Below are 114,846 nucleotides of genomic sequence, written 5' to 3'. Positions count from 1 at the left end.
GATTCAACGTGACCGGAAACGCGCCACGGAAGCCATCTGGATGGCTAAAATAACATTTGCTTATCAACTCTGTCCGTGCCTTAATGATTTAGTTGGTTCGATGCAATACCGAATACAATATTTACCACGCAGTCCTCATAACCAGGCGCTATCGCTGATATCCCCTCCTTTTGAGTCCATACGTTCCAGTCATTTCTTATCATTTAAAGAGTCTTTAAAGGAGTATTTATGTATTCACGAATTCAAGGTCTGGTTAAGTGGTTTAATGAAGATAAAGGCTTTGGCTTTATTTCTCCCCTTGATGGCAGTAAAGATGTTCTTGTTCGTTTCTCTGCCTTGCAGGGAGAAAGGTTTAATACGCTATTTGAAGGTCAGAAAGTAGAATTTGCGATTCTAAGCGGCGATAAAGGCCCTTCTGCTGCAAATGTAATTCTTTTAGATAGATAAGTTTATCAATGGCCCGTGATTACCAACAAGGTTTCCTGAGTAAACGGGCCCTGGATTATATGACTGTTATTCATATCAACAGCCGACATATTTTCTTAACGAGTACGCTAACCAATGTGATGAAGTGCAGAACTGGTGCACAAGTAATCTAAACTCAAAGCTAACTCATTTTGTCAACTACTTTGGTTTAGAATCGTTGAGTAGATTTAAACAAAACGTGGCAGTACGGGCAGACAAGTTGAGCGCCCTTTTGTACGCGATTAAAGCTATGTTCTGAATCTTTAGAGCAATTTGGGCATGAACATTTGACTAAATGATTTCGATGGGATTGTGTATTTTTACGTCCAGACATAGGCATCTCCTGATTTTACGGACTGCCACCATACACTTTAAAGCTAAAAAATGCTTGCTTTAGTTTTGGAAAGATCTCAAAAACACAGGGTGATTTATGAAGAATGTAATCGTTTTTTTCAATGGGAAACCAGGTAAAGTTGTCACAGTGCAACAAGCAACTACGTCCGTAAGACAAGAATATCCGGACGGTGAAGAAATACACCTTCAGATTATGTCTGCCGGTTTCCCATCTTTAACCGGAGATCGCAGCTTTCTTTATGTTGTCTCTGATAGAGAACTCACCTCTCAGAAGATACTTGATGCCGCAAAAATCCATTTGTGATGTGCGTTTCCGGAAAAATCTCAGCCACTTCACAAATGGAAAGATAAAACCTCAGTAAAATCGCCGATATTTGCGGCGGGCGCTTTTAGGTTTTATTTTTTGAATTAAATTAATAAAAACGCCTAACAATTAAAGCCTGCTAAATGCAGGCTTTTTTTATAGAACCTGTAATACTACACCACCTAACTTTTATTTACACAACACAGACTAAAACTCGACACTTCTTTTCATTAAAATCTGGCTCTTTGTGGGAACTAATGCAAAAGAAATGGGTCAAATGAAGACCCTTACCAGAAAAGATTATTTTATGACATCTTATATTGTAGTAACCACTGTTGCCGTTGTGATGGGGTTGATAACGTTGAGTCTGATTAAAGTTTGGATTAGCACGTCGAACAATCCTGACAATCTGTGACCTTATCGCAAGCCGCTTAAAGCGAGGCCACTTCCGTTTCTGGTAAATCAATGATAACCAGTGTACCAAAACTGCCTGTTTCTACAGTATGGGGAGTGCCAGCTTTAGCGATATAGAGCTGTCCAGCCGTTACAGAGATTTTTTTACCCTTCACGCCCAGCTTCAGACGTCCATCAATGACCAGTAACCCCTCGTCATACTCATGTACCTCTTCAATCGCTGAGCGTTCATCCATTCGTAAAACTTTAAGATTTGCAGTTCCAATGCGGCCCAATACACGAGAGTGCCAGGTCTCCGGTAAGGCAAGTGCTTCTGTTTTGAGGTCATAAAGCGACATAAAGTCATTCCTTTTTATGTTCATTTAACGCTCTTATGCCATATAAGTTCCCCTCGGTCATATAACAAATATGGAAAACTAACACGAGTAAAATGCTATATGAGGTCCTTAAATCACACCGCACGCTAACGGCGTTGCTGCGCCAGTTATAACCCCGCTGTAAAACGTGCTGGTATTCGCCGCCGGAATCCGTACCATACGCGGCATACAATGTTTGCCCCTGCTGGCTCCGAAGGTAGTACTAAATGCAACAGAATCAAGAGATTAACAAAAAAGAGCAATACAATCTGAATAAACTGCAAAAGCGACTTCGCCGTAACGTGGGCGAAGCCATTGCAGACTTCAATATGATTGAAGAAGGCGATCGCATCATGGTCTGCCTGTCAGGGGGTAAAGACAGCTATACCATGCTGGAGATCCTGCGTAATCTTCAGCAAAGCGCACCGGTGAAATTTTCCCTGGTGGCGGTCAACCTTGACCAGAAACAGCCGGGCTTCCCGGAGCACATTCTGCCGGAATACCTCGAGAAGCTGGGCGTTGAGTATAAAATCGTCGAAGAAAATACCTACGGTATTGTGAAAGAGAAAATCCCGGAAGGGAAAACCACCTGCTCACTCTGCTCTCGCCTGCGCCGCGGCATTTTGTATCGTACCGCGACGGAGCTGGGCGCGACCAAAATTGCGCTGGGCCATCACCGCGACGATATCCTGCAAACGCTGTTCCTCAACATGTTCTACGGCGGCAAGATGAAAGGCATGCCGCCTAAGCTGATGAGCGATGACGGCAAGCACATTGTGATCCGCCCTCTCGCCTACTGCCGCGAAAAAGACATTGAGCGTTTTTCTCAGGCTAAAGGTTTCCCGATCATTCCATGTAACCTGTGCGGTTCTCAGCCGAACCTGCAGCGTCAGGTAATTGGCGACATGCTGCGCGACTGGGATAAGCGTTATCCGGGTCGTATCGAAACCATGTTCAGCGCGATGCAGAACGTCGTCCCTTCCCATCTCGCGGATGTGGAGCTGTTCGACTTTAAAGGCATCAACCACGAGTCAGAAATTGTGAACGGCGGGGACCTGGCGTTTGATCGGGAAGATATTCCCATGCAGCCAGCGGGCTGGCAGCCGGAAGAAGATGACAATCAGTTTGAAGAGCTGCGTCTGAACGTGCTTGAAGTGAAGTAAGCGATTAGCGTCTCAGAACACCTTCTGAGACGCTTCATTCTTTATTTCAGCAGACGTACGCGACAGGTTTTACCCTTAATTTTCCCGTTTTGCAGCTGCTTCCATGCCTTATGGGCAACCGCCTGGCGAACCGCTACGTAGACATGCGCCGGATGGACCGCAATCTTGCCGATATCCGCCCCGTCCAGACCCACATCTCCGGTCAGCGCGCCTAATACGTCACCCGGGCGCATTTTGGCTTTTTTACCGCCATCAATGCACAGCGTCGCCATTTCAGCCTCCAGCGGCACAATGCTGGTGCTGGCCGGTGCATTCATCCAGTTCAGCTTAATCTGCAGCATCTCAGAGAGAATATTGGCGCGCTGCGCCTCTTCCGGTGCGCAGAAGCTGATCGCAAGACCGCTATTTCCCGCGCGCGCGGTACGGCCAATACGGTGCACGTGCACTTCAGGGTCCCACGCCAGCTCATAGTTCACCACCAGCTCCAGGGATTTAATATCCAGACCGCGCGCAGCGACGTCGGTTGCGACAAGAACGCGGGCGCTGCCGTTAGCGAAGCGGACCAGCGTCTGATCGCGATCGCGCTGCTCCAGATCGCCATGCAGCGACAATGCGCTCTGGCCGGCGGCATTCAGGGCATCACAGACCGACTGACAGTCTTTTTTGGTATTACAGAACACCACGCAGGACGCAGGCTGATGCTGGCTAAGCAGTTTCTGCAGGAGAGAAATTTTCCCCTGCTGCGAGGTTTCAAAGAACTGCTGCTCGATAGCGGGCAGCGCATCTACGCTGTCGATTTCAATGGTGAGTGGATTTTTCTGCACGCGCCCGCTGATGGCGGCGATGGCCTCCGGCCAGGTCGCGGAGAACAGCAGCGTCTGACGATCGGCCGGGGCGAAACGGATCACCTCGTCAATCGCATCGCTGAAGCCCATATCCAGCATCCTGTCTGCCTCATCCATCACCAGCGTTTGTAACGCATCCAGCGAGACGGTGCCTTTTTGCAGGTGATCCAGCAGGCGGCCGGGCGTTGCGACAATAATGTGCGGCGCATGCTGAAGTGAATCACGCTGCGCGCCGAACGGCTGTCCGCCGCAGAGGGTTAAAATCTTGGTGTTGGGCAGGAAACGCGCCAGACGACGGAGTTCACCCGCGACCTGGTCTGCCAGTTCGCGGGTCGGGCACAGCACCAGAGACTGGGTCTGAAATAGCGCCGCATCGATATGCTGCAACAGGCCAAGGCCAAATGCCGCCGTTTTCCCGCTGCCCGTTTTCGCCTGCACGCGCACGTCACGGCCCTCAAGGATGGCGGGCAACGCGGCAGCCTGAACAGGCGTCATCGTGAGGTAACCCAACTCGTTGAGATTATCGAGTTGGGCGGCGGGCAGAACATTCAGGGTAGAAAAAGCGGTCACAGTAGTCTCTCGTGGTCATCTTTGCGGTCAGATGGCGCGTATCCTCGCAGATCTTGCGGTTCGATGCGACAATTTAATCGGTTCTTGATCTGGCGGCGGGTCGGGCATCGGCTGCGGACGCGGGATGGGATCGGGCATAGGCACCGGATCGGTGGGGACGGGATCGGATTGACGCGATTGTTGCAGTAGCAGAGCGTTGAGGAAGCTCATCATTCCCTCCAGAATTTGCTGTCGTCCCTTCAAGGGTAGACGCTGAGAATCAGGAGGCAAAAAAAAGCCGACTATGAAGTCGGCGTCGTACGAATCAATTGTGCTATGCAGTAATTCAAAAAAGGAAGTAAGACAATATGGAGCGCAACGCCCATCGCTTGACGTTGCATTCACCTGCGGGAGTAATATTGCACCTTACGGGGTAGATATTTATTGACCTCGCTCAATTAAAAGAGCGTTTTGATCCCGTTGAAAGCTGAAAAAAGCGTAAATTTACAGCCATTTACTACGATGCAACCACCATGCAACACCACCAATCAAAACAACTAACATCACACAAAACGCGGTAAAGCCGTAGCGATAAGCGCCACCTGGAATTCCCCCAAGGTTCACGCCAAACAGCCCGGTAAGAAACGTGCTGGGTAAAAACACCATCGCCATCAGGGACATCGTATAGGTTCTTCTCGCCAGAGACTCCTGCATCACCTGCGCGATTTCGTCCGCCATCACCGCCGTTCTGGCAATACAGGAATCAATCTCGTCCAGCCCGCGCCCCAGCCTGTCGGCAATATCCTGCATTCTGCGTCGCTGATCGTCATTCATCCACGCGAGCCTTTCGCTGGCAAGACGCGCATACACGTCGCGCTGCGGCGTCATGTAGCGGCGCATCACAATCAACTGCTTACGCAATAAGGCCAGAAAACCGCGGGGCGGGATCTGCTGATCGAGCAGGTTATCTTCCAGGTCGATGATTTTGTCGTGCAGTTCTTCAATAAATTCACTCGCATGATCGGTCAGGGCGTCACAGACGTCCACCAGCCAGCTGCCGCAGTCGACCGGCCCGGTGCCCTCTTTCAGATCGTTGACGATGTCATCCAGCGCCAGAACTTTTCGCTGCCGGGTCGACACAATGAGCCCGTCGTCCATGTAGACACGCATCGCAACCAGCTGATCCGGGCGTTCATCCGTGCTGCCGTTAATGCAGCGCAGGGTGATCAGCGTCCCGTCCCCCATTCGGCTCACGCGGGGCCGCAGGCTTTCACCCGCCAGCGCATCGCGCACGTTATTGGGCAACAGCGGAGTCGAGGCCAGCCAGTCAGCGCTGTCCGGGTGGGTGTAGTTCAGATGTAGCCAGCAGGGATGCGCACTATCGATCGCATCATTATCTTCCAGCGGTCGCGCACCGCCGCGGCCATCCAGCACCCACGCAAAAACTGCGTCTGGAACGTTAAGTTCAGATCCTTTAATGCTTTCCACAGCGCCTCCACCTTTTTAGCTCTTCGGTGTCAGTCTAGCTTTCATCAGGTGTTAAGCAACAACTATGTATCCCATAGCGCTGAAATCGCTCAGGAATTATACATACTGGCCAGAGGCGTAAAAAAAGCCTGGCATGCCAGGCTTTGAGGTGCTGTCAGAGAGAGTGCTCTGGCCGCTGCAGGAAAGATGGCGAGCCGCCAGGCGATGAGGACAAGGATGACTGTTCGAGCCTGAAATTACGCGTTCGGGTCTGCAGCTCAATCACCTGATTACGCAGTACATCAGATGAACCGTTGAGTTCCTCTGCCATTGCCACGTTACTTTGCGTAACCCGCTCCAGCTCCGATAGCGCCAGGGTAATCTGAGAAATGCCTTTCTCCTGCTCTGACGTTGACGCGGAAATGTCGTCCATTAAGCGGCTGACATTCCCCGAACCCGTCACGATTTCATGCATATTTTTCTCTGCCTGTGACACAACGCTGGCTCCCTGCGTGACGTTACTGCTGGTGACTTCAATCAGCGTTTTGATATTCTTCGCGGCCTCCGCGCTGCGGTGTGCCAGGTTTCTTACCTCTTCCGCAACGACAGAAAACCCCTTTCCATGATCGCCCGCCCTGGCCGCCTCAACGGCCGCGTTGAGCGCCAGGATATTCGTCTGGAACGCAATGCCGTCAATCAACGAAATGATCTCCGTCATCTGCTGCGCGCATTCGGTAATGGACTGCATATTGCTGGCAACCTGCCCCATGAGCTCACCGCCCTTGCGCGCCTGTAACGTCGCCACATTTGCCTGCTCGCTCGCCAGGCGGGTGTTATCGGCATTGTTTTTGGTGCTCGCGGCCATTTGCTCCATGCTGGCTGCGGTTTGCACCAAAGACGCAGACTGCTGCTCGGTTTTCACCGATAGCTGAGCGCTACGTGCCGAGAGTTGGTCCGATAAGGTCATAGCAGTTTGCGATGACGCCCTGATCTCCCGCACCAGCGTCGCAATATTGCCGGAAAGGCTGTTTATGCCGGGGATGAGTCGGCCCGCACAGTTATTGCCAAATTCAGGGATAGATACGCCAAGGTTACCTGCGGTCACCTCCTCAATACTTCTCTTCACCGTATTGATCGGCGTCACAAGATACTTCGTCATATAGACCCAGAGCAAAAATAGCGCAACGAAATTGATGACATTAAGCGAAATAAAGAGAGACGTATTGCTGGAAAATAGAACAACGACACCCGCACTTACCAAAAAAAGAGAGAAAAGGAACCCGATAATAAAGGTCCTGACACTAATATTTTTTAGCATGATAATACCCACGTTTTATATTTTGGTCGGCACTTAGACTTATAGCATTGGCCCGGAAGTTTTTCATCGCAAACAACACTTGTTTTTTGTTTCGCCGTTAGCATCCTGAGATTTGTCTTAAGTTAGATAAAAAAAGCGTATTAGTGAAAATGTTTTGCTCAGCATGCTGTGATACTGGTTTCCCGCCATCTTAAGCGATAGTATCGCCCGCGGTGAGACGATACGATCGCCCTCATATTTAAGGAGCTTTGCTACTGTTATTCGTTCTTGTTTAGCAATGCTTAATATATTAACAAGAGAATATATTTTATATTCTTAATAAGTTTTAGAGTATTAATATGACTGGTCATTTTTCACGATAAATAACTAATATGGTTTGAATGCGCATGTTCGTTGCCCGATAAAGATGTACCCGGCAGGCGAAATCGGTAACCCTCTCAGGCGTGGGACTGCATAATGCTCAATATATCGTGGGACCCTGTGTTAATCGCTATCTCTTATCTGGTGGCGTTTATCGCCTCCTTTGTGGCGCTGGACAGCGCCGGAAAGATCCCCCTCTCCAGCCGAAAGGCTGCCCTCTTCTGGCGCATTGCCGGTGGGGTCACGCTGGGCATTGGCATTTGGTCGATGCACTTTATCGGCATGCTGTCGATGCAAATGCCCATGATGATGAGCTACGACCTCTGGTTAACCCTTGCGTCACTGGGCGTCGCGGTGGTTGCATCGGCCACGGCACTTAATATTGCCGTCGCGGGCAAAAAACTTTCTCCCTTTAGACTGATCTTTGCCACGGCGATCCTGAGCGCTGGCGTGGTGTCGATGCACTACATCGGTATGGCGGCCCTGATGCTGGATGGCAGCATCATCTGGGATAGCCGCCTCGTGGGGTTGTCCGTGGTTATTGCCGGTGTTGCCTCCGGCACGGCACTGTGGCTGGCTTTCCGTCTGCGGAATAAACACAAAGGCGTCTTTATCAATCGCATTCTCGCGGCCTTCGTCATGGGTGTCGCCATTTGTGCGATGCACTATACCGGCATGAGTGCCGCGCAGTTTCAGGAAATGGCGCATACCCTCCCGGGCGGGATCGGCGAGCTGGGGTTATCCATCTGGGTTTCGGTCACCACGCTCTGCCTGCTCGGGGTGATGTTAATCATTTCACTGATCGATTCCCACCGCCGCACCAGCCGGCTGACGGATAATCTGCAGCAGCTCAACCGCCAGCTTGAGCTACAGGCGCGGTTTGACGCGCTCACCGGGCTCGTAAACCGCCACCAGATGGATCTCCGCATGCAGGATTGTCTGCGAAGCGCGCTGCTGAGCAAGAAGCCATTTGCGGTTATTTTCCTGAACGTCGATCACTTCAAACGCGTTAACGATACGTGGGGTCACAGCGTCGGTGATGAGCTATTGATCACGGTCGCGCAGCGCATCACGGCCCGGCTCACGCGTGAGATGACCCTGGCAAGGCTGGGAGGCGACGCCTTTATCCTGCTGGTGCCAGAATGTGACGACGACAGGCTCAACGCCCTGGTCACCGCGTTGCTCGAAGACGTGCGACGCCCTCTTTCTGTCTGTGGGCACACGTTAAGCACAACAATCAGCGCGGGCGTCAGCCTCTATCCTCAGGATGGCGAAACGCTGCACGAGCTGAAGCTCAAGGCGGATGCAGCCCTACATCGCGTCAAAGAAGAGGGCCGCAACGGCTGGGCGATTTACCGGGCCGAGATGTCAACGGCGATCCCGGCGAAACCCGGTTTCCTGCAGGAGCTTTCGCAGGCGCTTGAGCGCGATCAGTTTGAACTGTGGTACCAGCCAACCTGGCATGCGGGAGAGAAAACCATTCACGGTTTTGAAGCCCTTCTGCGCTGGCGGCATCCTGAGCAAGGGGTTGTGCTGCCCAATCTGTTTATCCCTTCTCTGGAGCAAACGGGTTTAATTATTCCGGTAGGTAACTGGGCCATTGAAGCGGCATGCCGACAGCTTCATTTCTGGACTGAGCAAGGTTTCAGCCAGTGGACGCTCTCGCTCAACCTATCCCCCATCCAGTTTGAACAGCCGGATGTTTTCCAGATCATCTCTTCGATGCTGGAAAAATATAGCTTGTCTCCGTCCCGGCTGATTCTGGAGGTAACGGAAAGCACCGCGCTTAAAAATCTGGACCGCAGCATTGAGTTGCTCAATGCGTTTAATCACGCGGGGATCGTTGTCTCGATTGATGATTTTGGTACAGGCTATTCCAACCTTCTGATGCTGAGCGTGCTTCCGGCAAAAGAGCTCAAGATCGACAGAAGCTTTGTCACGTCGATGCTGGAAAATGAAAAAAGCTACAAGCTGGTTGAAACCATTATCAGTATCGCCCGGACCATGGAGATGAATGTGGTGGCAGAAGGGATCGAGACGGAAGAACAGCAGGCGGTTCTCACCCGACTCGGCTGCGATTACCTGCAGGGTTACCTTTTCTCCCGCCCCTTACCTGCCGAACAGGTACCCTGGCTACTGCTGCAGATAAACTCAGACAAACAGATTATACCCATTAATAAAATTCAAACGGACCCCGCATTTATTTCTCAAAAAAATCATGCCTGACGGGGTTAAGTGGAGTATGTTTCAAAGGAGTACACGCGAGTCAATTCTGCCATGATTGTCAGGCACATGTTGTCGATGAACAGGAAACGCCTATGTCGCAACCTTGTTTTGATGCGTTGAATGTAATTAAAACACCCGTGTGGCTCGTTTCACCCGTGTCGGAAAAGATCATTTTTGCGAATGTGTCCGCAACGCAGATCATGGGAGATAAAACGCTCGATGACCTGCGCAAAGGGATCTACTCTGCCAGTGCGCAAACCGTCCTGTCGATGTATGTATCTGAACTGAAAACAGAGCAGGAGATCGTCGAAATCTGGACAACGAGCCGGGATGGACAGGATACGCCGTTAAGCTGTCGCCTCTCGCTTGCCCACTACGCGCCCTGGGGAGATGTGATTGTTTTCGAGGGCATCGCCCAACAAATACTCTCAGGATTGAAGGCCACCCGTTCCGCCACCTACCGGCGGAAAAAACAGGGTTTTTATGCGCGCTTTTTTCTGACCAACAGCGCTCCGATGCTGTTAATCGATCCGGCCCGCGACGGCCAAATCGTCGATGCGAATCTGGCCGCGCTCAATTTTTATGGTTATTCACATGATGACATGTGCAGTAAGCATACCTGGGAAATCAATACGCTGGGGCGAGATGTGATGCCCATTATGACTGCGATTGCCGCGCTGCCCGGTGGTCACAAGCCGCTCAATTTTGTTCACCGCCTTGCCGATGGATCCACCCGCCACGTTCAGACGTATGCCGGGCCCATTGAGATCTACGGTGACAAGCTGATGCTGTGCATCATCCACGATATCACCGAGCAAAAAAGGCTGGAGCAGGAGCTGGAACATGCGGCGTTACGTGACTCCATGACGGGGTTACTCAACCGGCGCCAGTTCTACGCGATTACCGATCAAAGCAACCTGAATACACTTCCCGCGCAGCAGCAATTTAGCCTGCTTCTGGTGGATACCGACCATTTCAAAAACATTAATGACCTGTTCGGCCATCTGAAAGGCGATGAGGTGCTTATCGCCCTTTCCCGGACGCTGGAAGCCTGTAGTCGGGAGGGCGATATGGTGTTCCGCTGGGGAGGCGAAGAGTTCGTTATCCTGCTGCCGCGCACCTCTCTCGATACCGCGATGCAGATTGCCGAGTCTGTCCGCGCAGCCGTTGCCCGCATTACGATTCCGGGCTTGCCGCGGTTTACCGTCAGCATCGGCGTGGCGCGGCACAATCAGGGAGAGAGTATTGACGAGCTGTTTAAGCGTGTGGACGATGCGCTGTATCGCGCTAAAAATGACGGACGCAATAAAGTCCTTGCGGCATGAAACTGGAGTATCCGGAAAAGCCCCGCTACAATGCCCACCTCGAATCAATTAGCTTCAGGTGGGTAAAAGCCGCAATGGGAAAAACAGAAATAATACTCACCTTAATTATTTTACTCCTTATTATATTTGGCTTCTGGTTTATTTTTAGCGGTGAGATCTGGTATCTCGTCGAGTTTCTGGAAAATAGCCTTTACCCGACCTTCGACGCACCGTAACGCACGTTTAATCGCTTGTTTCACCTACCGAATATGTCAGGTATCTGCTTCCCTTACAGCCGCGTAAAATACGCGGCGTTATCCTCCAACAACGTTGATAACGAATCACTTATTCATTTGCTTATGTTGCCCGTGCTCTGACGGGCTTTTTTATTTCCGGCAATTCAGCCACGCCAGGCTATATCTTAATCATCTTTATTGATAGAGGTGAGGAAAGATGAGCAAGAAGATCCTGATGCTGGTTGGCGATTACGCCGAAGATTACGAAACCATGGTGCCTTTTCAGGCGTTGCAGATGATTGGCCATCAGGTGGATGCGGTCTGCCCCGACAAACCGAAAGGCGATTACATCATGACGGCAATCCATGACTTTGACGGCGCCCAGACCTACAGCGAAAAGCCCGGTCACCGCTTTACCCTCAACGCCGATTTTTCAGCCGTAAAGGAGCAGGACTACGACGCGCTGCTCATCCCCGGCGGGAGAGCACCCGAGTATCTACGGCTAAATGAGGACGTCTTAAAGCTGATACAGGCATTTGACGCCGCGCGTAAGCCGATTGCCGCAGTGTGCCACGGCCCACAGCTGCTTGCTGCCGCGGGCATCCTGAAAGGACGAACCTGTAGCGCCTATCCGGCCTGCGCGCCTGAGGTCCGTCTCAGCGGCGGACACTACGCCGCTATCGGCATCGATCAGGCCCATGTAGACGGCAATCTGGTGACGGCTCCCGCCTGGCCCGCGCATCCGCAGTGGCTGGCGAAGTTTAATGCGCTATTAGAATAACAGAGACCCGGCGTCGGGCCACGCATAGCGGATGAACCCGTACCGCGTATTGCAGACCTGGCGCATTCTCGCGCCAGGTCTCATAAAACATCAGTGCTTCTCGATATACATCGTCCGGCTATACGCCACATCTTCCGGGTTATTAATAGGGTAGCCTTTCACCCAGGGCTTAATCAGACGACCATTGGTGTACTGGTAAATTGGCGCGATAGGCGCTTTCTCCATGAGGATTTTCTCCGCCATGTTGTAGTCCGTATTACGCGCTTTCGCCGTGGTTTCCAGCGTTGCCTGGTGGATAATTTTATCGTAGGCCGGGTCGTTGAAACGCGAGATATTACCGCTGTGGGTTGAGGTCAGCAGAGACAGGAAGGTCGACGGCTCGTTGTAATCGCCTACCCATGACGCGCGGATCACATCAAAATTGCCGGTATTACGGCTGTCGATATAGGTTTTCCACTCCTGGTTTTGCAGTTTGACGTCCACACCGAGATTTTTCTTCCACATGGACGCTACCGCAATGGCGATTTTCTGGTGGTTTTCCGAGGTGTTATACAGCAGGGTTAACTTCAGCGGACGCTGAGGACCGTAGCCTGCGGCCTGGAGCAACGTTTTCGCCTGAGCGTTCAGCTCCTGCTGGGACATCTGCTCGAACGGTGAAGGTTCAGGGGTGAAGCCCGCCGTCACGTCAGGGGTGAAATGCCAGGCCGGCTTCTCACCTGTACCTAATACCTTTTCTGCCATAATGCGGCGATCGATAGTCATGCTCAGCGCAAGACGCACCCTGGCATCGGCCGTCGGGCCCTTTTGCGTATTAAATGCGTAGTAATAGGTTCCGAGCTGAGGCGGCGTATACACTTGTCCCGGAATGTCCTTCAGGAGCTTCTGATACATGTTTTTCGGGAACGATTCGGTGATATCAATATCCCCCGCCAGATAGCGCTTAGTGGCGGACGATTCCTGATTAATCGGAATGAAGGTCACTTTTTGCAGGACAGTTTTCGCGTTGTCCCAGTAGTGCGTATTCGGCACGACAACCAGTTTTTCATTCACCACGCGGTCGTTCAGGACGTACGCGCCGTTACCCACCAGGGCGCCCGGACGCGTCCACTCTTTACCGCTTTCAACGTTCGCTTTTTGCACCGGATAGAAAGCAAAGTTCGCCGTCAGGTTGCTAAACCACGGGAGTGGTTTGTCCAGCTGGACGCGTAAGGTTCTGGCATCCACCGCCGTCACGCCCAGGGTATCTGGCGCCGCTTTGCCATCAATGATGGCCTGCGCGTTGTTGATGCCTGCCAGCGCCGCAAACCAGGCAAACGGAGAGGTGGTTTTCGGGTCAACCAGACGCTGCCAGCTGTAGACAAAATCCTGCGCGGTGACGGGCGTACCGTCAGACCATTTCGCGTTATCGCGCAGGGTGAAGGTCCAGATACGGTTATCGTTACTCTGCCAGCGCGTCGCCACGCCGGGGGTCAGCTCCCCTTTCTCGTTCTGATTTACCAGCCCTTCGAAAAGATCGCGAATTACCTGAATCTCGGGTAATCCCACCGCTTTTGCCGGATCGAGCGAAGCCGGCTCGTCTTTAATATGCCTGACCAGCTCCTGTTTTTGCCCCAGTACCGTGCCCTGGGGCACATCAGCAGCGTACGAGAGTGTAGAGAGTCCGCACAGGTACAGTGCAGCGCAAAGACGCGAAACAGGATGCTTCATAAGATCCCCTTTAATGAATTCAGGTAACAAGCAGATGCGTAATTATTTGTTTCGAAACAGAGAAATGCAAATACCTTACGCCTGAATAGTGATTTAAGGCAATTCTTAAGCGTTACGGAAACTATTTGATTAACAGCGAGTTTTGCACAACACTGCCAGTAGAGACTTCTTTATCAGGATTTCGTATGGCAATCACCCGACCACGAGCGGAGCGCGGGGCCTTTCCGCCGGGCGCTGAGCAATATGGCCGCTCATTTTTAGGCGCATCGCTGATCTGGTTCCCGGCGCCCGATGCCGATCGCAGCAGCGGTTTGATCATTGCCGGCACGCACGGAGATGAGAACTCGTCCATCGTAACGCTTTCCTGCGCGCTGCGGACGCTGACGCCTTCATTGCGACGTCACCACGTAATTCTTGCCGTCAATCCGGACGGCTGCCAGCTTGGATTACGGGCGAATGCGAGGGGCGTTGACCTGAACCGTAATTTCCCGGCGGCAAACTGGCGGGCCGGCGAAACGGTTTATCGCTGGAACAGCTCCGCCGAGGAGCGGGACGTGGTGCTGCTGACGGGAGACAAGCCGGGCTCAGAGCCGGAAACGCAGGCGCTGTGCCAGCTTATCCATAAGATCCACCCCGCATGGGTTGTCTCCTTCCACGATCCGCTGGCCTGTATTGAAGACCCGCGTCACTCCGATCTGGGCGCGTGGCTGGCACAGGCTTTCGCCCTGCCGCTCGTCACCAGCGTGGGCTATGAAACACCCGGATCGTTCGGTAGCTGGTGCGCCGATTTGAGCCTGCCCTGCATCACCGCTGAATTCCCGCCGATTTCCTCCGACGAAGCCAGCGAAAAATACTTAAAAGCGATGGTGGAGCTTCTGCGCTGGCAGCCTCAGAGATGAAGCACGCCGCTGGTAAAATTAAGCGCCGGTGAAACGTCAACCGCCAGCCACGTCGGGCCATCCAGATCGGCAAAACGGACCTGATTGACAAGCGGCAGCGCCGCGCCGATCGCCCGGGATGTGCAGAGCATGCATCCCAGCATCAGGGAAAAGCCCTGCGCCTGCGCTTCCGCCGCCAGGGCCAGCGCTTCTGTCAGCCCGCCGGTTTTATCGAGCTTGATATTGACCATCTCATAGCGGCCCTTAAGCGCGCTCAAATTCTCGCGGGTATGGCAACTCTCGTCCGCGCAGACGGGCAGCGGATGGATAAAATTCTTCAGCGCCTCGTCATCCTTCGCTGGTAGAGGCTGCTCCAGCATCGCCACGCCCAGGTCAGCCAGCAGCTGGCATCGGGCGGCAAGCCCCTCGGGATGCCACGACTCGTTGGCGTCAACAATCAGCGTGGCCGAGGGCACCGCCGAGCGAATGGCAACCATCCGCTCGCTGATCAGGCGATCGTCGAGCTTCACTTTTAACAGCGTGGCCCCGGCGTCATAGAGCGCTTTTGCGCTGGCAGCCATCTGCTCCGGCTCACCAATCACGACCGTTTGCGCCGTCACGACGGACTCCGGCAGCGCCACTCCCAGCAAGGACGTCAGCGATTGCTGCTGCTTTGCGGCCTCAAGGCTCCAGAGCGCACAGTCGATAGCATTACGCGCCGCCCCGGCGGGTAAACGCTGCTGTAACGCCTCGCGCGTGAGCCCTTTTTGCAGCTCTGGCAACAGGGTCATGATATGCGCCATCACCGACGCAGGACTTTCTCCATAGCGCGGGTATGGCGTACATTCCCCAACGCCTTTAAACCCCTCTTCTTCGATTTCGACTACGACCACGCTGGCTTCACTTCGACTGCCGCGGGAGATCACAAACGGGGTATGCAATGGCCAGGCTTCTTCATAGACCTTAACGCTTCTCATCACTGACTCCTTGCGGCCCGGAAAGGCGAAAAATTTGGTTTGCCGTGTTATCCGCTGATGGCATACACTAGCCCCGACGTTAACTATATGTAAACAGGAAGATATCTATGTCACAACTCGTTCATTTCCAGGGCAACCCGGTTGCTGTAGCAGGTTCCATTCCGCAGGCTGGCAGCAAAGCGCAGGCATTTACTCTGGTGGCTAAAGATCTGTCTGACGTCACACTGGCTCAGTTTGCGGGCAAACGCAAAGTACTGAACATTTTCCCAAGCATTGATACCGGTGTTTGTGCCGCATCCGTGCGTAAATTCAACCAGCTGGCGACTGAAATGGACAACACCGTTGTGCTGTGCATTTCCGCTGACCTGCCGTTTGCCCAGTCCCGTTTCTGCGGTGCTGAAGGCCTGAGCAACGTCATTACCCTCTCCACCCTGCGCAGCGCAGATTTCCTCGAGAAATACGGCGTCAGCATCGCGGAAGGCCCACTGAAAGGTCTGGCAGCACGTGCCGTACTGGTTCTGGATGAAAACGACACCGTCGTCTTCAGCGAACTGGTTAACGAAATCACCACCGAGCCGGATTACACTGCCGCGCTGGACGTGCTGAAAGCATAATAAGTCCTTAGCATTCTATACAGCTTATTCTCAACCTCGCCGCGGCGGGGTTTTTTATTACCTCAAAGCTGAATCGTTAAAGCATAAATGCACACAAATCACATTAATCATGCAATAATCTAGACAATATGTAACATGAGCGTGATCAGTAACGCATAATAATCGTTAAATTTCCCTATTTTCATCCCCAGTGAAGCGCATCACATTTCCCTTTTTGCCTAAACATTAGATTTGCTTACGAAAGAAAATAATCGTTTCAGCAAAAAGGATAATATATGAAGATTAAATTCGCGTTGACGCTCCTTGCGGTACTGATTTCTGGCCATGCGGTGGCCAAAACCTGGGTGCTGACAAGCGCTGAAAGCAGCGTAGAGAAAGGAAACTGGAAGGTTTCCAGCGATGAGCTGAAAGTTAAAGATCGGACGTTCAGCATTGAGCAAAAAGTCTTACACGGTGGTAAACAGGAAGGCAGCAAAGTCATCATTATTAGCAGCAAAGATGGCCTGACGATTACCCTGAGCCCGACCCGCGGGATGAACCTTCTGCATGTAGAAGGGTTTGGTACCCGACTGGGCTGGAATTCTCCCGTTAAAGAGGTAGTGAACCCGGCTTATATCAATCTTGAAAGCCGCAACGGTCTCGGCTGGCTGGATGGTTTCAACGAGATGATGGTGCGCTGTGGCTACGAATGGACAGGTCACCCTGTCACCGCGGATGGGCAAATTTACACCCTGCACGGCAGGGCCGGTAATACCCCCGTTTCGCAGGTCGAGGTTGAAATCGCGGATGCCGCCCCGCATGAGATCCGCGTTCGGGGTTTGATCAAAGAGAGCACGTTTAAAAAAGCGGATCTGCAAACCATGACCGAACTGCGCTACGTTCCCGGAACCAACCAGTTCAGCCTGCATGATGTTCTGACCAACCATGCGGATTACCCTCATGATTACCAAATCATCTATCACAGCAACTTCGGCACGCCGATCCTTGAAGAAGGCGCGCGTTTCCTTGCGCCGGCGGCGAGCGTGAGCCCATTCAATGATTACGCCAAAGCGGGGGTTAACGACTGGCAAACCTATGCCGGACCGACAAAAGGCTTTGATGAGATGGTCTTTAATATTAAACCGCTCGCCGACAATAACCACGAAACGCTTGCGGCGGTGGTCAATAAAGCCGGAGATAAAGGCGCGTCAATCCAGTTTGATACCCGCCAGCTGCCCGTGCTGACCTTATGGAAGAATACCGACACGCTGAAGCAGGGCTACGTCACGGGCATTGAGCCGGGCACCAGCTACGCCTACCCCGTTACGATTGAACGCGAGCAGAAGCGGGTTAAGCAGCTGCAGCCCGGTGCCAGCGCGCAGTTTGACCTGACCTATACCCTGCTGCACAGCCCGCAGCAGGTGAAAGAGGTCGAAAACAGGATTGCATCGATTCAGGGAGAGACAAAAACAGAAATCGTTAACACGCCGATGGCGAAGGAATAAACGTAAAGTAAAAAGCCTCTTTGCAGAGGCTTTTTTGTTATTCGTCGCCTTTCTTATGATTCAGACCGTACTCGCGCAGCTTGTTGGCGATCGCGGTGTGCGAGACGCCAAGGCGTTTTGCCAGCTTGCGGGTGCTGGGATAGCTGCGGTATAGCTGCGTCAGCACTGAACGCTCAAAACGGCTGGTGATATCGTCCAGCGAACCTTCCATCGCCTCTTCGCCAACAGACACCGTCCCCGCATCGTAATCAGGCAACAGAATATCCTGCGGACGCAGTTCATAGCCTTCCAGCTGGGTCAGCGCACGATAAACGGCGTTTTTGAGCTGGCGAATGTTGCCCGGCCAGCCGTAGCGCATCAGCACCGTGCCGAGATCGGCAGACAGCTTCGGACGCGGCACACCCTGCTCGTCGGCAAAGCGGGCGACAAACAGCTCCGTTAGCGGCATGATGTCCTGCGGACAATCGCGCAGCGGGGGAATATTCAGCGTCAGGACGTTGAGGCGGTAATAGAGATCCTCGCGGAAGATCCCTTTTTGCACCAGCTCAACCAGGTTTTTCTGGGTAGCGCAAATGACGCGCACGTCCACATGCACTTCGTGATCCTCACCGACGCGGCGGAACGTTCCGTCGTTCAGGAAACGCAGCAGCTTTGCCTGCATGCGCGGCGACATTTCGCCGATCTCGTCCAGCAGCACGGAGCCGCCGTTAGCCTGCTCGAAGAACCCTTTCTTGCCTTCCGGCGCGTGGCCAAACAGCTCGCTTTCAACGGCATCTTCCGGAATAGAGGCGCAGTTAAGTGCCAGATAAGGCTTAGCCGCACGCGGGCTCGCCAGATGCACCGCGTGAGCCAGAAGATCTTTCCCGGTGCCGGTGTCCCCGGTAATCAGCAGCGGCGCGGTCAGGTTGGCGAGCTTGCGCGCCTGATCCACCACATGGCGCATTTTCGGGCTGACGGCAATAATCTGGCTAAAGGCGCCAACATCCTGGCTGGAAATGTTCTGCAGCTGGCGACCCATGCGTAACGTCGAGCGCAGCATGATCACCGCCCCGGTCAACACGCGGGTATTCCCTTCCCCTTTCAGATAGACCGGCGTGATCTCCATCAGGAAATTCTGCCCGTTAATCACCACATGCTCGCTAAGCGTGTTCTGCGGATTGCTGTCCAGCCAGCGCTGGAAGTTAAAGCCGGGGATCAGCTGCGCGGCATTATGATTGCTGAGCTTCTCCTGGCTCTGCGCGAAAAGCTGGCAGCTCGCGTGGTTAACGCGCTCAACTTTGCTTTTCAAATCCAGGGAGAGGAACGGCTCTGGCATGGCTTCCAGCAGCGCGCTCAGCGCCAGGTGCTCACGCTCAGAGGGCATCCAAGGAATGGTGCGTACATCCGTAACGCCAGCGATACGGCGGATTTCCGCCATCAGGCTGCTGAAGGTGTTAAATTCAATTTCGGCAAAATTGAGGTAAATTCGCCCGACAGGGTCGATCTCAATGCCACGTAAATCAATGCTACGTAAAACAAGAAGATCGAGTAATTCGCGGGTCAGACCGAGACGGTCTTCACAGAAGACTTCAAGACGCATGGGAAATTCACCGTTTTAAGCCAATAACAGTAAAATGATATGTCAGAACACGGTGATCGGGAAGATGGCTGTCAACAAATATTGACAGCCAGCACGATAAGTGAACAAAACCTCACGGAGCCGGTTTTTTATTGAGCGTCTCTTTGAGCTGGGCGATCAGCTCGCGCCTGAAATCCCCCAGCCGGGGCTTATCGCCGTCAATCCACGGCAGCGGACGGCAGACCTCCATCGCTTTAATCCCCAAACGCGCCGTCAATAATCCCGCGCCGATCCCCTGGGCGGCACGAGCAGAAAGACGCGCCGCCAGATCCTGCGACATCCAGTCCATGCCCACTTCGCGCACCAGTTCACTCGCCCCGGCAAACGCGATATTGAGCAGGACCAGCTTGAACAGCCGGAGTCGACTGTAGTAACCCAGCTCTATGCCGTAAAGGTTCGCGATACGGTTGATCAGACGCAGGTTACGCCAGGCGATAAAGGCCATATCGACCAGCGCCAGCGGGCTGACGGCAATCATCAGGGTGGATTCCGCCGCAGAACGGCTAATCTCGCGCCGCGCCTGGGCATCCAGCACCGGCTGAACCATGTGGGAGTAGAGCGTCACCACTTCCCGGTCATTCTGGGTTTCATGGATGGCGGCATACCAGCGCTGAAGCGCCGGATGCGACTGATCGATTCCGGCCTGGCTGGCCAGCTTTTCACAGAACGCGCGGCCTTTGCCGGTGCCGTGGCTGTGGAGCAGATCCCGCGCTTCATCACGCTCGTGCGCGCGCTGGCGCAAACGCCAGAGCCGCCGCCACTCGGTGGCAACCGACCCGATGCCCGCCCCGACAATCAGCGCGCCCGCGGCACATCCGCCCAGCGCGACCCAGTCCTGAGTTTGCCAGGCATTCATCGTCCACTGCACGCCCTGCCCAACCACGCTTACGCCAAACAGAGCAAGACCGGCGGTGACCATCCTGCGCCACAGGCTGCGCTTTGGACGCAGGGCGGCTTCCACAACCGCCTCTGCCGGACCTTCCTCGACGCCGGGCTCCTCGATCAGGGCCGGGGAAAAGTTATCAGCCTGCGTGCCGCTGAAGGCCTGCGCGGTTTTAAACGCCTCCTGAGGATCCTGCTCAAGCGTTCCGGTAAAGTCTATGCGCGGTTTTAACGGTTCCGTCATCGCAATTTATCTCCAATCAAAAACTCCAGCGCCGCATCCAGACGGATGTGTGGTAATGGCCGATCGACGCTCATTGCCTGCGGGCGGAAGGCTTCAAACTGGAAGCCCTGGTTCTGCCAGAAGGCCTGGCCAGGCAGCCGCGCAGGCACTTCCCCCGGATACACGGTAAGCGGTTCACCGTCGCTGAGCCGGTTCCCGCGTAATGCCGGTATTTTCTCGCCGTTAAGATCTATCAGCCCGCTTTGCGTCGCCTGCACGGACGCAAGCCCAAGGCAATCCATGCCGATCCCTTCGAAGGCGGCGTTTTGCCAGGCGTCCTGCACCAGCTGCTGCAGCAGCGATACCATATTGGCATGCTGGTCGACCGTGACGTGATCGGCCTTTGTGGCCGCAAAGAGCAGTTTGTCGATCACCGGTGAGAACAGACGGCGAAACAGCGTCCGCTGGCCGTAGTGAAAACTTTGCATCAGCTGCGTCAGCGCCAGGCGCATATCGTTGAAGGCCTGCGGCCCGCTGTTGAGCGGCTGCAGACAATCCACCAGCACAATCTGACGGTCAAATCGCAAAAAGTGGTTTTTATAGAATCCCTTGACCACTTTTTCACAGTAGTAATGGTAACGCTCGCGCAGCATCCCGGCGTTAGTGTGCCTGTCGGCCTGCGCCAGCTTCGACTCGCCCACCCCGTCCACGTCCGGCCAGGGGAAGAACTGAAGCGCAGGCGCGCCTGCTAAATCACCCGGCAGGACAAAGCGACCCGGCTGAATGAAGTGCAACCCTTCCTGCTTGCACTGATGCAGATACGCCGTCCAGGCTTCGGCAATGGCCGCCAGACGATTTTCATCGGCCGGTGCAAGCGGGTCCAGGCCTTCGCACAGCTGTCGCCATTTGGCCGACCACCCGGCGCGCTGCCCCTGCAACAACCCCGTCATCTGGCGGGACCAGCTGAGGTAATCCTGCGCCAGCATCGGCAGGTCGAGCAACCATTCACCGGGGTAATCGACGATTTCAAGGTACAGCGTGGAGGTATCCTTGAAATGGCGCATCACGGATTCATTCGAGCGAAAGCGGAGTGCGAGGCGAATTTCACTCACCCCTCGCGTCGGCGTCGGCCACGTGGGCGGATCGCCGTAGAGCTGCGCCAGCCCTTCGTCATAGGTAAAGCGTGGAATACCAAAATCACGCTGAGGGACGCGCTTCACGCCCAGCAGGCGTTCTTCCCGCACCGCGCTAAGCAGCGGCAGACGCGCACCGGCGTGCAGGTTCAGGAGCTGGTTTACCATCGCGGTGATAAACGCCGTCTTACCGCTGCGGCTCAGCCCCGTCACGGCCAGACGCAGATGACGGTCAACGCCACGGTTCACCAGTGAATTGATTTCGTTTTTAAGTCGCTTCATCGCCGTCCTTCGTTGCCTGGAAGCCTTGAATGCATGGCTTCAGAATACAATAAATGGGGACAGATCGTTGATTATCAATTCTTATTTATTGCTATTGCCGTTTTCTCTCCAGTAAGATGAACGGCATTGCTGTCAGTCCGGAGTGAGTAAGGTGTATGTCACCCACCATCTATGATATCGCACGGGTTGCGGGCGTATCGAAATCAACCGTTTCCCGCGTTCTGAATAAACAAACGAATATTTCTCCCGAAGCGCGTGAAAAAGTGCTGAAGGCGATTGACGAATTAAATTATCAGCCCAACAAACTGGCCCGCGCCCTGACCTCTTCAGGCTTCGATGCCATTATGGTTATTTCGACCCGTTCAACCAAAACCACTGCCGGCAATCCTTTTTTCTCCGATGTCCTTCATGCCATTACGGCAAAAGCGGAAGAAGAAGGATTTGACGTTATTTTACAAACGTCAAAAAGCAGCGAAGACGATCTGCTGAAATGCGTGAGTAAAATAAAACAGAAGATGATCAAAGGGATCATTATGCTGAGCTCACCGGCAAATGAATCCTTTTTCACCACGCTGGATGCATATGGCGTACCGGTAGTGGTTATCGGTAAAGTGGAAGGTGAGTATCAAAATATCTATTCCGTCGACACGGATAATTTCCATGACAGCGCCACGCTGACCGAAACTTTTATTAAAAACGGACGCCGTAAAATTGCCTGTCTGCATGCCCCGCTTGATTATCATGTTTCGATCGATCGTCTTGCGGGCTATAAAGCCAGTCTGGAAAAGCACCATATTGCCCTTAACCCGGACTGGATCAGGGATGGCGGTTATACCCATGAGAGTGCGCTTACGGCGGCTCTGGAATTATTGTCTTCACCCACGCCGCCTGATGCAGTATTCGCTACCGACAGCATGAAGTTACTTAGCCTCTATCGCGCAGCGGATGAGTTGAACCTGATGATCCCGGAGCAGGTAGTGATAGCCGGTTACAGTGACCCGATGCTGTCTCTCATTTTAACGCCCGCACCTGGCGGCTTCGATATCCCGACCCGAAAGCTGGGGGAAGAGAGCTGCGATCTTCTTTTCAGGCGTATTGCGGGTCAGCCCGCACCGCAAAAAGTGCTGGTTGACACCCACTTTTTACTGGCGGCCTCGCTGCGCTAAAACCAGGGGTTTAACGCCCCTGGCGTGCCCTCGTTCAGAACGCGTAATTGACCCCAACGCCCGCATAGTGGAAGCGGTCGTTTTTACCCTCGTCATGGTTTTCCCATTCATAGGCGTATTCAAGCGTCATGGATAAACCGTTGTTGAAGTCATAGGCATACTGCATACCCAGGCGGTTGAAATCATGTCCTTCACGCTCAGGATCGTCCTGCCAGTCCCAGTTCGACCAGCGATCGAGCCCCAGTCGGGTGTAAGGCGTTAAGGTCGTCTGGCCCAATGAAATAGGCAGATAGGCGCGAATTTCTTGGGTGGAGAATTCGCCGTTATTACGCGAACCGTTCATATTGAAACCGCGCTCTAAATAGTAATTCACTTTAGCCGCAAAGGTTTCGTTGATGGTCCAGGTAAAGCCCGTTTCGGTTTCGACGCGGCTGTCAGCATAGCCGGTTTTTTCCAGATCGTTGGCAAACTGATACATGGCAAACCAGCCGCTGAAACGCCAGTCATCGGTTAATTTTATATCCCAGTCAGGCTGAACTTTGTAGCGCTGCATATTAGCGCTGCCGTCTCTGGCGCCGTGTTCATCTTTAAAGTGATAGCCATAATTACGGAAGCCGCCGGTCAGACCGAACGTAAAATCATTTGTTCCGATAAAGCGATAGCGTAATTCAAATTCCGGGCGATCAAAATAGGTGCCACGGGTCATGCTGCTATAATCAACCGGCCCCTCCTGATACATCGCCAGAGAAATAGTCCAGGCATCCCAGGTCGCATTAAACCAGACGGAGGGTTCATATAATCCATCTTTATCGTCACCCTGCCCCTCAACGTTTTCGATTTCATACATCGCGCCGATATTAAATTCCCACTGTTTCGCTGTTTCTGATGCTTGTGCACAGCTAACTCCTGCGCACAGCACGAGCGCAGCACTTCTTAGTAGAGTACTCATTTAATTTTCCCTTTATAAGTAACAAACAAAAAAACCGGAAATTTGCATTTCCGGCAAACACCTTTCTTATCTAATAGCCGCTTCGGTTTCAGCGTCGAAGAAATGGCACTTATTCATATCGAACTGGATGTCGATATTATCCCCAGCGGCATAATCATTCGCAGCGCCAGCACGCACAACCAGCTCATGGCCGCCAACGGTGGCGTAAAGCATGAACTCCGCGCCGGTCAGTTCGGCTACGCTGACTTTCGCCGCGATATTCTCACCTCGGCTCTGCAGCGTGAGAATATCTTCCGGGCGGATCCCAAAGAATACGGCTTTGCGCTGATACCCTGCGGCATTCAGTGAAGCGAGCTTGTCCTCTGGAATCTTCAGACGGAGCGTTTCCGTAACAAAATAGCGATCGTCGATAGCGCCGCGAATAAAGTTCATGGCTGGCGATCCAATAAATCCTGCGACAAACATGTTTGCCGGTTCGTTGTACACCTGCTTCGGTGCACCGACCTGCTGAATAATGCCGTCTTTTAAGATCACGATGCGAGTCGCCATGGTCATGGCTTCCGTCTGATCGTGGGTCACGTAAATCATGGTGGTGTTAAGCTTCTGGTGCAGCTTGCTGATTTCAGCCCGCATCTGCACGCGAAGCTTGGCATCGAGGTTGGAGAGCGGTTCATCCATCAGGAACACCCCCGCCTCGCGCACGATCGCCCTGCCCAACGCCACGCGCTGACGCTGGCCGCCGGACAGCGCGCCGGGTTTGCGCTTGAGGTACTCGCGTAATCCGAGGATCTGTGCCGCCCAGTTAACGCGGTCTTCGATAACCGCAGGCGCAATTTTTTGCATCTTCAGGCCAAACGCCATGTTGTCGTAGACCGTCATATGCGGATAAAGCGCATAGTTCTGGAAGACCATCGCAATATCGCGAGACTTGGCGGGCACGTCATTCATGCACACCCCGTCAATAATCAGTTCACCGGCGCTGATCTCCTCCAGACCGGCAATCATTCGCAGCGTGGTGGATTTACCGCAGCCCGAAGGCCCGACGAAGACGATGAACTCCTTGTCTTCGATTTCGAGATTGAAATCCTTAACCACGTGGACCTGGTTATCATAGATTTTCTGAATGTGTTTCAGGGACAGTTGAGCCATTGTTAATTCCTTAGCAATACGTCCGGGATGCCCAAAACTCGATCAGGCATTTCCAGGTCAGTTCCCGCGTTGAATGAAGTTGTAATCCCGCATGGTTCAGGCCAGATCCAATCCCAACCGATAGCATTCCCGCCGCGTTGATCGCCTCAACGCCTGCAGGTGCATCTTCGATACCTATTGCCGCGTCAGGACGCACATTCAGGCCTGCACAGGCGGCGAGGAAGATCTCCGGGTCTGGTTTTGAGCAGCGAATACGGGAAGCATCGACGCAAAAATCGAAGGCCTGATGAATACCAAGCGCGTGCAGGATCCCCGGGGCATTCAGGGAAACGGAGGCGAGCCCAATTTTGACCTTCGCCGCACGGATATCCGCCAGCACGTCGCGAATACCGGGAAGCAGTGAATCCTCCGTCAGCGACGCCAGAGACTGGACATAGAGCGCGTTTTTCTTCGTCGCCAGCGCGAGGCACTGCTCATCGCTAAACGTCCCCTCTTTCCCGCCATGCTTCAGGATGCGCTGAAGGGAATCCATGCGGCTAATGCCCTTCAGCTGTTCGTTAAACACTTCGTCAAAGGTGATGCCGATTTCATCCGCCACTGCACGCCAGGCCAGAAAATGGAGATGTGCGGTATCGGTGATCACACCGTCCAGATCGAATACAACAGCCTTAAGCATCATGGCGCCTCTCCGTGGTAGCGGTCCCATTTTCAGATGCAAGAAAATCCTTATAAGCGCAAATTTTCCGCCCCGATACATGAAGCGTTTTGCCCCACAGCGTCAGCATGGCAGGTGCCGAAGCTTCTATGGTTAACACCTCATTTTCATAGGTGAAGTGCAGCGTTGCGTTCCGCCAGCGCAGAGGGAATGTGAGTTTTTGCCAGTGAGCTGGCAGTTTCGGCGCAAGATGCAACTCCCCTTCTACAATCTGCACACCGGCAAAGCCCTGAATGACGCCGGACCAGATAGCGCCGGTCGCAGCGGCGTGAATTCCATCATCGCAGCTGTGCGGGTCGTCCCCAAGATCAATGGCGACGCCATCGCGCCAAAAGGCGTAGGCACCTTCGGTGTCACCGCAGCGGGCAGTCACAATGCCGTGAATGGCCTTGCTCAGCGAAGAATCATGGATCGTGCGGGGCTCGTAGAACGCCAGATTGGCGGCGCACTGCTGCGGGGTAAACCGCTCCGGCAACAGGTAGGTGAGCATCACCACATCGGCCTGCTTAAGGATCTGCATGTCGTTGACTTCCGAGCGGGAATAATCGAGCAGAATGGTCTGCTTACCCGCTTTGGCTTTGTAGCGGCTCAGATCGATGGCAGGTTTTGCCATAAAGGTATCATCCTGCGGGATCACACTGTCTGAATTGGCCTCCGGCAGCCATAAGCGCGTCAGGAACCGTGTCGCTTTCTGCGTAAAACCTTCATCCTCGCGCCCAAACATCGTCATAAACTGGCGAGCGCAGGCGACGTTGTGCCAGGCCAGATAGTTGGTATAAGCGTTGTTGTTAACATGCTCGGTGTATTCGTCCGGTCCGATAACGTCATGGATTTCGAGACGACCATTGATTTCCGTTGCGCGTCCCATCCAGAACGCAGCGGTTTCCATCAAGAGCGTCAGACCTTCATTCCGCATAAAGGTCTCATCGTGTGTCGCCTGCCAGTAAGCGACGACGGCCCAGGCGATGTCCGCAACGATGTGGTGTTCCGCCAGCGCGGAGGCCACCTTCTGACGCGTGCCGGTTCGGATGTTGATAGCCGCAAATTCCGGCGTCTCTTCCAGCCCGCTGGCGGCGCTTTCCCATGGGAACAACGCGCCGGGCCAGCCGTTGCGACGGGCTTTTTCCCGCGCCCCGGCCAGGTTGAGCCAACGATAGCGCAGCAGACTACGGGCGGTTTGGGGACGCGTGAAGAGATGGAAAGGCAGCAGGAAAATTTCGGTATCCCAGAAGATGTGGCCTTTATACCCCTCGCCCGTCAGTCCTTTGGCGGCGATACTGCTTCGCTCATCATGGGCTGGCGTCATGGCCGTCAAATGCCAGACGGCGTAATCCAGCGCCATCTGATCCTGATGTTCCGTAGAGTCCACCTCCACCCGAGCGTGGCGCCAGACCTCTTGCCAGGCAAACGCCGAACTCTCAAGCAAGGCGTCATAGCCTCTTGCCGCACAGACCTTAAGATCGGCCAGCACGTTGCGGGCGAAAGACGCCTGCGACAGTGCTTTATCACTGCGATGTGCCACCCAGACGATTTTTTCAATCGTGACAGTGTCACCCTTCGCAATCGTTAGCGAATGATGAACGCTGAGACGACGATTTTTGGCGGTGAAACAGCTGTCGCTCTTCGCTGAGAGTTGACAAAACGCCGAAACAACAACTTCAGACGCACGGTCCTGCGTTTCATACACGCCCTGCATGTAATGCTGGTCGAACACTCTGACCGACACTTCATCCAGATGCTGTCTGCCGCTGTTCGTTTGCGTTGCATCAATGCCGGTTTTCAGCACGGCCTGCGTGGCGGCATCAAGCGGTGTGATGGAAAGCTGCATGGCCACTAAGGGTAACTGATCCAGCGACACGAAACGACGACTCTCCAGTCGATAGCGTTTCCCGTCAGGCGAGCGCCAGACGACGCTGCGACGAAGTTCGCCATTGGCAAACGCCAGCTCGCGCTGCCACTCGAGGATTTCGCCTGACAGGAGCGTGAAATTGACGCCATCCAGCTCAACATCAATACCGATGATATCCGGCAGATTGACCAGCTCAGTGGTCTCGTTGCGACCAGCACGATGATACAGACCCGCAAGATACATACCTCTGATTTGCTGGGTGTAATCTTCTTCATGCGCAGCGCGGATACCCATGTAGCCGTTACCGCAAGCCATGATGGAGGCGTATTTATTCAGGCTGTGTGGACAAAACCCCGGGTCGGTTAATACAGACACGTTTAGCATAACGTCACGCTTCCCTCTGTTTCTGCTGATTCATACAGCGCAGCGACGAGCTGCTGGATAACCAGCCCCTGTTCTGCATCAGCGATCATGACGGGCTCTCCCTGCACATGGCGCACGAAGGCATCCATACTGCGCATATGACGCTGGTCGTCAGCTTCTTCACGCTGCGTGAGGGTGACTAAAGTACCGGCTTCGTCGTTGTAGATGTGCGCCGGGAACAGCGTAGCCCCCGCCTTTTCACCGCAGAATGCGACGTTCATGATGGATTGTTCACGGATATTGAGCGCAAACGACGTGTCCAGACGCAGAATGCCACCATTGCAAAATTCAATGGTGCCAAACAGGGCATCTTCAACGGTAAACTGCGTGGGATCCCACGCGCCAAACTGGCCGCTGCTTTTACGGTTTCCCAGCCTCTGGAAGCTGTGTGCCGTCACCTTTTTTACCGCCGGGAACCCCAGCACGTACATCGCGGCATCGAGCATATGGATGCCGATATCAATCAGCGGCCCACCGCCCTGAAGCGTTTTGTTGGTAAAGACGCCCCAGCCGGGAACCCCGCAGCGGCGTAGCGCCTGCGCAGTGGTGTAATAAATTTCTCCCAGCGCCCCCTTCATCACAGCCTCACGCAGCAGTTGCGTATCGAGAGCAAAACGATGGTGAAAATCATACGCCAGCACTTTTCCCGCCTTGCGCGCGGCCATGCGCATCCGATCGGCCTCCTGCGGCGTCATAGCTGGTGGTTTTTCACACATCACATGGCAGCCAGCTTCCAGCGCTGCCATGACGTGCTCGAAATGGAACCGGTTAGGCGAACAGACGCTCACCACATCCGGCTTAACCGCCTCGAGCATGTCTCGCGCATCCTGCCATACCGAGGGAATACCATGACGTTCCGCAAACGCCCGAGCCTGTTCAGGATGGCTGTCCATAACAGCCACCATCTGAACATCACTGCGCGTGGCGTAATACGAGGCATGCACTTTATCCGCGACCTGCCCGGCGCCAATGATGGCGACGCGCAGAGGCGAAGGTGTAGAAGCACTCATCACGCTCGTCATCCTTAGCATTCACGCAAGTAAGTGAGCGAATCCCGGTATGCCTGAGCCGGATCCTCGGCGCGAACACGGCACTCATACACCACGTAACCCTGGTAGTTATCGGCACGCAGCTGATCGAACAGGCTGGCAAAATCGAGGCTGCCGCTGCCCGGCTGGTAGCGATGGTTATCTGCGATGTGCACATGGCCCAGCAGATCGCGGTTCTGATGCAGCGCATCCGTCAGCGAGTCTTCTTCGATGTTCATATGATAGAAATCGCCGATGATCTGCACATGCTTCAGGCCGTTCTCTTCGATGTATCGACGCGCGTCAGCCAGGGTGTTGATCATGTGATCCTGATAGCGGTTCAGCGGTTCCAGGTAGACGGTCGTCCCGGTGCGCGCCGCGACTTCATCCAGCCAGCGCAGGGAGGCGCTAACCGCTTTGCGGTCACCGTCCAGGCTGCGTGGGGAGGTCATTGGCGGCAGTCGGAAGGTAAACATCCCCCACGCGGCAGGCACGATAATGCCCTTGCCACCCACTTCAGCCAGCGCTTCCAGAATACGCTCAATCTGCTGTAATCCGTTCAGACGGCGCTCTTCGATGAAGTCGCCGATCCAGCCATCGTATCCACCGCAGGCCGTCGTCACCGGCAGACCGGTGGCTTTGATGGCCGCTTTAACTTCGTCGAGGTTTTCAACCAGCAGTCGGCCGTCAATTTCGTAGCCATCAAACCCCATCGCTTTGATATACTGGAATTTTTCCATGATGCTGGTCGGGAAAAAGGCCTGGTTTTGTGTTGCGATTTTCATGATTTGCTCTCCTTAGCTTAAAAAGTGACGCCCATTTTGATACTGAGTTCCGGGTGCTGATCGACATACGTCATGTAGCTTTCCGGGCTGGTGGTGAAGGTCACGACCGGGTCGATCAGATCGTCACAATTGAGATAGCCGTTCATCAACAGTTCCCAGCAGGTCTCTTCGATACGCTTGCGGCTCCAGCGCGGGTAGTCCGGGTTTGGTTCGCTGCAGGCGCGGGAGAAGACAATCTTCGCGTTATTGAAATGCGCTTCGCGGCCGAGGTTAAAGCCTTCCGCGAACGGTTTCGCGAAGGCTACGTAGGAGATGGTGCCGCCGTAGGCAAGTCCGCGCAGCGCGGACTGTAGCGCATCCGCAAAGCCGCTGGTTTCGATGATCACGTCCGCGCCCTGCTTGCCGGTCAGCTTTTTGATTTCCAGACCGACATCGGTACCGATTGGATTCAGGCAATGGTCCGCGCCGTGGCGACGAGCGATCTCGCAGCGGCGTTCGATCGGATCAACGCCGATAACCACTGACGCACCGGCTTTTTTGGCCAACTGGATCGCAATCTGCCCGATGGCTCCCAGACCTACCACGACAACAAAGTCGCCCACGCGGACGTTGGCATCACGCACGCCGCTCATGGCGAACTGCGCTGGATCGTAGCAAACGGCGTTCTTCCAGGACGCGCCCTGCGGCATTTTGCGCAGCTTGTAGTTGTTCACCGCGTTGACGATGACTGTTTCCTGCAGCGGGCCGTAGCAGCAGACGCTGTCGCCAATCTGGTATTCAGTGACGTCATCACCGCATTCGATAATGTCGCCAACAATCATGTTGCCAAGCTGGAACTTACCAAATTCGATCCCGCGCGCTGTGCCCTCTTCACGCGGCGTGAACATCTGCCACTCCGCGTTGAATTCTTCATCGATAAACGGACTGGCGGCGCGGAAATCCACCACTTCGGTACCGTGTTTCGGCGCGCCAAAGCGGGCGCGAATTTTCACTTCATGTGCTTCCACAGCACGATCTTCATATTCCACCAGCGCCGCCACGCGTGGCGCTGTCGCTACTAATTTTTTCATGACTGACTCCTTGTTAAAATTGGCCGCCTCAGCCCTTCACGCCACCGGCGGTCAAACCACTTTTAATAAAACGTTCAGACAGGGCATACATGATGACCACCGGAAGCGCCGTCACCAGCGATGCCGCCATCATGCGACCCCAGATATAATCTGGCGTGCTAAAGAGCGTGTTCAGCCCGACCGGCAAGGTAAAATTGCTGGCGCTGGACAGGAAAATGGACGCAAACAGGTAGTCGTTCCACGCCACCATGAAGCAGTAGACAAACACCGATACAAGCCCGGAAATCGCCAGCGGCACGGTGATGCGGAAGATGATTTGCAGGCGGTTCAGGCCGTCCATCATCGCGGCTTCTTCGATTTCGTCCGGGATGGTGTCGAAATAGCTGCGCAGCATGAACACCGCTGTCGGTAACGTTTGGGTCACCATGGTGATAATCAGCGCCAGCTCGGTGTCGTAGATCCCAAGGGCAGTGATGATTTTGAACAGCGGTACCACCAGCAATATTCCGGAGAACATGTAGACGGTGTAAAAACTCGCATTGATCGTCGTGCGGCCCTTAAAACGCAGTTTGGACAAGGCGTAAGCCCCGAGCGTGCCGAGAAACACGGCAATCACCGAGGAGGTCAGCGACACCACCATGCTGTTTCTGAAATAGTCCACAAACGGGAAAATCAGCGGGTTAAAGATGTCGACGTAATGCTGCAGCGTCCACGCCTGCGGCAATATGGTCGGATTAAGCGATATCGCCTCTTTCGCACTCTTAAACGACGTCATTAGCATCACGAAGAACGGGAACAGTGTGATGACCAGAAACACCGCCAGCCCCAGATAAAAACCAATACGGCTCAGTACGCGTTTATTTGTTGCCATTGAGGTTTACCCTTTTTCTGGTCAGCAGAATCACCGCGAAGATGATCACGAACAGCACGACGGAGATCGCCGCAGCTTTACCCAAGTCATTGAAAGCGAATGCCGTTTTGTAGAGGTAAACGCCCAAAATATCGACCTTAGTAGTCAACAGGTAGACATCCGCAAACATGTAGAACATCCAGATAGTGCGGAGCGTCACTACCGTTGCCAGCACCGGCATAATCGCGGGCAGCGTAACGATTCGAAAACGCTGCCAGGCATTCGCGCCGTCCATTTCCGCCGCTTCATACAGTGACTTATCAATGGTCTGCAAAATCGCCAGGAACGAAATGAACGCGTACGGGAAGTAACGCCAGATGGCGAACAGCACCACCAGTACAAAGCTGCTGCCAGGATTGTCGAACCACAGGGGGGCCTGGTCATACAGATGCAGCAGGTCAACGCCCAGATAGTTCACAATGCCGTAGCCGTTGTTGAACATGTATTTCCATGCAAACACCAGCGAAATGGACGGGGTGACGTAGGACAAAATCACCAGTGAACGTGCCGTTTTCCGCAGACGGAATTCACGGTTAAAGAAGATCGCAACCGCCAGCCCCAGCCCCGTGCTGCCGATCACCACCAGCGCGGTGTACCAGAACGTCATCCACAGCGAGTGCCAGAATGCTGCATCACTGAGAATGCGAATGTAATTATCCAGCCCGACAAACACAGCGCTAATGCGCGGGTTAAGCGGCAGACGTAAGAAACTGATTTCAATATTGGAAATCATTGGCCAGGCCACCAGGCCCCCCAGCAAAATCAGGCTGGGGGCCAATAGCAGCATGGCGAAAGGCATATCTGAACGACCAGAAAACAACGTCTTCATAATTTCCTTCCGCAGAGCGCTCCTATCGTTGTGAAATCAGATCGGTCAGACGCTTCTGGCTGTTACTAAGCGTGTTGCTGAGATCTTTTTTCCCCACCGTGACGTTATGCACCATGGAACTGATGATGCCGGACCCGGTAACATCGCCCATGCGTGTGAAGTTTTTGTCGCCCACGGCGCCAAACACCTGCACATTCGGGAACTGCGCAATCAGTTCGTAAGGCAATTGTCCAAACGCTTTAATCACATCGTTGTTTTTCCAGGTATCGGTGCCCACCACCAGCTTGTTCACCGGCAGTGCCGCGCCGGGCGACATCATGACCCAGTCGGTTGCGTTTTGAGCCTGCTCCATCCAGGTCACAAACTTTTCAGCCGCCTGAGTCTCATCTTCGGTTTGACCGGTGGTAATCGTCAGCGACGTGACCATGCCGTAAACGGCAGAAGAGGTTTCTGTTGGGACGACGAAGCCCAGGTTGGCAGGGTTTCCGTCCTGGAATACCGCCGGAAGGATGTAGGTGGAGTACACCGCCATCGGCGCAGAACCGTTCATGAAGGCATCTTTGATCTCCATGACGTCGTTTGAACCCGGCATGGTGGTCGCGGCCAGATCTTTATAAAACGCCAGGGCTTTTGCCATTTCAGGGGTATCGATGTCGACGTTCCCTTTGGCATCAAAAACGTTCGCGCCGCCGGAAAGCGCAAACTGGGAGAATGCCTGCTCCGTCATCACGCTTTCGGCGGTGGGCAGCGCAATGCCGTAATGTTTTTTAGCCGGGTCGTTGAGCCTCTGAGTGGCTTTCAGCAGCTGTTCCCAGTTATGCGGCTCCTGGATACCCGCCGCCGCAAGCGCATCTTTGTGATACCAGACGCCGGATAGCCAGGCGCTGACTGGCACCCCCGTCCAGGCAGAACCGTCTTCCGTACGAACAACACGCAAAATGCCGTCATAGAAGGTGTCCTCGCCTACCGCTTTAATGGCTTCGCCGATAGCTTTGCGATCCAGGAGCTGTTCCTTGTCCATGACTTTCGCGTAGTCATGGCTGACTTCAATCACCTCTGGCAGCGCTCCCGTTCTGGCGAGCGTAATGACCTTGGTGTTGTAGGCATCCTCTTCGACCGGCACCTGTTTCACCGTGATGCCGGGGTTCTCTTTCTCGAACTTTTCGATCAGCTTAGTGATAACCGCCTGACGCTCCTGCTCGACTGACGAGTGCATAAACTCAATAGTGACAGCAGACTTTTTGTCGTCCTTGCAGCCTGATAACAAGGCGCACGAAACGAGTGCTGATATCAGCACAATTCCTGGCATTTTCATTTTTAAGGTCCTTTTTAGTTTTCTTTAATCCACAACACCTGCCATGGATATAGGGTCAGCTTTTTATCTGAAATATCTTCTCCGGCAATCAACTCCGTTCCGGATTGAATATCGGACTTCACCGTTTGAATGCCATCACTGAAATTAAACAACGCTGTTATTTTTTCGCCACAACTCGCCACGCGAACAATTTTTAAAACATGTTCACCTGACGTACTAAAATAAGCCTCACTGTCAGGATGGAATGCTTTTTCCGCCCGGCGCAGCGCGATTAAATGGCTTAACGAGAAATAGACCTGAGAGCGCAGGCTATTTTTATCTTCAAGCATGCTATCAATTTGTCCTGCAGTGTATTTCTCACGATTTATCGCGCGGTTGTATCCGAGGCGTTCAACACCTGCATAATCATTACGCGAGCCGAGAATACTCTGGATATAAACCGCAGGCACACCGGGGAAGCTCAAGAGAACGGCATGCGCCAGAATAAACCGGGCAATCCGTTGGCTGTCAGGACTGTTACGCGTACTTAATGCATCCAGATAGGTCACATTAATTTCATAAGGACTGCGTGTACCATCCGGGTTATTTTTCCAGTTAACCAACGCCCCTTCAGCCTGAAGTTTCTCCACAAGTGAGAGGATTTCCGACTCAGGTAAAATGCCGCGTAACGGATTCAGACCAATCCCGTCATGCGAGGCCAGGAAATTAAACCAGGTGGTTTTCGTTGAAGGCAACTTCAGCGACGCTGCCCACTGGCTCAGCGTCCGGGCGTCCTGACAATGCACCGCATGCAGTACCAGCGGGGGCAAAGAGAACTGATAAACCATCTGCGCTTCATTTTCACCGTCACCGAAGTAAGCAACGTTATCTTTATGCGGAACATTCGTCTCGGTGATAATCACCGTTCCAGGGGCGACAGCCTCGGTAATGGCGCGGAAAAGCTGGATGAGCTGGTGGGTTTGCTCAAGGTGGATGCAGTTTGTTCCGGGTATTTTCCACATGAATCCCACAGCATCCAGACGAATGTATCGCGCCCCTTCAATCAGGTAATGCAGCAGCACATCGACCATCGCGATCAGCACTTGCGGAGAGGCGAAATTGAGATCAACCTGGTCCTCGCTGAAGGTGGTCCACAGGTGGCGCACGCTGCCGTCATGTAGCGTGAAAGGCGTAAGAAGCGGTAAGGCACGCGGACGCGTCACCGCGGATAAGTCTGTTTCAGGATCGACAGAAATAAAGAAATCTTCATAGCCAGGCGTTTGCTTCAGATAATTAGCGAACCATTTGCTTTTGGCCGACATATGGTTGCATACGAAATCAAACATTAAACTAGCTGACTGTTTTAATTCGGCAATGTCTCGCCACGTTCCGGCTTCCGGTGCAACCTCATGATAATCAATAACGGAAAACCCGTCGTCCGAAGACCATGGATAAAAAGGTAAAAGATGAACATGAGAAAAAGAATGAGAAAGCCACTTGTTATAAAAACGTGTAAAAACCGGCAGCGCCTTCTCCCCTTTCGCTGAAAACTGATCGGCATAGGTAATCAGTACAACGTCTTTTTCATCCCAACCCGTTTTACGTTTTTCCGTAATAATAGAAGCAGCCTTTCCAATATTCTCCAGCAGCACATTAAGATTGGATTCAGAAAACGTTTCCCCGTAAACAAGATTAATGAGCTCTTTAATTTTTGCATTCATTTCATTTTCCATGGTAGCGGTCCCACGGAATGGCAATCTACTCCCATGTAAAATATCTGTCAACGGACCAGGGAGGAGAAAAAGGTGTTTGCAAAGCAGCTCAGCGCAATATTGTGAGCTGCCGCAAAGAAAGAACGTGAAAAAGAGGAAATACGGTGAGCCGTCGCCAGTCCCTCACCCGTCAGGGAAAGGACCAGCGCCAGCGGAAATTATTGGGATAAGTAGCGGCGAGAAAGCCGTTTTGCCACCTTTTGCAACAGCGGTTCGAGCGCCACGGCCAGCACCATTCTGACCGGCTTGCGGGCAACGGATTTAATCGCCCAACCCGCCACACCAGCCGGGCCGAACCGTAACGCGGTCAGCAGGACCAGTTTACCTGCGATTTTCAGGGCGGGTTTTACCTTCAGACCGGCCTGTTGCCAGTGTTGTTTCATCTCATCTCTCTCTTAAAGCTGACGAAAGCGACTTCTCAGCGTAAAGGTATCCGACGTGACATAGCGTTCCATTTCCCTTAGCCGCTTCTCACCGGCGGCGAGTTGCTCGTCAACCGCATTGAGAAGATCGCTGCTGGTCGGGGCTCCCTCCGCAGCCAGTTCTCCTTCCGGCATCGGGTCAAGAACAAACGACAGGACGATGTATGCCACCAGGGTAATAAACGCCAGGCCGAAGAAGATCGATAGCACCGCGACCACGCGGACAAGTTTTACCGGGACATCAAGATAGTGAGCCAGCCCGGCGCAAACGCCGCGCACCATGCCCTGCTGTGGAATACGCCACAACTTTTTGTTCAGATTCAGTCCAGACATTAACGGTCCCTCCAGTTTGGATGCTCAGCATCCAGGATGGCTTCCAGCGCCTGAATGCGTTCGCGCATTTTGTTCGCCTCGTCGGAGAGCTGCACCAGACGCTGTTGTTCACTCTGGGAGAGTTCGCCCCGAGAAGAACGGTTGCTGTAGTGCAGCCATAGCCAAATCGGCAAAACGAACAGCACGAAAATTGTCAGGGGAATGGCCAGAAAAAGCGCGCTCATATGTACTCCTTGTCTTATGATGCGGCACGCTCAGGTACCGCAGGAATTATTATTGGTTGTCTTGCTTCATTTTGGCTTTCAGTGCCGCCAGCTGCTCGCTGATTTCATCATCAGCCTTCAGATCGGCGAACTGTTGATCCAGCGACTTCTGCTTGCCGATGCCGTGGCTTTCGGCTTCCGCTTCCATGTGGTCGATACGACGTTCAAACGATTCAAAACGCGCCATCGCTTCATCGAGCTTACCGCTGTCCAGCTGACGACGCACGTCGCGGGAGGAGCTTGCCGCCTGGTGACGCAGGGTCAGCGCCTGCTGACGCGCGCGGGTTTCGCTCAGTTTGTTTTCAAGCTCACCAATCTCTTTCTTCATACGGGTGAGCGTGTCGTCCACCAGCGTCACTTCATGCTCGAGCGTCGCGACCATATCGGCCAGCTTCTGTTTTTCGATCAGCGCCGCACGGGCCAGATCCTCTTTGTCTTTACGCAGCGCCAGTTCCGCTTTTTCCTGCCATTCGTTCAGCTGAGCGGTAGCTTGTTCAATGCGACGCGTAAGCTGTTTTTTCTCCGCCAGCGCGCGGGCGGAGGTTGAACGCACTTCAACCAGCGTGTCTTCCATCTCCTGAATCATCAGACGTACCAGCTTCTGCGGATCTTCCGCTTTCTCAAGCAGTGAGTTGATGTTGGCGTTCACGATGTCGGCAAAACGAGAAAAAATACCCATAATCAAATCCTCATAGTTCTGTTATCGGGCGATGCCCTGCTGTACTAATAATACAAACATCATGCCAAGTTTTTATCTTATTGATTTCAATGAGTCTGATTGATTTTTGCACAGTAAAGTTCTACTCTTACCTGGTGAATATCGCTAAGGAGTGGTTAATTTCATCATGCCTGGATACAAAGACAATTTACTCGGTGAAGCAAACAGTTTTCTTGAAGTGCTGGAACAGGTTTCTCGCCTGGCGCCGCTCAATAAACCGGTGCTGATCATCGGTGAACGCGGAACGGGGAAAGAGCTGATAGCTAACCGTCTGCATTACTTATCCGGGCGCTGGGATGGCCCCTTCATTTCCCTTAACTGCGCGGCGCTGAATGAAAACCTGCTCGACACCGAGCTCTTCGGCCATGAAGCGGGCGCGTTTACCGGTGCCCAGAAACGCCATCCCGGACGCTTTGAGCGCGCCGACGGTGGGACGCTGTTTCTTGATGAACTGGCCACCGCGCCCATGCTGGTACAGGAAAAACTGCTGCGCGTGATTGAGTACGGCGAGCTGGAGCGCGTCGGCGGTAGCCAGCCGCTGCAGGTTAACGTGCGCCTGGTGTGCGCCACTAACGCTAACCTGCCGGAGATGGTGGCGGAGGAGAAATTCCGTGCCGACCTGCTTGACCGCCTGGCCTTTGACGTCGTTCAGCTTCCTCCGCTGCGCGAGCGCAAAAGCGACATTATGCTGCTGGCAGACCAGTTTGCGATTCAGATGTGCCGCGAGCTCGGACTGCCGCTGTTCCCCGGCTTCAGCCATTATGCACAGGAAACGCTGCTGGCTTACCACTGGCCGGGAAATATCCGCGAACTGAAAAACGTCGTGGAGCGCTCCGTCTATCGTCACGGCAGCAGCGAGATGGAGCTGGACAATATTATTATCGATCCTTTTCAGCGCAGCGCGCCGCCGCTACCCGCACCAGCGTCTTCAGACGATGTCCCTACTCTCCCCCTTGATTTACGCCAGTTCCAGAACGACCAGGAGAAACAGCTGCTGGAGCAAAGCCTGAAAACGGCGAAATATAACCAGAAACGGGCGGCTGAACTGCTGGGTCTGACCTACCATCAGTTAAGGGCATTGCTTAAAAAGCATCAAATGCGCTGACAATATCAGCACTTACCTGCAGACATTTTTACGAAGCAGGCGTAAGTGCGATACACTTTGCAGATCGAACCTAAAAACCTTAAAAATTATGCGTCTGGTTTTATCGTCCTTTTTTGCACTCGGTCTGTTTAGCAGCCTGGCCTTTGCCGCGCCCGGGCTAACTCCGCAGCCTGACATTCGTGACAGCGGCTTCGTCTATTGCGTAAGCGGCCAGGTGGATACCTTCAACCCGCAAAAAGCGGGCAGCGGCCTGATCGTGGATACCCTTGCCGCGCAGCTTTATGATCGTCTGCTTGATGTTGATCCTTACACCTATCGTCTTGTGCCTGAGCTTGCGGAAAGCTGGGAAGTGCTGGATAACGGCGCAACCTACCGTTTTCATCTGCGCGATGACGTCGCATTTCAGCGCACGCCGTGGTTTACCCCCACGCGCAAGCTGAACGCAGATGACGTGGTCTTTACCTTCCAGCGCATCTTTAACCGCAACCACCCGTGGCATAACGTTAACGGCAGCAACTTCCCCTATTTCGACAGCCTGCAGTTTGCCGACACCGTCAAGAGCGTGCGCAAGCTGGACAACCGGACGGTTGAATTTACGCTGACGCGCCCGGATGCCTCCTTCCTCTGGCACCTGGCGACCCACTATGCGTCAGTCATGTCCGCTGAATACGCGGCGAACCTGACGAAAAAAGATCGTCAGGAGTTGCTCGATCGTCAGCCGGTCGGCACCGGTCCGTTCCAGCTCGCCGAATACCGCGCCGGGCAATATATTCGTCTGCAGCGTCATGAGCATTTCTGGCGCGGCACCCCGCTGATGCCGCAGGTGGTTGTCGATCTCGGTTCAGGCGGGACAGGACGTCTGTCAAAACTGCTCACCGGGGAGTGCGACGTACTCGCCTGGCCCGCGGCCAGCCAGCTCACCATTTTGCGTGACGATCCGCGCCTGCGCCTGACGTTACGTCCCGGCATGAATATCGCTTATCTGGCCTTTAACACCGATAAGCCGCCGTTGAATAACCCTGCCGTACGTCACGCTCTGGCGCTGGCGATTAACAACCAGCGTTTAATGCAGTCGATCTACTACGGCACGGCGGAAACCGCCGCCTCAATTTTACCGCGCGCCTCGTGGGCCTATGACGGTGAAGCTAAAATTACGGAATACAATCCGGCAAAAGCACGTGAACAGCTGAAGGCGCTGGGGGCGGAAAACCTCACGCTGCAGCTTTGGGTGCCAACCAGCTCCCAGGCGTGGAACCCGAGCCCGCTCAAGACCGCCGAACTGCTGCAGGCAGATATGGCGCAGGTGGGCGTCAAAGTGATCATCGTACCGGTTGAGGGCCGTTTCCAGGAGGCGCGCCTGATGGACATGAATCATGATTTAACCCTGACCGGCTGGGCGACCGACAGTAACGATCCGGACAGCTTCTTCCGGCCGCTGCTGAGCTGTGCGGCGATAAACTCGCAGACCAACTACGCCCACTGGTGTAACCGGGAGTTTGACGCCGTGCTGCAAAAAGCGCTGGCTTCCCAGCAGCTGGCCTCACGCATCGACGCCTATGATGAAGCGCAGAAGATCCTTGCCCAGGAACTGCCGGTGCTGCCGCTGGCCTCCTCCCTGCGCCTTCAGGCCTATCGTTATGATATTAAAGGTCTGGTGCTGAGTCCGTTCGGCAACGCCTCGTTCGCCGGCGTGTCGCGTGAAAAAGAACAAGAGGTGAAAAAACCATGATTATTTTTACCTTACGTCGGCTCCTTTTGCTGCTGGTGACGCTCTTTTTCCTGAACTTTGTCGGCTTCAGCCTGAGCTATTTCACGCCCCACGCCCCGCTCCAGGGGTCGTCCCTGTGGGATGCCTGGCTCTTCTGGTTTAACGGGCTGCTGCACTGGGATTTCGGCGTGTCCAGCATCAACGGACAGCTGATTTCCCAGCAGCTGAAAGAGGTGTTCCCGGCCACGATGGAGCTGTGCATTCTGGCCTTCGGCTTTGCCCTGATGGTTGGCATTCCCGTGGGCATGCTGGCCGGGATCTACCGCAATAAATGGCAGGATAAGTTTATCAGCGCCCTCGCCCTGCTCGGCTTCTCCATCCCGGTATTCTGGCTGGCGCTGCTGCTGACGCTGTTCTTCTCGCTGACGATGGGCTGGCTGCCGGTTTCGGGTCGTTTTGACCTGCTCTATACGGTTAAAACGGTGACCGGTTTTGCCATCATTGACGCGTGGCTGTCCGATTCGGTGTGGCGCCATGAGATGATCGTCAGCGCCCTGCGCCATATGGTATTGCCGGTGCTGACCCTGGCTGTTGCGCCGACAACTGAAGTGATCCGTCTGATGCGCCTGAGCACCATTGAGGTATTTGACCAGAACTACGTCAAAGCCGCCGCCACGCGCGGGTTGTCACGCCTGACCATACTGCGCCGCAACGTCCTGCACAACGCGCTGCCGCCGGTTATTCCGCGTCTGGGATTACAGTTTTCCACCATGCTGACGCTGGCCATGATCACCGAGATGGTCTTTAGCTGGCCTGGCCTGGGGCGATGGCTGATTAACGCCATCCGCCAGCAGGACTACGCCGCTATTTCTGCGGGCGTGATGGTGATTGGTTCGCTGGTGATTATTGTTAACGTGTTGTCCGATATTCTGGGTGCCATGGCCAACCCATTGAAGCATAAGGAATGGTATGCCTTACGATAGCGTATACAGTGAAAAGCGCACGCCCGGTGTGCTGCGCACCGTGTGGCGTAAATTCTATGGTGATACCACGGCAATGATCGGCCTTTACGGCTGTGTCGGCCTGGTGTTGCTTTGCGTCTTTGGCTCGTGGTTTGCACCGTACGGTATTGACCAGCAGTTCCTTGGCTATCAGCTGCTGCCGCCGTCCTGGTCGCGCTACGGCGAAGTCTCTTTCTTCCTGGGAACGGACGACCTTGGACGTGACGTGCTGAGCCGTCTGCTGAGCGGTGCAGCCCCGACGGTGGGCGGCGCATTTGTGGTGACGCTCGCGGCTACGATCTGTGGGCTGGCGCTCGGTATTTTTGCGGGATCCACCCATGGCCTGCGTTCGGCGGTGCTTAACCATATTCTGGATACGCTGCTGTCGATTCCGTCCCTGCTGCTGGCAATCATTGTTGTTGCCTTTGCCGGTCCGCACCTGTCGCATGCCATGTTCGCCGTCTGGCTGGCTATCCTGCCCCGCATCGTTCGCTCGGTTTACAGCATGGTGCATGATGAGCTGGAAAAAGAGTACGTCGTCGCAGCGCGTCTGGACGGCGCGACGACCTTTAACATTCTGTGGTTTGCCGTGCTGCCCAACATCGCCGCCGGGCTGGTCACAGAGATCACCCGCGCCCTGTCGATGGCAATCCTGGACATCGCGGCGCTCGGCTTCCTCGATCTCGGTGCACAGCTGCCGTCGCCCGAATGGGGTGCGATGCTCGGCGACGCGCTGGAGTTAATCTACGTGGCACCGTGGACGGTCATGCTGCCGGGTGCGGCCATTATGGTGAGCGTGCTGCTTATCAACCTGCTGGGCGACGGTATTCGCCGTGCAATTAACGCGGGGGTGCAATAATGCCGCTTCTTGATATTCGCAACCTCACCATCGAATTCAAAACCGGTGAAGGCTGGGTTAAAGCCGTCGATCGCATCAGTATCACCCTTGCGGAGGGTGAAATTCGCGGGCTGGTGGGGGAATCCGGCTCGGGAAAAAGCCTGATTGCCAAAGCTATATGCGGCGTGGCGAAAGACAACTGGCGCGTGACGGCAGACCGTATGCGTTTTGATGATATCGATCTGCTGCGCCTCTCCCCTCGCGAGCGGAGAAAGCTGGTCGGGCATAACGTCTCGATGATTTTCCAGGAGCCGCAGTCCTGTCTCGATCCATCCGAACGCGTGGGTAAACAGCTCATGCAGAACATTCCCGGCTGGACCTATAAAGGCCGCTGGTGGCAACGCGTTGGCTGGCGCAAGCGCCGCGCCATTGAGCTTTTACACCGCGTCGGGATCAAAGATCACAAAGATGCGATGCGCAGCTTCCCTTATGAGCTGACCGACGGCGAATGTCAGAAAGTGATGATTGCCATCGCGCTGGCAAATCAGCCGCGTTTGCTGATTGCGGATGAGCCCACCAACGCGATGGAACCCACCACGCAGGCGCAAATTTTCCGCCTGCTGTCGCGTCTCAACCAGAATAACAACACCACCATTTTGCTGATCAGCCATGACCTGCAAATGCTCAGCAAATGGGCGGATAAAATTGACGTCATGTACTGCGGGCAAACGGTCGAAACCGCGCCGAGTGAAGATCTGATCGGCGCGCCGCATCATCCGTATACGCAGGCGCTTATCCGCGCCATTCCAGATTTCGGCAGCGCGATGCCGCATAAGAGTCGCCTGAATACCCTGCCGGGGGCGATTCCGCTGCTGGAATCCCTGCCGATAGGCTGTCGTCTGGGGCCGCGGTGCCCCTATGCTCAGCGTAAATGTATCGAGACGCCACGCCTGACCGGGGCCAAAAATCATCTTTACGCCTGTCATTTCCCGCTGAACATGGAGAGAGAGTGAAATGGTCGAAACCTTACTGGAAGTCCGCAACCTGAGTAAGACCTTTCGCTACCGCACGGGGCTGTTTCATCGTCAAACTGTCGACGCGGTGAAGCCGCTGAGCTTTACGCTGCGTGAAAAACAGACTCTGGCGATCATCGGCGAGAACGGTTCCGGGAAATCTACCCTGGCGAAAATGCTCGCCGGCATGGTTGAACCCACTGCAGGCGAAGTTTTGATTGACGATCATCCTCTGACGTTCGGCGACTACTCTTTCCGCAGCCAGCGCATCCGCATGATCTTCCAGGATCCGTCTACCTCGCTTAACCCGCGCCAGCGTATTTCGCAGATCCTCGACTTTCCGCTGCGTCTGAACACCGACCTGGAGCCAGAGGCGCGCCGTAAGCGCGTATTTGAAACCCTGCGTATGGTTGGGCTGTTGCCGGATCACGAAAGCTACTACCCGCATATGCTGGCCCCCGGCCAGAAACAGCGCCTGGGACTGGCGCGTGCGTTGATTTTGCGGCCAAAAGTGATCATTGCGGATGAAGCACTTGCCTCGCTGGATATGTCGATGCGCTCGCAGCTGATTAACCTGATGCTGGAATTGCAGGAAAAACAGGGGATTTCGTATATCTACGTTACCCAGCATCTGGGAATGATGAAGCACATCAGCGATCAGGTGATGGTCATGCACCAGGGAGAAGTGGTCGAGCGCGGCAGCACGGCGGATGTGATGGCCTCTCCGCTTCATGAACTGACAAAACGGCTGATTGCCGGTCATTTCGGTGAAGCATTAACCGCCGATGCGTGGAGAAAGGACCGCTAAGCGCGGCGCTCCACAAAAACTACCCCATTAAATTAAGGATTAAATAGCCTGCGTGCGCTATTTAATCCTTTAATTTTTCGTCTCCATCCCTGCTCCATATTTTAAGCAATATCAATCAACAGTTCTTCTCCAGAATATCCGGACATTACGGAGGAGAAGAAATGAACACCGCCACTTACGTTTTAAAATACACAGAGTATCTCATCAGAAAATGCCGCTCATTTTTAATGACGGACCTGCACTTTCATACCGTGAGGCTTAAGAAAACAACCGGGAAAACCCCTGACATTCAGTCACCCACGACGTTGAGTGAAAAAATATGCCATCGTCTGGTTTATGATCATAATAACCTCTACACGATGCTTGCCGATAAACTCGCCGTTCGGGCATACGTTTATTCCAGAACAACGCGCGTGAAAACGGTGCCATTAATTGGTGTTTATACCAGACCATCGCAGATTGATTTTTCTGTACTCCCTGACAAATTCGTCCTTAAGTGCAATCATGACAGCGGCAGCACAATAATATGTACAAATAAAGCGCAATTTAATGTCAGGGAAGCATGTAAAAAGCTGAGCCTTGCGTTAAAGAAAAATCTTTACTACACCACGCGTGAATGGCAGTACAAAAACATTACGCCGAGTATACTTTGCGAGCCGTTTGTCGATCTCTTCGACGATGCTGACAGAAACACAACGCCCGAAATGCTGAGGATCCATTGCTTTCACGGCGTTGCCCACTATATAGAAGCGGATTTTACGGATGATAACGGCAAAGGGTTTATCAACGTTTATGACAGGCACTGGAACTTACAACCCTTCCGGATGGAATATCCGAATACTTCAGCAACTCCTGTCGAACCGCTCTTGTTCCGTCAGGCACTGTTGGCCTCCCAGGAACTGGCGGATGGAATTGACTACTGCCGCGTTGACCTTATGCTAAAACAAGACGAAATCTATTTCAGCGAAATAACCTTAAGTCCGAGACGCGGTAAACTGACGATTACACCGCAGGAATGGGATGCTAAGTTAGGAAAAATATGGCATTTATCGCCGGCAGGCACATTTGACCTGCCGCTGAAGCTCACGAGTCGGGCCAGGTGAGTTTAAATATCGAGTGGTTTTGCGTCGATAAGGTATAGGTAACATCGCCACCATGAGCCAGCATGATGGCTTTTACCACCGACAAGCCCAAGCCACAGCCTTCCGGGTTCACATGTCTGGCGCCATTATCGCGCTGAAAGGGCTGAAACAGAAAATCATGAAACTCTCTGGGGATACCCGGTCCCCCGTCCTGAATAAGGATATAATTGCCTTTATCAGAAACGCCATTTTTCACGATGAGCGTGCGCGAGGTTGAATAGTGTAAGGCATTATCAAATAAAACGGTCAGACACTGATTGATGCGCAATGGATCGAATACGCACTGCTGCTCCCTCAGGTCTGTATTAACGGTAAACGCCTTACGGCTGAACTCGGGCATGAACGTATCGAGTGCGTTCTGTATTGTCCCTTTTAGATCGGTTCTGGACTGGCATAACGTGTATCCCGCCCCGCCATCCGAACTGACAACCCGGAGATCTTCAATCAGGCGGGTTAACCCTTCCGTCTGTTTGAGAAGATTATTAAACAGCACCGGGTCCGGGGTAAAAACGCCGTCAACCAACCCCTGAAGCCGTCCGCGTAAGATCGTGACCGGGGTTCTCAGCTCATGCGCGATAGCGGCATTCCAGGATTTCCTCTGAATATCCAGCGTCTGTAATTTTTCCGCCATTTCATTGAAATCCGTCACCAGGTGATTGATCTCACCCAGCCGGGAACTGGCGCAAAATGCCCTGGCGTCCAGATCACCCTGAGATATCTTTTTCAGGCTGGACGCTACCGCGTTTAGCGGGGTGAGTATCCGTGATGAAAGCTTGACCGTGAAAAAGAGGGCAATAATCATACTGATCGTAGTCGCGGTCCCAATCCATGCCCAATCCCACATCGTCATCTGCTCGTCATCGCCCGCAGCAGGGCCGCCCGGGAGGTGATCCAGAATAAAGGAGTAAAAAAACCAGGAGCCGAGTATGGCGATGGCAATGATCGTAAACGTCAGCAACAGCATATACGTTAAGATCTGACGACTCAGGACAGACTCTTTGTTCATTTCTTTTCCCCAAGCCGGTAACCCATGCCTCTGATGCTCTCGGGAACACCGTAAAGGCCGGCAATCTCCAGTTTTTTACGCAACTTGCTCATGTGGCTGTCGACCGTTCTGTCGAGCGTATCCCCTTCCGGCAGACACGCGTTGAGTAGCTCTTCGCGTGAGCAGACCTTTCGCGGATATCTCACCAGGTATGTGAGCAATTTAAATTCGGTCGTCGTTAATACCGGGGAGACAACCTCTGCCCCCACGGTGACTTCCACGTAGAAGTCATCCGGGTAGACCGTAATAAATGGCGTTCTGAGCGGCTGGGAACCCGCCTGCTGAAGCGCGGGTTTTGTCCTGCGCAGCACCGCCTCAACCCGGGCGACGACTTCAGAAGGGTTGAAGGGTTTGATCACGTAATCATCCGCGCCCAGCCTCAACCCCATGAGCTTATCGACATCCTGATCGAGAGCGGAAACCATAATGACGGGGACAGCGCTTTCCTGACGAAGCGTGGTAAGTACGCTCCAGCCGTCACATACGGGCAGGTGAATGTCCAGCAATATGAGATCCGGTTTATGGAGGCGATTGAGTGCTATGGCCTGTTCGCCCTGCCTGGCTCGGAGCGTTTTCATTCCCGAACGCTCTAAGTAGCTCATCAATATATCGGCGATTTCGTCTTCATCTTCAACAACAAGGATCAGCGTATTTTTGTGCATTTTATCTCCGCGGGTGAAATCCCTTTGAGCTCGCTATCAGATATCTTTAGCACAATAAGACACAGCCTCCGCGAAAAAGTGCCGTGGTCACGAAAATTTCCCGGTTGATTTAAATGCCCGGTTATTTCTCCACATAGCCTACACATTCAGTCAATAAAGACTCGACAATGTCCGCTCATAATCGCTATTGAGGCATAGCCCTTTGTGCATTGCGCGTTGCAAATTACCACTGTTTCTTAAAGATTTTATGAAGTTGGCTGAAATAATGAACATGGAAATTTCTAAATATTTCACTCCTAAAAAACTGGGTATATATTCCCTGTTCCTGCTGCTGTCGTGGGGATTACTTTATACCTGGCTGGTACTGGTACACAGAATGGATGAAAAAGTCGCCTCGACGCTGCTCTCTTCACCCATTATCTATGGCTGCATCGCATTGTCGGTGGTCTCTCTGATAATCCAGAATAAAGCAGGCGCGTTGACTGAGCTACTCGTCGTCGCCTTCTGGCTGATGGTGATTTTTGTTTATCTCCTTATTACGTTCACCGTGCTGTTAAACGCAATGCCCGATATCGAGGATCTGATCTTTTACTACGAGTGTTATTTGATCATTTTCTTTGGTGGAGCCCCGCTGTACCTTATTATGAGAATGATTTGAGCCGTTGCTCCACACAGCCTCCACAAACCGCCCATGTCCGCTAAACAGGCGCGCGGTAGACTCTCCCTCACGCTATTTTGCACAAAAAAACTCACTGAAAAAAATTTGATAAAAATAACCCATAATGATGAACCGTAATAATCTTCGTTATTCTGAACCTGCCGGAGTGATGCACTCGCTAAAAAAACTCGCGATAAGGCACCGGAAAAAACTGGTTGTCACTTTTTTCCTGGTGGTGGCCGAAAACGTGACGTTTTTACTTTATCCCGTTCTGGCTGGCATCGCGATAAATGCCATCCTCGCCGGTGAAACGCTTAACGCCGCGCTGTATGGCCTGATGGTGCTTTGCATGTGGTTCATCGGTGCGGCCAGACGAAGCGTAGACACGCGCACGTTTGCACGCATTTATGCCGGACTCGCGGTTTCCGTCGTCCTGGCACAGCGCAAATATCAGCTTAACCATTCGGCGATCGCCGCCAGGGTAACGCTCTCGCGCGAATATGTGGATTTCTTTGAAATGCACCTTCCCCTGCTTATTACGTCGCTGAGCTCACTTTTTGGTGCCGCCATCATGTTGCTGTTTATTGAGTTTTGGGCCGGCGTCATGTGCTTTGCGATTGTATTTATCCTGCTCGGATTTGTCTCAGGATATGCCCGTAAAAATGAATGGCTGTTCATGCGCCTGAATAATCGGCTGGAAAAAGAAGTGGATTATGTCCATAAGGCGGGCACGGCCACCCTTCACCGACATTACTCCACGCTGGCGCGTTTACGTATCGCATTATCTGACCGCGAAGCGTGGGGTTATTTATGGGTTGGCGTGCTCGTTGCCGCGCTTTTTACGCTGACCATCGTCTGGATGACGCGCTCAACCGGCATCACCGCCGGACATATTTACTCCGTGATGACCTACATGTGGATGTTCGCGACGAGCCTCGATGACGCGCCGCAGCTTCTTGAGAAATTTTCGCAGCTCAGGGATATCGGCAAGCGCGTATCCACTGATGATGAAATTCACGTAACGGGACGTTAATTTAATGCCGCATTTTTTTATTGAACGCCCCGTTTTCGCCTGGGTAGTGGCGCTTTTTATCGTTCTGGCAGGACTCCTGTCTATTCCCCGATTGCCGGTTGCGCAGTATCCGGCAGTGGCGCCGCCTGGAATCATTATTTCCGTCAGTTACCCGGGGGCCAGCCCCGATATCATGAACACGTCGGTGGTATCGTTAATTGAGCGCGAAATCTCTGGCGTAGATAATTTGCTCTACTTTGAATCATCCAGTGACACAACCGGTTCGGCATCGATTACCGTCACGTTTAAACCAGGCACGGACATCAAGCTGGCGCAGATGGATCTGCAAAATCAGATTAAGATCGTCGAGCCTCGTCTACCTCAGGCGGTAAGGCAAAACGGCATCAACGTCGAGGCCGCTAACTCTGGCTTTTTAATGATGGTGGGTCTGAAGTCCGCTACGGGTCAATTTGAGGAAGCCGATTTAAGCGACTATTTTGCCAGAAATGTCAGTGACGAGCTTCGTCGCGTGCCCGGCGTAGGGAAAGTTCAGCTGTTTGGCGGCGAAAAAGCACTGCGCATCTGGTTGGATCCCATGAAGCTCCACGGCTACGGGCTTTCGGTGAGTGATGTTCTTACCGCCGTTGGCCAGCAAAATGCCCTTGTGTCGCCCGGCAAAACGGGAGATGAGCCCGCCTCTGCAGGACAAGGGGTGACGTATCCCATCACCGTGAAGGGACAGCTCTCCTCGGTAGAGGCGTTCAGGAATATCACCCTGAAATCTGACGTATCCGGCGCCCGCCTGAAATTGTCCGACATTGCGCGGATTGAATCTGGCCTGCAAAGCTACGCCTTTGGTATCCGTGAAAATGGGGTTCCTGCGACGGCGGCGGCAATTCAGCTCTCGCCAGGCGCCAACGCAATGAGTACGGCTTCCGGCGTACGGGCGCGCATCGACGAACTTTCCCGGGTGTTACCCGAAGGAATGGCATTTACGATCCCCTTCGATACCGCGCCGTTTGTGAAACTTTCTATCGTGAAGGTTGTTCAGACATTTGTGGAAGCGATGGTCCTGGTCTTCCTGGTTATGCTGCTGTTTCTGCACAAGATACGCTGTACGCTTATCCCGGCGATAGTTGCTCCCGTCGCGCTTCTTGGCACCTTCACGGTGATGTTACTGAGCGGCTACTCCATCAATATTCTGACGATGTTCGGCATGGTGCTGGCGATAGGGATTATCGTTGATGATGCCATCGTGGTCGTAGAAAACGTTGAACGACTGATGGAGGGAAAAAGCCTCTCCCCGCGTGACGCCACGCGGCAAGCCATGCAGGAAATCACCCCGGCGATTATAGGCATCACGCTGGTGCTAACCGCCGTCTTTATCCCCATGGGGTTTGCTGAAGGCTCCGTCGGGATTATCTACCGACAATTTTGTATTTCCATGGCGGTCTCCATACTGCTGTCCGCGTTTCTTGCCCTGACGCTGACGCCTGCCCTGTGCGCAACGCTACTCAAGCCGCATAAGGCAGGAAAGAGCGGAGGCGGAAGGTTCGCGGCCAGGTTTAACGCGCGCTTTCGTTCGCTCACCGCCTGTTACGAAGCCGGGCTGGGTGCCGTTCTGAAGCGAACCGGGCGTATGCTGCTCCTGTACGCTGCGCTTTGTGCTGCGATGTTTCTGGGATTGTCTTCGTTACCGTCGTCCTTTCTGCCGGACGAAGATCAGGGCTATTTTATGTCCTCAATCCAGCTCCCTGCTGATGCCACGATGCAGCGTACCCTCAACGTGGTTAAAAAATTTGAAGAGGAAATTGCGACCCGACCGGATATTGAAAGCAACCTTATGATCCTGGGGTTTGGATTTTCAGGTTCAGGACCAAATTCGGCTATGGCCTTCACCACGCTGAAGGACTGGAAAAATCGGCAGGGCTCGACGGCCCAGAATGAAGCCGACCAGATACAGGCCAGCATGGCGAACGTCTCTGATGCCGTCACGATGAGCCTGCTCCCGCCAGCCATTTCGGATATGGGCACCTCCTCAGGCTTCACCTGGTACGTTCAGGACAGAGCGGGACTGGGCTACGAGGCGTTAAAACGCGCTGCCGACGCGCTGGTCCTGCAGGCCAACCAGCGCCCTGAACTGAGTGACGTATATATAGACGGGCTTCCGGAAGGGACAAGCCTTGCGCTCCAGGTTGACAGAGAAAAAGCGGAAGCGATGGGCGTCTCATTTGATGAAATCAACCAAACGCTCTCCGTCACCCTGGGCTCAAATTACGTCAATGACTATACGAACAACGGCCGCGTTCAGCAGGTGATAGTGCAGGCCGATGCGCCCTACCGAATGCAGCCTGAGCAGATACTGAAATTATCGGTGAAAAACCGGATGGGACAGATGGTGCCGGTATCGACGTTTGCCACGCTTTCCTGGAACGTTGCGCCGCAGCAGTTGACGCGTTATCAGGGATATTCGGCTATTCGCATTACCGGAAATGCGGCGTCGGGAGAATCCAGCGGTACCGCAATGAAGGTTATGGAGAGTTTGTCCAGAAATTTACCTCAGGGCATCGCGGGCGAATGGGCCGGGAGTTCATTGCAGGAGAGAAAATCGGAATCTCAGCTTCCGGGCCTTATCGTCCTGTCGATACTGGTCGTATTTATGGTACTCGCCGCGCTGTATGAGAGCTGGTCTATTCCTTTTGCGGTCATGCTGGTCGTTCCGCTGGGTCTTCTCGGCGCGGTGATCGCGGTGTCCGTTGCCGGCATGACGAATGACGTTTTCTTCAAGGTCGGCCTGATTACGCTTATCGGCCTTTCGGCCAAGAACGCCATTCTGATTGTTGAATTTGCCAGGCAGCTCCATCGCGAAGGGCAGCCCCTGCTGGCGGCAACCGTTCATGCCGCCAGCCAGCGCCTGCGTCCCATTCTGATGACGTCGTTAGCCTTCACCTTAGGGGTTGTTCCCTTGATGCTGGCCCGTGGGGCGAGCGACAGTACGCAGCATGCCATCGGTACCGGCGTATTTGGCGGCATGATTAGCGGTACGCTTCTCGCCATTTTCTTCGTACCGGTTTTCTTTATCGTCATCGCGCGCTTCATCGACAACCTCAGGAAAGCGTGAATACCCTCGCGGGATCGCGCTTCCTCGCTGGTTGGATGAGGTGAAGCTGTTGCCGGGTGATATACTGGACGAATGCTGAAATTTTGAGCCCCCGCGAGTCCGCGGTGCATTCTTCGGGGCAGGTGTCTTCGGAGAACAGCGAGAAATATCGTGACACAAGGGGCTGTGAGTGGGCTATAATTTCGAGCTAATTTCGAATGATTTTGAAATACTGCCTGTAACGCCATGAATTACAAGGCAAAATTAGCAATGAATATAAGGATTAAAGCTATGGGTTTTCTTTCCGGTAAGCGCATTCTGGTGACTGGCGTTGCCAGCAAACTGTCCATCGCATACGGCATCGCACAGGCAATGCATCGCGAAGGCGCTGAGCTGGCGTTCACCTACCAGAACGACAAGCTGAAAGGCCGTGTTGAAGAGTTTGCCGCGCAGCTGGGTTCCAGCATTGTTCTGGAATGTGACGTTGCACAAGACGAAAGCATCGACGGCATGTTTGCTGAACTGGCAAAAGCATGGCCGAAATTCGACGGTTTCGTTCACTCCATTGGCTTCGCTCCTGGCGACCAGCTGGACGGCGACTACGTGAACGCGGTTACCCGTGATGGCTTCAAAATCGCTCACGACATCAGCTCCTACAGCTTCGTTGCGATGGCGAAATCCTGCCGCGCGATGCTGAACCCGGGCGCAGCCCTGCTGACTCTGTCCTACCTGGGCGCTGAGCGTGCTATCCCTAACTACAACGTTATGGGCCTGGCGAAAGCATCTCTGGAAGCCAACGTACGCTACATGGCGAACGCAATGGGTCCTGAAGGCGTGCGCGTTAACGCCATCTCTGCAGGTCCTATCCGCACCCTGGCAGCTTCCGGTATTAAAGATTTCCGTAAAATGCTGGCACACTGCGAAGCGGTTACCCCGATTCGTCGTACCGTTACCATTGAAGATGTGGGTAACTCTGCAGCATTCCTGTGCTCTGACCTTTCCGCTGGTATCTCCGGCGAAGTGGTTCACGTTGACGGCGGCTTCAACATCGCTGCAATGAACGAGCTGGAAATTAAATAAGCTGTGACTCTCTTCCCGCACGGGAAGAGAGTTTTACCCCCGCACCACCCCTTCGTTATTCCGTTCTGCTATTTGTTATCACCTAACAATATTTTTCCCTTTATCTGCCTTACGCCAGGATATTGATCGCCATTTTGAGATCAAGGAACGCACATGGAACAACGCCGTTTTTCCGGCAAAGGCCACTGGTATCACGAGACCCAGTCGAACCACGCGCAGACAGATGTTCTGCCTCTGGTGCCCGAAGCCGCTAACGTCGACGATCGTTTTTTGCTCGATTTAGCCCTGCCTGATGAGATTGTCGCCGCCTGTTCTGGCTGGCTTACCCCTGCCAGAGCCTTATGCCACCAGCTGTTTCCGCTCTCAATTCCCGTGAACCGCCTGCATACTCTCAGCGCCTACGATCGGCTCAGCACCGCGCTAACGGTCGCACAGTCCTGTGGCGTTCAGCGGCTCTGTAATCATTACGCCGCCCTCCTCGCCCCGCTTCCCGGCCCGGACTCCTCGCGTGAAAGCAACCGACGTCTGGCGCAAATTACGCAGTATGCCCGCCAGCTCGCCAGCTCCCCTGATGTCATTGATGATAAAGCGCAGAACCAGCTTGATGAGGTTGGCCTGTCAATATATGACATTGTGGTGATTAACCAGATTATCGGGTTTATTGGTTTTCAGGCGCGCGTGGTCGCGGTTTTTCAGGCGCTGTTAGGACACCCCGTTCGCTGGTTGCCAGGCCATCATATTCAGCCGCACACGCTGCCCGCGAGCCATGCCGCCTGGGTGCCGCTTTTGCCCGTCGTTGAGCTGCGCTATGCGAGTACGCATCAGCTTGAGTCGCTGTCTCGCTGGCAGGCAGAACCCGCGCTGGAAGCGCTGACGCCGGTCCTTTGCCACGAGCCGTCGCTGCTCGACCTGACCGGAGAAATCCTGTTAAACACCCGCGAAGCGATCCCGCTTACGTCCCCCGCACTTTCGGCGGCGGTCGAACTGCTGACGCGCTCTCCGGACCGCTTCAGCGCCGCGCAGTTTACCCCTCTCACGGATCAAGGACTCCCCGGCGAACATGCCATCATGCTGCTTACCCGAAGCGCGTTTGATGGCTGGCTCAATCGTTTGAAAGTCGCGTTTGGTAAAGAGGAATAACCATACTAATTACCCAAAGAGCGCTTGCTGAGACAGTGAGAATCGCGTAAAACTGTCAGCCGCTCAATGGCTACGAAAATAGAACATTATGTTTCAGGACAACCCGCTGCTAGCGCAGCTTAAACAGCAACTGCATTCCCAGACGCCGCGTGCAGAAGGGGTCGTAAAAGCCACGGAAAAGGGCTTTGGCTTCCTTGAGGTTGACGCGCAGAAAAGCTACTTCATTCCGCCTCCGCAGATGAAGAAAGTGATGCATGGCGATCGCGTCATGGCCGTCATTCATACCGAGAAGGACCGCGAGTCTGCCGAGCCGGAAGAACTGATCGAACCGTTCCTGACCCGTTTTGTGGGTAAGGTGCAGAGAAAAGACGATCGTCTTGCTATCGTGCCGGATCATCCCCTGCTGAAAGATGCCATTCCCTGCCGCGCCGCCCGTGGCGTTGAGCATGATTTTAAAGAAGGTGACTGGGCCGTAGCAGAAATGCGCCGTCATCCTCTGAAAGGCGATCGCGGTTTTTATGCTGAGCTGACCCAGTTCATCACCTTTGGCGCCGACCATTTCGTACCATGGTGGGTCACGCTGGCACGCCATAATCTTGAAAAAGAAGCGCCGAACGGCGTAGCGACCGAAATGCAGGACGAAGGTATGACGCGCCGCGATCTCACCGCATTGGAGTTTGTCACCATCGACAGCGCCAGCACGGAAGATATGGATGACGCGCTGTACGCTGAAGAAGGCACCGATGGCAAACTCCATCTGACCGTCGCCATTGCCGATCCAACCGCCTGGATTGCCGAAGGCAGCAAGCTGGATGACGCCGCGAAAATCCGTGCGTTCACCAACTATCTGCCGGGCTTCAACATTCCGATGCTGCCGCGCGAATTGTCAGACGATCTCTGCTCGCTGCGTCCAAATGAAGTGCGCCCGGTCCTTGCCTGCCGCATGACTATCGCCGCAGATGGCGCGATTGAAGACGATATCGAGTTCTTTGCCGCCACCATCGAATCGAAAGCCAAGCTGGCCTACGATAACGTCTCCGACTGGCTTGAAAATACCGGTAGCTGGAAACCTGAATCAGACGCCATTGCCGCGCAAATCCGTCTGCTGCATCGCATCTGCCTCAACCGCGGCGAGTGGCGTAAAACCCATGCGCTGGTGTTCAAAGACCGCCCGGATTATCGCTTTGTTCTGGGCGAGAAAGGCGAAGTGCTGGACATTGTGGCCGAACCGCGACGCATTGCGAACCGCATCGTTGAAGAGGCGATGATTTCTGCCAACATCTGTGCCGCACGCGTGCTGCGCGACAAGCTGGGCTTTGGCATTTACAACGTCCACACCGGTTTTGATCCGGCGAATACCGAAGCGCTGGCGGCCCTGCTGAAGACTCACGATGTGCACGTTGATCCGGAAGAAGTGCTGACGCTTCCGGGCTTCTGCAAGCTTCGCCGCGAACTGGACGCGCAGCCGTCGGGTTTCCTGGACAGCCGCATTCGTCGCTTCCAGTCCTTCGCTGAAATCAGCACCGAACCTGGCCCGCACTTTGGTCTTGGCCTCGAAGCTTACGCCACCTGGACATCGCCGATCCGTAAGTATGGCGATATGGTCAACCACCGTCTGCTGAAAGCGATTATCAAAGGTGAAACCATTGCCCGTCCTCAGGAGGACACCACGCTGCAGATGGCCGATCGTCGCCGCCTGAACCGCATGGCGGAACGTGACGTTGGAGACTGGCTGTACGCACGCTTCCTGCAGGATAAAGCCGGTACGGATACCCGTTTCGCCGCAGAGATCATTGATATCAGCCGCGGAGGTATGCGCGTCCGCCTGGTCGATAACGGTGCTGTCGCGTTTATTCCTGCGCCGTTCCTGCACGCGGTTCGTGACGAAATGGTCTGTAGCCAGGAAAACGGTACCGTGCAAATTAAAGGTGAAACAGTTTACAAAGTCACCGACGTGATTGACGTCACTATCGCCGAAGTTCGCATGGAAACCCGCAGTATTATCGCGCGCCCTGTCGCCTGATAACCGGTTCAATTGTCGGCCATTTCCTTTCCGGAAGGGCCGACAATTTTTCTTTTTATCCCCGCCACAAAATCATTATTTTTCCTTACTATTTTCAGTATCTCTTCGCCCAAAACCGCCATAATTATCTACAGTAAAAGAGTTTTGTTATATTCGGTTACGTGAATTTCTATACGCTCAGTATCCTTTTTCACCTGACTCGTTTTATTATAAGAAAGCAGGGAAAAACAACAGGTTCACTTCGGTTTTGCCGCTGTTTCTCAACGGAAAAGTCGACAGCAAATGAATAATTTGTGCGCTAATGAACAGCTGCGGGAGAAAACATGATGGACGATCTGGAGCAGAATTTGCTGTTTCGCTACATGGGGACTCACAGCCCGTGGTGGCGCCTGTCAGCTGACAGCAACGCTCTGCACCTTTCCACCAGCGAAAATGCCGATGTCACTCAGGTCGTGGCGCTGGACGATGATCAGGCCGATCTCATCCGTCATTTAACCGTTATTACCTCCAGCATTTCCATGTCGCTCTCCCTGTACGGGGAGGATGTCCCGGTTCATCTTGTGGGCCGTAAAATTACCCGCAACGAGTGGGCAGGCACCGCTTCCGCCTGGAACGATACGCCCTCCGTGGCGCGCGATCTGGCTCAGGGGCTCTCTTTTGCGGAACAGGTTGTCTCAGAGGCCAACTCCGTCATTGTTATCCTCGACCAGCACGGCAATATTCAGCGTTTTAACCGGCTTAGCGAAGAGTACACCGGCCTGAAAGAGCAAGAAGTCATTGGTCAGAACGTATTTAAGCTGTTTATGAGCCGCAGCGAAGCGGCAGCCTCAAAGCGCAATATTACCGGTTTTTTTCGCAACGGCAGCTCCTACGAAGTCGAACGCTGGATCAAAACGCGTAAAGGGCAGCGGCTGTTTCTGTTCAGAAACAAATTCGTTCACAGCGGCAGCGGTAAAAATGAAATTTTCCTCATCTGTTCCGGGACCGATATTACCGAGGAGCGCCGCGCTCAGGAGCGGCTGCGCGTGCTGGCCAATACCGATACCATCACCGGCCTGCCAAACCGCAATGCGATCCACGATCTGATTTCTGACGCCATCGACAACCGCGGCGACACGCAGGTGGGCGTGGTGTATCTCGATCTGGATAACTTTAAAAAGGTCAACGACGCTTACGGGCATATGTTTGGCGATCAGCTATTGCAGGCTGTCGCCCTCGCCATCTTGAGCTGCCTGGATGAAGAACAGGTGCTGGCGCGTCTTGGCGGCGATGAGTTTATCGTCATGGCCACCAATACCTCTCAGGGCTCTCTGGAGGCGATGGCGTCGCGCATTTTAACCCGTCTGCGCCAGCCGTTCAGAATCGGTCTGATTGAAATTTATACCGGTTGCTCACTGGGTATCGCCCTCGCCCCGCAGCATGGGAACGACCGGGAAAGCGTGATTCGTAACGCCGATACCGCCATGTACACCGCCAAAGAGAACGGACGGGGCAAGTTCTGCGTCTTCTCACCCGAGATGAACCAGCGCGTATTTGAGTATCTCTGGCTGGATACCAACCTGCGTAAGGCCCTGGATAACGATCAGCTTCTGATCCACTATCAGCCGAAAATAACCTGGCGCGGGGAAGTCAGAAGCCTTGAAGCACTGGTCCGCTGGCAATCTCCAGAAAGAGGATTGATCCCGCCGCTGGAGTTTATCTCTTATGCCGAGGAGTCGGGGTTGATTGTGCCGCTGGGCCGCTGGGTGATGCTCGATGTGGTTCGCCAGGTGGCAAAATGGCGCGATAAGGGAATAAACCTGCGCGTGGCGGTGAACGTCTCAGCACGCCAGCTGGCCGACCAGACTATTTTCAGTGACTTAAAGCAGGCGCTGAAGGATCTGAATTTTGAATACTGCCCTGTCGACGTTGAATTAACCGAAAGCTGTCTTATCGAGAATGAAGAGTTGGCGCTGTCCGTGATCCAGCAGTTCAGCCGGCTCGGGGCGCAAATTCATCTGGATGATTTCGGCACCGGCTATTCTTCCCTCTCACAGCTGGCCCGCTTCCCTATCGACGCCATTAAGCTCGATCAATCGTTTGTCAGGGATATTCATAAGCAATCTATTTCACAGTCACTGGTGCGCGCTATCGTCGCGGTAGCGCAGGCGTTAAACCTGCAGGTGATTGCCGAAGGGGTCGAAAATGCGAAAGAAGACGCCTTTCTGACCAAGAACGGCGTCAACGAACGGCAGGGTTTTCTGTTTGCTAAGCCGATGCCCGCTGCCGCTTTCGAGCGATGGCTAAAACGATATCAAGCGCGAAATCAACGTTAACTGGCTTTACGCAGGCCCGCCGCATGATGGCGGCTTTGCAGCGTAACCAGACGCTCCATGTAGGCGATATCTTTCGGCTCCAGGCAGAAAGCGGCATCAACCCAGTCTTCCGTGATGTCCATCAGTTCACTGCGAGGCAATTGCAGAACGCGCGTACGGGCGCGCAGCATCGCCCTGACGCCATTCAGTTTTGGCCGCAGCGTATCGATGAAGGTTCGGGTGGAGACATAGCTTTGTCCGGGTTCAAACAGGACATCCACCAGCCCGTGCTGTTCGTACCATTCAGCCGTATGGGATTCCCCTTTGTAGATAAGCTCTTCCGCCAGCTTCATGCCTGAACGGCGTGCAACCAGGGAATATCCTCCCATACCTGGAAACAGGTTGAAGGCAATCTCCGGGAAACCTAAACGGGCATCGCGCTGAGCCAGGACGAAATGGTGCGCCAGAGCGGCCTCAAACCCGCCCCCTAACGCACTGCCTTCTACCATTGCCAGAGTGATGGCTCCCGTATCAAACCCCCGCGAGGCCGCATGGACGCAATCAACGCAGGCGCGAGCGTACGCCCGTAACGCTTCCCGACGTCCGTTCTGAATGCACTCGACGAAGAACTGTAAATCCCCACCGGCATTGTACATCTCGGGAACCAGCGATCCGGTTACCCAAAAATCAACCGTAAACCCAGACTGGCGAACCAGCCATGAAAAGTTCATGATCTCCTCTATTAACGCATGGTTAAAGCAAGGACGTGGCTGAGCCCGCAGCATCATCCAGACCGTGTGACGCTCCGCCTCGTAATACCCTGACAGCTGCGTAAACCGTTCAGTATCGGTAAACAGTGTGCAGCCAGGCTGATTGATAACTGTCATAGTCTAATTCCTCTTATAAAAAAGCGCCTTGCGCGCAGTTTTAGACTAATCCACTCATTAAGCCTGCTGCATGAGGGGGAATAAATTTATCACTTACGTTTATGTAATTTAGTTATTGCATTTTTTCCCTTCTCTTTTGATTCTATTTTCTGCATCATTGAAAATATTAACTTTTCGCACCTGGGGTGAGATTATGTCGACTATTGACGCACAAGCTGTAGCACAACGAATTGATACCGTGCTGGATATCCTGGTGGCGGGCGATTATCACTCTGCTATCCGTAATCTCGAGATCCTGAAGTCTGAACTTCTTGCTCAGAATGGTGCTGACAATGCGCCTGAAAACAGACAGCCAAAAGCGCCGTGGGAAGTTTAATCCCACCGTCTCCGACCTCGTTTCGCTTTATTAAATGGATGCTATGAATTCCCGACAACAACTCATTTTGCAGATGGTCATCGATCAGGGACGCGTAAGCGTAGTCGATCTCGCTAAAACCACTGGCGTTTCTGAAGTCACCATCCGTCAGGATCTTAATCTGCTGGAAAAACAGAGCTACCTGCGTCGCGCGCACGGATATGCTGTCCCGCTGGACAGTGATGACGTTGAGACGCGCATGATGAATAACTACGCGCTCAAACGTGAACTGGCGGAATTTGCCGCGTCACTGGTGAACAACGGCGAGACCGTCTTTATTGAAAACGGCAGCAGTAATGCCCTGCTCGCGCGCACGCTTGCCGATCAAAAAGACGTCACCATCATCACCGTCAGCAGCTATATCGCGCATTTGCTCAAAGAGACGCGCTGCGAGGTGATTCTGCTGGGCGGTATTTACCAGAAAAAAAGTGAAAGCATGGTTGGCCCGCTGACCCGTCAGTATGTTCAGCAGGTTCATTTCAGCAAGGCCTTTATCGGGATTGACGGCTGGCAGCCGGAGACTGGTTTTACCGGCCGGGATATGATGCGCTCTGACGTGGTGAATGCCGTGCTGGAAAAAGAGTGTGAAGCCATTGTGCTGACCGACAGCTCTAAGTTTGGCGCCGTTCACCCATACACGATGGGCCCGGTTTCACGCTTTAGCCGCGTGATTACCGATGAACGGTTGAGCGACGCGCACCGTAATAAACTGGAAGATGACGGGCTGATCGTCAATATTATTAAAACGACCGCCTGAGTTCCCTCCGCGCCCGAATTTCGGGCGCATACGCCCCTTCTTTCTCTGAGATGATTCCTGGTACTTCTTTAAGAGTTTTTACCTGTTTAAGATGCATCAAAGTCGTAAAATTAATGTTAGCGATATAACAGGAAGTGACTATCACCTGCGTGATTACGTAACGCCTGCGCGACCAGCTTTCACGGAGAACAGAATTAAGTATTCGATTCGTCTATACTTAACGTGTACCTCTTTCCGTGAATCGATAATTCAGGAGAAAGTATTATGACCTTAACCAGCAAAAAATTAGCCGCCGCTGTTCTGGCAATCACTGTAGCAATGTCCCTGAGCGCGTGCTCTAACTGGTCTAAACGTGACCGTAACACCGCTATTGGTGCCGGTGCCGGTGCTCTCGGTGGTGCAGTATTAACGGATGGTAGTACGCTGGGTACATTAGGTGGCGCTGCTGTCGGTGGTATTATCGGTCACCAGGTTGGCAAATAATTATTATCTAAGCCTTCCCCGGCATTGCGATATTTGAACGCATTTCAGGTCTGACATACGCACGTATATAACACGAGCCACGGCATTTGCCGTGGCTCATTTATTTTAACCGCCTGCCAGTTTGACTTTCATACCTTTGGCTTCCAGCAGAGATTTTATTAAATCGCGCTTATCTCCCTGGATTTCAATAATGCCATCTTTCACGGCGCCGCCGCAGCCACATTTCTTTTTCAACTCGGCCGCCAGCTTTGCCAGTTCAGCATCATCCAGGTCAATGCCGGAGATAAGGCAAACCCCTTTCCCTTTTCGTCCACTGGTCTGGCGCTGGATCCGAACGATGCCGTCCCCCTTAGGACGTTCCACTTTCGCTTTCGGCTCGTCTATACGCCCGCTGTCGGTTGAATAGACCAGACGGCTGTTGGAATCGGTCATTAGGCCCCCTTTTTCAGCGATGCGTTAATAGCCTTAAGCGTCTCTGCCGGGTTGGCAGACTGCGTCACCGGACGCCCGATGACCATGTAGTCAACGCCAGCAGCCAGCGCCTGCTCAGGCGTCATAATGCGGCGCTGATCGCCCACTTCGCTGCCTGCAGGACGAATCCCCGGCGTAACCAGTTTAAAATCCTGGCCCAGCACTGATTTGAAACGTACCGCTTCCTGCGCGGAGCAGACGACGCCATCCAGGCCGCAATGCTGCGTCAGACGCGCGAGACGTTCGGCATGCTCGGCGGGTGACAACGTCACGCCCAGGTCGCGCAGATCGTTTTCGTCCATACTGGTCAGAACGGTGACCGCAATCAGCAACGGTGCATCTTTACCGAAAGGCAGGAGCGCCTCACGGGCGGCCGTCATCATTCTTGCCCCACCCGATGCATGGACGTTGACCATCCATACGCCCAGCTCTGCGGCTGCGGCAACGGCGTGCGCCGTGGTATTCGGGATATCATGGAATTTCAGGTCGAGGAAAACGTCAAAGCCGCGCTGCTGCAGATCGCGAACGATTTGCGGTCCAAACAGCGTGAACATCTCTTTGCCAACTTTCAGACGGCAGTCGCGAGGGTCGATGCCGTCGACAAACGCCAGCGCAGCGTCACGCTTATTGTAATCAAGCGCAACAACAACAGGAGAATCCGTAATTACGCGGGAAGTGGAGGATGTAACAGACGTCATAACCAGCCCTTTTCGTCTATGGGCGCGCAGCGGCGCGGAACAGATAAACGGCCAGCATTCTACCTGCCGACGCCGCAAATTGACAGGATCCATTTACGCGCCTGCCAGGCCGGCAAACCGCACGGAGTTAAGGATACGGGAAAAACGATCAGTATGTTGTAACTAAAATGAGATGTTTTAAAAAAATTACTGCCCGTCCAGACCACGGATTGGCTTGATGGTGGACCAGGCGCGGCAGGACGGACAGTGCCAGTAGAGCGTATAAGCGGTAAAACCGCATTTCTGGCAACGGTAGCGCGGCTTGCTGCGCACCTGTTCGCCAACCATGTCGCGCAGCACCATCAGGCTCTCTTTGGCGCGCCCTTCTTCAGCGTCGTTCAGGTGGTAATCCATCAGCTTATGGAACACCCGCATGGTCGGATGGCGCTGTAGCTGACGCGTAATATAAACCTGCGCGGTGTCGCTTCCCTCATACTGCTCAACGACGTCTGAAAGCATCAGTTCAGCGGTGGCACCGGTATTTTCTTCCACGCAGCGACGCAGGAAAGCTACCCACTCTTCCTGCTTGTCGAGCTGTTGATAGCAGGTTTGCAGCATTTCCAGCGTTTCACTGACCAGCTCTTTGTCCTGGTCAATAACCCGCAGCAGGCTTTCAACGGCTTTGGCGTAGTCGCCACTCGCCATAAAGACGCGCCCCATCATGATGGAGATTCGCGCGCTGTTGCGGTCCGCGGCGGCGCCTTTCTTCAGCAGCGCCATGGCTTTATCCATGTCGTCGTTGCCCATCTGCTGAAGCGCAAGCTCACAGTAGAAATGGGCGATCTCAACGCGCTGCTTATCTTTACCCAGCTTCACCAGACGTTCAGCGGTATCAATGGCTTTCTGCCAGTCGCTGGTGGCCTGATAAATCTGCAGGAGCTGCTGCAGCGCGCCGATGCGGAAATCTGTTTCATCGACCAGCTGCGCGAACATATCTTCAGCGCGATCGTACAACCCTGCGGCCATGTAATCCCGCCCCAGCTGTTGTACCGCAAGGAGACGTTGATCGTAGGTCAGCGAGGCGCTTTCCATCAGAGTCTGGTGAATACGAATGGCGCGATCGACCTCGCCGCGCGAGCGGAACAGGTTGCCCAGGGTGAGATGCGCTTCAACCGTCCCCGTATCCTCTTTCAGCATATCGAGGAACAGGTCTACCGCTTTGTCCTGCTGATTGCTCAGGAGGAAGTTCACCCCCGCAACGTAGTCGCGGGAGAGGCGGTTGGCCTCATCCTGTTTTGTTTGTTGCGCACTTCTGCGGCCCATATACCAGCCATAGGCTGCGGCTACAGGCAAAAGCAGAAACAACAACTCCAGCATAGTCGATTATTCCTTCACGACCGGCACACCAGAGCTTTCCGGAATGTCAGACGCAGGGGCAATGTTATTTTCGAGTCGCTTAATTTTACGTTCAGCGCGCGCAAGAGAAACACGGACTTTCAGCCAGAACAGACCGCAAACCAGCCAGCCAATGGCAAAACCGGCAGCAAATAATACCGCCAGCAGGCTCGAGACGCGATACTCACCCTGAGCCAGCAGATAGTTAAACGTCACCTGCTGATCGTTTTGTGCACCCAACGTGACTGAAATGACAAAAATCGCCAATACCAGTAAGAAAATGAGTAAATATTTCACATTACTTCCCGTTATGTGGTTCAAGCGAATAAAGTGTGTTCAATTCACCGCAATCAGCCTTATAAACTACCATTTTAGCGACGAGCGCGAAACGGAAAAAGTGACGCGCAGGTCATGGATCTATGGGCAAAATGCGGAATATCAACCGTCAGGCGTCTGTCTGGTCCCTTTCGGCTATTTCTTCTTTCTCTTCTGGCGGTGGCGTTAGCGGGCCGCAGAATCGTTCAGTGAGCCAGGTCGCCATCATAATCAGCAGCCATGAGATGAGCGTGGCGACGACCAGGTCGCGCGGCCAGTGCATCCCCAGCAGCAGGCGGCTGCCCATGACTCCCGTCGCCCAGACCAGTAAAATCACGATAGTGATCGTTCGGCGCCTTGGCCAAAGCAGCCCAACCCCCAGTAACGCCCAGCTGGCCGCAAACATGGTGTGACCGGAAGGAAACGCGAACCCGGTCTCTTTTTGCCAGTGTTTACGCAAGAATTTCGGGATATCCTGCTGTTCCGAAAGCTGTTCTTTCACCAGCGCGCCACGATCTTTTCGCTTTAAATTGTAGAACTCATCCACCGGAACATGATGCGTTTTTTCCAGCCAGACGACAAAAGGACGCGGTTCCTGAACGCGATCTTTAACCCAGGACTTCACGCCCTGGCCGACAAGGATAGCGCCCCCAAGGATCGCAAAGAGCATCAGCTCCGCGCGCAAACGAAAGCGCAGGCACCACAGAAACCAGGCGCAGAGGAGTACGTGGGTAATTATCCCCCACGGCTGGGTGACCGTTTCCGTTATCCAGTATAACGTTTTCAGCCACGCGGCATTATGCCCGGGCTGCCACATCCAGCCTGAAAGCCATACGGCCAGAGGCATAATCAGTAAAATGGCCGCACCTGCTGCCGTACGTCTGGCGATTGAAAGCATGTCTTCTCCTTTTTCGCTAAGCGTCACAATCATAACTGAAATTAATCATCCTGGTGGATATGTCGGATCGTGCGTTTAACGTTCATATAGCATGGTGCCCATTAGGCGAACCTGCTGAGCTTGTGGCAAAATGAACTGATACAGAAAGCAAAACAGGGCAAAGGCACGAAACGTGTCAGCCTACTCTGGAGAATCACATGCAGCTTAAACGTGTGGCAGAAGCCAAACTGCCAACCCCATGGGGCGACTTCCTGATGGTGGGTTTTGAAGAACTGGCAACCGGACAGGATCATGTCGCGCTGGTTTATGGTGACATTTCAGGGCAGACGCCGGTTCTGTCCCGCGTCCATTCAGAGTGTCTTACCGGCGACGCGCTGTTCAGCCTGCGCTGTGATTGTGGTTTCCAGCTGGAAGCCGCCCTGTCTCATATTGCAGAAGAAGGCCGCGGTGTGCTGCTTTATCACCGTCAGGAAGGTCGTAATATTGGTCTGCTGAATAAAATCCGCGCTTACGCGCTTCAGGATCAGGGCTACGATACGGTTGAAGCAAATCATCAACTCGGCTTTGCCGCTGACGAACGCGACTTCACCTTATGCGCCGATATGTTCAAGCTGCTGGGCGTGGACGAAGTTCGCCTGCTGACCAATAACCCGAAAAAAGTGGAGATCCTGACCGAAGCGGGGATCAACATCGTCGAGCGCGTACCGCTGATTGTCGGCCGTAACCCGAAGAACGCCCACTACCTGGATACCAAAGCCGCCAAAATGGGCCATCTGCTGAAAGAGTGATGCTAAAAAGCCCGGCACGGGTGCCGGGCTCGTTTCATCAATCCAGCATCTTACGAATCACATAATGTAAAATGCCGTCGTTCTGGTAATAGGTCAGCTCTGTTGCCGTATCAATACGGCACCGGCAATCCAGCACCTCGATTTTCCCGTCTGCCCGCGTTAACTTCACCGGCACCGTTTTCCCCGGCTGCAGGTTTTGCAGACCGCTAATCTCAATCTGCTCTTCCCCGGTCAGTCCCAGCGTTTTACGCGTCACGCCCTGCGGAAACTCGAGCGGCAGGATCCCCATACCAATCAGATTCGAGCGGTGAATACGTTCGAACGATTCGGCGATGACCACGCGAACGCCAAGCAGACGCGGACCTTTCGCCGCCCAGTCGCGGCTGGATCCGGAACCGTACTCTTTCCCGGCGATCACCGCCAGCGGCGTACCTTCCTGCTGATATTTGACCGCAGCATCATAAATCGAAACCACTTCCGTCCCCGGCAGATGGCGCGTCATGCCCCCTTCCACGCCCGGTACCATTTCGTTACGAATGCGTATGTTGGCAAAGGTCCCGCGCATCATGACCTCGTGGTTGCCGCGACGCGAGCCGTAGGAGTTAAAATCGCGGCGTTCGACGCCCCGGCTCTGCAGATAACGGCCTGCCGGGCTATCGGCTTTGATACTCCCCGCCGGTGAGATATGGTCGGTCGTGACGGAATCTCCCAGCATCGCCAGGATGCGCGCGCCGTGGATATCCTTAAGCGGTGCCGGCTCGGCCAGCATCTCGTCAAAGAACGGCGACAGACGAATATAGGTCGAGTCATCCTGCCAGTCGTAGGTATCTGAGCCCACGACGTTGATGGTTTTCCACTCCGGCGTGCCTTCAAAGACCTCCGCATACTCTTTGCGGAACATCTCGGTTGAGACCTTTTCAACGGCCAGCGCGATTTCACGTGAAGATGGCCAGATATCTTTCAGGTAGACAGGATCATTCTTGCGATCGTGACCAATTGGATCGGTCGCCAGGTTGATATTCATGTTCCCTGCAAGGGCATAAGCGACCACCAGCGGCGGCGAGGCAAGCCAGTTGGTTTTCACCAGCGGGTGAATACGCCCTTCAAAGTTTCGGTTACCGGACAGGACCGCGCCTACCGTCAGGTCACCCTGTCTGATCGCCGTTTCAATCGGTTCAGGCAGTGGACCGGAGTTACCAATACAGGTCGTACAGCCGTAGCCCACGAGGTTAAACCCCAGCTCGTCAAGGTACGGCGTCAGTTTTGCCTGCGCCAGGTAATCCGATACCACTTTGGAACCCGGTGCCAGCGAGGCCTTGACCCATGGCTGAGGTTTTAGCCCAAGCTCTACCGCCTTTTTAGCCAGCAGACCGGCCGCCATTAAGACGCTGGGGTTCGAGGTGTTGGTGCAGGAGGTAATGGCCGCAATAACAACCGCGCCATCCGGGAGCTGATACTGATGTCCGTTCAGAACATAGTCGACCGGACGATGGTCTTTCTGCGCCACGTTCACTTCCAGGGCATTGCTGGCGGCAAAGGCTTTTGGCACGTCACTCAGCGCGACCCGATCCTGCGGACGTTTCGGCCCGGCGAGGCTCGCCTCGACGCTTCCCATATCGAGTTCAAGCGTACTGGTGAAGACCGGTTCATCGCCCGGGTTTCGCCACATGCCCTGCGCTTTGGTATAGGCCTCCACCAACGCGACCTGCTCTTCGCTGCGCCCGCTAAGGCGCATGTATTCCAGCGTGACGTCATCGATGGGGAAAAAGCCGCAGGTTGCACCGTATTCCGGCGCCATATTGGCAATGGTGGCACGGTCGGCCAGCGGCAGCGAATCCAGACCATCACCGTAGAATTCTACAAACTTGCCCACCACACCATGCTTACGCAGCATCTGGGTGACGGTGAGCACCAGATCGGTGGCGGTAATGCCTTCAGACAGCTTGCCGGTGAGCTTGAAGCCCACCACGTCAGGGATAAGCATGGACACCGGCTGGCCGAGCATGGCCGCTTCCGCTTCGATACCCCCAACGCCCCAGCCCAGCACGCCCAGACCGTTGATCATGGTGGTATGGGAGTCCGTGCCCACCAGCGTGTCCGGATAGGCGACCCACTCTTTATCCTGCAATTCACTCCAGACGGCTTTACCCAGATATTCAAGGTTCACCTGGTGACAAATACCGGTACCCGGCGGGACCACGCTAAACCGGCTGAACGCCTGCTGCCCCCACTTAAGAAACACGTAGCGCTCGTGGTTGCGTTCCATCTCCAGACGCACGTTCTCGCCAAAGGCGTCGTCATCACCAAAGCGGTCAACGGTTACGGAGTGGTCAATGACGAGGTCAACGGGGGAAAGCGGATTCACTTTTGCCGTATCTCCGCCGAGACGCTTAACGGCCTCGCGCATCGCGGCTAAATCAACGACGGCAGGAACACCGGTAAAGTCCTGCATCAGCACCCTGGCCGGGCGGTAGGCGATTTCTCTGTCGGCATGGGCATTATCTAGCCACCCTGCCAGCGCCTGGATATCATCGAGGGTGACAGAGTCACCGTCCTGCCAGCGCAATAGGTTTTCCAGTAAAACTTTCAATGACTTGGGTAAACGCGAAATGTCCCCAAGCGTTCTGGCAGCCAGCGGCAGGCTGTAGTAATGCCAGGTTTTATTTTCTGCCTGTAACGTGTCCTTACTGGCTTCGCGTAGGGTTAACGACATAAGCTCCTCCTTAATCACAGAGATGCCCCGACAATCATCAGGGCCGTAATTAAAGATAACACAAAGATGTCGTAACGTTTTGATAACAACCCAAATTGATAAATTTAGGATTGGTCCAGAAAGGAAAAACAAAAAACCCCGCCGTAGCGAGGTTTTACAATTTAGTGGAGGGCCAACCAGATGAGCTGACTCCAGAACAGAATCGACACGGTAAAAACGCCGATCCATGACCAGTATTTGTGAGACGTCATGTTATTCATCATAGGGACACCAGGCATTATTTATTAAAAGTTCCGAGGTAAGTCCTCAGTGCTATATTGCTGATGTGTATTTATTAAAGAGTACGAAAGTGCAGAGTCGATATTCAGACTATTTGCATCATTACGCGATTAACTAAATTATTGTTTTTTGGGTTCGTCTTCTGCGAACACATCAATAAACGCTTGCTGCTGCGGCGTCAGTTTCCAGGACGTGGGTACAACCGTTGCAGGTGCTTTACGCCCTCTGTGGCCGTTGTCACGATGCTGACACATCTGTTTAACCGTTTCTGTACGTACCGTCACTGCCATATTTAACCCCAATATTTCCAGGCCAGGAGAGCAACCACCACCCAAAACAGGGTAGAGACGAGAAAGACCGCCAGCCAGGCTTTACGCTTGAGCGCAGGATCCCTTTGCGGTTCTTCACTTCCTGAAGGCATTGCTAACCTCATACAATCGACATCGCTTATCATTTAGGACCAAACAATTGGTACAATTAATCATCTGTTGAGATAAATCCTAAAGAAACTTTAGCCGAAAAGCCAGTGAATTTACGCACCTGAAGGTATGAAATATTCAATCTTTTGACCAGAAATAAATAATTGAAAAGAAAAATTTGCGAAGGCGTAAATTAGTTTCTACTTTTGTCGCCAATTCACGACATTATAACCTTACGGATTAAATGGATAATGACATTATATGACAGGGGATGCGTAGATGATGATAATTCTAATTTAGCTTTGAGGCGTTATTTCGGTATCTTTCCCTAAGGGAAAGATACCGGGTGTGATTATTTTTCGGGGAGTTTGATGTCTTTAAACATCTCTTCAATATCTTCATTTGAGCGTAATGCAACGGCGGTATCAACCACGTCACGCGTTAAATGAGGGGCAAAGCGCTGAATAAAATCATACATATAGCTGCGCAGGAAGGTGCTGCGACGGAAGCCAATCTTTGTGGTGCTATGACTGAAAACATCATGCGCATCAAGACGCACCAGGTCAGGGTCTGACACCGGATCCACCGCCATGCTGGCAATAACGCCCACCCCCAGACCAAGCCGCACATAGGTTTTAATTACGTCGGCGTCCGTCGCGGTAAAGACAATGCGCGGCGTTAACCCTGCCCGGTTAAAGGCCGTATCAAGCTCGGACCGTCCGGTAAAGCCAAACGTATACGTTACCAACGGATATTGCGCCAGCTCTTCGATAGTGACCGACCCTTTACCCGCCAGGGGGTGATCGGGGGTCACCACGATAGAACGATTCCAGTGATAGCAAGGAAGCATCACCAGATCGTCATACAGGTGAAGCGCTTCGGTGGCGATAGCAAAGTCTGCATTACCCTTGGAGACGGCTTCAGCAATTTGCGTTGGCGAGCCCTGGTGCATATGCAAAGAGACGCGAGGATAACGCTCGATAAAGCCTTTGATAACGCCGGGTAGCGCATAGCGCGCCTGGGTATGCGTCGTGGCAATATACAGCGAACCTTTATCCGGCCAGGTGTGTTCACCCGCCACAGACTTAATCGCATCGACTTTGGAGAGGACTTCCCGTGCAATGCGGATGATTTCCTGCCCTGCGGGCGTCACCTGAGTGAGATGCTTACCGCTGCGGGCAAATATCTGGATACCTAACTCGTCCTCAAGCATACGAACTTGTTTGCTGATGCCCGGTTGCGAGGTATACAACCCCTCGGCGGTAGAAGAGACGTTAAGGTTATGATTCACCACCTCAACGATATAACGAAGCTGCTGTAATTTCATGCCAGACCATCCGATTTAGCGCATGCGGTCAATCGCTTAAGACGATTTAATAATAAGAAACAGGTTAACTATAACCACTATATCATTTATAGCCTGACTGTATAGTACGGAACAAAAAATAATAACAAGGTAATAAAAAAGGGCCGGAAATCCGGCCCTTTTACAGGTAAGTTACGGTAAGGGAAGATTATTTCTTGCCTTCAACCCATTTGCCATCGACAAAGAAGGCTGACCATCCGGTCGCTTTACCCTCTTTCTCTGCCGCAACATACTGCTGCTTAGTTTTACGGCTAAACCGTACCACGGTTTTGTTGCCTTCCGGATCCTGCTGTGGCGCATCGGCCAGATAACGCAGTTTCTCAGGCAGACGATCTCGGAAGCGGTGCAACTCTTCCACCAGCGGCGCGCGTGTTTCACGCGATTTCGGGAAGGTGTTGGCGGCCAGGAAGACACCTGCGGCACCATCACGCAGCACGAAGTACGCGTCTGATTTCTCGCACGGCAGTTCTGGCAGCGGAACCGGATCTTCCTTAGGAGGAGCCACTTCGCCGTTACGCAGAATTTTGCGCGTGTTTTTACACTCGTCGTTGGTACAGGCCATGTACTTACCGAAACGCCCCATTTTCAGGTGCATTTCAGAACCACACTTCTCGCATTCCACAATCGGGCCGTCATAGCCTTTAATGCGGAACTCGCCCTCTTCGATCTCATACCCGTCACACGTTGGGTTATTACCGCAAACGTGCAGCTTACGTTTTGGATCGATCAGGTAGCTGTCCATTGCCGTGCCGCATTTCTTGCAGCGGCGTTTGGCACGCAGAGCGTTAGTTTCCGCATCGTCACCTTCCAGCACGTTGAGAACTTCGTTCTCAGGCACCAGGTTGATAGTGGTTTTGCAGCGCTCTTTTGGTGACAGCGCATAGCCGGAGCAGCCAAGGAATACGCCCGTGGTTGCGGTACGGATCCCCATCTTGCGGCCGCAGGTTGGACAGTCGATGCTGGTCAGAACCATCTGGTTAGGCAGCATGCCGCCTTCTTCAGGGTCTTTCTCCGCTTTTTCAAGCTGGTCGGTAAAGTCGCTGAAGAAGCTGTCGAGTACCTTTTTCCATTCCGCCTGATGGCTGGCAACCTGGTCGAGGCTGTCTTCCATTTGCGCGGTGAAATCGTAGTTCATCAACTCGCGGAAGTTTGCTTCCAGACGGTCAGTGACGATCTCACCCATTTTTTCCGCATAGAAACGGCGGTTTTCAACGCGCACGTAGCCGCGGTCCTGAATGGTCGAGATGATGGACGCGTAGGTCGACGGACGACCAATACCGCGTTTTTCCAGCTCTTTCACCAGGGACGCTTCACTGAAGCGCGCAGGCGGCTTGGTGAAGTGCTGGGCAGGCACGAGGTCAACCAGCGAGAGCTCATCCCCTTTGTTTACCGCCGGCAGCGTCCGGTCTTCATCACCTTTACGCAGCGCAGGCATCACTTTCGTCCAGCCGTCGAAACGCAGGATACGACCGCGCGCTTTGAGACGGAACTCGCCCGCGCCAACGGTCAGCGTGGTGGAGTCGTACTGCGCTGGCGTCATCTGGCACGCCACGAACTGGCGCCAGATCAGCTGATACAGTTTCTGCGCGTCGGCTTCCATGTCTTTCAGCGATTCCGCTAACACCGAGACGTCAGAAGGACGAATCGCTTCGTGTGCTTCCTGAGAGTTCTCTTTGCTGGCGAACTGGTTAGCGCTTTCCGGCAGGTATTTCTTACCGAAATTGTCACTGATGTAGCCGCGGACCATGTTGACAGCGTCCTGGCTCAGGTTGGTTGAGTCGGTACGCATGTAGGTGATGTAGCCCGCTTCATACAGGCGCTGGGCCATCATCATGGTCTTCTTCACGCCATAACCCAGACGCGTGCTTGCAGCCTGTTGCAGCGTGGAGGTAATAAACGGTGCCCCCGGCTTGCTGCTGGTCGGTTTGTCTTCACGTTCCAGCACCTGATAGCGTGCTTTTTCCAGCAGCGCTACGGCGGCCATGGTCTGGTCGCGGTTTTCTGGACGGAAAGGCTTGTCGTTGTGATGGCTCACCTGCAGCGGCAGAGCGTCACCGCCCGGCGTGGTCACATTGGCATCGACTTCCCAGAACTCTTCCGGCACGAAGGCTTTAATTTCGCGTTCACGCTCAACGACCAGACGTACGGCGACGGATTGCACACGCCCTGCGGACAGGCCACGGGCAATCTTCTTCCACAGCAGTGGAGAGACCATGTAGCCCACAACGCGGTCCATAAAGCGACGTGCCTGCTGTGCGTTTACGCGGTCAATATTCAGTTCGCCCGGCTTCTCAAACGCCTGACGAATCGCATTCTTCGTAATTTCGTTAAACACTACACGGCTGTAGCGTTTGTCATCACCACCGATCACTTCCCGCAGGTGCCACGCAATGGCTTCCCCTTCGCGGTCAAGGTCGGTTGCGAGATAGATGTGGTCTGCTTTTTCAGCAAGCTGCTTCAGCTCGTTAACGACTTTTTCTTTCCCGGGCAGCACTTCATATTGTGCATCCCAGTTATGCCATGGGTTAACACCCATGCGGTTGACAAGCGCGCTACGTTCATCCTTTTTAGGCTTTTTAGCCCCTTTGGTGGAGGTAGAGTCTGCGCTCTTTTTGCTGGCTGAGCCACTGGTCGGCAAATCGCGGATATGACCCACGCTGGACTTAACCACGTAGTCATTACCCAGATACTTATTGATCGTTTTGGCTTTTGCCGGGGACTCAACGATGACGAGAGCTTTACCCATATTCACCTTTACCTAATTTAATTCTTCCAGGAATACGCCGCACGTTGATTTCCCTTCCGCTGACGACGAGCCAATGATATTGCGGCTGCGTCAGGAGATATCAACCCCTTTGTCTTACCGGACGTTAATGAGAAGACGCCCAGGCGATTGATTTTTCGGGTATTTTTCTCACATCTCGTGTAATTCGTGACGAATTCCCGGTTGAATGTCAAGCAATTCTGTTGCCAGAATGACGAAAGCGCACACTCTACCTGATAAAATTCGTTACGCAACTTTATTAGCATGCAAAAGCAGATCCCGCCAGCCAGGACCCTGCACCTTATCCCCTCACATTACAGGGAAAATTTGCCCCCAAAGCGCCCTCGGCGTAGACTATTGTCACTGTTTAAGGAGTGGATTATGCAGAATACGACCCAACCTATTGACCGAGCCTCTCTGCTTATCGAAGCAAATAAGCTTATCCGTGACCATGAAGATACGCTGGCAGGCATTGAAGCCACCGGCGTAGAACAGCGTAATGGCGTGCTGATTTTCAGCGGCGAATACTTCCTTGACGAACAGGGTTTACCGACCCCGAAAAGCACCGCCGTGTTTAACATGTTCAAATACCTGGCGCATACGCTTTCAGAGAAATATCACCTGGTCGATTAACGCAAAACGCGAGGCATATGCCTCGCGTTTTTGTTTACAGCAGCGGTTTTTGCCCGCGCTGTAGCCAGCGCAGCAGCAGACGATCCGCGCTTTCCGCTGCACTGTTTGTAAAGCGGTCAAGGAGTCGCTTACGCTGGGTAAAGCGCACGCCCACCAGTTCCCGGCCTTCCATCAGATTGAGCAGCAGATCGTCGCTGGTTCCGACTTCATCCACCAGCCCTTTCTCCTGCGCCTGGACGCCGTACCAGTGCTCGCCCGTCGCGACCTGTTCAATGTCCAGCGTTGGGCGCATACGGTGTACAAAATCTTTAAAGAGATGATGCGTTTCGTTGAGATCTTCGCGGAATTTTTGACGCCCTTCTTCCGTGTTTTCCCCCAGCAGCGTCAGGGTACGTTTGTACTGACCCGCCGTGTGAAGTTCGATATCAATCTCTTTATTTTTCAGGAAGCGGTTAAAGTTCGGAATTTGCGCGACCACGCCGATCGAGCCAATAATGGAGAACGGCGCGGCAACAATTTTGTCCGCCACGCAGGCCATCATGTAGCCACCGCTCGCCGCCACTTTATCCACGGCCACGGTCAGCGGGATCTGTTTTTCACGCAGGCGCTGCAGCTGTGAGGCGGCCAGTCCGTAACCGTGAACCACCCCGCCCGGGCTTTCAAGACGCACGACAACCTGATCCTGCGGTGTCGCCACGGCCAGAACGGCAGTCACTTCTTCTCGCAGAGAAGACACTTCATGCGCATCCATACTGCCTTTAAAATCGAGCACATAGACGCGCGGCGTGGCCTTATCCTGCGGCGCATTGAGCTTTGCTTTTGCCTTTGCAGCTTTGGCTTCCTGTTTATGCTTTTTCTTCTGCGCTTTCAGCCAGAGTTTCTGTTGATGACTATCAAGCAGCGCCAGAGACATCTCTTCCTGCATCTCTTTATACTGCTCGCTCAGGCGGGTGATGCGTAACTCCCCACGCTGACGCTTGCGCTGCGTCAGGTTGACAATCAGAACGGCTAACACCGCAATGGCAACCACCACCGTCGCGATTTTGGCCAAAAACAACCCATATTGAGAAAGTAATTCCACGCGTTCCACCTTGATTTAACCACGAATCTTTCACGGCAGTGTACAACAGCCCTGCCCATGCGTCTCGCTCGTGACATTACCTCTGCGAGCCGCCTTCAGGAATCCCCGGGCTGGCGTTTAAATATTTGCAAATTGTTAATTTTACAGTAATGCGTCCTGTAGACTGATTGAATTATTAGGCTAATTCGGGCATAAAGCCGAAAAGTCATCATAAAGGCGCCATTGCGTCACCGGTCGCCTGAGGAGTCACCGTGCATTATCAACCGCAAAAAAATCTGCTGCAAAACCGGATTATTCTTGTCACCGGTGCCAGCGACGGGATTGGCCGCGAGGCAGCCCTGACATACGCCGAATATGGCGCCAACGTCATTCTGATCGGGCGCAACGAAGAAAAACTGAAAAACGTCGCTCACGAGATTGAGGCCGTATGCGGCACGCCGGCCCCGTGGTATACGCTTGATTTACTGACCTGCACGCCCGCGGTGTGCCAGGAATTAGCCCAGCGCATCAGCGCTCACTATCCGAGACTCGACGGCGTGCTGCATAACGCCGGTTTGTTAGGCGAGGTTCGTCCGATGGATGAACAGGATCCTGATATCTGGCAGCAGGTGATGCAGGTCAACGTCAACGGCACGTTTTTCCTCACACAGGCATTGCTTCCTTTATTACTCAAATCCGAGTCCGGGTCCCTGGTTTTTACCTCGTCCAGCGTTGGCCGTGAAGGACGCGCAAACTGGGGAGCCTATGCCGTATCAAAATTCGCGACCGAAGGCATGATGCAAGTGCTGGCGGAGGAGTATCAGAGCCGGTATCTGCGCGTAAACTGCATTAACCCGGGCGGTACTCGCACCAAAATGCGCGCCAGCGCATTCCCGAGCGAAGATCCGCAGAAGCTGAAAACCCCGGCAGACATTATGCCGCTCTATCTCTGGCTGATGGGCGACGACAGCCGCCGCAAAACCGGGATGACCTTTGACGCCCAGCCGGGACGTAAACCAGGAATTTCGCAATGAGTGAAGAACGTCATCAGCAGCGCCAGCAGCGGCTGAAAGAACAGGTCGATGCGCGCGTCGCGGCAGCCCAGGACGAACGTGGGATCGTCATCGTTTTTACCGGCAACGGAAAAGGGAAAACCACCGCTGCATTCGGCACGGCGACACGCGCAGTCGGACACGGTCAAAAAGTGGGCGTGATCCAGTTTATCAAAGGCGAATGGCCCAACGGTGAGCGGAATTTGCTTGAGCCTCACGGCGTTGAGTTTCAGGTGATGGCTACCGGGTTTACGTGGGATACCCAGAACCGGGAATCGGACACCGCCGCTTGTCTCGCCGTCTGGGAGCATGCAAAGAGAATGCTGGCCGATCCCTCGCTGAATATGGTTCTGCTGGATGAGATCACCTATATGGTCGCCTACGACTACCTGCCGCTGGAAGCCGTTCTGGATGCTCTGAAGAATCGTCCTGTACACCAGACGGTTATCGTCACGGGGCGTGGGTGTCATCGGGATATTCTGGAGATGGCCGATACCGTCAGCGAGCTGCGTCCGGTCAAACATGCGTTTGATGCAGGCATCAAAGCGCAAATTGGAATTGATTACTAAAGAAAAAAGCCCGGTGCGTTCACCGGGCTTTTATATTAACCGTTGTTGTTACGGCTGCCGGAGCGGCGACTGCTGCTCACCTGGCTGTGTCGCTTCACCGCGCGACGGATCTGATTCGCCTTCATGCGACGACGATCTTTTTCCACCGCCACTTTTGAGGTGGTTTCCAGCGTCAGGCCGACAAGCTCGCGCAGGTAGTTGGTTTGGGTCAGATCCAGTTCGGTATAACCCCCGCGCGGCAGACCTTTCGGCAGCAGAATGTCGCCGTAACGAACGCGGATCAGGCGGCTAACCTGCACGCCTACCGCTTCCCAGAGACGACGCACCTCGCGGTTACGGCCTTCGGTCAGGGTCACGTTGTACCACTGGTTAATGCCTTCCCCACCGGTGAATTTGATGGTTTTGAACGCCGCAGGACCGTCTTCCAGCTGAACGCCACGCGACAGATCGCGCAGTTTATTTTCATCAACCTGGCCAAATACGCGCACCTCGTATTCACGTTCCACTTCACGGCTTGGGTGCATCAGACGGTTCGCCAGTTCACCATCGGTGGTAAAGAGCAGCAGACCGCAGGTGTTTACGTCCAGACGACCAACGGCAATCCAGCGAGCGCCACGCAGTTTAGGCAGACGGTCAAACACCGTCGGACGACCTTCCGGGTCGTTGCGGGTGCACAGCTCGCCTTCCGGCTTGTAGTAAGCCAGCACGCGGCAGATCTGTTCAGCGGACTCTTTCACGGAGATAAGATGACCGTCGATGCGGATCTTCAGCCCCGGTACGATTTCTACGCGGTCACCCAGCGTGGCGATTTTACCGTCCACACTCACGCGACCCGCTTCAATAATGGCTTCGATTTCACGGCGTGAGCCGTGGCCGGCACGCGCCAGCACTTTCTGTAACTTCTCGCTCATTGAGCTTCCTCAGGTGTCGCCTTCACAGGCGTCGAATCAGGTCAAAAGAGGGCTGAGCCCTGCTTTGATGGCCGCGTAGTATATCTGCTTATACCTTTACAAGAAAGGCTTTACGTCACCCACGCCTTCACGAATCACTTCCGGTGCATCTTCGGTTAAGTCGACCACGGTGGTCGGCTGCTGGCCGAGATAGCCGCCGTGAATAATCAGCTCGACCACCTTCTCCAGACGATCTTTGATCTCTTCCGGATCGGACTCGGTAAACTCACTTCCGGGCAGCATCAGCGAGGTAGAAAGCATCGGTTCGCCGAGGGTTTCCAGCAGCGCCTGCGCAATCGGGTTCGACGGCACGCGCATGCCGATGGTTTTGCGTTTCTCCTGCAGCAGACGACGCGGTACTTCCTTCGTACCCTTCAGGATGAAGGTGTAGTTACCCGGCGTGTTGTTCTTAATCAGGCGAAACGCCACGTTATCAACATACGCATAGGTCGACAGCTCAGAGAGATCGCGGCACATCAGGGTAAAGTTATGGCCGTCCGGCAGCTGGCGAATACGGCAAATGCGCTCCATTGCCCCTTTATCTTCAATTTTACAGCCCAGCGCGTAGCCTGAATCGGTCGGGTAGACAATCACGCCGCCTTTGCGGACGATCTCCACGGCCTGGTTGATCAGACGTGGCTGCGGGTTATCCGGATGGATATAGAAAAACTGACTCATACTTCCCTCTCTTCAATTTGCTGCGGCTGTTCCCAGAGCTGCCAGACGGGCTCAACGCCAGCGGGCAACCAGAGCTTGCGCCCCAGTTCGATCCACGCGCAGGGCTGATGGAAATCAGAGCCCTGTGACCCAAGCAGGCCGAACTGGCGGGCATAGGTCGCGAGCTGCGCGCGCTCGTTGGGCGCCTGCTGACACTGGGCGACTTCCATCGCCTCGCCACCGCATTCGGCAAAGTGTGCCAGCAGCCTTTTCAGCCATTTAGCAGAAAGATTATACCGCCCAGGATGGGCCAGCACGGCCTTACCGCCAGAATGATGAATCACATCAATAGCTTGTTTTATTGTACACCACTGTGGCGGAACGTATCCGGTTTTACCGCGCGCCAGATACTTTTTAAAGACGTCTGCCATAGTCGTCGCTTTGCCCGCGTCGACCAGAAAACGGGCGAAATGACCGCGGGTGACCGCCCCGCCGTTCGCCATCTTTTGCGCGCCTTCCAGCGCGCCCGGAATATGCGCCTTTTCCAGACGCTCGCCGATCATCTCTGCGCGCTGATTGCGGCGCGTTTTTTGTTCTTGCAAAAATGCCGTAAGTGCCGGATGGTCTATATCGATATTCAGGCCAACAATATGAATCTCATGGTTTTCCCAGACGGTCGAGATCTCGACGCCGGACACCAGATTCAGCGCCAGCCCGCTGCGGGCAATCTCGGCGCGCGCCGCCGAAATGGCATCAGTCGTATCGTGATCGGTTATCGCCAGCGTGCCGACGCGCATTTCAACGGCGCGATGAACCAGGGCTTCGGGTGTCAGCAGGCCGTCAGAGGCCTGAGTATGGCTGTGTAAATCATAAATAATGGCGTAGGTGGTATCGCTCAAAGCACTTCCCATAACAGGTTGGAGACATCCGAAAACACCATGATACCGACTTAACGCGAAATTCTGAAATCAAGGGTTGACAACTTGCCATCGAACTAGTTAACTAGTACGCAAGTTCACACGAGAAAGGTATCTGAAAATGACAGCACATTTCACTCTGCACGGCTGGTGGCGCACTTCCTGATCTTCGGGCAGTGTCACGCGTCTGCGAAATGCAAACAGATACCCGCCCGCTACCCAGCGGGCTTTTTTTTGAACAAAATATGAGAACAACAACATGCAAACAGCCAAACCTCATCTCGAACTGCTGACCTGCGAGGCGGCCTATCGCCACAACCCGACCGCGCTGTTTCATCAGGTGTGCGGGGCACGTCCGGCAACGCTGCTGCTGGAATCGGCGGATATCGACAGCAAGGACGATCTCAAGAGCCTGCTGCTGGTCGATAGCGCGCTGCGCATTACCGCTTTAGGTGACACCGTCACCATCAAGGCATTGTCTGACAATGGCGCATCGCTGCTGCCGCTGCTGGATGCCGCCCTGCCGTCGGGCATTGAAAATGAACGTCATCCAGAAATGCGCATTCTGCATTTCCCGCCGGTGAGCCAGCTGCTGGACGAAGACGCGCGCCTCTGCTCCCTGTCCGTTTTCGATGCCTTCCGCCTGCTGCAGAATCTGGTCACCGTGCCGGAAGACGAGCGCGAGGCGATGTTCTTCGGCGGGCTGTTTGCTTACGACCTGGTTGCCGGTTTTGAAGATTTGCCGGAAACCGAGCAGGGTAATCGCTGCCCGGACTATTGCTTCTATCTGGCTGAAACGCTGCTGGTGATCGACCACCAGAAGCAATACACCCGCATCCAGGCAAGCCTGTTCACGCCGTCTGCCGCTGAGAAAAACCGTCTCGAGCACCGCATCGCTCAGCTGCAGCAGCAGATGACGGAAGCGCCGCCCGCGCTGCCGGTGCAGCGCGTGGAGAAAATGACCTGCGACGTTAACCAGACTGACGATCAGTACGGCGCCGTGGTTCGCCAGATGCAAAAAGCGATTCGCGCCGGGGAAATTTTCCAGGTCGTGCCGTCCCGTCGATTCTCGCTGCCCTGCCCGTCGCCGCTCGCAGCCTACGACGTGCTGAAAAAGAGTAACCCAAGCCCGTACATGTTTTTCATGCAGGACAACGAATTCACGCTGTTCGGCGCCTCGCCGGAAAGCTCGCTGAAATACGACGCCACCAGCCGTCAGATTGAGATCTACCCGATTGCCGGTACCCGTCCGCGCGGACGTCGCGCCGATGGCTCGCTGGACCGCGATCTGGACAGCCGCATCGAACTGGAGATGCGCACCGACCATAAAGAACTCTCCGAGCACCTGATGCTGGTTGACCTGGCGCGTAACGATCTGGCACGCATTTGTACTCCCGGCAGCCGCTACGTGGCGGACCTGACCAAAGTCGACCGCTATTCGTTCGTGATGCACCTGGTCTCCCGCGTGGTAGGCGAGCTGCGCCACGATCTCGACGTGCTGCACGCCTACCGCGCCTGTATGAACATGGGCACCCTCAGCGGCGCGCCGAAAGTACGCGCCATGCAGCTGATTGCCGCCGCCGAAGGACGCCGTCGCGGCAGCTACGGCGGTGCGGTGGGCTACTTCACCGCCCACGGTGACCTCGACACCTGCATCGTAATCCGCTCCGCCTACGTTGAAGACGGTATTGCCACCGTTCAGGCGGGTGCCGGGATTGTTCTTGATTCTGTTCCGCAGTCTGAAGCTGACGAAACGCGCAGTAAAGCCCGTGCGGTCCTTCGCGCCATTGCTACCGCACACCATGCACAGGAGATTTTCTGATGGCTGACATTCTGCTGCTCGATAATATCGACTCCTTCACCTATAACCTGGCAGATCAGCTGCGTGCGAATGGCCACAACGTCGTTATCTACCGCAACCACGTTCCGGCGCAGACCCTGATTGACCGTCTGGCCACCATGCAAAACCCGGTGCTGATGCTCTCCCCGGGGCCAGGCGCGCCTAGCGAAGCGGGGTGTATGCCGGAGCTGCTGACCCGTATGCGCGGGAAACTGCCGATCGTCGGCATCTGCCTCGGCCATCAGGCGATTGTTGAAGCCTATGGCGGCTACGTTGGCCAGGCGGGTGAGATCCTGCACGGTAAAGCGTCCAGCATTGAACATGACGGCCAGGCGATGTTTGCCGGGCTGCCGAACCCGCTCCCGGTCGCGCGCTATCACTCGCTGGTTGGCAGCAACATTCCCGCCGGGCTGACGATCAACGCCTCGTTTGAAGGTATGGTGATGGCGGTGCGCCACGATGCGGACCGCGTCTGCGGCCTGCAGTTCCACCCGGAATCGATCCTGACCTCCCACGGAGCCCGCCTGCTGGAGCAGACGCTCGACTGGGCGTTACAGAAGCTGGAGCAGACCAACACCCTGCAGCCGATTCTGGAAAAACTGTACCAGGCGCAGACCCTGAGCCAGCAGGAGAGCCATCAGCTCTTCTCCGCCGTGGTTCGCGGTGAGCTCAAGCCTGAACAGCTGGCAGCCGCGCTGGTGAGCATGAAGGTGCGCGGCGAAAGCCCGCAGGAGATTGCCGGTGCCGCTACGGCCCTGCTGGAAAATGCCGCCCCGTTCCCGCGCCCGGACTATCAGTTTGCGGATATCGTCGGTACCGGCGGTGACGGCAGTAACAGCATCAATATCTCCACCGCCAGCGCCTTCGTGGCGGCGGCGTGCGGTTTGAAGGTCGCGAAGCACGGCAACCGCAGCGTTTCCAGCCGGTCAGGTTCTTCCGATCTGCTCGCCGCATTCGGTATTAACCTCGATATGAACGCCGAGCGTTCCCGCGAAGCGCTGGATGACCTGGGAGTCTGCTTCCTGTTTGCGCCGAAGTACCACACCGGTTTCCGCCACGCGATGCCGGTTCGTCAGCAGCTTAAAACCCGCACGCTGTTTAACGTGCTCGGCCCGCTGATCAACCCGGCCCACCCGCCGCTGGCGCTGATTGGCGTTTACAGCCCGGAACTGGTTCTGCCGATTGCCGAGACGCTGCGCGTGCTGGGTTATCAGCGTGCCGCCGTAGTGCACAGCGGCGGTATGGATGAGGTTTCTCTTCATGCGCCAACGCTGGTGGCCGAACTGCGCGAAGGTGAAATCCTGAGCTATCAGCTGGAGGCTGCCGACTTCGGCCTTGCGCCATACCATCAGGAGGCGCTGGCAGGCGGTACGCCGGAAGAAAACCGTGACATTCTGACGCGCTTATTACAAGGTAAAGGAGAGGTCGCCCATGAGGCCGCCGTTGCTGCCAACGTCGCCATGCTGATGCGTTTGCACGGTGAGGAAGACCTGAAGGCCAACGTTCAAAAAGTTCTGGATGTACTGCGCTCCGGTGCAGCTTACGATCGCGTTACCGCACTTGCGGCAAGAGGGTAAAGAATGCAGACCGTTTTAGCGAAAATCGTTGCCGATAAGGCCATCTGGGTGGAAGCCCGCAAGCAACAGCAGCCGCTTGCCAGTTTCCAGAATGACGTCGTCCCGAGCAGCCGTCGTTTCTATGACGCCCTGCGGGGTACGCGCACCGCGTTTATTCTTGAGTGCAAAAAAGCGTCCCCATCCAAAGGCGTTATTCGTGACGATTTCGACCCGGCGCGTATTGCCGGCATTTATAAGCATCATGCTTCAGCCATCTCCGTGCTGACGGATGAGAAATATTTTCAGGGCAGCTTCGATTTTCTGCCCATCGTCAGCGGCATCGCGCCGCAGCCGATCCTGTGCAAAGACTTTATTATCGACCCGTATCAGATCTGGCTGGCGCGTTTTTACCAGGCCGACGCCTGCCTGCTGATGCTCTCGGTACTCGACGACGAGCAGTATCGCCAGCTTTCCGCCGTGGCGCACAGCCTGAATATGGGCGTGCTGACCGAAGTGAGCAACGAAGAGGAGCTGGAGCGCGCGATTGCGCTGGAAGCCAAAGTGGTCGGCATTAACAACCGCGATCTGCGCGACCTGTCCATTGACCTTAACCGTACGCGTCAGCTGGCGCCGCGTCTGGGGTCTGGCGTCACGGTGATCAGCGAATCCGGCATTAACAGCTACGCCCAGGTGCGCGAGCTGAGCCACTTCGCCAACGGTTTCCTTATTGGCTCCGCCATGATGGAGCATGACGATCTCAATGCGGCTGTGCGTCGCGTGCTGCTGGGTGAAAACAAAGTCTGCGGCCTAACCCGCGAACAGGATGCTCAGGCCGCGTATGAAGCCGGGGCGATTTATGGCGGGCTGATCTTTGTGGACTCATCTCCTCGCACGGTCAGCGAAGAGCAGGCGCGTAAGGTCATCGCAGCGGCTCCGCTCAGCTACGTGGGTGTTTTCCGCAATGCAGATATTGCAGACGTTGCGGTAAAAGCCGACGCGTTATCCCTGAGCGCGGTGCAGCTCCACGGCGATGAAGACCAGAGCTACATCGATGCCCTGCGCGCCGCGCTGGCACCACAGGTGCAGATCTGGAAAGCGCAAAGCGTTGGCGATACGTTGCCCTCGCGTAACCTGAACCATGTGGATAAATACGTCCTCGATAACGGCCAGGGCGGTACCGGCCAGCGTTTTGACTGGTCGCTGCTGAACGGCGAAAAGCTGGACAACGTCCTGCTGGCGGGCGGATTAAGCCCGGATAACTGCGTAGAAGCCGCTAAAACCGGCTGCGCAGGCCTCGATTTCAATTCAGGCGTAGAGTCCCAACCGGGTATCAAAGATGCCGGCAAGCTGGCCTCGGTTTTTAAAACTCTGCGTGCATATTAAGGAAGAGAAGATGACGACATTACTTAACCCGTATTTTGGTGAGTTCGGCGGGATGTACGTCCCGCAAATCCTGATGCCCGCGCTGCGCCAGCTGGAAGAAGCGTTTGTCAGCGCGCAGAAAGATCCGGCTTTTCAGGCTGAATTTACCGACCTGCTGAAAAATTACGCCGGTCGTCCGACCGCGCTGACCAAATGCCGCAACCTGACGGAAGGCACCAAAACCACGCTGTATCTGAAGCGTGAAGACCTGCTGCACGGCGGCGCGCATAAAACTAACCAGGTGCTGGGCCAGGCGCTGCTCGCGAAGCGTATGGGCAAAACCGAAATCATCGCCGAAACCGGTGCGGGTCAGCACGGCGTGGCCTCTGCGCTTGCCAGCGCCCTGCTCGGTCTGAAATGCCGCATCTATATGGGAGCAAAAGACGTTGAGCGTCAGTCTCCGAACGTTTTCCGTATGCGTCTGATGGGAGCAGAAGTGATCCCGGTGCACAGCGGCTCCGCGACGCTGAAAGACGCCTGTAACGAAGCGCTGCGCGACTGGTCTGGCAGCTATGAAACCGCACACTATATGCTCGGTACCGCGGCTGGCCCGCACCCGTTCCCGACTATCGTGCGCGAATTCCAGCGCATGATCGGTGAAGAGACCAAAGCGCAGATCCTCGAAAAAGAGGGTCGCCTGCCGGATGCGGTGATCGCCTGCGTTGGCGGCGGATCTAACGCCATCGGCATGTTCGCAGACTTTATCGACGACACCAGCGTGGGTCTGATTGGCGTCGAGCCAGCCGGTCACGGCATTGAATCGGGTGAACACGGCGCACCGCTGAAGCATGGCCGCGTGGGGATCTACTTCGGGATGAAATCCCCGATGATGCAAACCGATGAGGGTCAGATTGAAGAGTCTTACTCTATTTCTGCCGGCCTCGACTTCCCGTCCGTCGGGCCGCAGCATGCGTATCTGAACAGTACCGGCCGCGCGGACTATGTCTCCATTACCGATGACGAAGCGCTGGAAGCCTTTAAAACGCTGTGCCGCAGCGAAGGGATCATCCCGGCGCTAGAGTCTTCGCACGCGCTGGCGCACGCGCTGAAAATGATGAAAGAAAATCCGGAAAAAGAACAGCTGCTGGTGGTGAACCTTTCCGGCCGCGGTGACAAAGATATCTTCACCGTTCACGATATTCTGAAAGCACGAGGGGAAATCTGATGGAACGCTACGATAACGTATTTGCAGAGCTGAAATCCCGCCAGGAAGGCGCGTTCGTTCCCTTCGTAACCCTGGGCGATCCGGGCCCGGAACAGTCGCTGAAGGTTATCGACACCCTGATTGAAGCTGGCGCCGACGCGCTGGAGCTGGGTATTCCGTTCTCTGACCCGCTGGCGGATGGCCCGACCATCCAGAACGCAACGCTGCGCGCATTTGCCTCCGGTGTGACGCCGACCCAGTGCTTCGAGATGCTGGCGGCGATTCGCCAGAAGCACCCGACCATTCCGATCGGCCTGCTGATGTACGCCAACCTGGTCTTTAACCGCGGTATTGATGAGTTCTATGCCGAGTGCGCGCGCGTGGGCGTCGACTCCGTCCTGGTGGCAGACGTGCCGGTCGAGGAGTCTGCGCCATTCCGTCAGGCGGCGATGCGCCATAACGTCGCCCCGATTTTCATCTGCCCGCCGAACGCCGATGACGCACTGCTGCGCCAGATTGCCTCTTACGGACGCGGGTATACCTATCTGCTCTCTCGCGCGGGCGTGACCGGTGCCGAGAATAAAGCGGCATTGCCTCTGCATCATCTGGTGGAGAAGCTGGCCGAGTACCATGCCGCGCCTCCGCTGCAGGGGTTCGGGATTTCCTCCCCGGATCAGGTCACTGCAGCGATTGACGCGAAGGCGGCTGGTGCTATCTCCGGCTCCGCGATTGTGAAGATCATCGAAAAGAACGTGGACAAGCCAGAGCAGATGCTGGACGAGCTGAAAGCGTTTGTGACCGAAATGAAAGCGGCGACGCGTAAAGCATAACCCTTCCACCGTCTGGCTTCCTGCCAGACGGTTATCCTTCCTGGCGATCGCTCGTCATGTAGCTTTCTCGCGAACCGCTATTTAAGACCGAAAGACCAGGCAGCAATGACGCGCCTTCGCTTTGGGTATATTAATAGTTTTTCCGGGGCGGACAATGTGACTTTCCTATTTGTAACGTACCGGCAGCATGGACCAAATCAGCTAAAGTACGCACCTGCATTTTATCCATCACTCTGCGTCGGTGGACCTTCACGGTAATTTCTGATATGCCAAGTTCAGACGCAATTTGTTTGTTTTGTAGGCCGTTAATCGCTAACTCAAAGATCTGCTTTTCGCGTCGTGTCAGGGCATGGTAGCTTTTGCAAAGCTCGAATAATCTTTGTTGCTCTAAAAAATTGTGGCTCGCTTCGTTTAGCACATCTTTCACGACATCGATCAATTCTTCTGGTTCGACTGGCTTCGTCAAAAAATCCCTAACACCTGCTTTCATCGCTCGTACGCAGAGTGGGATTGAGCGGTTTTTAGTCAGGATAACTATCGGTATAGTGCAGCCACGCTCCTTCAGGGCATCTATCACCTCGAATCCATCCGCGTGTGGCGTGTTGATTTCAAGTATTAAGCATGAAGGACGATCGACAATGGAGAAGGAGAGAAATTCTTCGGCATCTTTGAAGTCAAAAGTCTGATAACCTTTCGCCATTAACAATTTAACCACAAACAGCCTATATGCATCATCATCATCGATAACATAAACAACATCTTCCATATCACTCTCTCCTCACCAGGCCTTCGACGTACATAATACGAACGGAGGCGTCCATTCACAAAAACTTTTAGAAATGCCAGCCTCTATGTCTGATATCGTTTAATATCCGGAAGTAACAAAATCAAAGACTAACAATCCATATGCGAATATTCTAATTTAGCAAAGGTAATTAGCATGAGGATATTCTGAAAAAAAAGATACATATAAAAGTCGTTTTTGAGCAGCGGTACTGTTAAAACTCAGCTTTCAAGCAAACCCTTTTGTATATATTTGACTCATATCGCGGGAATTATCTCAGCCCTGTCGTTTTAAGGTGCAGTTTTTATATCTGCCAGGTGGTTAGCTGAATAAGAGTGCGTTTTTGGTGCTAACGCCGATTCAGGATCCATCAGCACTCCAGCCAGAGTCTCTGTCAGAACATCAGGTATATCAACGGCTCTTGCTTCTCTGAATTCCGCAGCCGTGCCGAGAATCCAAACTCAGCACGGTTTAATGACTGAGGTCATAAAAAGAGGCGGTATTTTGGAGAAAAGGTTTGGAGAGGTTTTGAGGCAAACGAAAAAGATATATATTCCAGTCCGTTAAATTCACTTACACCTTCTGAGTTCAGAGGCTTATTCATGTCATGGCACGCCTTCAAACAGACTTACCTGGTTAAGTTCTGGTCACCAGTTCCGGCCGTTATCGCGGCAGGCATTCTCTCTACCTACTATTTCGGCATCACCGGCACCTTCTGGGCCGTGACCGGCGAGTTCACCCGCTGGGGTGGTCAATTGCTACAGATCGCTGGCGTGCATACCGAAGAGTGGGGTTACTTTAAACTCATTCATCTGGACGGCACGCCGCTTACCCGCATCGACGGGATGATGATCATCGGCATGTTCGGCGGCTGCTTCGCGGCGGCGCTGTGGGCAAACAACGTTAAGTTGCGGATGCCCAAAAGCCGTATTCGCATAATGCAGGCGGTGGTCGGCGGTATCATTGCCGGGTTTGGGGCCCGTCTGGCGATGGGCTGTAACCTGGCCGCTTTCTTTACGGGGATCCCTCAGTTTTCGCTTCACGCCTGGTTCTTTGCTGTCGCCACGGCCATCGGCTCTTACTTTGGCGCAAAATTCACCCTGCTGCCGCTGTTCCGCATTCCGGTGAAAATGACAAAAGTCAGCGCAGCGTCTCCGTTAACCCAGAAGCCAGACCAGGCGCGTCGTCGTTTCCGCCTCGGTATGCTGGTCTTTTTGGCTATGATTGCCTGGGCGCTTTGCACTGCGATGAATCAGCCCAAACTCGGCCTGGCGATGCTGTTCGGCGTGGGTTTTGGTCTGCTCATTGAACGCGCGCAGATCTGCTTTACCTCCGCGTTTCGCGATATGTGGATCACCGGCCGTACGATGATGGCAAAAGCGATTATCGCCGGGATGGCGGTCAGCGCCATCGGTATCTTCAGCTATGTTCAGCTAGGCGTCGAACCGAAAATCATGTGGGCCGGCCCTAACGCGGTCATTGGCGGCCTGCTGTTCGGCTTCGGGATCGTGCTGGCTGGCGGGTGTGAAACCGGCTGGATGTACCGCGCCGTTGAAGGTCAGGTGCATTACTGGTGGGTGGGCCTGGGAAATGTTATCGGCTCGACGATCCTGGCGTACTTCTGGGACGATCTGTCTCCGGCGCTTGCCACGAGTTGGGACAAGGTCAACCTGCTGAACACCTTCGGCCCTCTCAGCGGCCTGCTGGTCACCTACGCCCTGTTGCTGGTCGCTTTTCTACTGGTTATCGCGCAGGAGAAACGCTTCTTCCGTCGCGCGAGTGTTAAAACAGAAACCCAGGAGAATGCTGCATGAAAGAGATCGTGCCCGATTACCGTCTGGATATGGTGGGTGAACCCTGTCCTTATCCGGCTGTTGCCACGCTTGAAGCCCTACCGCAGCTCAAAAAAGGGGAAATTCTGGAAGTGGTGAGCGACTGCCCGCAGTCCATCAACAACATTCCGCTGGATGCGAAAAACCACGGCTACACGGTGCTGGATATCCAGCAGGATGGCCCGACCATTCGCTATTTGATTCAAAAATGATCGCTAAGGGCCTCGCGAGGGGCCTTTATCGTATTGAATTATAAGACATCTTGATCCACGGCAAAAACGCATTTTTTGACTTAAGTAAAATCTCACTTCCCTTTTGAAGGAGGTTTTCGCGGTTTGATGTATTTACGAGCTTTACTGGTTTTCGCCTTATTGATTCCCTTCCATGCGCTGTCCCTGAATTTCTCTTCTACCTTCCTGCGACTTGATTGTCCGCAAAGAGGACTTGTCGAGGTCATTCTGCACGTTTATGACCATACACAGGAACGATGGCGCGGCCATTTTGAAACCGGCGCGGGACATAAACGTGCAGGTGATACCGAAATCATCCCGTTTGCCAACGGCGATATTCTCTTTCATTCCCTGTCCAGCGACGCTTTCAGCTATTTATATGATGGGGAAAATATCCTCAGGCACTGCGTAAAGCTTGATGAGCGGCCGGTTTATCCGTCGTTTTGAAGTGAGCAAAGCAAACTGGCCACCCTGTGGCCAGTTTGACGGGGATCAGAAACGATAACCCGCAGAGAACATAAACACCCATGGATCCAGGCGAGTATTGATACTTTGCTGCTGACCGCCCGCTTTGAAGCGTACGTCCGTATCAATATCCATGTACCAGACCGAGGCGTTAATCAGCCAGTCGCGGTTAATCAGATAGTCCAGACCGACCTGCCCCGCCATACCCCACGAATCTTTCAGGCTGAGGTCCGTCAGACCGGCTTCTTTACCGGTATCGTTAAACTTCTCGTCGAAGAAAGTGGTGTAGTTCACACCGGCGCCAATATAAGGACGCACCTTGCTGCTGGCATCACCAAAGTACCATTGCGCCATCAGCGTTGGCGGTAAATGGTGAACCGTAGCGATATCACCGGTTGCGCCCAGACCTACGCGATGACGGAACGGCGTTGCAGCCAGAAGCTCAACACCAACGTTTTCCGTCGCCATATAGGTGAACGTTAACCCTAACTGGGTGTTATTACTGACGTTAAAACCGCCCATACCCAGCACGTTATCCGATCCTTCAGTCGGGCGAACCGTAGCCGAACCGGCACGAATAAAGAATTCGCCAGCTTCATGCGCATACGCGCCGCCAGAGAGACTGCTTAATACAAGGGCTGCCACCGCTAATTTTTTCATATCCGCTCCATCGTTGTGGTTTTAATCGCGGATGAGAATATACTTACAAATGAGTAATAAGTGATCTGCTACAGATCACATTAAAACCAGTAACTTAACATTCATTGATCTGGATTAATTTTTTGTTACGCATCCAAAAGCGATAAGTTGTTTCCATGTCAATTTTTGGCATTTCACGGTTACAAAATTTTCCCTTTTCCCCCTCTTGCTCTTCCTCTGGCGGCTGGATAATTTATCGCTCTCACAAGTTGATTTGATGCGTTCTTCTTTAGCAGGTGTGCCATGAGTGATATCAACCCGTGCATGACGTGCGGAGCCTGTTGTGCGTATTTTCGAGTCTCTTTCTACTGGGCCGAAGCCAGCGATGGCGGCGGTACCGTTCCGGTTCATCTTACCGAGCCGCTAACGCCCTTTCTGCGCTGCATGAGCGGCACAAACCAAAAGCAGGCCCGCTGCGTGGCGCTACAGGGCGAGCCCGGGGTCTCTACCCGGTGTTCCATCTATGAGGATCGGCCCAGCCCGTGCCGGGAATTTGCCATGTCGGGGGAAGATGGGCAGGTCAACGAAGCCTGCAATCGCGCCCGGGCGCGCGTTGGATTACCGCCGCTTTACAAAGATATGCTTTTCCATACAAGCCTTGATGCTGCCACAGCAGGTGCATCCGGTGTACAATTGCCGGCTAATTAACACCTGCAATACTCAAGGAGAGTGCATGTCTATCACGGCGAAGTCTGTCTACCGTGACACGGGAAACTTTTTCCGCAATCAGTTCATAACCTTTTTACTGATCGCTTTGCTATGTGCCTTTATCACGGTGGTGCTGGGCCATGCCTTCTCACCGAGTGAAGAACAGATTGCCAGCCTGAGCCAGGGCGACCATCTTGCCGGAAGCGTGGGGCTGTTTGAACTGGTGCAAAACATGACGCCGGAACAGCAGCAAATTCTGCTGCGGGCGTCTGCCGCGTCAACTTTCTCAGGCCTGATTGGTAATGCGGTTCTGGCGGGCGGCGTTTTGCTGATGATTCAGCTGGTCTCGGCGGGTCACCGGGTCAGCGCCTTACGGGCGATTGGTGCGAGTGCGCCAGTCTTACCTAAGCTGTTTATCCTGATCTTTTTAACCACCATGCTGGTGCAAATGGGGATTATGCTGGTCGTGGTGCCGGGCGTATTACTGGCTATCGTGCTCTCATTTGCGCCTGTGATGGTGGTGCAGGATAAGATGGGGATTTTTACCGCGATGCGCAGCAGCATCAGACTGGCATGGGCTAATATGCGTCTGGTGGCTCCCGCCGTGATCGGCTGGCTGCTCGCCAAAACGCTCCTGCTGTTGTTTGCACCGAATTTTGCGGTATTAACGCCCAATGTTGGCGCGGTAGTGGCGAATACGCTTAGCAATCTGATTTCAGCGGTACTGCTGGTCTATCTGTTCCGCCTGTATATGTTAATTCGTCAGTAATCCTGAGGCGGGCGGCATCGCTGCCACCCGCCCCGTTCAGAAGATGGAATCACAGAATGAAGCAGTTTCTTGATTTTTTACCGCTCGTGGTCTTTTTTGCTTTTTATAAGCTGTATGACATTTATGCCGCGACCACTGCGCTGATCGTTGCAACGGCTGTTGTTCTGATCTACAGCTGGGTTCGCTATCGCAAAGTCGAAAAGATGGCGCTGATAACGTTCGTCCTGGTCGCCGTGTTCGGCGGGCTTACGCTGTTCTTCCACAATGATGAATTTATTAAGTGGAAAGTGACCGTTATTTACGCGTTGTTTGCGGGCGCATTGTTAATTAGCCAGTGGGTCATGAAAAAGCCGCTGATCCAGCGCATGCTGGGCAAAGAGCTGACGCTGCCTCAGGAAGTCTGGTCCCGTCTGAATATAGCCTGGGCGGTCTTCTTTATTCTCTGTGGTCTTGCCAATATCTATATCGCCTTCTGGCTGCCGCAAAATATATGGGTCAACTTCAAGGTCTTTGGCCTGACCGCGCTGACCCTTATCTTCACGCTGTTAAGCGGCGTATACATCTATCGTCATATGCCCCAGGATGACAACCACTGATTAACGACTGACCAGAACGTCTACGACAGGCGTTCTGGTCTATTCTCTCCGCTGTAAAATCATAGTAGCATCCCGCCTGAAGTCTTCCGTTACGAGTTAAAACAATGACAACAACTAACGCCCCGCAGGGCGAACTGGTTTTACGCACACTGGCAATGCCCGCTGACACCAATGCCAATGGCGATATTTTTGGCGGCTGGCTGATGTCGCAGATGGATATGGGCGGCGCAATTCTGGCAAAAGAGATTGCCCACGGGCGCGTGGTGACTGTGCGAGTGGACGGCATGACCTTCCTGCGCCCGGTTGCGGTGGGAGATGTGGTTTGCTGCTACGCACGCTGCGTCAAACGCGGCAACACCTCTATTTCAATCAACATTGAAGTATGGGTTAAGAAAGTCTCTTCGGAACCCATTGGGCAGCGTTATAAGGCCACCGAAGCGCTGTTTATTTATGTTGCAGTGGATAGCGAGGGTAAACCTCGTCAACTTCCGCAGGCCTGATCGACAGGCAAAAAAAAGCCTCCTTTCGGAGGCTTTTTTTATTCCATCTGCGCCCCGCCATTCAGGCGGAAAACAATATTCACAATCAGTCCGTTGCCCGGTTTCCCGGCCTCATAGCGCCATCTGCGCATGGCAGATTTCACTTCGCGCTCAAACATATTAGAAGGTTGCGCAGACAAGATTTCCACGTTATCCACGCGGCCATCCGCGGTCACGTCAAATTTCACCCGTACGCGGCCTTCAATACGTAAGGCCTGCGCTCGCGCCGGATACTGAGGCTGGTTGCGACTCAGCGCGCGCGGGCCCGCAGGGGCACTGACTGTCGGCTTAGGCGCGGTTGCGGTGTTATTCATCACCGGACGCGAAGGCGCCGCATTCTCCACCGTCTGGGTCGCACGCGGTTCAACCGGCCGTTCCTCGCGTTTCGGACGCTCCTCGACCTTTTTCACCGGTTTTGGCTTCGGCTTAGGTTTTGGCTTCGGTTCAGGCTTGTGGATCACCACCGGCGCTTCCTTCGGTGGCGGCGGAACAGGCTCGGGCTCTGGCTCTGGTTCAGCCACCGGCTGCGGCGGCGGCGGTGCAACCTGCGGCGGTTCAAGATCGGCTGGCGATACCATCGTCACCGAAATCGGCTGCGCGGGCGCGGGCATTTCAATAACCTGATGAACCGAGGTATACAGCAAACCCGCCACAACAGCACCGTGAATCACGACAGAAAGCAGCGTCGGCCAGGGAAAGCGGCGAGGTAAATCAAGGGTCATCGAAGTCATAATCATCAACGTTAAAAAACCGAACACTGATTTTAAATGCAAATAGCAATCATATTCAATAAGACACTTTGTTCTTACGCAACTTTAGCGCATGAGAGGTCAAAAAAGGCGCATTCAGATCAGGGTATTAACATTGTTTTTATTTTACATTGCAGTCGTTTGCCCTTTCACATAACGTAACTGACACTTTTACCGGTTAAGGAGCTTCGCCGTGTTTTACGTGATTTACTCTGAAGATGTTGCTGATTCGCTCGAAAAACGCCAGGCCGTGCGCCCTGCGCATCTGGCACGTTTGCAGCTGCTCCAGGATGAAGGCCGTTTACTGACCGCCGGCCCAATGCCTGCAGTAGACAGCAACGATCCGGGTGCCGCCGGTTTTGCCGGTTCCACAGTGATTGCTGAGTTTGAATCTCAGGAAAGCGCTCAGGCATGGGCTGACGCAGATCCGTACGTTGCCGCAGGTGTGTATGCGAAAGTGACGGTTCGACCGTATAAGAAAGTGTTCTGATACCAAAGCGGCTCCGAAAGGAGCCTTTTTTGTGGCGGCGGCTATGCGTCTCTATGCCGGGTAAACTGCTGCTCTGTGATAAGGCTTCCCCGCTGGTCGCCTTCCCACACTTTACCAGCGTAGATCCAAACGAGTCGTACAGACACCGGGCGGCGGTAAGCTTATTGAATGTCCAGAGATGCACAGCAGAGCAACCAACACTGTCGCAAAAGCGCATCGCTTCGGTCAGCAGTTTTTTTCCCACCCCATGTCCCCGGCAGCCATCGTCAAGAATAAACCAGCGAAGATGGGCTTCACCCGGCGCCAAATCTTCGCCATCTATCGCCACTGAACCCACTATCCTGCCGTTCATCACCGCCAGCCAGATCTGGTTGCATGTCTTATCCAACCGTTCACTAAATTCTGCAACCCCTGCACTATCGTGAGCTCGTCGGAGTGCGTATCGTTACCCGTCTCACGGCATGCCAGCAGCGCCTTGGCATAGAGGGAGAGTCCCTCAGAAATGGTCTGCTGCTGGGCAGGAGCAAGACGCTTTATTGCTGAGACCACGCGCTCATTGCTAAAGATATTAATTTTACTGACCGTCCCATGACCTTTCGCGGTCAGCCTGAAACTCTTAACTCTCGCATCTTCAGCTGAAGTCACCTCTTCCAGTTCGCCCGCTGCAATCAGGCGAGCCAGCATCCGGCTAACGCTGGACTTTTCCAAGCCCAGCAGTTGCACCAGCTGACTCGCCGTCATTTCTTTGCGTAGGGCAATTTCGACCAGGGTTTGGAGGGCCTAAGGTGAGTAATTCGTTGAGGCCAGGGTAGAACTCATAAAACCTAACTCTCACACCATCAGGCGAGAGGAACGTCGAATAATACTGACTACCGGGGTTTCGCTGTGCATGTATTGCCCTCATCATTTAGTAGCACCATACAACTAAATGATGAGGAATTGTCAAACAGAATTAAAAAGGCTCCCTCAGGAGCCTTTCAATCAATGTAGCGACGCTAACCTCGCCGCAAATCCAACAAACAGCAGCCCTATCAGCCCGTTCCCCAGCGTTGCCAGTTTCTTTTTCGTTTTGAGATAGCGCGTGACAAACGCACCGGAGAAGATCAGGAAGCTCATGTACGTAAAGCTTATTAACTCCAGCGTCGTCGCGAGGATCAGGAAAGAAGTGCCGGTGCTCTGTGCATTCACGTCAATGAACTGAACAAAGAACGATACGTAGAACAGAATCGCTTTGGGATTGGTCAGGCTTAACACCAGCGAACGTTTCATGATCATACTGGCAGGTTCAGGGCCGCTCTCATGGGCGTTTTTCTGACGATTCACCACCGACCAGAGCATTTTGCCCCCCAGCCAGAGCAGATAGAAAGCCCCGAGATAGCGCACGATATTAAACAGTACCGGGGTGGTCTGGATTAATGCCGCGACGCCCGCCCAGGCAAGAAACATCAGAACCGCATCGCCGATAAATACGCCCGACGCGGCAAGATATCCTTTTTTAACGCCGTGTCCAATTCCGGTTTTGAGCACAAACAGGGTATTCGGCCCCGGTACCAGCACGATAAAAAACGCGCCAACAACATACGTCCAGAAATTCAGTACGCCAAACTCCGCAAACACTTCTCCCTCCTTTTGCTAAACACAGCAGGAATAGCGCTGCAAATACGCTATTCCCCAAAAAAATCAGACGCTATAAAATCAGCGGGCACCAGTTACGGTGCCCTCATGGTACTCAGATATCCTGGACTGCGAACAACAACGCATTGCGGTGCCGGGTCAATCCACATTTTCTGATGGCGTGAATACGCATATTGCGGCGGGATTGTGCTTCCAGCCAACGAGCCTTGCGACGACTCACCTGTCGCAACATGCGCCAGCGCCCTACTTCTGTTCTACTGCGCTTCATGTCTACAACTCTTTCTCTAACAGAATCGCCATTATAAACCCAACCCGCCAGCAAACCAGCGCTTTTACCTGGCGTTTTTATTTGCCAGATGAATCCTGATGCGTACACTCATAACAATACGCTTTCAAAAGGATTTTTTTACCTATGACAACCTTCTACACCGTGGTGAGTTGGCTGGTCATTTTGGGATACTGGCTGTTAATCGCGGGTGTGACATTACGCATCCTGATGAAGCGCAGAGCCGTACCCTCTGCCATGGCCTGGCTTCTGATCATCTACATCCTGCCGCTGGTGGGAATTATTGCCTATCTCTCTTTCGGTGAGCTTCATCTGGGTAAACGCCGCGCCGAGCGCGCCCGCGCCATGTGGCCCTCAACCGCAAAGTGGCTAAACGATCTTAAGGCCTGCAAGCATATCTTCGCCGAGGAGAACAGCAGCGTCGCCTCCTCACTGTTTAAGCTGTGCGAGCGCCGTCAGGGGATTGGCGGTGTTAAGGGCAATCAACTGCAACTACTTACCTCGTCCGACGACGTCATGCAGGCGTTAATCCGCGATATTCAGCTGGCGCGTCATAATATCGAGATGGTTTTTTATATCTGGCAGCCCGGTGGGATGGCTGACCAGGTCGCTGAATCGCTGATGGCCGCCGCGCGGCGCGGCATTCACTGCCGCCTGATGCTTGACTCCGCAGGCAGCGTGGCATTTTTCCGTAGCCCCTGGGCGAGCATGATGCGCAATGCCGGTATCGAAGTGGTTGAGGCGCTTAAGGTGAATCTCCTGCGCGTGTTTCTGCGCCGGATGGACCTCCGCCAGCATCGCAAAATGATCATGATCGATAACTATATTGCCTACACCGGCAGTATGAATATGGTTGACCCGCGCTTCTTCAAACAGGACTCGGGGGTGGGCCAGTGGGTGGATTTGATGGCGCGAATGGAAGGGCCGATTGCCACCTCGATGGGCATCGTTTATTCCTGCGACTGGGAGATTGAAACCGGCAAGCGTATCCTGCCGCCGCCGCCGGACGGCAATATTATGCCTTTTGAGGAGGCCAGCGGTCACACTATTCATACCATTGCTTCCGGGCCGGGCTTCCCGGAGGACTTAATCCATCAGGCGCTGCTGACGGCGACCTACTCAGCGCGTGAATATCTGATCATGACGACGCCCTACTTCGTCCCCAGCGACGACCTCCTGCACGCGATCTGTACCGCAGCGCAGCGCGGTGTCGATGTGAGCATCATTTTGCCGCGTAAAAATGACTCCCTACTGGTAGGCTGGGCCAGCCGGGCATTCTTTAGCGAACTGCTGGCCGCCGGGGTGAAAATTTACCAGTTTGAAGGCGGATTACTCCACACCAAGAGCGTTCTCGTCGACGGTGAACTGAGCCTGGTGGGAACGGTCAACCTGGATATGCGCAGCCTGTGGCTAAACTTTGAAATTACGCTGGTCATTGATGATGCCGGCTTTGGCGGCGATCTGGCAGCGGTGCAGGATGATTATATCTCCCGCTCGCGTCTGCTGGATGCCAGACTGTGGGTAAAACGTCCGCTGTGGCAGAGAATTGCCGAACGACTGTTTTACTTCTTTAGTCCGTTGCTGTAAAACGTGCCCAACGATGTTAAACAGGTAGTCATCATGGAAATGGATCTGAACAATCGCCTGACCGAAGACGAAACGCTCGAGCAGGCCTATGACATTTTTCTCGAACTGGCGGTTGATAACCTCGATCCCGCAGACGTGATCCTCTTTAATCTGCAGTTCGAAGAGCGCGGCGGCGCTGAATTGTTCGACCCTTCAGAAGACTGGGCTGAGCATGTTGATTTCGACCTGAATCCAGACTTCTTTGCCGAAGTGGTGATTGGGCTGGCCGATGAAGACGGTGGCGAAATTAACGATATTTTCGCTCGCGTCCTGCTGTGTCGCGAGAAAGACCACAAGCTGTGCCATATTCTCTGGCGCGAATAATAAAAAAGGCTGCGATTGCAGCCTTTTTTATTTACTCCGGCAATTTATTGCCACAGCGGTAACAAAACCGCGCGCTGTGTTCATGTTCGCCCTGCTGGCAATGAGGACACTTGCGCTGCTGCTTGCGGCTCTGAAAGGCACTACTCATGTGTGTAGTAATAAGCCCCGTCGGGATTGCTATCACCGAATAGCCAATCAAAATCAGCACTGACGCCACGATGCGACCCAGTGGGGTATGGGGCGTAATATCACCGTAACCCACGGTCGTGACGGTCACAATCGCCCAGTAGACGGACGCATTGAGCGTCGTAAAGCCATATCTGGGCCCTTCTATTAAATACATCAGCGCGCCAAAAACAATCATGACGATGGCAATAAACGAGTAGAACAGAATAAGCTGATGCCGTGCGCTGACGATCGCACTCCAGAACACGCGTAATGACGGCATAAAACGCAGTAATTTCAGAATACGTAATACCCGAATCACGCGCATCGCTCGCCAGACAAAGACATAACTGAGGCTGATCTCCGGCCACAGCCACATCACATAGAGCGGCAGGGTGGTGGCTAAATCGATAAATCCCCAGAAGCTGAAAACATATCTGGCCGGATTAGGCCAGGCTATCACTCTGAGGAGATATTCGGCGGTAAAGACCAGGGTAATCACCAGCTCAAGCCAGACAAAGATATGCCATTCGTCAAACGTCAGGTGGTATTGCGTCCCGGCACCCGATTCAAAAAAAATGACAACCACGCTGAGAAGCGCAAATAAACCGCAAACACCTTCGACGCGACGCCCGGATACCGTTTCAGGATCGAATAGGAAATGATAAAGCCGCCGACGAGCTGACGTGAATAAACGCGACACAATAACCTCTCAAAAAATAAGGGCTGACATCATGTCAGCCCTTGCGATTATAACGGGTCTACTTTCAGGCAGGAAACCGCATGTCGGAAACTGCCTTCGAGAACCGGTCGCGTTTTAGCACATTCCGGCCCGGCCATCGGGCAGCGCGTGCGGAAGACGCAGCCTGACGGCGGGTTAATCGGCGAAGGTAATTCCCCTTCCAGAAGCTGGATGGTTTTATTCTTTTCCAGATCCGGATCGGGGATCGGCACCGCGGACATCAGCGCTCTGGTGTAAGGATGCAATGGATTGTGGTACACCTCGTCATAGGTGCCCAGCTCAACGGCATGACCCAAGTACATCACCAACACGCGGTCAGAGATGTGTTTTACCACGGCCAGATCGTGCGCAATGAAGATCAGCGACAGCCCCATTTCGCGCTGCAGCTTCTGCAGCAGGTTAACCACCTGCGCCTGAATGGACACGTCCAGCGCGGAAACCGGCTCATCGCAGATAATCAGCTTCGGTTCGAGGATCAGCGCACGGGCTATACCAATACGCTGGCACTGACCGCCGGAGAATTCGTGCGGGTAGCGGTTGATGAGGTTAGGCAACAGGCCGACTTTCATCATCATTGCCTTAACGCGATCGCGCACTTCCTGACGAGACATCTTCGGATGATAGGTCCGCAGCGGCTCGGCAATAATCTCGCCAATGGTCATACGCGGGTTAAGTGATGCCAGCGGATCCTGGAAAATCATCTGGATATCGCTGCGCACCTCGCGCCACTCGTCGGGCTTCATGCCCAGCAGATCTTTACCCAGCCAGGCCACTTTACCGTCGGTGGCTTTGACCAGACCGATAATGGCTCGCGCAAAGGTCGATTTACCGCAGCCGGACTCTCCCACCACGCCCAGAGTTTCCCCTTCATACAGGCGCAGCGTGACGCCGTCCACCGCTTTCAGGGTCTTCGGCGGCTGCCAGAACCACTGTTTGCCGTCTTTAATGTCGAAATGCACTTTAAGGTCAGCGATTTCGAGCAGCACGTTGCGTTTTTCATCTAATGCGTTCATACCAGCTCCTCCTGCGGCTTAAAGCAGGCGCGCAGACGGCCTGGTGCAAACTCTTCCAGCGGCGGAGCGCTGTTGCAGATTTCCATCGCGTGCGGGCAGCGCGGCTGGAACGGACAGCCTTTCGGCAGACGCAGCAGGTTTGGCGGGTTGCCCGGAATGGTGAGCAGAGATTCCCCTTCCGCATCAAGACGCGGCACCGCATTCAACAGACCAATCGAGTACGGGTGCGCAGGCTGATAGAAGACATCGCGCGCTTTGCCGTACTCCATGGTACGACCGGCGTACATCACCAGCACTTTGTCACAGATGCCCGCAACCACGCCCAGGTCGTGTGTGATCATGATAATCGCCGTGTTGAACTCACGCTTCAGCTCGTTCAACAGGGTCATAATTTGCGCCTGAACGGTAACGTCCAGCGCGGTGGTTGGTTCGTCGGCAATCAGCAGCTTTGGCCGGCACAGCAGCGCCATCGCAATCATCACGCGCTGACGCATACCGCCAGAAAACTCGTGCGGGAACATGCGCATACGCTTGCGTGCTTCCGGCATTTTCACCGCATCCAGCATTTTGACCGACTCTTCAAAGGCTTCCGCTTTGCCCAGGCCTTTGTGCAGCATCAGGACTTCCATCAGCTGCTCGCCTACGCGCATATACGGATTCAGCGAGGTCATGGGATCCTGGAAAATCATCGAGATCTGCTCAGCGCGCAGCTTGTTCAGCTCGTGCTCCGGCAGGTTAAGGATTTCACGACCGTTGAATTTAGCGGAACCGCCAATCACGCCGTTAGCAGCCAGCAGGCCCATTAACGCAAAGGCAGTCTGCGATTTACCGGATCCGGATTCGCCCACGATTCCGAGCGTTTCGCCCGCGCGCAGGTTGAAGTTGAGATCGTTGACGGCGGTAACATCCCCGTCCGGCGTTTTAAAGGTCACGCGGAGGTCTTTCACATCCAGCAGAAGATTATTCTGCTGTTGCGCCTGTGGCGCAGTGGCCGTTTCAATAATTGTCATGACGGCGCTCCTTAACGGTCTTTCGGGTCGAGGGCATCACGCAGGCCATCGCCGATAAAGTTAAAACAAAACAGGGTAACGACCAGGAAACCCGCCGGATAAAGCAGCAGCCACGGTGAAACTTCCATCGAGTTTGCGCCATCGCTCAGCAGCGCGCCCCAGCTGCTCAGAGGCTCTTGTGTACCGAGACCCAGGAAGCTAAGGAAAGATTCGAACAGGATCATGCTTGGCACCAGCAGTGAGGCATAGACCACCACCACGCCCAGCACGTTAGGGACGATATGGCGAACCACAATATTCCCGGTAGATACGCCGCCTACCTGCGCCGCTTCGATAAACTCTTTGCGTTTAAGGCTCAGCGTCTGGCCGCGAACTATACGCGCCATATCCAGCCAGGAAACCATCCCGATGGCCACGAAGATTAACAGGATATTTTGACCAAAGAAGGTCACCAGCAGGATGACGAAGAACATAAACGGGAAGGAGTTCAGGATTTCCAGCAGACGCATCATTACCGAGTCTATTTTGCCGCCAAGATAGCCGGAAAGTGAGCCGTAGAGCGTACCCACGATCACCGCCACCAGCGCGGCAGCAATACCGACCATAAGCGAGATACGGCCACCGATAGCGACACGCACCAGCAGATCGCGTCCGGAAGAGTCCGTGCCAAAATAGTGGCCAGACTCCATATCCGGCGCGCTGGACATCATGCCCCAGTCGGTGTCGAAATAGGTAAATTGCGACAGCATCGGCGCCAGGGTCACAAACAGCGCGATGATCACCAGAACAACCAGACTGGCAACCGCTGCACGGTTGTGCATAAAGCGACGGCGCGCGTCCTGCCAGAGGCTACGACCTTCTACTTCCAGTTTTTCACTGAAGTTTTCCAGCGCCTCGCTGTTTTTCTTACTCAACATCATGGCGTGCTCCAGTTAGTAACGGATTTTCGGGTCGATGACGGCGTACAGGACATCGACGATAGCGTTAAAGAGAATGGTCAGCGCACCGACGAGAATCGTCAGGCTCAGTACCAGCGAATAGTCGCGGTTGAGTGCGCCGTTAACGAACAGCTGACCAATGCCAGGCAGGCCGTAGATTGTTTCGATAACCATCGAGCCGGTGATGATCCCGACGAACGCCGGCCCCATGTAGGAGAGCACGGGCAACAGCGCCGGTTTGAGCGCGTGGCGGAAGATAATCCGACGCATCGGCAGGCCTTTAGCGCGCGCGGTCCGAATAAAGTTCGAATGCAGCACTTCGATCATTGAACCACGGGTGATACGCGCGATACTGGCGATGTACGCCAGCGATAATGCCACCATCGGCAAAATCATGAACTTCAGTGCCCCGCCGTTCCAGCCGCCGCCAGGCAGCCACTTCAGCGTGATGGCAAATATCATCACCAGTAATGGCGCGACAACGAAGCTGGGTATGACTACCCCGGTCATTGCCACCCCCATTACGGCATAATCCCATTTGGTATTTTGTCTGAGCGCGGCGATTACGCCTGCGGTGACCCCGAAAACGATCGCCAGAATGAATGCCGCAGCACCCAACTTAGCCGAAACCGGGAAGCTGGACGCGACCAGGTCGTTAACGGAATAGTCTTTATATTTAAATGACGGTCCAAAATCGCCGTGCGCCAGCTGCTTCAGGTAGTTGAAGTACTGGGTGGAGATAGGATCGTTCAAGTGATATTTCGCTTCGATATTCGCCATAACTTCAGGCGGTAGCGTACGCTCACCGGTAAATGGACTGCCCGGCGCAAGACGCATCATGAAGAAGGAAATCGTGATGAGAATAAATAGCGTTGGAATCGCTTCAAGACAGCGACGTAGGATAAATTTCAACATTGCCCGTACCTTCTGGCGTGTGCCTATATAATGTGACGTTGGTTAGACACCGTGGGGCGAGCACGCCCGCCCCACTCATTGCCATTAATGCTTGATAATATACAAGTTTTTAACGTAGATATTATCCATCGGGTCTTTACCGGTATACCCACCTACCCACGGTTTCACCAGACGGGCGTTAACGTAGTAGTAAACCGGAACGATCGCGGAATCTTTATCCAGCTGCTGCTCGGCTTTAGAGTACAGTTCTGTACGCTGCGCTTCGTCAGTGGTTTTCAGCGTGTCGCCAATCAGCTTGTCGAATGCCGGGCTCTTATAGTGCGCGGTGTTGTTCGAGCTGTCGCTCAGCATGGTGTTCAGGAAGGAGGTCGGTTCGTTATAGTCCGCACACCAGCCAGCACGCGCCACGTCAAAGGTGCCCTGATGACGGCTGTCGAGGAAGGTTTTCCACTCCTGGTTCTCGAGCTTCACGTTTGCGCCCAGGTTCTTTTTCCAGATCGAGGCGACGGCGATAGCCAGTTTTTTGTGCAGATCTGAGGTGTTATACAACAGGCTGAAAGTCAGCGGCTTATCTGCGGTGTAGCCGGCTTCGGCCAGCAGTTTCTTCGCTTCCGCGTTACGCTGTTCCTGAGTCTGTTTGAACCACTCTGGTTCGGTCAGTTTTGCCCCATCGGTATATGGAGGGGTATAGCTGTACGCCGGCAGATCGCCCTGGTTTTTCACTTTGTTCACGATGATATCGCGATCCAGTGCCAGCTTCAGCGCGGTACGGACACGTACGTCGGTAAACGGTGCTTTCTGGTTGTTGATTTCATAGTAATAGGTGCACAGGTACGGATCGACGTGAACCTCTTTAGGGATCTCTTTTTTCAGTTTCTGGAACAGTTCAATCGGCATGTTGTTATAGGTCATGTCGATTTCACCGCTGCGGTAGCGGTTAACGTCAGTCACTTCGGACGAAATTGGCAGATAGGTAACCTGATTAATAACGGTTTTCGCGTTGTCCCAGTATTGCGGGTTACGCTCAAGCACCATACGTTCGTTGACCACCCAATCTTTGAGCTTATAGGCACCGTTGGTCACGATATTGGCAGGCTGCGTCCATTTCTCACCAAATTTTTCCACGGCGGATTTTGGTACCGGAGAAACGGACGGGTGAACCAGCAGCTTATAGAAGTACGGAACAGGTTCGCTCAACGTCACTTCAAAGGTATTGGCATCGATCGCTTTTACGCCCAGGTCGGTAACAGGTTTTTTGCCCGCGATGATGTCATCAATATTGGCGATGTGGCCATATTGCAGGTAGCTCGCATACGGAGAGGCGGTGGTGGGATTCGCCAGACGCTGCCAGCTATAAACGAAATCTTCGGCCGTAACCGGTGTACCGTCGGACCATTTCGCATCTTTACGCAGATGGAATGTCCAGACTTTGAAATCTTTGTTTTCCCATTTTTCTGCTACACCCGGTGCCGGGTGGCCGTCTACGTCTGTCACCAGCAGGCCTTCGAACAGGTCGCGGTTAACGTTAGACTCAGGAACACCTTCAATTTTGTGCGGGTCAAGAGACTGAACTTCCGCACCGTTGTTACGCACCAGCGTCTGTTTCTCCGCCAGTTGAACACCTGCAGGAACGTCCGCAGCCATTGCAGCGTTGCCCGCGATTAGCGCAGTTAAAATCCCCGCCGCTACCAGATTTTTTTTTGTGATGATGGACATTGTGTTGGTACTCCACTCATTATAATGACTGGCCTTCGCCAGCTGTGTAATCCCCTGTTGGGGCCTGTACAGCGCAGGAGTTTTTTTTGCTGCTGTCAGGTTCTTCTTTTACTGCTTGCTATCACCGACTTTTTTATTACTGACCGCTCGTATGGCCGTCTTGCGTCGATTCTTAACAGGCCTCCCCTGTTTGAGACCTGCGATGGATATCTGAGAAGAGAACCATATGAAAATAATTCTCATCTGCTTGTTTTATGCTGCAAAATATTAGGCCGGAAAGTATCAAATGGCGTAAACGCGCGCCAATACATTTTGCAAATTTGTTAAGCAATTCTCTTTTGCGGTGAGCACCGCATCGTTGAGGGCAGCCCTGCCGGACATCAAACATCACTTAAAAAACATGACATTCAATAGGATAGAGAAAACTTTCTCTACAAGCGCGTCGCTGCGCTATCATCGAGTGATTCTGTACAAAAATTTAACAACTGGTTATTATTTAGCACATTCATCTAGGGGAATGTTGAATTTACTAATATCATTTCGGTTATCTCTCAGCAAGCCCCAGAGTATCATGTGAGTAAAATAACAGAGCGATCGAAGGTTTTCTGCGCAGGCGGGTTTGGGGGAACTTAGTAAATTGTTGAAATACAAGAAATGAACGTTATTAGTAGAATTTATTATGATATGTGAGCATTTCAACTTTAGTTATAGGATTTACTGATAATGACGTAAAAAAACGGAGCCGTGGCTCCGTTCTTTCATACGAAATATCAGTGCAGCAAACCGGGGAAAATGCTTTTAATACCCGTAACGATGAATTCAATCCCTAACGCCATCAACAGCAGGCCCATGATACGCGTTATGACGTTAATACCCGTCTGCCCCAACAGACGTACCAGCCAGGGCGCCATGCGGAAAACTCCCCAACAGCAGAGCGCAAAAATGGCAATAGCAACTGAAAATCCAATCAGGTGCATCAGGCTATGGTAACGCGTGCCCCAGACAATGGTTGAACTGATAGCCCCAGGACCGGCCATGAGCGGTAAGGCCAGCGGCACCACGCCAATACTTTCGCGGATGGCGGTTTCTGACTTCTCCTGCTTGTTCTGTTTATCCTCGCCGAGCTTACCGCTGATCATGGACATGGCGATGGTCACGACCAGAATCCCACCCGCAATGCGGAAAGAGTCGATCGAAATTCCGAAGAGCTGGAGAATGGCGTCACCCAGGAAAAGGGAGGTGAGCAATATGATAGCCACCGACAGGTTAGCGGTGAGGTTGGTTTTATTCCTGGCCGCCGCCGTCTGATAACTCGTCATACTAATGAAGACAGGAATGATCCCCACCGGGTTGACCAGGGCAAACAAACCAATAAAAAATTTAAAATATGTTGGAAAATCAAAGAGCGTTTGGATCACGTTTTGCTCCGCTTATACACATGCCCGGGACTGACAATTTGTCGTTAGAAATCGCGCTGAAGATACCCTTTTTATTAGCATACTTCACTCGAAATCTGTGCCAAAACGTTATCATTTCATATGTTAAACATATGTATAATCAATGAAAGTGCCACTTCCAATACTTACGTAATTATTTAACACTGGAAAAATCTCAATGAAATAACCCTGCTGAAAGGTATCAGCTTGGGAGAAAATTGACGCAGATCATGATTTCCGTACTCAGAAGTGAGTAATCTTGGTTACGCCCCAGGGAGATCGCCTGACAAAAAGGGATGATGCTAAGGTAAGGCTCTTTTAGTAAATTAGTGTGCTGACGCATAAAGTAACTCTTTGTTTTTCCTTTGTGTTATGCAAGTCGTATCGGCTCTGTCTATACTGTGTGACGTATCGAGCGCTGGTTTACTAAAAGAGTTTAAACATTATCAGGAGAGCATTATGGCTGTTACTAATATCGCTGAACTGAACGCCCTCGTCGAGCGCGTTAAAAAAGCCCAGCGTGAATATGCCAATTTCACCCAAGAACAGGTTGATAAAATCTTCCGCGCGGCCGCACTGGCTGCTGCAGATGCTCGAATCCCTCTCGCTAAAATGGCCGTTGCCGAATCCGGCATGGGTATCGTGGAAGATAAAGTGATTAAAAACCACTTCGCTTCTGAGTATATCTACAACGCCTATAAAGATGAGAAAACCTGTGGCGTGCTGTCCGAAGACGACACCTTCGGTACCATCACCATCGCTGAACCTATCGGCATCATCTGCGGTATTGTTCCGACCACTAACCCAACGTCTACTGCTATCTTCAAATCACTGATTAGCCTGAAGACCCGTAACGCAATCATCTTCTCTCCACATCCACGTGCGAAAGACGCGACCAACAAAGCGGCAGATATCGTCCTGCAGGCGGCTATCGCTGCTGGTGCACCAAAAGATCTGATTGGCTGGATCGACCAACCTTCTGTTGAGCTCTCCAACGCGCTGATGCATCACCCGGACATTAACCTGATCCTGGCGACCGGTGGTCCTGGCATGGTTAAAGCCGCATACAGCTCCGGTAAACCAGCTATCGGTGTGGGTGCCGGTAACACCCCTGTTGTTATCGACGAAACCGCTGACATCAAACGTGCCGTTGCGTCTGTACTGATGTCTAAAACCTTCGATAACGGCGTGATCTGTGCTTCTGAACAGTCTGTTGTTGTTGTCGATTCCGTGTACGATGCAGTTCGCGAACGTTTCGCCAGCCATGGCGGCTACCTGCTGCAGGGCAAAGAGCTGAAAGCAGTTCAGGACATCATCCTGAAAAATGGCGCGTTGAACGCTGCCATCGTGGGTCAGCCGGCTTACAAAATTGCTGAACTCGCAGGCTTTACCGTTCCGGCAACAACCAAAATCCTTATCGGTGAAGTGAAAGTTGTCGACGAAAGCGAGCCGTTTGCACATGAAAAACTGTCTCCAACGCTTGCCATGTACCGTGCGAAAGATTTCGAAGACGCGGTAGAGAAAGCCGAGAAACTGGTAGCCATGGGCGGTATCGGTCACACGTCTTGTCTGTACACCGACCAGGACAACCAGCCAGAACGCGTTGCCCACTTCGGTCAGATGATGAAAACTGCACGTATCCTGATTAACACCCCTGCTTCTCAGGGTGGTATCGGTGATCTGTACAACTTTAAACTCGCACCTTCCCTGACTCTGGGTTGTGGTTCCTGGGGTGGTAACTCCATCTCTGAAAACGTTGGTCCAAAACACCTGATCAACAAGAAAACCGTTGCTAAGCGAGCTGAAAACATGTTGTGGCACAAACTTCCGAAATCTATCTACTTCCGCCGTGGCTCACTGCCAATCGCGCTGGATGAAGTGATTACTGATGGCCACAAACGTGCGCTCATCGTGACTGACCGTTTCCTGTTCAACAACGGCTACGCTGACCAGATCACCTCTGTACTGAAAGCGGCTGGCGTTGAAACTGAAGTGTTCTTTGAAGTTGAAGCTGACCCTACCCTGAGCGTTGTGCGTAAAGGTGCTGAACTGGCTAACTCCTTCAAACCAGATGTGATTATCGCACTGGGTGGCGGTTCCCCAATGGACGCCGCGAAAATCATGTGGGTCATGTACGAGCATCCTGAAACCCACTTCGAAGAACTGGCGCTGCGCTTTATGGACATCCGTAAACGTATCTACAAGTTCCCGAAAATGGGCGTAAAAGCGAAAATGATCGCGGTAACAACCACTTCCGGTACTGGTTCAGAAGTTACGCCATTCGCAGTAGTAACGGACGATGCAACAGGTCAGAAATATCCACTGGCTGACTATGCACTGACCCCAGACATGGCTATCGTTGATGCGAACCTGGTCATGGAGATGCCGAAATCACTGTGTGCGTTCGGTGGTCTGGATGCGGTAACTCACGCCCTGGAAGCTTATGTTTCTGTGCTGGCATCTGAGTTCTCTGACGGTCAGGCTCTGCAGGCTCTGAAACTGCTGAAGGAAAACCTGCCAGCGTCCTACAACGAAGGGTCTAAAAACCCGGTAGCACGTGAACGCGTTCATAGTGCAGCAACCATCGCCGGTATCGCGTTTGCGAACGCCTTCCTGGGTGTTTGCCACTCCATGGCGCACAAGCTGGGTTCTCAGTTCCACATTCCTCACGGTCTGGCGAACGCCCTGTTGATCAGTAACGTTATCCGTTACAACGCTAACGACAACCCAACCAAGCAGACTGCTTTCAGCCAGTACGACCGTCCGCAAGCGCGTCGTCGTTACGCTGAAATCGCAGACCACCTTGGTCTGAGCGCACCGGGTGACCGCACTGCTGCGAAGATTGAGAAACTGCTGGCATGGCTGGAAAGCCTGAAAGCTGAGCTGGGTATTCCAAAATCTATCCGTGAAGCAGGCGTTCAGGAAGCTGACTTCCTCGCTCATGTAGATAAGCTGTCTGAAGATGCATTCGATGACCAGTGTACTGGTGCTAACCCGCGCTACCCACTGATCTCCGAGCTGAAACAGATTCTGCTGGATACCTTCTACGGTCGTGAGTTCAAAGAAAGTGACGTTGCCGCTGTGAAAACAGAAGTTCCTGTCATCAAAGCTGACAAGAAAGCGAAGAAAAGCGCTTAATTAGCAGCAGATGAAAAACCCGCCTTTATGGCGGGTTTTTTTATGTCTGTATAACAAGGCTGGCGTTATTTCCTGTTGTCGTGCTGAATCGCCGTCAGCGAGCCTACAGACAACGCCTCTTTATAATGCTTACGACAGACTGAAACATAGCGCTCATTACCGCCTATAACCACCTGCTCGCCATCTGCATAAGGTTTCCCGGCCTGGTCGAGACGAAGCACCATGCTGGCTTTGCGACCGCAGAAGCAGATTGTTTTCAATTCGACAAGCTTATCCGACCAGGCGAGCAAGTACTGGCTACCGGCAAAGAGCTCACCGCGGAAATCCGTACGCAGGCCATAACACAGCACGGGAATATCAAGCTTATCGACCACCTCTGAAAGGGCATGAACCTGTTCACGCGTCAGAAACTGGCTCTCATCTACCAGAACACAGTGAATGGGCTGCAAAGCATGTTCTGTACGAATGTCCTCAAACAGATCGGTTTTCGGGTTAAACAGTCTGGCAGGCGATGAGAGCCCTATTCTTGAGCTCACTTTCCCTGCGCCAAAGCGATCGTCAATTTCAGCCGTATAAACAACGCTACGCATCCCACGCTCCTGGTAATTGTACGAGGATTGCAGCAACGCGGTGGATTTCCCGGCATTCATTGCCGAATAGTAGAAATAAAGTTGTGCCATTGGCCGTAAAACCCTAATCAATGTGTAATATTCCCGATGATTCATTCTACCATAATTTGTCAGGTCATCAGCGATGCAGCACACAGAGGAAGCGTTTCAGCACAGAGTTCACAACCTTCTTTTCATGAAAATAGCCCGTTAAAACATGAAGTAAACTCCTTCTGCCCGGCCAATATGTTATATGTTCAGCCAAACATAACACTGCTTTTTATAGTGGAATCCCCGTTCTTTAAAATTCACTATTTATTAACTATTACGGTCTTAACATCACGGTAGGGAACTAATACAAAAGGCTGATATTTCTCCGCCGCAACTATAATTCCTGCGGTAAATGTCACAAAAAAAAGATGCAATCGACCGGGTCCAGCCGGGTTAGCTGATAACAAACGAGACTGTTGGGTGATGAAATTTAAGTTAGCGTAATTAATAATAGCGGCATTATTTAGTATTTTTTGAATTCCTTACATTCCTGGCTATTGCACAACTGAATTTATGGCTCTATTATTAGGTCAACAAACCACCCCCCATTATAAGTTTGAGATTACTACAATGAGCGAAGCACTTAAAATTCTGAACAACATCCGTACTCTTCGTGCGCAGGCAAGAGAATGCACCCTCGAAACGCTTGAAGAAATGCTGGAAAAATTAGAAGTTGTAGTTAATGAACGTCGTGAAGAAGAAAGCGCAGCTGCTGCTGAAATCGAAGAACGTACTCGTAAACTGCAGCAATATCGTGAAATGCTGATTGCTGATGGTATCGATCCAAATGAATTGCTGAACAGCATGGCTGCAGCTAAAACCGGTACTAAAGCCAAGCGTGCTGCTCGTCCTGCTAAATATAGCTACGTTGACGAGAACGGCGAAACTAAAACCTGGACTGGCCAGGGCCGCACTCCTGCTGTTATCAAGAAAGCCATGGACGAACAAGGTAAACAGCTGGACGACTTCCTGATCAAGGATTAATCCAACCCTATTCAGAAAAATCCCGCGTAATGCGGGATTTTTTTTAACCTAAATTTGTCGCAAACATCCCCTTACACTCTGTCATAAAGCATTATTTGGCAATTTTAATAACTGTACTTAGAGACAGGTTTCAGAAGTGTTTAGGGCATAAAAAAACCGGTGGGCAGCGCCTCACCGGTTTCGAACATATGGTACCGTGGCTTATTTCTTAATACCTACGCTCTCTTTGAGCCAGGTTTTAAATTCTTCACCAAGAGTATTGTGGCGAATACCATATTCAACGAACGCCTGCATATAACCAAGCTTATTACCGCAGTCATGGCTCTTACCTTTCATATGGTAAGCCTCAACGGTCTCTTTCTCGATCAGCATATCAATCGCATCCGTCAGCTGAATCTCATCACCCGCTCCTGGAGGCGTTTTCGCCAGCAGAGGCCAGATTTCAGCGCTCAGGACATAGCGACCTACAACGGCCAGGTTTGAAGGCGCTACGTCGGCTTTAGGCTTCTCTACCACGCCAACCATTGGCACGCTTTCGCCCGGTTCAAGGTTAACGCCTTTGCAGTCAACCACACCGTATGCCGTCACGTCTTCAACAGGCTCAACCATGATCTGGCTGCTGCCGGTTTCGTCGAAACGTTTGATCATCTCAGCAAGGTTATCCTGAGAAAGATCGGATTCGTATTCGTCCAGAATTACGTCAGGCAGAATTACCGCTACAGGCTCATCACCTACGACAGGATGTGCGCACATCACAGCGTGGCCCAGACCTTTAGCCAGGCCCTGACGAACCTGCATAATGGTAACGTGCGGCGGGCAAATAGACTGAACTTCTTCTAACAGCTGACGCTTAACACGCTTTTCCAGCATGGCTTCAAGTTCAAAGCTTGTATCGAAATGGTTTTCGATAGAGTTTTTTGATGAATGCGTAACCAGCACAATTTCAGTGATGCCGGCTGCGATACATTCATTAACGACATACTGGATTAATGGCTTATCAACCAGAGGCAGCATCTCTTTAGGAATTGCCTTAGTTGCTGGTAACATCCTGGTCCCCAATCCCGCTACCGGGATGACGGCCTTTCTGACTTTCGAATTTAGGGCAGCCATTCAAATTCTCCTGAGCTGTTCAAGTTTTGAACTTTTATGCAATAAATAACGCGTTGAGTATATCAGCCTCGCCCCGCAGTTCGGGTCTGAAAAGAACGCGTTGCCGATCAATTAGGATAAATACGCATGAAACTGGGCAGCGATAGTAGCACTCCCCGTAAAACACAGGTAAAGCAATCTTAAAATTAAGATCCAATTGCTTATTCCGTGGACAACATTAAGCGTAGCCGTCCCCCGGCTCCCCAAATTTGGCACTGCCAGGAGGAACAGCGGTGGCTAATTTGATTAAGATACGCCGTACCCAATGTGCCAAGCGGCACACCGTTACTCACCTCAATATGATGTTCACCGGTATTAAGTGAAGCGTTGAGACCCGCTGAGACGAGGATCAGATTCTTTAAACCGCTGTGGTAATAGCCGACCAGCAGCGGGAACTGTCCGGGCAAATTAGCCTGACGAAAAAGCTGGTTTACCTGTTTGAGCAAACTGCCTAACTCCGGCAGCCGTTGTCCCTGATGCGATAACTGTTCCTGCAGCAAACCATTAAAAAGCGCGCGAAGAAGCAACGCGGCTAATACGCCATTATCCCCCGCACGGGTGACATCCAGAGAATAAAACGCAAGGTCGGAATCAGATAATGGTGCGATATCCAGCACCAGTCCCGGCTGGTCAGCCGCCACCAGCTGGCGATAATTTACACGGCAGTGTGAAATAGTTTGCTGTACAGGCGGCTGAAGTTCTTGCAACAGTTTCGCCGCAGCAGGCGGATCGCTCACCAGGGCATCCCAGTCCTGGAAAAGACGCTCCTCTTCCTCTACCCGGGAATTAAACATATTCGGATAAAGGCACGCTAAGACCGTTTCTCGCAGCCGGTTCAGATCCTTGACCGGCTTAAGCAGAATATCCTGGACGCCAAGACGCAATGCTTTGGCGATATCCGCCATATTCTCTGTGGCAGAGATCACCAGAATAGGCGTCTGGTTGCCTTCGTTACGCAGATATTCAACCAGCTTCAGCCCATTCATGCGCGGCATCTCAATGTCGCAAATCATCAAATCGGGCGTAATGCTGATCATTTTTTCCAGGGCGTCGATACCATCTTCAGCGAGTGAAGTGATTGCTCCCAGCGAGGATAACCACGAATCCAGTAGCGATCGGAAAACGGGCTCGTCTTCTACAATCAAAATGTGTTTTCCGGCCAATGGCTGCGTCATGGTTCCTCCCCTGGCTGACAGTAACTAAATAGTGGCATGCGATCGGCACTATCGCCTGTCAGATTTTGCTGAAGTAGTCAAAAAAAGGTGCTTAACGTGCTGTTTGCACAAAAGGCAACAATTCGTCCATTTTCTTTTCGACGGCTAACGAGCCCGCTGCGATGGCGGCCTCAGCCCGATGGAAATCAAGAGTAGAGATTTGCGGACAGTAAGGCTGAATAAGAATATCTGGCGGGTCGCCAGCCATACGATTGCGCTTAAGGCGGTTCTCCAGAACCTGGATTGACGTGGTCATGATTTCCATCGCCGTCGGCGCGGCAACCGAGCGTCGCGCGGCCATGCGCCCGATTCTGCCGCGCAGGCGCTCATGCCAGGCCAGTTTCTCGCCCTCGGCATCTTCGCTCTGTAGATTGACCGGCATGAGGTCCTGTTGCATCAGGTGGGCGTCGTGCTGCAGGTCGACGGCAATCACGATATCCGCCCCCATTGCACGGGTCAGAGAGATGGGAACCGGATTTACAACGCCACCGTCGACAAGCCAGTAACCGTTGTGTGGGACAGGTGCCATAAGCCCCGGCATGCTGCAGGAGGCGCGCACGGCAAGATGGATATCCCCTTCGGTTAGCCAGAGTTCGCGTCCCGTGCTGAGGTTCGTCGCGACGGCGCCGAAGGGCATCTGACAATCAGTAAAGTCTTCGAGAGGCATAACCTGGCGGAACTGGTTAAAGACGCGTTCGCCGCGCAACAACCCACCCCGCTGCCACGAAAGGTCCATCAGACGCAGGACGTCCCAGTAACTGAAGGAACGCACCCAGGTCTCGAGTTCCGGAAGCTTCCCGCACGCGTAAGCGGAGCCGACAAGCGATCCTATTGAACAACCTGCGACAATATCTACGTTAATGCCCATCTTGTTTAAGGCATTAATCACGCCGATGTGTGACCATCCCCGGGCTGCACCTGAGCCCAGCGCCAGTCCAATTTTAACCTTTCTCATTAGCCCTGTTTTACTTCCCCTGGATTCCTGACATAGCGTCAACGCATCAGCTCAGTTAACATAGTGCTACCCGAAGCGTTTTACGCCTTTATTATTTGTTCCAGGAAGAGAATCGTGTCTCAACTCTGCCCTTGTGGTAGCGCTCTGGAGTATAGCCTATGTTGCCAGCGATATCTGTCTGGCGATCAGGTTGCACCAGACCCGTCACACCTCATGCGTTCACGTTACACTGCTTTTGTGATCAAAGACGCAGACTACCTGATTAAAACCTGGCATCCCTCCTGCCACGCTGCCGAATTCAGACAGGACATCGAAGCCGGCTTCGCGAACACGCAGTGGCTCGGCCTTACCGTCTATGAATCCTCAACGGGCAGCCATGTTGATGAAGGTTACGTCAGCTTTGTTGCTCGTTTTACCGAGATTAATAAACCGGGTGCCATTATCGAGCGTTCCCGGTTCTTAAAGGAAAGCGGGCAGTGGTATTATATTGACGGAACGCGCCCACAGTTTGGTCGTAACGATCCCTGCCCGTGTGGTTCAGGTAAAAAATTTAAAAAGTGTTGCGGGCAGTAATGCCTGACAACCCAGACTTCGCAAATACAAACAGGATTTCCCGGCGATGCAATCATTACAACGTAAAGTTCTGCGCACCATCTGTCCCGATCAAAAAGGACTGATCGCACGAATTACCAACATTTGCTACAAACATGAACTGAATATCGTGCAGAACAACGAGTTCGTTGACCACCGTACCGGCCGCTTCTTTATGCGTACCGAACTCGAAGGTATTTTCAACGACACCACCCTGCTTGCCGATCTCGACAGCGCGCTTCCGGAAGGTTCCGTGCGCGAACTGACCCCAGCGGGTCGACGCCGCATCGTGATTCTGGTGACCAAAGAAGCACACTGTCTGGGCGACCTGCTGATGAAAGCAAACTACGGCGGTCTGGACGTGGAAATAGCTGCCGTTATTGGCAACCATGAGACGCTGCGCACGCTGGTCGAGCGCTTTGATATTCCGTTCGAGCTGGTTAGCCACGAAGGCCATACCCGTGAAGAACACGACGATCTGATGGCACAGGCCATTGAAGCGCATAACCCGGACTACGTGGTGCTGGCGAAATACATGCGCGTGTTAACGCCATCCTTCGTGGCGCGTTTCCCGAACAAGATCATCAACATTCACCACTCGTTCCTGCCAGCCTTTATTGGCGCGCGTCCCTACCACCAGGCGTACGAGCGCGGCGTGAAGATCATCGGTGCAACCGCACACTACGTGAATGACAACCTGGACGAAGGTCCAATCATCATGCAGGACGTGATTCACGTGGACCACACCTACACGGCCGAGGACATGATGCGTGCAGGGCGTGACGTTGAGAAGAACGTGCTCAGTCGTGCGCTGTATCAGGTGCTGGCGCAGCGTGTCTTTGTCTACGGCAACAGAACCATCATTCTTTAATTTTTCGGAAAATGAATTGATTAGCTTTGCGCCTTTACGGATAAAAAGCAGGCAAACAGCTTCATTTCCCTAAAGGAATGCTTTACAGGGGCGTCTCATTTGATATGATGCGCCCCGCTTCCAGCAGGAAGCAGGCCAGTAAAAAGCATTACCCCGTGGTGGGGTTCCCGAGCGGCC

113 protein-coding genes, 2 pseudogenes and 1 other annotated feature are annotated in these 114,846 nt (G+C 53.6%); of the genes and pseudogenes, 54 read left to right on the top strand and 61 right to left on the bottom strand.

The window, feature by feature from the left end; genetic code table 11:
* Positions 1–228: 228 nt before the first annotated feature.
* Positions 229–447 carry a cold shock domain-containing protein gene (locus UTM25_RS05995; RefSeq protein WP_194399359.1) on the top strand — a complete coding sequence of 73 codons (219 nt, stop codon included), beginning with the start codon at positions 229–231 and terminating at the stop codon, positions 445–447.
* Positions 448–634: 187 nt separating this feature from the next.
* Here the strand turns inward: UTM25_RS05995 and UTM25_RS05990 are convergent, their stop codons facing one another.
* The gene (locus tag UTM25_RS05990; RefSeq protein ID WP_213333348.1) at positions 635–799 is read right to left on the bottom strand and encodes a YnfU family zinc-binding protein; all 165 of its coding nucleotides are present in this window, start codon (positions 797–799) and stop codon (positions 635–637) included.
* A gap of 96 nt (positions 800–895) precedes the next feature.
* Between UTM25_RS05990 and UTM25_RS05985 the strand changes: the two genes are divergently transcribed.
* Positions 896–1,123: a hypothetical protein gene (locus UTM25_RS05985; RefSeq protein ID WP_194399360.1), complete on the top strand. Its 228-nt coding sequence runs from the start codon at positions 896–898 to the stop codon at positions 1,121–1,123.
* A gap of 268 nt (positions 1,124–1,391) precedes the next feature.
* On the top strand, positions 1,392–1,538 hold the full coding sequence (locus UTM25_RS22595; protein WP_371745449.1) for a YnaM/YnfT family protein: 147 nt from the start codon (positions 1,392–1,394) through the stop codon (positions 1,536–1,538).
* Positions 1,539–1,554: 16 nt separating this feature from the next.
* Here the strand turns inward: UTM25_RS22595 and UTM25_RS05980 are convergent, their stop codons facing one another.
* Entirely contained in the window at positions 1,555–1,875 is a 321-nt protein-coding gene (locus UTM25_RS05980) for a cupin domain-containing protein (protein WP_194399361.1), read from the bottom strand.
* 141 nt (positions 1,876–2,016) lie between these two features.
* On the opposite strand from UTM25_RS05980, the pseudogene UTM25_RS22590 reads away from it, so the two are divergent.
* Positions 2,017–2,085 (top strand): annotated as a pseudogene (locus tag UTM25_RS22590) (hypothetical protein); the annotation flags it as partial.
* Between the two features lie 35 nt (positions 2,086–2,120).
* Complete coding sequence (gene ttcA, locus UTM25_RS05975) at positions 2,121–3,056, top strand: tRNA 2-thiocytidine(32) synthetase TtcA (RefSeq protein ID WP_194399362.1); 936 nt, start codon at positions 2,121–2,123, stop codon at positions 3,054–3,056.
* A gap of 41 nt (positions 3,057–3,097) precedes the next feature.
* Here ttcA and dbpA read toward each other — a convergent pair whose 3' ends face one another.
* The 4 genes from dbpA to UTM25_RS05955 all read right to left on the bottom strand — a co-directional run bounded on the left by dbpA (position 3,098) and on the right by UTM25_RS05955 (position 7,235).
* A complete protein-coding gene (gene dbpA / locus UTM25_RS05970) occupies positions 3,098–4,471 on the bottom strand; it encodes an ATP-dependent RNA helicase DbpA (RefSeq protein WP_194399363.1) in 1,374 nt (457 codons plus the stop codon).
* A 27-nt stretch (positions 4,472–4,498) separates the two neighbouring features.
* The gene (locus UTM25_RS05965; RefSeq protein WP_320714602.1) at positions 4,499–4,663 is read right to left on the bottom strand and encodes a hypothetical protein; all 165 of its coding nucleotides are present in this window, start codon (positions 4,661–4,663) and stop codon (positions 4,499–4,501) included.
* 291 nt (positions 4,664–4,954) lie between these two features.
* A complete protein-coding gene (gene zntB / locus UTM25_RS05960; protein ID WP_023312017.1) occupies positions 4,955–5,938 on the bottom strand; it encodes a zinc transporter ZntB in 984 nt (327 codons plus the stop codon).
* A gap of 154 nt (positions 5,939–6,092) precedes the next feature.
* Entirely contained in the window at positions 6,093–7,235 is a 1,143-nt protein-coding gene (locus tag UTM25_RS05955) for a methyl-accepting chemotaxis protein (RefSeq protein WP_194399364.1), read from the bottom strand.
* A 456-nt stretch (positions 7,236–7,691) separates the two neighbouring features.
* On the opposite strand from UTM25_RS05955, the gene UTM25_RS05950 reads away from it, so the two are divergent.
* The 4 genes from UTM25_RS05950 (at position 7,692) to UTM25_RS05935 (ending at position 12,142) form a co-directional block, all read left to right on the top strand.
* Positions 7,692–9,821, top strand: coding sequence for a putative bifunctional diguanylate cyclase/phosphodiesterase (locus UTM25_RS05950; RefSeq protein WP_194399365.1), 2,130 nt, complete (start codon positions 7,692–7,694; stop codon positions 9,819–9,821).
* 92 nt (positions 9,822–9,913) lie between these two features.
* The gene (locus tag UTM25_RS05945; RefSeq protein WP_194399366.1) at positions 9,914–11,146 is read left to right on the top strand and encodes a sensor domain-containing diguanylate cyclase; all 1,233 of its coding nucleotides are present in this window, start codon (positions 9,914–9,916) and stop codon (positions 11,144–11,146) included.
* A 74-nt stretch (positions 11,147–11,220) separates the two neighbouring features.
* Entirely contained in the window at positions 11,221–11,361 is a 141-nt protein-coding gene (locus tag UTM25_RS05940) for an Ecr family regulatory small membrane protein (RefSeq protein ID WP_021240268.1), read from the top strand.
* Between the two features lie 217 nt (positions 11,362–11,578).
* Complete coding sequence (locus UTM25_RS05935; protein ID WP_194399367.1) at positions 11,579–12,142, top strand: DJ-1/PfpI family protein; 564 nt, start codon at positions 11,579–11,581, stop codon at positions 12,140–12,142.
* A gap of 90 nt (positions 12,143–12,232) precedes the next feature.
* On the opposite strand, the gene UTM25_RS05930 is transcribed toward UTM25_RS05935, so the two are convergent.
* On the bottom strand, positions 12,233–13,849 hold the full coding sequence (locus UTM25_RS05930) for a peptide ABC transporter substrate-binding protein (RefSeq protein WP_194399368.1): 1,617 nt from the start codon (positions 13,847–13,849) through the stop codon (positions 12,233–12,235).
* 185 nt (positions 13,850–14,034) lie between these two features.
* On the opposite strand from UTM25_RS05930, the gene mpaA reads away from it, so the two are divergent.
* A complete protein-coding gene (gene mpaA / locus UTM25_RS05925; protein WP_032656783.1) occupies positions 14,035–14,748 on the top strand; it encodes a murein tripeptide amidase MpaA in 714 nt (237 codons plus the stop codon).
* On the opposite strand, the gene ycjG is transcribed toward mpaA, so the two are convergent.
* The gene (ycjG, locus tag UTM25_RS05920; protein ID WP_194399369.1) at positions 14,739–15,704 is read right to left on the bottom strand and encodes an L-Ala-D/L-Glu epimerase; all 966 of its coding nucleotides are present in this window, start codon (positions 15,702–15,704) and stop codon (positions 14,739–14,741) included. The two genes, mpaA and ycjG, sit on opposite strands and share 10 nt — an antisense overlap.
* Before the next feature lie 107 nt (positions 15,705–15,811).
* Here ycjG and tpx point away from each other — a divergent pair, with 107 nt between their 5' ends.
* Both tpx and UTM25_RS05910 read left to right on the top strand, forming a co-directional pair.
* Positions 15,812–16,318, top strand: coding sequence for a thiol peroxidase (tpx, locus tag UTM25_RS05915; RefSeq protein ID WP_023335907.1), 507 nt, complete (start codon positions 15,812–15,814; stop codon positions 16,316–16,318).
* A gap of 275 nt (positions 16,319–16,593) precedes the next feature.
* Complete coding sequence (locus UTM25_RS05910; protein ID WP_194399370.1) at positions 16,594–17,802, top strand: aldose 1-epimerase family protein; 1,209 nt, start codon at positions 16,594–16,596, stop codon at positions 17,800–17,802.
* Positions 17,803–17,839: 37 nt separating this feature from the next.
* Here UTM25_RS05910 and tyrR read toward each other — a convergent pair whose 3' ends face one another.
* The 3 genes from tyrR to UTM25_RS05895 form a co-directional block, all read right to left on the bottom strand.
* On the bottom strand, positions 17,840–19,381 hold the full coding sequence (tyrR, locus tag UTM25_RS05905) for a transcriptional regulator TyrR (RefSeq protein ID WP_063439773.1): 1,542 nt from the start codon (positions 19,379–19,381) through the stop codon (positions 17,840–17,842).
* A 112-nt stretch (positions 19,382–19,493) separates the two neighbouring features.
* Complete coding sequence (locus UTM25_RS05900) at positions 19,494–20,546, bottom strand: YcjF family protein (RefSeq protein ID WP_194399371.1); 1,053 nt, start codon at positions 20,544–20,546, stop codon at positions 19,494–19,496.
* Positions 20,543–21,940, bottom strand: coding sequence for a YcjX family protein (locus UTM25_RS05895; RefSeq protein WP_194399372.1), 1,398 nt, complete (start codon positions 21,938–21,940; stop codon positions 20,543–20,545). The genes UTM25_RS05900 and UTM25_RS05895 overlap by 4 nt, the downstream gene beginning before the upstream one ends.
* Positions 21,941–22,095: 155 nt before the next feature.
* Between UTM25_RS05895 and UTM25_RS05890 the strand changes: the two genes are divergently transcribed.
* Entirely contained in the window at positions 22,096–23,106 is a 1,011-nt protein-coding gene (locus tag UTM25_RS05890; protein WP_194399373.1) for a LacI family DNA-binding transcriptional regulator, read from the top strand.
* Between the two features lie 34 nt (positions 23,107–23,140).
* On the opposite strand, the gene UTM25_RS05885 is transcribed toward UTM25_RS05890, so the two are convergent.
* From UTM25_RS05885 to pspA, 15 genes are all read right to left on the bottom strand, one after another.
* Positions 23,141–24,055 carry an OmpG family monomeric porin gene (locus UTM25_RS05885; RefSeq protein WP_320714455.1) on the bottom strand — a complete coding sequence of 305 codons (915 nt, stop codon included), beginning with the start codon at positions 24,053–24,055 and terminating at the stop codon, positions 23,141–23,143.
* 66 nt (positions 24,056–24,121) lie between these two features.
* On the bottom strand, positions 24,122–25,204 hold the full coding sequence (locus UTM25_RS05880) for an ABC transporter ATP-binding protein (protein ID WP_194399375.1): 1,083 nt from the start codon (positions 25,202–25,204) through the stop codon (positions 24,122–24,124).
* A gap of 10 nt (positions 25,205–25,214) precedes the next feature.
* The gene (gene pgmB / locus UTM25_RS05875) at positions 25,215–25,883 is read right to left on the bottom strand and encodes a beta-phosphoglucomutase (protein ID WP_194399376.1); all 669 of its coding nucleotides are present in this window, start codon (positions 25,881–25,883) and stop codon (positions 25,215–25,217) included.
* Entirely contained in the window at positions 25,873–28,152 is a 2,280-nt protein-coding gene (locus tag UTM25_RS05870) for a glycoside hydrolase family 65 protein (protein ID WP_194399377.1), read from the bottom strand. Before UTM25_RS05870 ends, pgmB begins: the two co-directional genes overlap by 11 nt.
* The gene (locus UTM25_RS05865) at positions 28,146–29,204 is read right to left on the bottom strand and encodes a Gfo/Idh/MocA family oxidoreductase (RefSeq protein ID WP_194399378.1); all 1,059 of its coding nucleotides are present in this window, start codon (positions 29,202–29,204) and stop codon (positions 28,146–28,148) included. Before UTM25_RS05865 ends, UTM25_RS05870 begins: the two co-directional genes overlap by 7 nt.
* Positions 29,205–29,215: 11 nt before the next feature.
* Positions 29,216–30,004, bottom strand: a complete 789-nt coding sequence (locus UTM25_RS05860) for a sugar phosphate isomerase/epimerase family protein (RefSeq protein WP_194399379.1) — start codon at positions 30,002–30,004, stop codon at positions 29,216–29,218.
* A gap of 17 nt (positions 30,005–30,021) precedes the next feature.
* Positions 30,022–31,074, bottom strand: coding sequence for a zinc-dependent alcohol dehydrogenase (locus UTM25_RS05855; RefSeq protein WP_194399380.1), 1,053 nt, complete (start codon positions 31,072–31,074; stop codon positions 30,022–30,024).
* Between the two features lie 28 nt (positions 31,075–31,102).
* Positions 31,103–31,945 (bottom strand): carbohydrate ABC transporter permease, encoded by an 843-nt coding sequence (locus tag UTM25_RS05850; RefSeq protein ID WP_194399381.1) that lies wholly within the window; start codon positions 31,943–31,945, stop codon positions 31,103–31,105.
* Complete coding sequence (locus UTM25_RS05845; protein ID WP_023312040.1) at positions 31,932–32,813, bottom strand: carbohydrate ABC transporter permease; 882 nt, start codon at positions 32,811–32,813, stop codon at positions 31,932–31,934. Before UTM25_RS05845 ends, UTM25_RS05850 begins: the two co-directional genes overlap by 14 nt.
* Positions 32,814–32,835: 22 nt before the next feature.
* Positions 32,836–34,128, bottom strand: coding sequence for an ABC transporter substrate-binding protein (locus UTM25_RS05840; RefSeq protein WP_194399382.1), 1,293 nt, complete (start codon positions 34,126–34,128; stop codon positions 32,836–32,838).
* A gap of 14 nt (positions 34,129–34,142) precedes the next feature.
* A complete protein-coding gene (locus UTM25_RS05835; protein ID WP_275944739.1) occupies positions 34,143–35,840 on the bottom strand; it encodes a sugar phosphorylase in 1,698 nt (565 codons plus the stop codon).
* Positions 35,841–36,037: 197 nt separating this feature from the next.
* Complete coding sequence (gene pspD, locus UTM25_RS05830) at positions 36,038–36,262, bottom strand: phage shock protein PspD (protein WP_194399383.1); 225 nt, start codon at positions 36,260–36,262, stop codon at positions 36,038–36,040.
* 12 nt (positions 36,263–36,274) lie between these two features.
* Positions 36,275–36,634, bottom strand: a complete 360-nt coding sequence (gene pspC, locus UTM25_RS05825; RefSeq protein ID WP_023312044.1) for an envelope stress response membrane protein PspC — start codon at positions 36,632–36,634, stop codon at positions 36,275–36,277.
* Positions 36,634–36,858, bottom strand: coding sequence for an envelope stress response membrane protein PspB (gene pspB, locus UTM25_RS05820; RefSeq protein WP_023312045.1), 225 nt, complete (start codon positions 36,856–36,858; stop codon positions 36,634–36,636). Before pspB ends, pspC begins: the two co-directional genes overlap by 1 nt.
* A 49-nt stretch (positions 36,859–36,907) precedes the next feature.
* Positions 36,908–37,576 carry a phage shock protein PspA gene (gene pspA / locus UTM25_RS05815; RefSeq protein ID WP_029740507.1) on the bottom strand — a complete coding sequence of 223 codons (669 nt, stop codon included), beginning with the start codon at positions 37,574–37,576 and terminating at the stop codon, positions 36,908–36,910.
* Positions 37,577–37,742: 166 nt separating this feature from the next.
* On the opposite strand from pspA, the gene pspF reads away from it, so the two are divergent.
* From pspF to UTM25_RS05780, 7 genes are all read left to right on the top strand, one after another.
* On the top strand, positions 37,743–38,720 hold the full coding sequence (pspF, locus tag UTM25_RS05810; protein WP_194399384.1) for a phage shock protein operon transcriptional activator: 978 nt from the start codon (positions 37,743–37,745) through the stop codon (positions 38,718–38,720).
* 88 nt (positions 38,721–38,808) lie between these two features.
* On the top strand, positions 38,809–40,449 hold the full coding sequence (sapA, locus tag UTM25_RS05805) for an ABC transporter substrate-binding protein SapA (RefSeq protein WP_023312048.1): 1,641 nt from the start codon (positions 38,809–38,811) through the stop codon (positions 40,447–40,449).
* Entirely contained in the window at positions 40,446–41,411 is a 966-nt protein-coding gene (gene sapB / locus UTM25_RS05800) for a putrescine export ABC transporter permease SapB (protein ID WP_194399385.1), read from the top strand. Before sapA ends, sapB begins: the two co-directional genes overlap by 4 nt.
* Positions 41,398–42,288, top strand: coding sequence for a putrescine export ABC transporter permease SapC (gene sapC, locus UTM25_RS05795; protein ID WP_194399386.1), 891 nt, complete (start codon positions 41,398–41,400; stop codon positions 42,286–42,288). Before sapB ends, sapC begins: the two co-directional genes overlap by 14 nt.
* Positions 42,288–43,280, top strand: coding sequence for a putrescine export ABC transporter ATP-binding protein SapD (gene sapD / locus UTM25_RS05790; protein ID WP_033145732.1), 993 nt, complete (start codon positions 42,288–42,290; stop codon positions 43,278–43,280). The genes sapC and sapD overlap by 1 nt, the downstream gene beginning before the upstream one ends.
* Before the next feature lies 1 nt (position 43,281).
* On the top strand, positions 43,282–44,088 hold the full coding sequence (gene sapF, locus UTM25_RS05785) for a putrescine export ABC transporter ATP-binding protein SapF (protein ID WP_023312051.1): 807 nt from the start codon (positions 43,282–43,284) through the stop codon (positions 44,086–44,088).
* 161 nt (positions 44,089–44,249) lie between these two features.
* Positions 44,250–45,191, top strand: a complete 942-nt coding sequence (locus UTM25_RS05780) for an ATP-grasp fold amidoligase family protein (RefSeq protein WP_320714446.1) — start codon at positions 44,250–44,252, stop codon at positions 45,189–45,191.
* On the opposite strand, the gene UTM25_RS05775 is transcribed toward UTM25_RS05780, so the two are convergent.
* Positions 45,172–46,236 (bottom strand): ATP-binding protein, encoded by a 1,065-nt coding sequence (locus tag UTM25_RS05775; RefSeq protein ID WP_194399388.1) that lies wholly within the window; start codon positions 46,234–46,236, stop codon positions 45,172–45,174. The genes UTM25_RS05780 and UTM25_RS05775 overlap by 20 nt on opposite strands.
* Entirely contained in the window at positions 46,233–46,937 is a 705-nt protein-coding gene (locus UTM25_RS05770) for a response regulator (protein WP_194399389.1), read from the bottom strand. Before UTM25_RS05770 ends, UTM25_RS05775 begins: the two co-directional genes overlap by 4 nt.
* A gap of 271 nt (positions 46,938–47,208) precedes the next feature.
* Between UTM25_RS05770 and UTM25_RS05765 the strand changes: the two genes are divergently transcribed.
* From UTM25_RS05765 to pdeR, 7 genes are all read left to right on the top strand, one after another.
* Positions 47,209–47,595, top strand: coding sequence for a transporter (locus UTM25_RS05765; RefSeq protein ID WP_194399390.1), 387 nt, complete (start codon positions 47,209–47,211; stop codon positions 47,593–47,595).
* Between the two features lie 124 nt (positions 47,596–47,719).
* Positions 47,720–48,628 carry an ABC transporter six-transmembrane domain-containing protein gene (locus UTM25_RS05760; RefSeq protein ID WP_194399391.1) on the top strand — a complete coding sequence of 303 codons (909 nt, stop codon included), beginning with the start codon at positions 47,720–47,722 and terminating at the stop codon, positions 48,626–48,628.
* Between the two features lie 4 nt (positions 48,629–48,632).
* Positions 48,633–51,728 (top strand): multidrug efflux RND transporter permease subunit, encoded by a 3,096-nt coding sequence (locus UTM25_RS05755; protein ID WP_320714442.1) that lies wholly within the window; start codon positions 48,633–48,635, stop codon positions 51,726–51,728.
* Between the two features lie 270 nt (positions 51,729–51,998).
* Positions 51,999–52,787, top strand: a complete 789-nt coding sequence (gene fabI / locus UTM25_RS05750) for an enoyl-ACP reductase FabI (protein ID WP_003856831.1) — start codon at positions 51,999–52,001, stop codon at positions 52,785–52,787.
* A gap of 153 nt (positions 52,788–52,940) precedes the next feature.
* Positions 52,941–53,927 carry a CMD domain-containing protein gene (locus UTM25_RS05745; RefSeq protein ID WP_194399393.1) on the top strand — a complete coding sequence of 329 codons (987 nt, stop codon included), beginning with the start codon at positions 52,941–52,943 and terminating at the stop codon, positions 53,925–53,927.
* Positions 53,928–54,015: 88 nt separating this feature from the next.
* The gene (locus UTM25_RS05740) at positions 54,016–55,950 is read left to right on the top strand and encodes an exoribonuclease II (protein ID WP_194399394.1); all 1,935 of its coding nucleotides are present in this window, start codon (positions 54,016–54,018) and stop codon (positions 55,948–55,950) included.
* Between the two features lie 323 nt (positions 55,951–56,273).
* Positions 56,274–58,265, top strand: a complete 1,992-nt coding sequence (gene pdeR, locus UTM25_RS05735; RefSeq protein WP_194399395.1) for a cyclic di-GMP phosphodiesterase — start codon at positions 56,274–56,276, stop codon at positions 58,263–58,265.
* Here pdeR and UTM25_RS05730 read toward each other — a convergent pair.
* Positions 58,262–59,131, bottom strand: coding sequence for a crotonase/enoyl-CoA hydratase family protein (locus tag UTM25_RS05730; RefSeq protein WP_194399396.1), 870 nt, complete (start codon positions 59,129–59,131; stop codon positions 58,262–58,264). The genes pdeR and UTM25_RS05730 overlap by 4 nt on opposite strands.
* A gap of 193 nt (positions 59,132–59,324) precedes the next feature.
* On the opposite strand from UTM25_RS05730, the gene UTM25_RS05725 reads away from it, so the two are divergent.
* The 3 genes from UTM25_RS05725 (at position 59,325) to osmB (ending at position 60,786) form a co-directional block, all read left to right on the top strand.
* Positions 59,325–59,507, top strand: coding sequence for a hypothetical protein (locus UTM25_RS05725; protein WP_024907126.1), 183 nt, complete (start codon positions 59,325–59,327; stop codon positions 59,505–59,507).
* Between the two features lie 43 nt (positions 59,508–59,550).
* On the top strand, positions 59,551–60,303 hold the full coding sequence (locus tag UTM25_RS05720) for a DNA-binding transcriptional regulator YciT (protein ID WP_023312063.1): 753 nt from the start codon (positions 59,551–59,553) through the stop codon (positions 60,301–60,303).
* Between the two features lie 264 nt (positions 60,304–60,567).
* A complete protein-coding gene (gene osmB, locus UTM25_RS05715; RefSeq protein ID WP_008501216.1) occupies positions 60,568–60,786 on the top strand; it encodes an osmotically-inducible lipoprotein OsmB in 219 nt (72 codons plus the stop codon).
* A 105-nt stretch (positions 60,787–60,891) separates the two neighbouring features.
* On the opposite strand, the gene yciH is transcribed toward osmB, so the two are convergent.
* From yciH to pgpB, 5 genes are all read right to left on the bottom strand, one after another.
* Positions 60,892–61,218: a stress response translation initiation inhibitor YciH gene (yciH, locus tag UTM25_RS05710; protein WP_023312064.1), complete on the bottom strand. Its 327-nt coding sequence runs from the start codon at positions 61,216–61,218 to the stop codon at positions 60,892–60,894.
* Entirely contained in the window at positions 61,218–61,955 is a 738-nt protein-coding gene (pyrF, locus tag UTM25_RS05705) for an orotidine-5'-phosphate decarboxylase (RefSeq protein WP_126795669.1), read from the bottom strand. Before pyrF ends, yciH begins: the two co-directional genes overlap by 1 nt.
* Before the next feature lie 186 nt (positions 61,956–62,141).
* Complete coding sequence (gene lapB / locus UTM25_RS05700; RefSeq protein WP_023312066.1) at positions 62,142–63,311, bottom strand: lipopolysaccharide assembly protein LapB; 1,170 nt, start codon at positions 63,309–63,311, stop codon at positions 62,142–62,144.
* A gap of 6 nt (positions 63,312–63,317) precedes the next feature.
* Entirely contained in the window at positions 63,318–63,626 is a 309-nt protein-coding gene (locus tag UTM25_RS05695) for a LapA family protein (RefSeq protein ID WP_023312067.1), read from the bottom strand.
* 148 nt (positions 63,627–63,774) lie between these two features.
* Positions 63,775–64,542, bottom strand: a complete 768-nt coding sequence (gene pgpB / locus UTM25_RS05690) for a phosphatidylglycerophosphatase B (RefSeq protein WP_194399397.1) — start codon at positions 64,540–64,542, stop codon at positions 63,775–63,777.
* 197 nt (positions 64,543–64,739) lie between these two features.
* On the opposite strand from pgpB, the gene ribA reads away from it, so the two are divergent.
* Positions 64,740–65,330 (top strand): GTP cyclohydrolase II, encoded by a 591-nt coding sequence (ribA, locus tag UTM25_RS05685; protein ID WP_008501210.1) that lies wholly within the window; start codon positions 64,740–64,742, stop codon positions 65,328–65,330.
* A gap of 37 nt (positions 65,331–65,367) precedes the next feature.
* Here ribA and acnA read toward each other — a convergent pair whose 3' ends face one another.
* The 6 genes from acnA to topA all read right to left on the bottom strand — a co-directional run bounded on the left by acnA (position 65,368) and on the right by topA (position 72,853).
* A complete protein-coding gene (acnA, locus tag UTM25_RS05680; protein WP_194399398.1) occupies positions 65,368–68,043 on the bottom strand; it encodes an aconitate hydratase AcnA in 2,676 nt (891 codons plus the stop codon).
* A 161-nt stretch (positions 68,044–68,204) separates the two neighbouring features.
* On the bottom strand, positions 68,205–68,303 hold the full coding sequence (gene ymiC / locus UTM25_RS05675) for a small membrane protein YmiC (protein ID WP_032623144.1): 99 nt from the start codon (positions 68,301–68,303) through the stop codon (positions 68,205–68,207).
* A 138-nt stretch (positions 68,304–68,441) separates the two neighbouring features.
* Positions 68,442–68,612: a hypothetical protein gene (locus UTM25_RS05670; RefSeq protein WP_194399399.1), complete on the bottom strand. Its 171-nt coding sequence runs from the start codon at positions 68,610–68,612 to the stop codon at positions 68,442–68,444.
* A gap of 2 nt (positions 68,613–68,614) precedes the next feature.
* Positions 68,615–68,755, bottom strand: coding sequence for a YmiA family putative membrane protein (locus UTM25_RS05665; protein ID WP_213327741.1), 141 nt, complete (start codon positions 68,753–68,755; stop codon positions 68,615–68,617).
* A 338-nt stretch (positions 68,756–69,093) separates the two neighbouring features.
* On the bottom strand, positions 69,094–70,068 hold the full coding sequence (gene cysB / locus UTM25_RS05660; protein WP_008502814.1) for an HTH-type transcriptional regulator CysB: 975 nt from the start codon (positions 70,066–70,068) through the stop codon (positions 69,094–69,096).
* A 187-nt stretch (positions 70,069–70,255) separates the two neighbouring features.
* Positions 70,256–72,853: a type I DNA topoisomerase gene (gene topA, locus UTM25_RS05655; protein WP_047651111.1), complete on the bottom strand. Its 2,598-nt coding sequence runs from the start codon at positions 72,851–72,853 to the stop codon at positions 70,256–70,258.
* Between the two features lie 399 nt (positions 72,854–73,252).
* Between topA and UTM25_RS05650 the strand changes: the two genes are divergently transcribed.
* A complete protein-coding gene (locus UTM25_RS05650; protein WP_023312072.1) occupies positions 73,253–73,504 on the top strand; it encodes a YciN family protein in 252 nt (83 codons plus the stop codon).
* A 34-nt stretch (positions 73,505–73,538) separates the two neighbouring features.
* On the opposite strand, the gene sohB is transcribed toward UTM25_RS05650, so the two are convergent.
* Positions 73,539–74,585 carry a protease SohB gene (sohB, locus tag UTM25_RS05645; RefSeq protein WP_194399400.1) on the bottom strand — a complete coding sequence of 349 codons (1,047 nt, stop codon included), beginning with the start codon at positions 74,583–74,585 and terminating at the stop codon, positions 73,539–73,541.
* 251 nt (positions 74,586–74,836) lie between these two features.
* On the opposite strand from sohB, the gene UTM25_RS05640 reads away from it, so the two are divergent.
* Both UTM25_RS05640 and cobO read left to right on the top strand, forming a co-directional pair.
* Positions 74,837–75,598, top strand: coding sequence for a YciK family oxidoreductase (locus tag UTM25_RS05640; RefSeq protein WP_194399401.1), 762 nt, complete (start codon positions 74,837–74,839; stop codon positions 75,596–75,598).
* Positions 75,595–76,185, top strand: a complete 591-nt coding sequence (gene cobO / locus UTM25_RS05635) for a cob(I)yrinic acid a,c-diamide adenosyltransferase (protein ID WP_194399402.1) — start codon at positions 75,595–75,597, stop codon at positions 76,183–76,185. Before UTM25_RS05640 ends, cobO begins: the two co-directional genes overlap by 4 nt.
* A 35-nt stretch (positions 76,186–76,220) precedes the next feature.
* On the opposite strand, the gene rluB is transcribed toward cobO, so the two are convergent.
* The 3 genes from rluB to rnm all read right to left on the bottom strand — a co-directional run bounded on the left by rluB (position 76,221) and on the right by rnm (position 78,691).
* Positions 76,221–77,096, bottom strand: coding sequence for a 23S rRNA pseudouridine(2605) synthase RluB (gene rluB, locus UTM25_RS05630; RefSeq protein WP_320714438.1), 876 nt, complete (start codon positions 77,094–77,096; stop codon positions 76,221–76,223).
* Between the two features lie 96 nt (positions 77,097–77,192).
* Positions 77,193–77,813: an L-threonylcarbamoyladenylate synthase gene (locus UTM25_RS05625; protein WP_003856793.1), complete on the bottom strand. Its 621-nt coding sequence runs from the start codon at positions 77,811–77,813 to the stop codon at positions 77,193–77,195.
* On the bottom strand, positions 77,810–78,691 hold the full coding sequence (rnm, locus tag UTM25_RS05620; RefSeq protein ID WP_087822729.1) for an RNase RNM: 882 nt from the start codon (positions 78,689–78,691) through the stop codon (positions 77,810–77,812). Before rnm ends, UTM25_RS05625 begins: the two co-directional genes overlap by 4 nt.
* Positions 78,692–78,830: 139 nt before the next feature.
* Here rnm and trpL point away from each other — a divergent pair, with 139 nt between their 5' ends.
* The 6 genes from trpL (at position 78,831) to trpA (ending at position 85,501) form a co-directional block, all read left to right on the top strand.
* A complete protein-coding gene (trpL, locus tag UTM25_RS22585; protein ID WP_106993556.1) occupies positions 78,831–78,875 on the top strand; it encodes a trp operon leader peptide in 45 nt (14 codons plus the stop codon).
* Positions 78,852–78,945 (top strand) — a sequence feature (Trp leader region). It overlaps the preceding gene by 24 nt.
* Positions 78,946–78,968: 23 nt before the next feature.
* Positions 78,969–80,531, top strand: coding sequence for an anthranilate synthase component 1 (locus tag UTM25_RS05615; RefSeq protein ID WP_047174183.1), 1,563 nt, complete (start codon positions 78,969–78,971; stop codon positions 80,529–80,531).
* On the top strand, positions 80,531–82,126 hold the full coding sequence (gene trpD, locus UTM25_RS05610; RefSeq protein WP_194399404.1) for a bifunctional anthranilate synthase glutamate amidotransferase component TrpG/anthranilate phosphoribosyltransferase TrpD: 1,596 nt from the start codon (positions 80,531–80,533) through the stop codon (positions 82,124–82,126). Before UTM25_RS05615 ends, trpD begins: the two co-directional genes overlap by 1 nt.
* Before the next feature lie 3 nt (positions 82,127–82,129).
* Positions 82,130–83,488, top strand: a complete 1,359-nt coding sequence (gene trpCF / locus UTM25_RS05605) for a bifunctional indole-3-glycerol-phosphate synthase TrpC/phosphoribosylanthranilate isomerase TrpF (protein ID WP_194399405.1) — start codon at positions 82,130–82,132, stop codon at positions 83,486–83,488.
* Positions 83,489–83,498: 10 nt separating this feature from the next.
* On the top strand, positions 83,499–84,692 hold the full coding sequence (gene trpB / locus UTM25_RS05600) for a tryptophan synthase subunit beta (protein WP_023312081.1): 1,194 nt from the start codon (positions 83,499–83,501) through the stop codon (positions 84,690–84,692).
* Positions 84,692–85,501 carry a tryptophan synthase subunit alpha gene (gene trpA, locus UTM25_RS05595; protein WP_194399406.1) on the top strand — a complete coding sequence of 270 codons (810 nt, stop codon included), beginning with the start codon at positions 84,692–84,694 and terminating at the stop codon, positions 85,499–85,501. The genes trpB and trpA overlap by 1 nt, the downstream gene beginning before the upstream one ends.
* A gap of 130 nt (positions 85,502–85,631) precedes the next feature.
* Here trpA and UTM25_RS05590 read toward each other — a convergent pair whose 3' ends face one another.
* Positions 85,632–86,267 (bottom strand): response regulator transcription factor, encoded by a 636-nt coding sequence (locus UTM25_RS05590; protein WP_194399407.1) that lies wholly within the window; start codon positions 86,265–86,267, stop codon positions 85,632–85,634.
* A gap of 620 nt (positions 86,268–86,887) precedes the next feature.
* On the opposite strand from UTM25_RS05590, the gene yedE reads away from it, so the two are divergent.
* The 3 genes from yedE to UTM25_RS05575 all read left to right on the top strand — a co-directional run bounded on the left by yedE (position 86,888) and on the right by UTM25_RS05575 (position 88,794).
* Positions 86,888–88,099: a selenium metabolism membrane protein YedE/FdhT gene (gene yedE / locus UTM25_RS05585; protein ID WP_194399408.1), complete on the top strand. Its 1,212-nt coding sequence runs from the start codon at positions 86,888–86,890 to the stop codon at positions 88,097–88,099.
* Entirely contained in the window at positions 88,096–88,329 is a 234-nt protein-coding gene (gene yedF, locus UTM25_RS05580) for a sulfurtransferase-like selenium metabolism protein YedF (protein WP_003856774.1), read from the top strand. Before yedE ends, yedF begins: the two co-directional genes overlap by 4 nt.
* A gap of 126 nt (positions 88,330–88,455) precedes the next feature.
* A complete protein-coding gene (locus UTM25_RS05575) occupies positions 88,456–88,794 on the top strand; it encodes a hypothetical protein (protein ID WP_194399409.1) in 339 nt (112 codons plus the stop codon).
* Between the two features lie 45 nt (positions 88,795–88,839).
* Here UTM25_RS05575 and ompW read toward each other — a convergent pair whose 3' ends face one another.
* Positions 88,840–89,472: an outer membrane protein OmpW gene (ompW, locus tag UTM25_RS05570; RefSeq protein ID WP_023312086.1), complete on the bottom strand. Its 633-nt coding sequence runs from the start codon at positions 89,470–89,472 to the stop codon at positions 88,840–88,842.
* Positions 89,473–89,754: 282 nt separating this feature from the next.
* Between ompW and UTM25_RS05565 the strand changes: the two genes are divergently transcribed.
* The 4 genes from UTM25_RS05565 to yciA all read left to right on the top strand — a co-directional run bounded on the left by UTM25_RS05565 (position 89,755) and on the right by yciA (position 92,024).
* Positions 89,755–90,159 (top strand): YkgJ family cysteine cluster protein, encoded by a 405-nt coding sequence (locus UTM25_RS05565; protein ID WP_021240310.1) that lies wholly within the window; start codon positions 89,755–89,757, stop codon positions 90,157–90,159.
* Positions 90,160–90,184: 25 nt separating this feature from the next.
* Positions 90,185–90,928 (top strand): YciC family protein, encoded by a 744-nt coding sequence (locus UTM25_RS05560; RefSeq protein WP_032656704.1) that lies wholly within the window; start codon positions 90,185–90,187, stop codon positions 90,926–90,928.
* Between the two features lie 56 nt (positions 90,929–90,984).
* Positions 90,985–91,524: a septation protein A gene (locus UTM25_RS05555; RefSeq protein WP_047647550.1), complete on the top strand. Its 540-nt coding sequence runs from the start codon at positions 90,985–90,987 to the stop codon at positions 91,522–91,524.
* Between the two features lie 104 nt (positions 91,525–91,628).
* The gene (yciA, locus tag UTM25_RS05550) at positions 91,629–92,024 is read left to right on the top strand and encodes an acyl-CoA thioester hydrolase YciA (protein WP_008502796.1); all 396 of its coding nucleotides are present in this window, start codon (positions 91,629–91,631) and stop codon (positions 92,022–92,024) included.
* 38 nt (positions 92,025–92,062) lie between these two features.
* Here the strand turns inward: yciA and tonB are convergent, their stop codons facing one another.
* Positions 92,063–92,785, bottom strand: coding sequence for a TonB system transport protein TonB (gene tonB, locus UTM25_RS05545; RefSeq protein WP_194399620.1), 723 nt, complete (start codon positions 92,783–92,785; stop codon positions 92,063–92,065).
* 220 nt (positions 92,786–93,005) lie between these two features.
* Between tonB and UTM25_RS05540 the strand changes: the two genes are divergently transcribed.
* Positions 93,006–93,302 (top strand): YciI family protein, encoded by a 297-nt coding sequence (locus UTM25_RS05540; protein ID WP_029741731.1) that lies wholly within the window; start codon positions 93,006–93,008, stop codon positions 93,300–93,302.
* 41 nt (positions 93,303–93,343) lie between these two features.
* Here the strand turns inward: UTM25_RS05540 and UTM25_RS05535 are convergent.
* The 3 genes and pseudogenes from UTM25_RS05535 to UTM25_RS05525 form a co-directional block, all read right to left on the bottom strand.
* Positions 93,344–94,121: pseudogene (locus tag UTM25_RS05535) on the bottom strand (helix-turn-helix domain-containing GNAT family N-acetyltransferase).
* A 162-nt stretch (positions 94,122–94,283) separates the two neighbouring features.
* The gene (leuE, locus tag UTM25_RS05530; protein WP_194399432.1) at positions 94,284–94,919 is read right to left on the bottom strand and encodes a leucine efflux protein LeuE; all 636 of its coding nucleotides are present in this window, start codon (positions 94,917–94,919) and stop codon (positions 94,284–94,286) included.
* Between the two features lie 112 nt (positions 94,920–95,031).
* A complete protein-coding gene (locus tag UTM25_RS05525; protein ID WP_086379783.1) occupies positions 95,032–95,205 on the bottom strand; it encodes a YciY family protein in 174 nt (57 codons plus the stop codon).
* A 144-nt stretch (positions 95,206–95,349) separates the two neighbouring features.
* On the opposite strand from UTM25_RS05525, the gene cls reads away from it, so the two are divergent.
* A complete protein-coding gene (cls, locus tag UTM25_RS05520) occupies positions 95,350–96,810 on the top strand; it encodes a cardiolipin synthase (RefSeq protein WP_194399433.1) in 1,461 nt (486 codons plus the stop codon).
* Positions 96,811–96,843: 33 nt separating this feature from the next.
* Positions 96,844–97,173 carry an HI1450 family dsDNA-mimic protein gene (locus tag UTM25_RS05515; protein WP_006810881.1) on the top strand — a complete coding sequence of 110 codons (330 nt, stop codon included), beginning with the start codon at positions 96,844–96,846 and terminating at the stop codon, positions 97,171–97,173.
* A 31-nt stretch (positions 97,174–97,204) separates the two neighbouring features.
* Here UTM25_RS05515 and UTM25_RS05510 read toward each other — a convergent pair whose 3' ends face one another.
* The 7 genes from UTM25_RS05510 to UTM25_RS05480 all read right to left on the bottom strand — a co-directional run bounded on the left by UTM25_RS05510 (position 97,205) and on the right by UTM25_RS05480 (position 105,090).
* Positions 97,205–98,041 carry an ion transporter gene (locus tag UTM25_RS05510; protein WP_194399434.1) on the bottom strand — a complete coding sequence of 279 codons (837 nt, stop codon included), beginning with the start codon at positions 98,039–98,041 and terminating at the stop codon, positions 97,205–97,207.
* A gap of 47 nt (positions 98,042–98,088) precedes the next feature.
* Entirely contained in the window at positions 98,089–99,093 is a 1,005-nt protein-coding gene (oppF, locus tag UTM25_RS05505; protein ID WP_023312094.1) for a murein tripeptide/oligopeptide ABC transporter ATP-binding protein OppF, read from the bottom strand.
* On the bottom strand, positions 99,090–100,103 hold the full coding sequence (locus UTM25_RS05500) for an ABC transporter ATP-binding protein (RefSeq protein ID WP_023312095.1): 1,014 nt from the start codon (positions 100,101–100,103) through the stop codon (positions 99,090–99,092). Before UTM25_RS05500 ends, oppF begins: the two co-directional genes overlap by 4 nt.
* 11 nt (positions 100,104–100,114) lie before the next feature.
* Complete coding sequence (oppC, locus tag UTM25_RS05495) at positions 100,115–101,023, bottom strand: oligopeptide ABC transporter permease OppC (RefSeq protein ID WP_023312096.1); 909 nt, start codon at positions 101,021–101,023, stop codon at positions 100,115–100,117.
* A 12-nt stretch (positions 101,024–101,035) separates the two neighbouring features.
* Complete coding sequence (gene oppB / locus UTM25_RS05490; protein ID WP_008502786.1) at positions 101,036–101,956, bottom strand: oligopeptide ABC transporter permease OppB; 921 nt, start codon at positions 101,954–101,956, stop codon at positions 101,036–101,038.
* 84 nt (positions 101,957–102,040) lie between these two features.
* The gene (oppA, locus tag UTM25_RS05485; RefSeq protein WP_320714430.1) at positions 102,041–103,672 is read right to left on the bottom strand and encodes an oligopeptide ABC transporter substrate-binding protein OppA; all 1,632 of its coding nucleotides are present in this window, start codon (positions 103,670–103,672) and stop codon (positions 102,041–102,043) included.
* A gap of 770 nt (positions 103,673–104,442) precedes the next feature.
* Positions 104,443–105,090 carry a YchE family NAAT transporter gene (locus tag UTM25_RS05480; RefSeq protein WP_021240330.1) on the bottom strand — a complete coding sequence of 216 codons (648 nt, stop codon included), beginning with the start codon at positions 105,088–105,090 and terminating at the stop codon, positions 104,443–104,445.
* Between the two features lie 477 nt (positions 105,091–105,567).
* Between UTM25_RS05480 and adhE the strand changes: the two genes are divergently transcribed.
* The gene (gene adhE, locus UTM25_RS05475) at positions 105,568–108,246 is read left to right on the top strand and encodes a bifunctional acetaldehyde-CoA/alcohol dehydrogenase (RefSeq protein WP_194399436.1); all 2,679 of its coding nucleotides are present in this window, start codon (positions 105,568–105,570) and stop codon (positions 108,244–108,246) included.
* A 65-nt stretch (positions 108,247–108,311) separates the two neighbouring features.
* On the opposite strand, the gene tdk is transcribed toward adhE, so the two are convergent.
* Complete coding sequence (gene tdk, locus UTM25_RS05470) at positions 108,312–108,926, bottom strand: thymidine kinase (RefSeq protein WP_194399437.1); 615 nt, start codon at positions 108,924–108,926, stop codon at positions 108,312–108,314.
* A 549-nt stretch (positions 108,927–109,475) separates the two neighbouring features.
* Between tdk and hns the strand changes: the two genes are divergently transcribed.
* Positions 109,476–109,889, top strand: coding sequence for a histone-like nucleoid-structuring protein H-NS (hns, locus tag UTM25_RS05465; protein WP_008502781.1), 414 nt, complete (start codon positions 109,476–109,478; stop codon positions 109,887–109,889).
* Between the two features lie 201 nt (positions 109,890–110,090).
* Here hns and galU read toward each other — a convergent pair whose 3' ends face one another.
* From galU to rssA, 3 genes are all read right to left on the bottom strand, one after another.
* Positions 110,091–110,999, bottom strand: coding sequence for a UTP--glucose-1-phosphate uridylyltransferase GalU (galU, locus tag UTM25_RS05460; RefSeq protein WP_008502780.1), 909 nt, complete (start codon positions 110,997–110,999; stop codon positions 110,091–110,093).
* Between the two features lie 200 nt (positions 111,000–111,199).
* Positions 111,200–112,213 carry a two-component system response regulator RssB gene (gene rssB / locus UTM25_RS05455; protein WP_234649647.1) on the bottom strand — a complete coding sequence of 338 codons (1,014 nt, stop codon included), beginning with the start codon at positions 112,211–112,213 and terminating at the stop codon, positions 111,200–111,202.
* A gap of 91 nt (positions 112,214–112,304) precedes the next feature.
* Entirely contained in the window at positions 112,305–113,207 is a 903-nt protein-coding gene (gene rssA, locus UTM25_RS05450; RefSeq protein ID WP_194399439.1) for a patatin-like phospholipase RssA, read from the bottom strand.
* A gap of 114 nt (positions 113,208–113,321) precedes the next feature.
* Between rssA and UTM25_RS05445 the strand changes: the two genes are divergently transcribed.
* Both UTM25_RS05445 and purU read left to right on the top strand, forming a co-directional pair.
* The gene (locus UTM25_RS05445) at positions 113,322–113,780 is read left to right on the top strand and encodes a YchJ family protein (RefSeq protein WP_194399440.1); all 459 of its coding nucleotides are present in this window, start codon (positions 113,322–113,324) and stop codon (positions 113,778–113,780) included.
* Between the two features lie 46 nt (positions 113,781–113,826).
* Positions 113,827–114,669 carry a formyltetrahydrofolate deformylase gene (purU, locus tag UTM25_RS05440; RefSeq protein ID WP_023312104.1) on the top strand — a complete coding sequence of 281 codons (843 nt, stop codon included), beginning with the start codon at positions 113,827–113,829 and terminating at the stop codon, positions 114,667–114,669.
* The last annotated feature ends 177 nt before the right edge of the window (positions 114,670–114,846 follow it).

The organism is Enterobacter sp. 61D5, assembly GCF_034107965.1.
GTDB lineage: Bacteria > Pseudomonadota > Gammaproteobacteria > Enterobacterales > Enterobacteriaceae > Enterobacter > Enterobacter cloacae_M.
Note: the sequence above shows the minus strand (reverse complement) of the source record. Positions and strands in the feature narration are given on the sequence as shown.

Coding starts and splice junctions, on each gene's coding strand:
- UTM25_RS05860 (WP_194399379.1), bottom strand. CDS start 30,004: ATGAAAATCGCAACACAAAACCAGGCCTTTTTCCCGACCAGCATCATG.
- cls (WP_194399433.1), top strand. CDS start 95,350: ATGACAACCTTCTACACCGTGGTGAGTTGGCTGGTCATTTTGGGATAC.
- UTM25_RS05725 (WP_024907126.1), top strand. CDS start 59,325: ATGTCGACTATTGACGCACAAGCTGTAGCACAACGAATTGATACCGTG.
- tyrR (WP_063439773.1), bottom strand. CDS start 19,381: ATGCGTCTTGAAGTCTTCTGTGAAGACCGTCTCGGTCTGACCCGCGAA.
- UTM25_RS05525 (WP_086379783.1), bottom strand. CDS start 95,205: ATGAAGCGCAGTAGAACAGAAGTAGGGCGCTGGCGCATGTTGCGACAG.
- UTM25_RS05895 (WP_194399372.1), bottom strand. CDS start 21,940: ATGAAGCGACTTAAAAACGAAATCAATTCACTGGTGAACCGTGGCGTT.
- pyrF (WP_126795669.1), bottom strand. CDS start 61,955: ATGACGTCTGTTACATCCTCCACTTCCCGCGTAATTACGGATTCTCCT.
- UTM25_RS05880 (WP_194399375.1), bottom strand. CDS start 25,204: ATGGCTCAACTGTCCCTGAAACACATTCAGAAAATCTATGATAACCAG.
- UTM25_RS05665 (WP_213327741.1), bottom strand. CDS start 68,755: ATGAGGTTAGCAATGCCTTCAGGAAGTGAAGAACCGCAAAGGGATCCT.
- UTM25_RS05755 (WP_320714442.1), top strand. CDS start 48,633: ATGCCGCATTTTTTTATTGAACGCCCCGTTTTCGCCTGGGTAGTGGCG.
- UTM25_RS05945 (WP_194399366.1), top strand. CDS start 9,914: ATGTCGCAACCTTGTTTTGATGCGTTGAATGTAATTAAAACACCCGTG.
- tonB (WP_194399620.1), bottom strand. CDS start 92,785: ATGACCCTTGATTTACCTCGCCGCTTTCCCTGGCCGACGCTGCTTTCT.
- UTM25_RS05835 (WP_275944739.1), bottom strand. CDS start 35,840: ATGGAAAATGAAATGAATGCAAAAATTAAAGAGCTCATTAATCTTGTT.
- lapB (WP_023312066.1), bottom strand. CDS start 63,311: ATGCTGGAGTTGTTGTTTCTGCTTTTGCCTGTAGCCGCAGCCTATGGC.
- tdk (WP_194399437.1), bottom strand. CDS start 108,926: ATGGCACAACTTTATTTCTACTATTCGGCAATGAATGCCGGGAAATCC.
- UTM25_RS05720 (WP_023312063.1), top strand. CDS start 59,551: ATGAATTCCCGACAACAACTCATTTTGCAGATGGTCATCGATCAGGGA.
- acnA (WP_194399398.1), bottom strand. CDS start 68,043: ATGTCGTTAACCCTACGCGAAGCCAGTAAGGACACGTTACAGGCAGAA.
- ycjG (WP_194399369.1), bottom strand. CDS start 15,704: ATGAGAAGCGTTAAGGTCTATGAAGAAGCCTGGCCATTGCATACCCCG.
- pspB (WP_023312045.1), bottom strand. CDS start 36,858: ATGAGCGCGCTTTTTCTGGCCATTCCCCTGACAATTTTCGTGCTGTTC.
- ribA (WP_008501210.1), top strand. CDS start 64,740: ATGCAGCTTAAACGTGTGGCAGAAGCCAAACTGCCAACCCCATGGGGC.
- UTM25_RS05955 (WP_194399364.1), bottom strand. CDS start 7,235: ATGCTAAAAAATATTAGTGTCAGGACCTTTATTATCGGGTTCCTTTTC.
- UTM25_RS05845 (WP_023312040.1), bottom strand. CDS start 32,813: ATGAAGACGTTGTTTTCTGGTCGTTCAGATATGCCTTTCGCCATGCTG.
- oppF (WP_023312094.1), bottom strand. CDS start 99,093: ATGAACGCATTAGATGAAAAACGCAACGTGCTGCTCGAAATCGCTGAC.
- sapC (WP_194399386.1), top strand. CDS start 41,398: ATGCCTTACGATAGCGTATACAGTGAAAAGCGCACGCCCGGTGTGCTG.
- UTM25_RS05995 (WP_194399359.1), top strand. CDS start 229: ATGTATTCACGAATTCAAGGTCTGGTTAAGTGGTTTAATGAAGATAAA.
- UTM25_RS05990 (WP_213333348.1), bottom strand. CDS start 799: ATGTCTGGACGTAAAAATACACAATCCCATCGAAATCATTTAGTCAAA.
- trpD (WP_194399404.1), top strand. CDS start 80,531: ATGGCTGACATTCTGCTGCTCGATAATATCGACTCCTTCACCTATAAC.
- rssA (WP_194399439.1), bottom strand. CDS start 113,207: ATGAGAAAGGTTAAAATTGGACTGGCGCTGGGCTCAGGTGCAGCCCGG.
- UTM25_RS05615 (WP_047174183.1), top strand. CDS start 78,969: ATGCAAACAGCCAAACCTCATCTCGAACTGCTGACCTGCGAGGCGGCC.
- UTM25_RS05560 (WP_032656704.1), top strand. CDS start 90,185: ATGTCTATCACGGCGAAGTCTGTCTACCGTGACACGGGAAACTTTTTC.
- yedF (WP_003856774.1), top strand. CDS start 88,096: ATGAAAGAGATCGTGCCCGATTACCGTCTGGATATGGTGGGTGAACCC.
- ymiC (WP_032623144.1), bottom strand. CDS start 68,303: ATGAATAACATGACGTCTCACAAATACTGGTCATGGATCGGCGTTTTT.
- UTM25_RS05555 (WP_047647550.1), top strand. CDS start 90,985: ATGAAGCAGTTTCTTGATTTTTTACCGCTCGTGGTCTTTTTTGCTTTT.
- UTM25_RS22595 (WP_371745449.1), top strand. CDS start 1,392: ATGGGTCAAATGAAGACCCTTACCAGAAAAGATTATTTTATGACATCT.
- pgmB (WP_194399376.1), bottom strand. CDS start 25,883: ATGATGCTTAAGGCTGTTGTATTCGATCTGGACGGTGTGATCACCGAT.
- UTM25_RS05740 (WP_194399394.1), top strand. CDS start 54,016: ATGTTTCAGGACAACCCGCTGCTAGCGCAGCTTAAACAGCAACTGCAT.
- oppA (WP_320714430.1), bottom strand. CDS start 103,672: ATGTCCATCATCACAAAAAAAAATCTGGTAGCGGCGGGGATTTTAACT.
- UTM25_RS05935 (WP_194399367.1), top strand. CDS start 11,579: ATGAGCAAGAAGATCCTGATGCTGGTTGGCGATTACGCCGAAGATTAC.
- UTM25_RS05980 (WP_194399361.1), bottom strand. CDS start 1,875: ATGTCGCTTTATGACCTCAAAACAGAAGCACTTGCCTTACCGGAGACC.
- UTM25_RS05625 (WP_003856793.1), bottom strand. CDS start 77,813: ATGAGTCAGTTTTTCTATATCCATCCGGATAACCCGCAGCCACGTCTG.
- UTM25_RS05780 (WP_320714446.1), top strand. CDS start 44,250: ATGAACACCGCCACTTACGTTTTAAAATACACAGAGTATCTCATCAGA.
- UTM25_RS05575 (WP_194399409.1), top strand. CDS start 88,456: ATGTATTTACGAGCTTTACTGGTTTTCGCCTTATTGATTCCCTTCCAT.
- oppB (WP_008502786.1), bottom strand. CDS start 101,956: ATGTTGAAATTTATCCTACGTCGCTGTCTTGAAGCGATTCCAACGCTA.
- osmB (WP_008501216.1), top strand. CDS start 60,568: ATGACCTTAACCAGCAAAAAATTAGCCGCCGCTGTTCTGGCAATCACT.
- trpB (WP_023312081.1), top strand. CDS start 83,499: ATGACGACATTACTTAACCCGTATTTTGGTGAGTTCGGCGGGATGTAC.
- UTM25_RS05950 (WP_194399365.1), top strand. CDS start 7,692: ATGCTCAATATATCGTGGGACCCTGTGTTAATCGCTATCTCTTATCTG.
- purU (WP_023312104.1), top strand. CDS start 113,827: ATGCAATCATTACAACGTAAAGTTCTGCGCACCATCTGTCCCGATCAA.
- UTM25_RS05650 (WP_023312072.1), top strand. CDS start 73,253: ATGCAGAATACGACCCAACCTATTGACCGAGCCTCTCTGCTTATCGAA.
- UTM25_RS05670 (WP_194399399.1), bottom strand. CDS start 68,612: ATGGCAGTGACGGTACGTACAGAAACGGTTAAACAGATGTGTCAGCAT.
- trpCF (WP_194399405.1), top strand. CDS start 82,130: ATGCAGACCGTTTTAGCGAAAATCGTTGCCGATAAGGCCATCTGGGTG.
- UTM25_RS05885 (WP_320714455.1), bottom strand. CDS start 24,055: ATGAGTACTCTACTAAGAAGTGCTGCGCTCGTGCTGTGCGCAGGAGTT.
- UTM25_RS05940 (WP_021240268.1), top strand. CDS start 11,221: ATGGGAAAAACAGAAATAATACTCACCTTAATTATTTTACTCCTTATT.
- UTM25_RS05900 (WP_194399371.1), bottom strand. CDS start 20,546: ATGACGGAACCGTTAAAACCGCGCATAGACTTTACCGGAACGCTTGAG.
- UTM25_RS05870 (WP_194399377.1), bottom strand. CDS start 28,152: ATGCTAAACGTGTCTGTATTAACCGACCCGGGGTTTTGTCCACACAGC.
- pspD (WP_194399383.1), bottom strand. CDS start 36,262: ATGAAACAACACTGGCAACAGGCCGGTCTGAAGGTAAAACCCGCCCTG.
- UTM25_RS05760 (WP_194399391.1), top strand. CDS start 47,720: ATGATGAACCGTAATAATCTTCGTTATTCTGAACCTGCCGGAGTGATG.
- UTM25_RS05930 (WP_194399368.1), bottom strand. CDS start 13,849: ATGAAGCATCCTGTTTCGCGTCTTTGCGCTGCACTGTACCTGTGCGGA.
- galU (WP_008502780.1), bottom strand. CDS start 110,999: ATGGCTGCCCTAAATTCGAAAGTCAGAAAGGCCGTCATCCCGGTAGCG.
- sapF (WP_023312051.1), top strand. CDS start 43,282: ATGGTCGAAACCTTACTGGAAGTCCGCAACCTGAGTAAGACCTTTCGC.
- cobO (WP_194399402.1), top strand. CDS start 75,595: ATGAGTGAAGAACGTCATCAGCAGCGCCAGCAGCGGCTGAAAGAACAG.
- rluB (WP_320714438.1), bottom strand. CDS start 77,096: ATGAGCGAGAAGTTACAGAAAGTGCTGGCGCGTGCCGGCCACGGCTCA.
- oppC (WP_023312096.1), bottom strand. CDS start 101,023: ATGATGTTGAGTAAGAAAAACAGCGAGGCGCTGGAAAACTTCAGTGAA.
- mpaA (WP_032656783.1), top strand. CDS start 14,035: ATGGCAATCACCCGACCACGAGCGGAGCGCGGGGCCTTTCCGCCGGGC.
- sapA (WP_023312048.1), top strand. CDS start 38,809: ATGCGTCTGGTTTTATCGTCCTTTTTTGCACTCGGTCTGTTTAGCAGC.
- rssB (WP_234649647.1), bottom strand. CDS start 112,213: ATGACGCAGCCATTGGCCGGAAAACACATTTTGATTGTAGAAGACGAG.
- trpA (WP_194399406.1), top strand. CDS start 84,692: ATGGAACGCTACGATAACGTATTTGCAGAGCTGAAATCCCGCCAGGAA.
- UTM25_RS05985 (WP_194399360.1), top strand. CDS start 896: ATGAAGAATGTAATCGTTTTTTTCAATGGGAAACCAGGTAAAGTTGTC.
- UTM25_RS05910 (WP_194399370.1), top strand. CDS start 16,594: ATGAAGATTAAATTCGCGTTGACGCTCCTTGCGGTACTGATTTCTGGC.
- UTM25_RS05590 (WP_194399407.1), bottom strand. CDS start 86,267: ATGGAAGATGTTGTTTATGTTATCGATGATGATGATGCATATAGGCTG.
- sapD (WP_033145732.1), top strand. CDS start 42,288: ATGCCGCTTCTTGATATTCGCAACCTCACCATCGAATTCAAAACCGGT.
- topA (WP_047651111.1), bottom strand. CDS start 72,853: ATGGGTAAAGCTCTCGTCATCGTTGAGTCCCCGGCAAAAGCCAAAACG.
- UTM25_RS05745 (WP_194399393.1), top strand. CDS start 52,941: ATGGAACAACGCCGTTTTTCCGGCAAAGGCCACTGGTATCACGAGACC.
- cysB (WP_008502814.1), bottom strand. CDS start 70,068: ATGAAATTACAGCAGCTTCGTTATATCGTTGAGGTGGTGAATCATAAC.
- pspC (WP_023312044.1), bottom strand. CDS start 36,634: ATGTCTGGACTGAATCTGAACAAAAAGTTGTGGCGTATTCCACAGCAG.
- UTM25_RS05890 (WP_194399373.1), top strand. CDS start 22,096: ATGTCACCCACCATCTATGATATCGCACGGGTTGCGGGCGTATCGAAA.
- sapB (WP_194399385.1), top strand. CDS start 40,446: ATGATTATTTTTACCTTACGTCGGCTCCTTTTGCTGCTGGTGACGCTC.
- UTM25_RS05775 (WP_194399388.1), bottom strand. CDS start 46,236: ATGAACAAAGAGTCTGTCCTGAGTCGTCAGATCTTAACGTATATGCTG.
- pdeR (WP_194399395.1), top strand. CDS start 56,274: ATGATGGACGATCTGGAGCAGAATTTGCTGTTTCGCTACATGGGGACT.
- UTM25_RS05765 (WP_194399390.1), top strand. CDS start 47,209: ATGGAAATTTCTAAATATTTCACTCCTAAAAAACTGGGTATATATTCC.
- yedE (WP_194399408.1), top strand. CDS start 86,888: ATGTCATGGCACGCCTTCAAACAGACTTACCTGGTTAAGTTCTGGTCA.
- UTM25_RS05770 (WP_194399389.1), bottom strand. CDS start 46,937: ATGCACAAAAATACGCTGATCCTTGTTGTTGAAGATGAAGACGAAATC.
- UTM25_RS05840 (WP_194399382.1), bottom strand. CDS start 34,128: ATGAAAATGCCAGGAATTGTGCTGATATCAGCACTCGTTTCGTGCGCC.
- UTM25_RS05565 (WP_021240310.1), top strand. CDS start 89,755: ATGAGTGATATCAACCCGTGCATGACGTGCGGAGCCTGTTGTGCGTAT.
- pspA (WP_029740507.1), bottom strand. CDS start 37,576: ATGGGTATTTTTTCTCGTTTTGCCGACATCGTGAACGCCAACATCAAC.
- ompW (WP_023312086.1), bottom strand. CDS start 89,472: ATGAAAAAATTAGCGGTGGCAGCCCTTGTATTAAGCAGTCTCTCTGGC.
- UTM25_RS05850 (WP_194399381.1), bottom strand. CDS start 31,945: ATGGCAACAAATAAACGCGTACTGAGCCGTATTGGTTTTTATCTGGGG.
- ttcA (WP_194399362.1), top strand. CDS start 2,121: ATGCAACAGAATCAAGAGATTAACAAAAAAGAGCAATACAATCTGAAT.
- hns (WP_008502781.1), top strand. CDS start 109,476: ATGAGCGAAGCACTTAAAATTCTGAACAACATCCGTACTCTTCGTGCG.
- pspF (WP_194399384.1), top strand. CDS start 37,743: ATGCCTGGATACAAAGACAATTTACTCGGTGAAGCAAACAGTTTTCTT.
- UTM25_RS05500 (WP_023312095.1), bottom strand. CDS start 100,103: ATGACAATTATTGAAACGGCCACTGCGCCACAGGCGCAACAGCAGAAT.
- UTM25_RS05730 (WP_194399396.1), bottom strand. CDS start 59,131: ATGACAGTTATCAATCAGCCTGGCTGCACACTGTTTACCGATACTGAA.
- pgpB (WP_194399397.1), bottom strand. CDS start 64,542: ATGCTTTCAATCGCCAGACGTACGGCAGCAGGTGCGGCCATTTTACTG.
- adhE (WP_194399436.1), top strand. CDS start 105,568: ATGGCTGTTACTAATATCGCTGAACTGAACGCCCTCGTCGAGCGCGTT.
- yciH (WP_023312064.1), bottom strand. CDS start 61,218: ATGACCGATTCCAACAGCCGTCTGGTCTATTCAACCGACAGCGGGCGT.
- yciA (WP_008502796.1), top strand. CDS start 91,629: ATGACAACAACTAACGCCCCGCAGGGCGAACTGGTTTTACGCACACTG.
- UTM25_RS05855 (WP_194399380.1), bottom strand. CDS start 31,074: ATGAAAAAATTAGTAGCGACAGCGCCACGCGTGGCGGCGCTGGTGGAA.
- UTM25_RS05515 (WP_006810881.1), top strand. CDS start 96,844: ATGGAAATGGATCTGAACAATCGCCTGACCGAAGACGAAACGCTCGAG.
- fabI (WP_003856831.1), top strand. CDS start 51,999: ATGGGTTTTCTTTCCGGTAAGCGCATTCTGGTGACTGGCGTTGCCAGC.
- tpx (WP_023335907.1), top strand. CDS start 15,812: ATGTCACAACTCGTTCATTTCCAGGGCAACCCGGTTGCTGTAGCAGGT.